Raw genomic sequence first — 112,150 nt, forward strand, 5'->3', positions numbered from 1 at the left:
CGTCGCCGATCGCCGGTGGCGTATCTCCTTTCCCGTGGAGGTGCGCATCGCCGCGGGCGACGACCTGTGGCTGTCCACGGCGTCGGGTCGCCCCACGGGGTACATCGCGGTGCACCGCTACTGGCGGGAGGATCCCGCGGAGTACTTCGAGGCTGCCGAGGAGATCATGCTGCGCCATGACGGGCGGCCCCACTGGGGCAAGATGCACGGGCTGGATGCCGCGCGCCTGCGCGAGCGCTACCCGCATTTCGACGACTTCATCGCGCTCCGCGACCGCCTCGATCCGGCACGCATGCTGAGCAACCCCTATCTCGACCGCGTGCTCGGTGGGTAACGGCTGGGAGTGCGCAGGCTGGTCCTGTCGGGCCTCAAGCGCTCCCTTAGGATGTAGACACACTCGGAGGGGAGTCAGGTACACATGTGGGAATGGCTTATCCCGGTATTGATCGTCGTGGCGCTGGTCGTCATCGTCGGTGTGTACCTGTGGTCGACGTACAACTCGCTGGTCTCGCTGAACGTGCGCGTCGACGAGGCCTGGAGCGACATCACGGTGCAGCTGAAGCGCCGCGCCGATCTGCTGCCCAACCTCATCGAGGCGGTGAAGGGCTACGCCGCGCATGAGAAGGCGGTGTTCGAGAACGTCACGAGGGCCCGCGCAGAGACGCTGTCGGCCACCGGACCCGCAGACGCGGGCGTGGCCGAGGGGCACATGCAGCAGGCGCTGAAGTCCCTGTTCGCCGTGGCCGAGGCCTACCCCCAGCTGCAGGCCAGCCAGAACTTCCTGCACCTGCAGCAGTCGATCGTCGACACCGAGGACAAGATCCAGGCCTCGCGCCGGTTCTACAACGGCGGCGTGCGCGAACTGAACACGAAGATCCGCGTGTTCCCCAACAACCTCTTCGCCCGCAACCTCGGGTTCCACGAGCGCGAGTTCTTCGAGGTCCTCGACGGCGCCGCGATCGCGGAGCCGCCGCGGGTTCAGTTTTGACCTCAGGGCGCGGATGCCGCAGCGCCCCGCCCTGTCCCGACGCGACCGCGCCCCGCTGAGCTGAGACGTCGTGTACTCCGCCATCGCCCGCAACAAGCGCAACACCTGGTTCATCCTGATCGGGTTCGTGCTGGCGATCGGGGCGGTGGGCGTGCTCGCCGGCTGGCTCGCCGGCAACAACTGGTGGATCACCGCGTTCGTGCTCGTGTTCGCGGTCGGGTACGCCACGGTGCAGTACTTCGCCGCCGACCGCGAGGCGCTCGCCCTGTCGGGTGCGGTGGAGGTCTCGGCGACCGACGCGCCGCGCTTTCACCGCCTCGTCGAGAACCTCTGCATCACCACGGGAACGCCCATGCCGAGGCTCTACGTCGTCGAGGACCCGGCGCCGAACGCCTTCGCGACGGGGCGCACGCCCGAGCAAGCCGCGATCACGGTGACCACCGGGCTGTTCGAGCTGCTCACGGACCGTGAGCTCGAGGGCGTGCTCGCGCATGAACTCGCCCACATCCGCAACTACGACATCCGCGTCTCACTCGTGGTGTTCGGCCTGGTCGTGGCGGTGGGGGCGCTGGCCGACCTGGTGCTGCGCATGGCCTTCTTCGGCGGCGGCCGGCGCGGCGGCAACAATCAGTCCCAGTTGATCTTCCTGCTCTTCGGCATCGTCGCCGCCCTCGTCGCCCCGCTCGTGGCCGCGGTCGTGCAGGCGTCGATCTCGCGGCAGCGGGAGTACCTCGCCGATGCCACCGGGGCGCTCACGACGCGCGATCCGGAAGGGCTGGCATCCGCGCTGGAGAAGATCGGCACCGCCGCACAGCCGCTGCAGCGCGCCAACACGTCGATGGCCCACCTGTGGCTGGCCGACCCGCTTCCCTCCGGGGGCGTCGCGCGCCTGTTCGCCACCCACCCGCCCCTGCCGGATCGCATCGAGCGCCTGGAGACCATCGGCGGACGGTTCTGAGATGCCCGGGCCGGTGCGGCTGTCGCGTCGCGACGCACGCCGGCTGGCGGTGCGCGCCCAGCTGCTGAGCGAGCCGCGCCCGGCGGGCATCGTCGAGGTGGCGTACGCCCTCACGGTGGTGCCGGTCGATCCGACGGCGGCGATCATGCCCAGCGCCGACCACATCCTGTACAGCCGCCTGGGCTGGCCCTACCTGCCGGCCGACCTGCGGCAGGCGGTGGAGGGCGACCGGGATCTGTTCGAGTGGGACGGCTCGTACCGCCTGATGTCCGACCTGCCGCTGTACCGGGCGATCATGGCGCCGCGGCCGGAGTACCCGCGCACACGGGAGTGGTTCACCGCCAACGACGGCTTCCGCCGCGAGGTGCTCGACCGCCTCCGCGCAGAGGGCCCGCTGCACGCCGCGGAGATCCCCGACAGCGCGCAGGAATTGTGGCAGTCGACGGGCTGGACCCACAGCCGCAACACCACGCAGATGCTCGAGATCCTCCTCGCCCGAGGCGACGTGGCCGTGTGGGGGCGCGACGCGAAGGGACGACTGTTCGACATCGCGGAGAGGGTGTACCCCGGTGACCTCCCCGACGTCGCCGAGGCCGATGCCGCACGGGAGCTGGCCGAGCGGCGCCTGGCCGCGCAGGGGATCGTGCGCGCGAAGGGGGCCGACGCCCAGGTCGGTGTCGCCGCCGTCGTCGAGGACACCGAGGGGACGTGGCGGGTGGATGCCGAGGCGCTCGAGGACCCCGCGGCGTTCGCCGGGCGCACGGTGCTGGTCTCGCCGCTGGATGCGCTCGTCGCCGACCGGAGCAGGCTGCAGACCCTGTTCGGGTACGAATACCTGCTGGAGATGTACAAACCGGCATCCGCGCGACGGTGGGGCTACTTCGCGCTGCCGATCCTGCACGGCGACCGGTTCGTCGGCAAGCTCGATGCGCGGGCCGACCGACGCGCCGGCGTGCTGCGGGTCAACGCGGTGCACGAGGACGACGGCTTCGACGACCGGGCGCGTGCGGCCGTGACGACCGAGATCGAGGCGCTGGCGTCCTGGCTGGGACTGGAGCTGCAGGGCTGGGGCTGACGCGGGATCAGAACAGCTGCAGCAGCATCTCATCGCCGTCGAAACGCACGGCTCCGCGCAGCGTCCAGTCGTCGTCGCGGTAGGTGAACGACGCGACGCCGCCGCCGGGCAGAGTGCCGGTCGCCGTGGCGACCACCTGGCCGCCGGTCGCGAGGAACGACAGCGCATCGGCGTCGAGGGACAGCTGGGGGGAGGACTGCACCTTCACCACGACCTCGGTCAGCGTCGCGAGGTCGGCCGCCCATGGCACGTGCAGACCGCAGTCCTCGGGGAGCGCAGCGCGGGAGCCCTCGCACGTCCGCGCGTAGGCGTCGAGTTGCGGCTGGGCGAGCGTGGCGGCATCGGGGGACAGGGTGGCGTCGATCGTCGCTGCCGGTGCATCGTCGGCGAGCACGCTCACCTGCGCCTGGCCGTCGAGGAAGCGCGCGGGCGCCGCGTGCAGGGTGTACCCGCCGGGGAGCAGCCGCACTTCGCCGTCCGGCGAGAGGGGAAGCACCACGTCGCCGACAGCGACGGCGGTGCCCAGGGACACTGCCACGTCCACGGTGATGAGCGCGCCGGAGTCGAGCCGCCATGCGCCGTCGTCGGCGCGCAGCGCGAAGCCGAGCGTCCCCGAGGTGTCGCCGAGCCGAACGTCCGCCGTGTAGGACGCGACGTCGTCGTGCGTCGTTCGGGAGATGATCTCGGCGCCCTCGACGCGGGCATCGGCGTCGGCGAACGCATCGAGCGCAGCGGCCGCGTCGGCATCATCGGGCAGCAGCGACTGCAGCGCGGCGACGTCCCCCGTCTGCAGGGCGTCGAGGTAGGCGAGGGCGGCGTCGTCGGCGTCACCCGGTCGCGTGAGCGTCCAGACCAGCGCGCCGACGGCGCCGGCCGCGGCGGCGGATGCCGCGACGACCCCGATGACCGTTCCCCGCTTCATCCCGTCACCGTGGCGGCGGCGTCGGTCGCCGCACCGTCCGGGCTGCCCGCCGATGCGGGCGTGGCGGCCGCAGGCTCCGTCTGCCGGTCGTGCCGCTCGGCGTCGCCGAGGGCGCCGGCGACCTCGTCGGCCGCGTCACCCCAGCGGCCGACGGAGATGCTCTCGAGTCCCTGCCACCGCGCAGCGGCACGCAATTCGTCGGCGAGTCGCTCCGCAGCCCGCGCGGGCCGCCCCGGCTCCCACCAGGCCGACTGCACGAGCAGGGTCGATCGGGCGCGGTCGGCCTTGAGATCCACCCGGCCGACGACGTCGTCGCCGATGAGGACCGGCAGCGAGTAGTAGCCGTGGCGGCGCTCGGCCGCGGGGGTGTAGATCTCGATGCGGTAGGTGAAGTCGAACAGGCGCTCGGCGCGGTCGCGAAACCACACCAGCGGGTCGAACGGCGTGAGCACCGCGGCCGCGTCGATGCGGCGGGGGAGCGCGGCATCCCGATGCAGCCAGGCCTTCGCCGGGCGCCCCGCCGCCTGCCAGCCCTCCACCGTCACCGGGCGCAGGATGCCGGCGTCGGCGAGCTCACCCACCGCCTGCATCACCGCTGCGCGGTCGCGGATGCGCCAGTAGTCCGCGAGGTCGGAAGCGGTGGCCACCCCGTACGCCGCGGCCGCGCGCCCGACGAGCTCGCGGATCGCCTCGTCGCGGGCGACGGGGGTGCGCGCGGCCTCGGGGATGACGTCGGCGGCGAGGCCGTAGCGCCGCTCGAAGCCACGCCGCCCGGCGATGGCGACCTCGCCGAAGAGGAACAGATACTCCAGTGCGCTCTTCACCACGTCCCAGTCCCACCACGGGCCTCGCCCGCCCACCCGTGACGCGTGGTCGATCTGCGCGGCGCGCAGCGGCCCGCGCGCGGCCAGTTGCGCGCGCACCTCATCGACGACGTCGCCGTGCGCGCGGAACCATTCCGCATCGCGGCGCAGGTACCGTTCGCGCATCGCCTCGTGGCGGAAGGCGAACAGCCCCCAATCGGACGTCGGGATGAAGGAGGCCATGTGCGCCCACGACTCGGTGTAGCGGCCGCCGCGGGAGAACAGCAGTCGATCGAGCAGCGCCGGGTCGTAGGGTCCGAGGCGGGAGAACAGCGGCAGATAGTGCGATCGGGCGAACACGTTCACCGAGTCGATCTGCAGCGTCGCCATGCGCGCGAGGGCGAGGTTCAGCTGACGGGTGCCCACCGTGCCCGGGCGGGGCCGTGCGAAGCCCTGCGCGGCGAGGGCGATGCGACGCGCTTCGGCGCGGCTGAGATCGCGCGGGCGCTGCAGGCCGGTGGCGGTGGTCACGGCCGCGAGCCTACCCAACCCCACCGACGCTGCTCTCGCGCGCGGTCATGCGGGCGGGAACGAGCGCCCCGCGACTCTAGAATGTCGTGATGAGTGCCTCCGACGACAAGCCGCGCAGCGCGTTCTTCGACGCCGTGCGTCGTCGCAGCGCCCCGAGCGAGGTCGCGGCCGTCGTGCCGCATCCGCTGCGGGTCGCGACCGCGTATGCGTGGCGGTTCCTCGTGCTGGCGGCCGCGATCGGCGTGGCCATCTGGCTCGTCATCCAGCTGAAGCTGCTCGTCATCCCGCTGCTGGTCGCGATCCTCGTCACCGCACTCGTGTGGCCCGGCTTCTCGCTCATGCTGCGCTACCGGTTCCCGCGGTGGCTGGCGATCGTCATCTCGGTGGTCGGCACGATCGCCGTGATCACCGGTCTGGTGTGGCTGGCTGTCTGGCAGATCACCCGCGATCTCGGCTCCGTGCAGGGGCGTACCTCTGCCGCTCTGAGCGAGTTCCGGCAGTACCTCATCGACGGTCCGCTGCACCTGACCGCGCAGCAGATCGACGGTCTGCTCGATCAGGGCTGGACGCTGATGGAGCAGCAGGCGGAGCTGCTGCTGTCGGGCGCCCTGGCCATCGGCAGCACGGTGGGCCATGTCGCGACCGGAACGCTGCTGGCGATCTTCATCCTGCTGTGCATCCTCGCCGATGGCGCCGGCATCTGGCGCTGGACGGTGCGGCTGTTCCCCGAGCGCGCCCGCGCCGCCATCGACGGCGCCGGCCGCACCGGCTGGCTCACCGTCATCAACTACGCGCGCACGCAGCTGCTGGTCGCCACGATCGACGCCATCGGCATCGGCCTGGGGGCATTCCTGCTGGGCGTGCCGCTGGCGATCCCCATCGCCGTGCTGGTGTTCCTCGGCGCGTTCGTGCCGTTCGTGGGCGCCGTGCTCACCGGCGCCGTCGCCGTCTTCCTGGCCCTCGTCTACAACGGCCCCTGGATCGCGTTCTGGATGCTGATCGTCGTGCTCGGCGTGCAGCAGCTGGAGGGCCATGTGCTGCAGCCGCTCCTCATGGGCTCCGCGGTGAAGGTGCACCCCCTTGCGGTCGTGCTGGTCGTCGCGGGCGGCGCCATGGTCGGCGGCATCCCCGGGGCGCTGTTCGCCGTGCCGCTGGCGGCATTCGTCAACGTCGTCTGGATCTACCTGGCCCGACGCGGCTGGGAGACGGGGAAGCCCCCGCGCCCCGACGATCTCATCTGGAGCACTGTGCCCCGCGACTGGAGGAACCCCGCGTGACCACCCCCACCCTGGCGGAGTTCGAGGATGCCGCCGAGGCGCTGCGCGGCGTGATCGTGCGCACCCCGATGGAGGACTCCGAGCATCTCAGCGATCTGCTCGGCGCCCCCGTGCATCTCAAACTGGAGAACCTGCAGCGCACCGGATCGTTCAAGATCCGCGGCGCCACGTACCGACTTTCCCGGCTGACCGCCGACGAGCGGGCACGCGGTGTCGTCGCGGCGTCGGCCGGCAACCACGCGCAGGGCGTCGCCTTGGCGGCGCAGAAGCTCGGCATCCCCGCCACGATCTTCATGCCGCTGGGCGTGCCCGTCCCGAAGCTCCTGGCCACCCGCGGGTACGGCGCGGAGGTGATCCTCGAGGGCGACACCGTCGAGACGCCGCTGCGCCTGGCAGCCGAGTTCGCCGAGCGCACCGGCGCGGTGCTGATCCATCCCTTCGACCACCGCGACGTCATCATCGGGCAGGGAACGCTGGGCCTGGAGCTGTGGGATGAGATCGACGACCTCGACACCGTCATCGTCAGCATCGGCGGGGGAGGGCTCATCGCCGGCGTCGCCGCCGCGGTGAAGGCCCGCGCCGCCGCGGAGGGCCGCACGGTGCGCGTCGTGGGAGTGCAGGCGGAGAACTCCGCGGCCTACCCCTCGTCGCTCGAGGCGGGCGAGCCGCTCGCGGTGACGACGCTGCCGACCATCGCCGACGGCATCGCGGTCGCACGACCCGGGGACGTGCCGTTCCGGATCATCAGCGAGCTGGTGGACGAGGTCGTCACCGTCAGCGACGATGACATCGCCCGCGCGCTCCTGGTGCTGCTCGAGCGCGCCAAGCAGGTCGTCGAGCCGGCGGGCGCCGCCGGCGTGGCGGCGATCCTCGCCGGCAAGGTGCAGGCGACAGGCCCCACGGCCGTCGTGCTCTCCGGCGGCAACATCGACCCGCTGCTGCTGCAGCGCGTGGTCGCGCACGGTCTCGCCGCCTCCGGGCGCTACATGACCCTGCAGATCCCGCTGCCCGACCGCCCCGGCCAGCTGGCGCGGGTGTCGGAGCTGCTCGCGATCGCCGGAGCGAACGTGATCGAGGTGCTGCACACGCGGCACGGCCAGGGGCTGCAGATCAGCGAGGTGATCCTGCAGCTGAGCGTGGAGACGCGGGGCGCGGAGCACCGCGCGCTGGTGATCCAGACGCTGACGGATGCCGGCTACGCGCCGGCCATCGTCAAGGACTGAGCCGGGTCACTGACCGTTGTAGGTCTCGACCTTGACGATCTCGACGGGGATCGCGCGTCCGTTGGGCGCGGTGTACGACGTCGAGTCGCCCTCCTTCAGCCCCAGGATCGCCGTGCCGAGCGGGGAGGCCTCGCTGTACACGTCGAGCTCGGAACCCGCCGCGATCTCGCGATTGCCCAGGAGGAAGACCTCTTCGCCGCCGGCGACGACGGCGGTGATGACGGTGCCGGGCTCGACGACCCCCGTGGACTCGGGAGCGGTGCCGACCTTGGCGTTCTTCAGCAGATGCTGCAGTGTGCGGATGCGCGCCTCCTGCTTGCCCTGCTCGTCCTTGGCGGCGTGGTAGCCGCCGTTCTCCTTGAGGTCGCCCTCTTCACGGGCGGCCTCGATGCGCTTGGCGATCTCTTCGCGCCCGGTGGTGGACAGGTGCTCGAGCTCCGTGACCAGGCGGTCGTAAGCGTCCTGCGTGAGGAAGGTCTCGGGGGCGTCGGTGGACACGACGGTCTCCTTCGTGGGTGAGTGCGAGGCAGTAAGCCAAACGCCCCGGCGAGAGCCGGGGCGCGATGCGTTCACGTCAGACTACGCGACCCAGCAGGAGTTCACCAAACCTGTCGTCGCCGGCGCGAGCGTCGGAATGGTCTCGGTGAAGGCCCGCATCTGCCCGCCTTCCAGGGGGAGCTCGACCACGCGCCAGCCGACGACGCCGTGCTCCTCGTCCTGCGCCTCCAGCGCGCACGCGACCGTGGAGTCCGTCGGAGCGACGATCTGGAACGTCACGGTCACGGTGCGGTCGTCGACGACGGCGTAGCCGGTGGCATCCACGTCGATCGCGGCGAGACTGGTCGCCACGGTCGACCATCCGAGGGCGACGGTGGCGACGACGGCCACCGCGCCGACGACGATCCACCACACGCGCGTGAGGCGGCGCGAGGTGCGTCGGCCGTAGCGCTCGTCGAGGAACTGCTGCGTCGTCATGGGTGTCTCCGGGAGATTAGGCTTGATTCCAGGTTAGGCGCTGCGGCGCGGAACGAGGTTCTCCATGCTCTCTGTGCTCGACGCGCTCGCGGTGTTCGGCTCGGTCGTGCCGACCCCGGTATCGACGGTCGACCCCGAGCTGGTCACGCCCGGTCCGTGGGGCTTCGGCGCGATCGCCCTCATCACGGGCGCGGTCATCCTGCTGGTGTGGGACATGCTGCGTCGCGTGCGTCGGGGTCGGTACCGCGCCGAGGTGCGCGAGGAGCTCGACGCGCAGGAGCGCGACGCCGACGACGTCCAGGACCCGCCCACGCGCTGATCAGCCGCCGTGGTAGGCCGGCTGCAGTGCGATCAGCAGGCAGGCGGTCCAATGGCAGAGGAACGCCAGCACCGTGCAGACGTGGAAGATCTCGTGGAAGCCGAAGTGTCCCGGCCACGGGTTGGGCTTCTTGAGGGCGTAGACGATGGCGCCGCCGGTGTACAGCAGGCCGCCCACGACCACGAGCACCATCATGGCGACGTTCGCGGACAGCAGGTCGCCGAGGTACATGACCGCGGCCCAGCCGAGCAGCAGATACAGCGCGACATAGAGCCAGCGCGGCGCGTCGATCCAGAACACCCGGAACAGGATGCCGAGCAGCGCGCCACCCCAGACGAGCGACAGCAGCAGGATCGTCTTCGGGGTGGGAAGGGCCAGCACCGCGAGGGGCGTGTACGTGCCGGCGATCAGCAGCAGGATGTTGGCGTGATCGATCCGCTTGAGCACCGCGAGCGTCCGCGGGCTCCAGTTGAAGCGGTGGTACAGCGCCGAGTTGCCGAACAGCAGCATCGAAGTGGCGGTGAACACCGCTGATGACCACTTCGCCGGCGCGCCCTGGGCGACGCTGATCAGGATGATGCCCGCCACGATCGCGACGGGGAAGGTCGCGGCATGGATCCAGCCTCGCCACGTGGGCTTCAGATCGGCGTGCGCGCTGACGCCGCCGGCATCGATGAGGGGGAGTTCGGGCATTTCCGCACCGTCGGATCTCATGCTTCCGGACACGCTTCCAGCCTACGCGCCCTCGGAGAGCGACCCTGCACAGACGCCGTGCAACGAGGGGCGCTAGCGTAGGAGCGTGACGACGCGCGCGACGAATGAGGGGCGCGGTCTGCTGTACCGTCTGTATGCCTCGCGCCTGCGCCGTCAGCTCGCCGGCGCCACGGTGCCCCACCACGTCGCGATGATGATCGACGGCAATCGGCGGTGGGCGCGCCAGCTCGGCTATGCCTCCGCCGCACAGGGCCACCGCGCGGGCGCGGCGAAGATGCACGAGTTCCTGCGATGGTGCGACGACCTCGGCATCCCCGTCGTGTCGCTGTATCTGCTGTCCACCGACAATCTGCGCAAGCGCGACTCCCGGGAGCTGTCGGATCTGATCGAGATCATCGCCGAGCTCGCCGAGACGCTCTCGCATGAACCCGGCTGGCGCGTGCGGCCGGTGGGGCGCACTGAACTGCTGCCGCCGGAACTGGCCAGGGTGCTGACGAGCGTCGAGGAGCGCACCCACGACAACACCGGACTGCACGTGAACCTCGCCGTCGGCTACGGCGGGCGCAGCGAGATCGTCGACGCGGTGCGCAGCATCATCGCGCAGCACGACGAGAAGGGCGGCTCGCTGGAGGAGCTGGCTGCCAGCCTCACTCCCGAGCAGATCGGGGAGCACCTCTACACCGGAGGCCAGCCCGATCCGGACCTCGTCATCCGCACGTCGGGGGAGCAGCGGCTGAGCGACTTCCTGCTCTGGCAGTCCGCGCACAGCGAGTTCTATTTCGTGGAGGCCCTCGGGCCGGATCTGCGCGAGGTGGACTTCCTGCGGGCGATCCGCGACTACGCCACGCGCGACCGTCGCTTCGGCGGCTGAGGCCCCGCGCCGCCGGCGGCTGAAGCCCGCGGCGCCTGCGACTGAGTCCTGCAGCGCTCGCGGCGAAGCCCGCGTCGCTCGCGACCGAAGCCCGCGGCGCCTGCGTGAGACAATGGACCTGTGACCGGGTTGCAGGATTATCTGGATTCCTTCGACGCGGAGCCGGGCTACCTCGATTGGGCGAAGTTCGGGCCGCTGTCGCCGTCGGTGCGTGCCGAGTCGCACGCCGACGCCGAGCTGCTGGCCTCCGGGCGCAACTCGGGCATCGACCTCGTCGCCGGGCGTGCGGGCGAGGCGCGGGAGCTGCTGGCGGACCTGCTGTCGACCACCGTCGAGCACGTGACTCTGCAGCCGTCGACCACGCACGGGCTGATGCAGGCCGTGTACGGGCTGGGCGGCGGCATCCTGGTCTCGGCGCGCGAGTTCCCCAGCCTGACCGTCGCCGCGCAGCGCGCCGGCGAGGTCGGGCGCGCGCGGCCCCACTGGCTGCATGCGGCCGAGGGCATGGTCACCCCGGAGGCGGTGCGTGAGGCGCTCGCCGACGCCGAGGATGTGGCGGCGGTCGCCGTCAGCGCCGTCGATTACCGCACCGGCTACCGCGCCGATCTGCCCGGGCTGCGCGAGGTGGTGGGCGACCGGCTGCTGATCGTCGACGCCATCCAGGCCTTCGGCGTCGTCGACGAGGATTGGGACGTCGCCGACGTCGTGTGCGGCAACGGCTACAAATGGCTGCGCGCAGGCCGGGGGACCGGCTTCGCGGCCTTCTCGGACAGAGCGCTGGAGCGGCTCACCCCTGTGCTCTCCGGGTTCGCCGGCGCTGAGAGCGCCCTCGACGTGTTCCCGGTTCCGCCCGCCGCCTCGGGAGCGGAGGCGTTCACCGTCTCGGTGCCCGATCACCTCGCCACCGCTCGGCTGGCCACCGCGCTGCGCGACGTCCGCGACGCCGGCGTGTCGGAGATCGCCCAACTGGTGCGCGCCCGCGTGCGTGAGATCGCGGCGCTGGCCGAGCGGTTCGGGCTGCCGGTGCTGACACCGCTGGAGCCGCACCGGCACGCCGGGGTCATCGCGCTGACCCCCGATCCCGCCGACATCGCGCCGCTGGCGGCCGCCCTCGCCAACCACGGCATCGCGGCGTCGCTGCGATCGGGCGCCGTGCGCATGGGCGCGCACGCCGGAACCGGCGAGGACTCGCTGCGGCTGCTCGAAGACGCGCTGACGGAGTTCGCCGGCACCCGCATGCGCTGACGCCTCACTGCCCGTCGACACCGGAACGTCATCTGTGCGTCACATCGCCCGGGCGTGTCGCGAGGGGCGACGGTCGGGTCGTGGTCCTACCGTGATGCCAACGGGTAAGGCGCCCGTTCGGGTCGGCCCTCGGATCGCGACTCGTGACCCCCTGGTCGACTCGTGACTGCCGGGCAGAGCCCGGGTCGGGAGTGGGTTGTGACCACACGAGCACCAGCCGCGCAGCAGGATTCGACCACACAGCACGACGGTGCCGATCAGGACCTGCGCACCTATGTGCTGGACACGTCGGTGCTGCTGAGCGATCCGCGCGCGTTCTTCCGCTTCGCGGAGCATTCCGTCGTGATCCCCGTCGTCGTCATCACCGAGTTGGAGGCCAAACGGCACGATCCGGAGATCGGCTACTTCGCACGCCAGGCGCTGCGTCACCTCGACGAGCTGCGCGTCGAGCACGGTCGCCTGGACTTCCCGGTGCCGGTGGGCACCGGCGGCACCCTGCAGGTCGAGCTGACCCACACCGACACGTCGGTGCTGCCGGCGGGGCTGCGGCTGGGCGACAACGACACCCGCATCCTCGCCGTCGCGATGCACATGGCGCAGAACGGGCAGGAGGTCACGGTGGTGTCCAAGGACCTGCCGATGCGGGTCAAGGCCGCCTCGCTCGGCATCCCCGCCGAGGAATACCTCGCCGAGCAGGCGATCGACTCCGGCTGGACCGGCATTGCGGAGGTCGCCGTCTCGGGCGACGACATGAGCGACCTGTACGAGAGCGAGGTGGGCTCGGCGGACACCGTACGGGGACTGCCGGTGAACACCGGGCTCATCATCCATTCCGAGCGGGGCTCGGCGCTGGGGCGGGTCACCGGCGAAGGTGGCTACCGGCTCGTCCGCGGCGACCGGGAGGTCTTCGGGCTGCACGGCCGCTCGGCCGAGCAGCGCATCGCCATCGACCTGCTGCTGGACCCGGACGTGGGGATCGTGTCGCTCGGCGGACGTGCCGGCACCGGCAAGTCCGCCCTGGCGCTGTGCGCAGGCCTCGAGGCGGTGCTCGAGCGCCAGCAGCAGAAGCGCATCGTGGTGTTCCGGCCGCTCTTCGCCGTGGGCGGTCAGGAGCTCGGCTACCTGCCCGGCGACGCGCAGGAGAAGATGAACCCGTGGGGTCAGGCGGTCTTCGACACGCTGGGATCCATCGTCTCGGGCAACGTCGTCGAGGAGGTCATCGCACGGGGCATGCTGGAGGTGCTGCCCCTCACCCACATCCGCGGGCGGTCGCTGCACGACGCGTTCGTCATCGTCGATGAGGCGCAGTCGCTCGAGCGCAACGTCCTGCTGACCGTGCTCAGCCGCATGGGTCAGAACTCGCGGGTCGTGCTCACCCACGACGTCGGGCAGCGAGACAACCTGCGCGTGGGCAGGCACGACGGCGTCGCCTCGGTGATCGAGACCCTCAAGGGCCACGGCCTGTTCGGTCACGTCACGCTGACGCGTTCGGAGCGTTCGGCGATCGCGGCGCTGGTCACCGACCTGCTCGAGGCGGCGGAACTGAGCTGAGTGCTGGGCCATGAGAACAATCTCATGGCCCAGCACTAACAATCCCCCGCCCCATGGGTGAACATAGGTGTACCGCCTAAGCGGCAGCGCGAAGACCCCCAGCTTCGCCCCACGAGAACCCCCGGAGCATTCAAGCCCGGGGGTTCTCGGCTTCCCTGAGAGGGCGCGCGGTCACTCCCAGCGGTAGCCGGAGCCGCGCACGGTGGTGATCAGGTGCGGACCGAACTTCGCCCGCAGGTAACGCACGTACACGTCGACCACGTTGGAGCCGGGATCGAAGTCGAGGCCCCAGACGCGGCTGAGCAGCGTCTCGCGGCTGAGGACCTCGCCGGCGTGGCGCAGGAACTGCTCCGCCAGGGCGAACTCGCGCGCCGACAGATCGACCTCGCGGTCCCCGATCGTCGCGCGCCGGGCGAGCACATCGAGCGTGACGTCGCCGTGCGTGATCACTCCGGTGGCGGCGGCGCTCTCCCGCAGCCGTGAGCGCACGCGGGCGAGCAGCTCGGCCACCACGAAGGGCTTGGAGACGTAGTCGTTCGCGCCGGCATCCAGCCCGTCGACGGTGTCGCGGGTTCCCGAGCGGGCGGTGAGGATGATCACCGGCACCGTGGAGCCGGTGGCGCGCAGACGGCGCAGCACCTCGATGCCGTCCATCCCGGGCAGGCCGACGTCCAGCAGCACCAGGTCGATGTCCTCGGCGACGGCGCGGGTGAGCGCATCCGGTCCGTTCTCGGCCACGTCGACCTCATGCCCCTCGGCCGTGAGTGCGCGCGTGACCAGCGCAGCGATGTGCGGTTCGTCGTCGACGACCAGGATGCGCGTCATGCGCTCGCCTCTCTCTGAAGCACCACGTCGCCGGCTCGCACCGGTGTGGGCGCGGGGGTCCCCGTTCCCAAAGGTACGGCCATCGTGAACGTCGCGCCGCCACCGGGCGTGTCGGCGACGGTGCAGTGGCCGCCGTGGGCGCGCGCGATGGTGTCCACGATGGCGAGTCCCAGCCCCGATCCGCCCACGGTGCGTTTGCCCGCAGCGCGGTCGAATCGCCGGAAGATGCGGTGCCGGAAGGCGGGCGGGATGCCGGGGCCGTGGTCGCGCACCCACAGCTGCGCACCGTCGGCGTGCAGCGCACTGCCGATCTCCACCGGGGTGCCTTCCGGGGTGTACTTCGCAGCGTTGTCGGCAAGCTGCAGCCATGCCTGCAGCAGTCGGTCGTGATCGGCGCGGATGCGTCCGGACGCGGTGTGCTCGACGCTCCACTGGTGGCCGGGGATCACCGAGACGAGCTCGCCGACCCGCTGGGTGAGGCTGGCCAGGTCGACGAAGGAGAACGAGTAGGAGTCTCCGTCGACCGCGGCGAGCAGGTCGATGTCGTTGACCAGTCGGGTCATGCGGTCGAGTTCCGCGATGCCGATGTCACGGACGCCCGCGACATCGGCTGCGTCATCGATGTCCATCATCTCGAGGTGCCCCCGGACGATGGTGATGGGCGTCTTCAGCTCGTGCCGCACGTCGTCCAGCAGTCGCCGCTGCGCCTCGAAGGACGCCTCCCAGCGCTCCGCCGGATCGCCTTCCGGCGGGGATGCCGGCACCGGCGTCGCGGCTGTGGGCTGCAGCGCCAGCCAGTAGGCCGCCGCGAGGGCGGACACGGCGAGCAGCGCCGCGAGCAGATACAGCCCGGCAGCGGGGAAAAGGATCGACAGTTCCACGCCGGCGGCGCCGAGCACCACCCCGGTCACGGCGCCGGCCATGACGAAGCCGGCCGCCGCGACGGCGAGGATGATGCCGACGATGCGTCGTTGGGTCGGCGCCTGCCGGGCGGTGCGATTCACCCTCTGATTATCAACCCGGGCGGGTCATCGACAGCAGGTCGAGTTTCTCATCGAGCTGCTCCTCGGTGATCTCGCCCCGCTCGACGTACCCGAGGCCGATGACGGCCTCGCGCACCGTGATGCCCTCGGCGACGGCGTGCTTGGCGATCTTGGCGGCGGCCTCGTAGCCGATGACCTTGTTCAGGGGCGTCACGATCGACGGCGACATACCGGCGAACGCGGCCGCTCGCTGCACGTTGGCCTCGAGTCCGTCGACCGTCTTGTCGGCCAGCACGCGCATGGCGTTGGACAGCAGTCGGATGGATTCCAGCAGCGCGGTGCCCATGACGGGGATCGCCACGTTCAGCTCGAAGGACCCCGATGCCCCGGCCCACGCCACGGTGGCGTCGTTTCCGATGACGCGAGCGCACACCATGAGCGTCGCCTCGGGGACGACGGGGTTGACCTTGCCTGGCATGATCGACGAGCCGGGCTGCAGGTCGGGGATGTGGAGTTCTCCGAGTCCCGTGTTGGGGCCGGAGCCCATCCAGCGCAGGTCGTTGTTGATCTTCGTCAGCGAGACCGCGATGGTGCGCAGGGCGCCGGAAGCCTCGACGAGCGCGTCGCGGTTGGCCTGCGCCTCGAAGTGGTCCAGTGCCTCGGTGATCGGCAGGCCCGTCTCGGCGGCGAGCAGGGCGATCACCTTCTGGGGGAAGCCCAGCGGGGTGTTGATGCCGGTGCCGACGGCGGTGCCGCCCAGCGGCACCTCTCCGACGCGGGGGAGCACGGCCTTCACGCGCTCGACACCCAGGCGGATCTGGCGGGCGTAGCCGCCGAACTCCTGGCCGAGGGTGACGGGCGTGGCATCCATCAGGTGGGTGCGGCCGGACTTGACGACGTCCTTCCACAGCTCGGCCTTGACCTCCAGCGCGGTGGCGAGGTGCTCGAGAGCGGGGATCAGGTCCTCGATGAGCGCCTGGGTGACGGCGATGTGCACGGAGGTGGGGAAGACGTCGTTGGAGGACTGCGACGCGTTGACGTGATCGTTCGGGTGCACCGGGGCCCCGAGCTTCTGCGTCGCGAGGGTCGCGAGCACCTCGTTCATGTTCATGTTGGAGCTGGTGCCCGACCCGGTCTGGTAGGTGTCGACCGGGAAGTGGGCGTCGAAGCGGCCGGTGACGACGTCGTCCGCGGCGGCGGCGATGGCATCGGCGATGCCGGCGTCGAGCGTGCCGAGCTCCTTGTTGGCGAGCGCCGCGGCCTTCTTGATGCGCGCCAGCGCGGCGATCTGGGTCGACTCGAGCCCGGTGCCGGAGATGGGGAAGTTCTCGACGGCGCGCTGGGTCTGCGCGGCGTACAGCGCATCCTTGGGCACGTGCACCTCGCCCATCGTGTCGCGCTCGATGCGGTACTCGGTCTCTGCCATGACGGTCACGTCCTCGTTTCCTTGCGGGTTTGCGGGGGTATGGGGGATGGGAAGGGGATCAGGCGTCGGTGACGTCGCCGACGATGACGTCGGCGACGGCGGTGCCCTCGGCGAGGCGATAGTTGGCACCGACGATCGCCACGCGACCCTCGGCCACGGCATCGCTGATGAGTTCGGAGGACTGCAGCAGTGCGGCGATGGTCTCGCGCAGGTGCTCACGGCCGACATGATCGGCATCCACCGTCTCGGGGGTGACGCCGGCAGCGGCCCCCTGGCGCAGCACGCGGCGCACCGCCGGCACGATCGGCGCGATCTGGCGCCACACGTGCACCGGCAGCGCCGGCGCATCGACGGAGGTGGATTCGATGGCCGCACGCACCGCGCCGCACGCGTCATGGCCGAGTACGACGACGAGCGGCACCTCCAGCACGGCGACGGCGTACTCGATGCTTCCGACGACCGATTCGGAGATCACCTGTCCGGCGTTGCGGATGACGAACAGGTCGCCCAGACCCTCGTCGAAGATGATCTCGGCAGCCAGGCGGGAATCGGAGCAGCCGAACAGCGCCGCGGTGGGGAACTGGGATCCGGCGGTCTCGTGCCGGCGCTCGACGTCCTGGCGCGGATGCCGCGGCTCGCCTGCGACGAAGCGGGCGTTGCCCCTGCGCATCTCGTCCCAGGCTTGCTGCGGCGTCGGGCGGAAGGCGGGAGCGGTCATGAGTCCTCCGCGCGCAGCGCGCGCACATCGTCGGAAAGGGCTTCGGCCACCGCGGTGGCGGTGGCTGCGTCGGTGGCGCCGTACACGAGGATCGTGTCGGTGCCGGCGGGGGTGCTGAGGGCATAGGAGATGTTGCCCGCGGTGGCGGGGTCGGAGACCTCGTACACGCTCCACTCGATGCCGTCGAGCGTCGTGGTGCCGGTGGAGCCGCTGCCGGAGAGTACCCGGGTCGGCCATGCCGCGTCGGCGTCGAAGCCCTGAGCGACGTTGACGAAGCCGCGCTCGGGGGCGTAGACGACGGTCCAGGCGCGCACGGACCCGTCGCCGTCGACCGATGCGCGGTTGACGGCCCAGTCGTCGGGGACCTCGGGGACGATCACGGTGCGCTCCAGGGCTGCGGAGGTGTCGGCGGCCACGGCGGCCACGTCGATCGGCTCGGGCGCGGGAAGCTCGCCGCGCGGCACGCCGAAGATGATGACCGCCACGACGGCGAGGGTCACCAGCAGCGCGGCGAGGAGGTTGCGGGTGTTGCGGCTCGCGCGGTGCACGCGGGAGGACTCCGCTTTGCGTGCGGCGGTCTCCTCGGGAGTCTCGGGACGACCGAGTTCGGCGACGATGCGGGCTGCCATCACGCGTCCCCGGAACCCTGGGCGTCCGCGCGCACGGCGTCGAGGCGGCGCTTGGCACCGAGGAGCCACTGCTCGCAGTGCGCCGCGAGGGCCTCACCGCGCATCCACAGCTCGAGCGACTGCTCGAGGGTGGGTGCGCCCTGCTCCAGCTCGGCCACGACGCGCACGAGTTCGTCGCGCGCCTGCTCGAACGAGAGTGCGGCGACGTCGGGGGCGTCGTCGCTGGCTTCGGTCATGTCGTCCATCCTAGTTCGCGCCTTCCGGGAGCCCTGCCGTGGGGGATTCGTCGACTTCCCCGGTGGACCTGGCGGTGAAGGACCCGCGACCCACCGTCACGGTCACCTCGGTGCCGTCGGGCGCCTGCGCCGCGTCGCGCACGATGACGCCGGCGTCGAGGTGGGCGATGGCGTAGCCGCGGGCGAGGGTCGCTGCGGGGGAGAGGGCGCGCAGCGACGCGCGCAGCTCGGCGGTGGTGCGCGCCGCGGCATCCGTTCGGCGAGCCATGATCTCGCGGCCCCGGGAGAGCTGGAACCACAGGTCCTGCGCGCGCGACTCGATCATCGTCTCCGGCGCGCGCAGCACGGGGCGGGAGCGCAGCTGCTGCAGCTGCGCGATGTCGTGGGAGATGCGCTGGGTCAGGCGCGTGCCGGCGCGGGAGCGCAACTGCCGCACCAGCGCGCGCTGCTCCGAGACGTCGGGGACGACGCGCTTGGCGGCGTCGGTGGGTGTGGAGGCGCGCAGGTCGGCGACGTCGTCGAGCAGCGGGTGGTCGTTCTCGTGGCCGATCGCGCTCACGACGGGGGTGGATGCCGCGGCCACGGCCCGCAGCAGCTTCTCGTCGCTGAACCCCAGCAGTGTCTGCGGGTCGCCGCCGCCGCGCGCGATGACGATGACGTCGACATCCGGGTCGGCGTCGAGCATGTTCAGCGCGGCGATCGTCTCGGGGACGCATCTGTCGCCCTGCACCGCGACGTGCACCGTGCGGAAGCTGACCGCCGGCCACCGCAGCTCGGCGTTGCGGTGCACGTCCTTCTCCGCATCGCTGCGTTCGCCGGTGATGAGCCCGATGCGATGCGGCAGGAACGGCAGCGGCTTCTTGCGGGACGCGTCGAAGAGGCCTTCGGCGCGCAGCTGGGCCCGCAGCCGCTCGAGCTTCTCGAGCTGCTCGCCGAGACCGACGTGCTTCATCGCCGAGACGATGAAGCTGAAGTCGCCGGTCTTGACGTAGAACTCGCTCTTGACGCACGCGACGACGTGATCGCCGGACTTGAGGTCGGCCGGCACCCTGTTGCGGGTCGACGACCACAGCCGGAACGAGATGGATGCGTCGGAGGAGAGATCCTTGAGGCGCCCGAAGACGTTGCCGCCGCGGACGTTCCACGACGTGATCTCGCCCTCGACCCACACCGCGCCCCACTTCTGCACGAAGTCGCGGATGGTCTCGTTCAACCGGGAGACCGAGGTCGGGGTCTCGGGAGAGGACGCGGAAGGATGCACGGCATCGGCCGGCGGCGTCTGCCCCGGCGCGGGTTGGAACGTCGTCATCTGCGTCTCCCTCGCGGCGACCGGCCTTCACACAGCCGCCGACTCATAGAATCGAGCTGTGAGCACTTCAGCCGTTCGACTGCCCGTGCCCCGCGTACCGGGGCGGCGCGGCCACCTCCAGGATATGCCGGTGGCTGGACACAAGCGGGTGCTCCTCGCTGCGCCCCGTGGATACTGCGCAGGGGTGGACCGGGCTGTCATCGCTGTGGAGAAGGCGCTGGAGCGGTTCGGCTCGCCGGTGTACGTGCGCAAGCAGATCGTCCACAACATCCACGTCGTCACCGAGCTCGAGGCGAAGGGCGCGATCTTCGTCGACGAGGTGGACGAGGTGCCGGAGGGCGCGCACGTGGTCTTCAGTGCGCACGGTGTGTCGCCCGCCGTGGTCTCGCAGGCAGCGGACCGCGGTCTGCAGGCCATCGACGCGACGTGCCCGCTGGTGACCAAGGTGCACCGCGAAGCGGTGCGGTTCGCCCGCGACGACTTCGAGATCCTGCTGATCGGGCACGATGGCCACGAAGAGGTCGAGGGGACCGCCGGTGAGGCGCCCGAACACGTGACGGTGGTCAACTCGCCCGCCGACGCGGACCTCGTCGAGGTGCGCGACCCGTCCAAGGTCGTGTGGCTGTCGCAGACGACGCTGTCGGTCGACGAGACGATGGAGACCGTGCGCCGTCTGCGTGAGCGCTTCCCGCAGCTGCAGGATCCGCCGTCGGACGACATCTGCTACGCGACCCAGAACCGTCAGGTGGCCATCAAGAAGGTCGCCGTGGGAGCGGACCTCGTGATCGTCGTCGGCTCGGCCAACTCGTCGAACAGCGTGCGGCTGGTGGAGGTGGCGCTGGAGTACGGCGCGAAGGCCGCCTACCGCGTGGACTACGCCCACGAGATCAAGCAGCAGTGGCTCGACGGCGTCGAGACGGTCGGCGTGACCAGCGGTGCATCGGTGCCCGAGGTGCTCGTCACCGAGGTGCTCGAGGATCTGGCCGGTGCCGGCTACCGCGACGTCGAGGAAGTGCGCACGGCGGAGGAGGACCTGCTGTTCTCCCTGCCGAAGGAGCTGCGTCACGACGCCTCCGGCAAGCGGGACGACCGTGCACTCGGCGGGCGGGGTCGCCCGTGAGCGACATCGATCCGCGCCCGCGGCCGCAGTATGGCGAGTACGCCACCCCGGAGGAGCAGCGGGCGCGCATCGCGCAACCGGATGCCACCGACGCGCTGTCGTCGGGCGTGGCGCCGCAGGCCGGGATGCACGACGCGTCGCAGCCGCGGGGAGGCTCTGCGCCGTTCCCCGCGGAGCCCGCGACGTCAGCGGTGGCACGGCCGACCCGCATGGCCGACCGGGTCATCACACTGGCGCTGCTGGCATACGGGCTCGTGACCGTGCTGGTGGCGGCGCCGCAGATGCTCGACGTGGGCGCCTTCGCGCAGACGATGTTCCAGACCCTCGGCGTCGACGCGCAGTTGGCCGACCCCGAATCCGGGCGCGGCTGGGGTGTGGCCGCGGCAACGGCTCTCGCCGGAGGCTGGGTGCTCACGGCCTGGCTGTCGTGGCGGAGCCTGGCGGCTCGGCGACTGACGTGGTGGATTCCGCTCGTCGGCGGCATCCTGTTCAACTTCGTCTCGGGCACGCTGATGGTGATCCCCATCATGAACGACCCGGCCGCTTGGGAAGCGCTGCAGCGCACCGTCTCAGGCTGATCCGACCGCTCGCCGCCCGTGTGGCGTGACAGCGCCGCGCACCGACATCAGAACGGCGGCGGATCGCAGGTCGGTGCGAACCGCACCGCCGTGACCGGCGTGTCCACGTAGCTCCGCCCGGTCGGACTCGTCCACTCGAGCACGCCACCGCCTCGCTGGCGCACCCGCCACGCGGAGGCGTGCTTGAGCGAGTGATGTCGCCTGCACAGGTGGGCGAGATTCTCTGCGCTGGTGGCGCCGCCGAGCGCCGCATCATGCGTGTGGTCGATATCGCACCGCCGTGCGGGCTGGCGACAGCCGGGGAAGCGGCAATGCTCGTCACGCACGCGCAGCACGCGGCGGAGGTTTTCGCTCGGCCGGTAGCGGTCGACGGCGAGGACGACACCGCTCACCGGGTGAGTCATCACGCGGTCCCAGCCGACGGCGTGGCCGGCGAGCCGTCGCGCCGTCTGCGCGTCGATCGGGCCGGAACCTGCCAGGCGCGCGCCTCCGTCGGTGCGGCCGGCGAGCGTGAGCACCGGCACACTCACCTGCACCTGTGCGCGGATGGCAGCCAGGCCGTCGCCGGAGGCGATCGGGCCGCCCCCGAGCGCCAGATCGCAGAGGACGTCGGCGCGGATCTGGTCGATCGTTCGGCGATCGTCATCCGTGGCGTCCGTGGCGTCCGTGGCGTCCGTGGCGTCCGTGGCACCCGCGGCGCGCTCGGCATCGTGGGTCGTGCGGCGGATGACGCCCGCCATCGTCGTCAGGCGATCGTGGATGCCGTGGGCGAGGACGGCGGGGAGCGTGGCGAGCAACTCAGCCATGCCGTCGCCGACGTCGCGCACGATCACCGCGCGGCGTGCACGTGCCGCACGATGGCGCGCTTCTCGATCACCGCGCTCCGCCTGCTCGGCGAGGGTGCCGAGGACCGCGCGCAGGCGGGCAGGGGTCTCAGCTTCTGCGAGCGCTACGGCCGAGGCCTCGAAGGCCGCCCGCTGGGCGTCGTCACCGATGCCCTGCCCGGCATCCACGATCGCGGACGCGTGAGCGGCCTCGATGCGTCCGTCGGCGAGGGCGGCATGGGTGGCAGGGAACCGCTGCGTGAGAGTCCAGGCCTCGGAGATGCGGCGCTGGACGGTGCGGTCGCCGGCGTGCAGGGCGGCACCGATCTCGGCGGCGACCGTGCGCAGCGCCATCTCGCGCTCGCGCTCGCGGAGGGGAAGTGAACCGGCGGCCTCGTCTGCGAGGTCGAAGGCCGCGGTGAGCAGCGACGCCTCGAGAGCGCGGAACCCGGCGATCGCCGATCGCACGCCGCCGAGTGCGGTCACGAGTGCGTGCAGCGCAGCGGTGTCGACCTCCGCCTGCGGGGCCTTGCGCGTCGTGTCCGTTGCCATGCGACCATTGTCGCGCGAACCTCGGACATTCGTTCGAATGTACGCGCTCCGTGCCGGCACGCAGAACGCCCCGACCACCAGGGCCGGGGCGTTCTCGCGTTGCGAAGGTGTCAGGCGCCGAGCGACTTGCCGTAGGAACCCAGCTGCTGGGTCGCCTCGACGACGCGGGTGGCCATCGCCGACTCGGCGACCTTGCCCCAGGCGCGGGGGTCGTAGGCCTTCTTGTTGCCGACCTCGCCGTCGATCTTGAGCACGCCGTCGTAGTTCTGGAACATGTACCCGGCGACGGCACGCGTGAAGGCGTACTGCGTGTCGGTGTCGATGTTCATCTTCACGACGCCGTTGGCGACGGCCAGGGCGATCTCCTCGGGCGTCGAGCCGCTGCCACCGTGGAACACCAGGTCGAGGGGCTTCTGGCCGGTGCCGAAGCGCGCGGCGATGCCTTCCTGGATCTCGCCGAGGAGTTCGGGCTTGAGCTTCACGTTGCCGGGCTTGTAGACGCCGTGCACGTTGCCGAAGGTGAGCGCGGCGATCCAGCGGCCCTGGTCGCCGAGACCGAGTGCCTCGACCACCTGGGCGACGTCGTTGGTCGTCGTGTACAGCGCGTCGTTGGTGCCCTCGTGCTTGACGCCGTCCTCCTCGCCGCCGACGACGCCGATCTCGACCTCGAGGATGGCGCTGATGGCCTTCATGCGGGGGAGCAGCGTCTGGGCGATCTCGATGTTCTCGGCGAGCGGCACCGCGGAGCCATCCCACATGTGGGACTGGAAGATCGGGTTGCGGCCGGCCCTGACCTCTTCTTCGGAGGCGGCGATCAGCGGCAGCAGGAAGTCGTCCAGCGCGGGCTTGGGGCAGTGGTCGGTGTGCAGGGCGACCGTGATCGGGTAGTTCTTCGCGACCTCGGTGACGAACTTGGCCATGGCGATGGCACCGGTGGCGCGGCCCTTGACGGTGTGGCCGGCGAAGTAGTCCGCGCCGCCCGTGGTGACCTGGATGATGCCGTCGGAGCCGGCTTCGGTGAGTCCCTGCAGCACGGCGTTGATGGACTGCGAGCTGGCGGCGTTGATCGCCGGGTATGCGAATCCGCCGGCCTTCGCACGGTCCAGCATTTCGGCATACTGCTCGGGGGTTGCGACGGGCATGTCAGCTCCTAAAGTCGGCGGTTGATCCTGCTTCACTCTAGCGAAGCGGGCCCACTCGGTCCCGGGGGTCGGCCGTGGCAAACGGCCGCGTGCACATAACGAGCCGGAAAGAACCGCGTTTCCTTCGCTCTCCGACAGCGCCATACCCGGGCGCGTCGGCACCGCGCGGCATAGGCTGTGCCCCATGGTGAGCCTGACCGCGGATATGAGTCCCCTGCACCCCGACCGCAACCTCGCTCTGGAGCTCGTGCGAGCGACCGAAGCGGCAGCGATCCGGTCGGTGCCGTTCATCGGCCGCGGGCAGAAGGAGCTCGCCGACGGGGCGGCCGTGGACGCGATGCGCGCGTTCCTGACCACCGTCAACTTCGACGGCACGATCGTGATCGGCGAGGGCGAGAAGGACAACGCGCCCATGCTGTTCAACGGCGAGCGTGTCGGGACCGGTCGCGGGCCGCAGTGCGATGTCGCGGTGGACCCCATCGACGGCACCTCGCTCACCGCCGCAGGTCGCAACAACGCGCTGTCGGTGCTGGCGGTCTCGGAGCACGGCACCATGCTCGACGCCTCCACCGTCTTCTACATGGACAAGCTGGTCACCGGGCCGGCCGGGGTGGGCGTCGTCGACATCCGCCTGCCGATCGGGGAGAACATCCGCCGGCTGGCGAAGGCGCTGGGCAAGCCCGTCGACGAGATCGTCGTGTCGGTGCTGCACCGCCCCCGTCACGACCGCCTCATCGAGGAGATCCGCGAGGCCGGCGCCGGCACCCGGCTGATGAGCGACGGCGACGTCGCCGGCGGGATCAACGCCGCACGCCACAACGCCCGCACCGACATGTGCGTGGGAATCGGCGGCAGCCCGGAGGGCATCGTCACCGCGTGCGCGATCAAGGCGCTGGGCGGTCACATCCAGGGGCGGCTGTGGCCGCGGGACGACGACGAGAAGCAGCTGGGTCTGGATGCCGGGCTCAAGGTCGACGGCGAGGTGTACGAGGCCGACGACCTGGTGACCGGGACGAACACGATCTTCGTCGCGACCGGCGTCACCAACGGCGAGCTGGTGGCTGGTGTGCGCAGGGAAGGCGACCACATCTACACCGAGTCGGTCGTGCTGCGCGGCGCGTCCGGGACGCTCCGCCGCATCACGTCGGAGCACCTCACATCGAAGTGGCTCTGACCCCGAGGGCAGACGTGATGGGTCTGTGACCCTTCTCCCAGCGTTGCCTCTGGCACAATGGGGATCGGTGTCGACGGCGATGCACATCATCGCTTCCGAGTTCCGAGGGGATCCACACATGAGCACTCAGGTGAACGGCCCGAAGACCGGGCAGATGCCCGTGATCATCTCGACCGACCCCGCTCGACGCCCCGACGTCCTGTTCCGCCGCCGGACCCCTGAGGGTCATCAGGTGAGCGCGTGGTGGATGATCGGTGCCTTCCTCGGTGTGTCGGCTGCCGTCATCGGTCTCATGACCTTCTTCCCCGGCGGGCTCTGAGCCCGACCGCTCAGTCCTCCGCCACGCGGTCGCGCACCTCACCGACATCGGCGATGAGCGCCGGCTCGGCCTGATCGAACTCCGGCGCGGTCAGCCGACGCGGCGTGCTCTCGATCACTGCGGGCGCGGCGACCACATCGAGCTTGGTCTCGTCGATGCCGGGGAACCGCCGCGCGGTCACCAGCACCCTGCTCTCGAGGGAGCCCACGAGCTTGTTGTACGACTCCACGGTGCGTTCGATCGCCCGGCGCATGTCGTCGGCGTGGCCCGTCAGCGAGCCCAGGCGTTCATACAGCTGCGTGCCGAGGGCCAGCAGTTCCCTGGCCTCCTCGGAGACGTCCTGCTGCGTCCAGGTGTACGCGACGGTCTTGAGCACCGCCCACAGATTCACCGGTGACGCCAGGGCGACGCGCTTGCCGAAGGCGTGATCGAGCAGTGCCGGGTCCTGCGCGAGCGCGGCCGAGAGCAGCGATTCGCTCGGAACGAAGCAGATGACGAACTCGGGACTGGCATCCAGGCCTGCCCAGTACGCCTTCTTCGACAGGGCGTCCACGTGCGCGCGCACCGCCTTCACGTGCCGGTCCAGCAGGGCCTGTCGGCGTGCGCCCTCCTCGCCCTGAGCCGTCTCGGGGATGGCCGTCGCTTCGAGGTAGGAGTCGAGCGGCACCTTCGCATCGAGGGCCAGCGCTTTGCCCCCGGGGAGGCGGATGATCATGTCGGGCCGGCCGGCACCGGCATCCGAGGAGACGGAGGACTGCAGGTCGAAGTCGACGTAGCGGGTCAGGCCCGCGGACTCCACGATGCGGCGCAGCTGGGTTTCGCCCCACACGCCACGGGTGGCGTTGGAGCGCAACGCGCCGGCGAGCGACTCGGTGGTCGAGCGCAGTGCCTCGTCGGATTCCTGGGCGCGGCGCAGCTGCTCTGCCAGTGAGCCGTACTGCTGCTGCCGCTCGCGCTCGAGCTGCTCCACCTTGTGCTGCATCGACGACAGCGACTCCTGCACCGGCGCGAGGGCCCGCAGCACCGCCTGCTCACGGCGCTCGCGCTCCTCTCGGGCGGCCTGCTCGGCACGGGCCTGCAGCCCGAGGTCGCGCTGCAGGGCGCGCTGCTCGTCGAGCTGGCGGGCCAGGGTGTCACGTGCGGTCTCGGCCGCGGCGGCGCGGGCGGCGAGCTCGCCGCGATCCCTGCCCGCGCGCTCGGAGGCGCGCGCGGCGCCGGCGAACCAGCCGGCGCCGACACCGACGGCGAGGACCACGAGGATCAGCAGGGCGAGGGGGAGGGCGTCCATGATCCGAGGATGCCATCGGCCACCGACATCGCCGTGACGGCGCTCGGGCCGCAGGCTGAGGCGAGGCTCAGACGGCGAGGGCCACGGCATCCGCCGACAGAACCGCCGGCGCCGGCGCCGGAACCGCGATCTGACCCACCCGCAGCCCGAGGGTGGCAGCGAGGTCGGACACATCGTCGACCCCGGCGCGCGCGGCGGCGTCGATCATGATGTGCGCACACGCGAGGGCGTCGGCGGCGGCGTCGTGGTGCGCGAACTCCAGGAAGCCCACCGCCGTGGCCACCGACGGCAGCCGGTACGACGGCAGCTCGTAGGTCTTGCGCGCCACCTGCAGGCTGCAGACGTAGCGGTACGGCGGGCACACGTCGCCGGTGACCTCGCAGGCGCGTCGGAGCACCGTCATGTCGAAGCCGGCGTTGTGGGCCACGAGCACGTCGGAGCCGACGAAGGCGGCGATGTCATGCAGCTGCGCCGACCAGCTCTTGGCGTGGACGACGTCCTCGGCGCGGATGCCGTGGATGCCGACGTTCAGGTCGAAGAACCGGTCGTGCCCGGCGGGCGGCTGGATGAGCCAGCCCGCGGTGGCGACGACGACGCCGGCGCGCACGCGGGTGAGTCCCACGGCGCAGGCCGAAGCGCTGGAGGAGTTCGCCGTCTCGAAGTCGATCGCGGTGAAGTCCAGGGGCACCCCTCCACTCTCGGTCCGACCCACGCCGAGGCGCGGAGGGCACGCCGCGGCGACCCGGATCCGCCCCAGGGTGCCGTTTGTACAGTGGAAGCATGGCTGATCACGACTTCCTGGCGACATCGTTCGGCGGGGCGACCGGAGAGTACGAGGCCGGCCGCCCCGACTACCCCCTCGACGCGGTGCGGTGGCTGCTGCCGACCATCGACGGCAGGGCCGTGCGGGTCGTGGACGTGGGGGCGGGCACCGGCAAGCTGAGTCGCGGACTGCGCGATGCCGGCGCAGACGTCGTGGCCGTCGATCCCGATCCGGGGATGCTCGATGCGCTGCGCGCCACCAGCAGCGGCATTCCGGCCTTCGTCGGCCGCGGCGAGGACCTTCCGCTGCCCGACGACAGCGTGGATGCCGTGGTGTTCGGCCAGTCGTGGCACTGGGTGCGCCCTCCGGCGGCGTCCGCCGAGGCGGCGCGCGTGCTGCGCCCGGGCGGGGTGCTGGGCCTCATCTGGAACATCCGTGACGAGGCGGTGGAATGGGTGGCGCGCATGGGGTCGATCATGGACGGCAGCGCCGCCGAGCGGATGCTGGCGGCCGGTCACCCACCCGTGTCTTCACCCTTCGGCCCGCTCGAGGAGGAGACGTGGAGCTGGTCGCGCCCGATGACGCGTTTCGACCTGCGGGCGATGGCCTTCTCGCGCAGCCACGTCATCACGGCATCCGATGATGAGCGCGCCCGCATCGACGCCGAACTGGCCGACCTGTTCGACGACATCGGCGCGGTCGGCGATGAGGTCGTCGACGTGCCCTATCTGACCTACGCGTTCAGGGCCCGCGTCGCGGTGTGAGGTCTGGCGTCAGCGGCGGGGCGCCAGACGGCCGCGGCCGAAGGGCAGCACGGGCGCCCGGTAGACGAGCGGCGTGAGGGCATCCGCGGCGACGGTCGCCTCGGCCTGCCCGAATCGCCACAGTCGGTTGAAGAGGTACACCGCGATCACCGCGTGCGCCCCCGGGGGAACCTGCCAGGTGCCCACGCCCCACTGCGTCGGCTGACCGCGGCCGTCGATGACGAGCGTGGGTCGCAGCCCGGCGTACAGCGCCAGCTTCGGCCGCTGAATCGTGATCTCGAGCCGCCGTGCGAGGGCACCGCTGTCATCCGGTGCGGAGGCGGGTGCGGCGTCGGATATCGGGCTGACCATGCTCGACGGTATCCCGAACAGCGGCCGGGGAGTGAACCGGGCGAGGGGGCGCACGGTGGGAGGATGGAAGGATGACCGCCACACTGGTCGCCCGCGGCCTCGCCGGCGGGTACGGCCACCGCACCCTGTTCGACGGACTCGACCTCACGGTCGCGCCGGGCGACGTCGTCGGCGTCGTCGGTGCGAACGGCGCGGGCAAGTCCACCCTGCTTCGCCTGCTCGCGGGCATCGATGAGCCGCAGGCCGGCTCCATCGCGCTGTCGCCGCCCGACGCGTTCGTAGGGTGGCTGCCGCAGGAGCACGAGCGGGTGCCCGGTGAGACGGTCGCCGACTACATCGCGCGGCGCACCGGGTGTGCACAGGCGACCGCCGACATGGATGCCGCGGCGGCCGCGCTCGCCGAACCCGCTCCGGTGGGAGGCGCCGGCGCCGACCCGGCCGACGTGTACTCGGCCGCGTTGGACCGGTGGCTCGCCAGCGGCGCCGCCGATCTCGACGAACGGGTGCCCGTGGTGCTGGCCGACCTCGGACTCGACGCCGACACGGCGGGAGACGCGCTCATGACGTCGCTGTCGGGCGGGCAGGCCGCGCGCGTGGGGCTTGCCGCGCTGCTGCTGTCCCGCTTCGACATCGTGCTGCTGGATGAGCCCACCAACGACCTCGACCTCGACGGGCTCGAGCGTCTCGAAGCCTTCGTGCGCGGACTGCGTGGTGGGGTCGTGCTGGTCAGCCACGACCGCGAGTTCCTCGCACGCTGCGTGACGAAGGTGCTCGAACTCGACATCGCCCAGGGCAGCAACCGCGTGTTCGGCGGCGGCTACGACGCCTACCTCGAAGAGCGGGCGACGCTGCGCCGTCACGCACGGGAGCAGTACGAGGAGTTCGCGGACAAGAAGGCCGACCTCGTCTCGCGCGCGCGGACGCAGCGGGAGTGGTCGAGCCAGGGAGTGCGCAACGCGATGCGCAAATCGCCCGACAACGACAAGATCCGCCGCAAGGCCGCGAGCGAGTCCAGTGAGAAGCAGGCCCAGAAGGTGCGCCAGATGGAGAGTCGCATCGCGCGCCTCGACGAGGTGGACGAACCCCGAAAGGAATGGCAGCTGCAGTTCACGATCGGCGCGGCTCCCCGCTCCAGCTCGGTCGTGGCGACCCTCAGCGGTGCGGTGGCGCGACAGGGGGCATTCACCCTCGGCCCGGTCTCGCTGCAGGTCAACGCGGGCGAGCGCATCGGCATCACCGGTCCCAACGGGGCGGGGAAGTCCACGCTGCTGCGGCTGCTGCTGGGGCGGCAGAGCCCCGACGAGGGCACCGCGAGCCTCGGCGCGAGCGTCGAGATCGGCGAGGTAGACCAGGCCCGGTCGCTGTTCGTGGGGTCCGCGTCGCTGGCCGACACCTTCGAGGCGCTCGTGCCGCAGCTGGCATCCGGCGAGGTGCGCACCCTGCTGGCGAAGTTCGGGCTCAAAGCCGACCACGTGAACCGTCCCGTCGACGAGCTGTCACCGGGGGAGCGCACGCGCGCCGGGCTTGCGCTGCTGCAGGCGCGCGGAGTCAACCTGCTCGTGCTCGACGAGCCGACCAACCATCTCGACCTCGCGGCGATCGAGCAGCTCGAGCAGGCGCTCGAGACCTACGAGGGCACCCTGCTGCTGGTGACGCACGACCGGCGGATGCTCGACACGGTGCAGACCGATCGCCGCTGGCGGGTCGAAGCGGGTCAGGTCACCGAGCTCTAGCCGAGCGGATGCCGCGCGTCAGCGGCCCTGGCGCTTCTTGTAGGGCTTCGGCTGACCCTTCACGACGGGGGCGCGTCCCTTGCCCTTGGAAGCCTTCGCCTTGCCGCCCGCGGGGACGACGGGCTTCGGCGCGGGGGCGGGGGCGGAGGCGATGCGCTCCTTGGCCTCGTCGAGGAACAGCTCGCCCACCTTCGTCAGACGCGTGCCGGAACCGTCGCGGGTGATCAGCGCCTGCCCGACCTCGGCCTCGAGCTTGTCGATCGAGGTGTAGAGCGATGCCAGTGGGATGCCGAGGGCTTCCGCAGCGCGCGGGAAGTGCAGTTCCTCGGCGACGGCGACGAACCGCTCCAGGTGCGTGATGTTCACAGGATGCCTTCCTCCGCCGGAGGGACCCGGCGGCATCCATTCTCTCAGCACGCGCCGGTCGGGCCCGGCGCCGCCCGCCACGTAGACTGGATGCCCGTGGCTCTTACCATCGGAATCGTCGGTCTCCCCAACGTCGGCAAGTCGACGCTCTTCAACGCCCTGACCAAGAATCAGGTGCTCGCGGCGAACTACCCGTTCGCGACGATCGAGCCGAACATCGGGGTGGTGAACCTGCCCGACCCGCGCCTGGACAAGCTCGCGGAGATCTTCCACTCCGAGCGGATCCTGCCCGCCGCGGTGTCGTTCGTCGACATCGCCGGCATCGTGCGCGGCGCCAGCGAGGGGGAGGGCCTGGGCAACCAGTTCCTCGCGAACATCCGCGAGGCCGACGCCATCGCGCAGGTCGTGCGCGGCTTCGCCGATGACGACGTCGTGCACGTCGAGGGTGCGGTGAACCCCAAGAACGACCTCGAGACGATCAACGCCGAACTGGCACTGGCCGACCTGCAGACCCTCGAGAAGGCGATCACGCGCTACGAGAAGGAAGTGCGCGGCAAGAAGGCCGAGCCCGTCGTGCTCGAAACGGCGCTCGCCGCGAAGGACGCGCTCGAGCGCGGGCAACTGCTGTCGTCGTCCGGCATCGACGTGACGCCGATCCGGGAACTGGGCCTGCTCACCGCCAAGCCCTTCATCTACGTGTTCAACGTCGATGAGTCGATCCTGACGGATGCCGCGCGCAAGGCCGAGCTGGAGGCGCTCGTCGCCCCGGCGAAGGCCGTGTTCCTCGACGCCAAGATCGAGTCAGAGCTCATCGACCTCGACCCCGAGGACGCCGCCGAGCTGCTGGCATCCACCGGACAGGACGAGTCGGGTCTGGATCAGCTCGCCCGCATCGGTTTCGACACGCTGGGCCTGCAGACCTACCTGACGGCAGGTCCCAAGGAGGCCCGCGCCTGGACGATCGGCAAGGGATGGAAGGCGCCGCAGGCTGCCGGCGTCATCCACACCGACTTCGAGAAGGGCTTCATCAAGGCCGAGGTCATCTCGTTCGACGACCTGGTCGAGACCGGCTCGGTCGCCGAGGCCCGCGCGAAGGGCAAGGCGCGGCTGGAGGGCAAGGACTACGTCATGCAGGACGGCGACGTGGTGGAGTTCCGCTTCAACAACTGACCCCCCCGGTCGTTGAGCGAGCGTGTTCCCCGGTCGTTGAGCGAGCGAAGCGAGACGAAACGCCCCGCTCGGAGAGGAGCGCACGGTGAGTGACGAAACCGCCCCGCGAGCCGACGGCAGGCACCGCCCCGCGTGGAAGGCGGCGCAGGACCACGCGGTCCCGGAGGACGTCGCCCGCCTGCTCGACAGGGTGCCGGAATGGTTCGGGCAACCGGAAGCGAACGCAGAGTACATCGAGGCGGCGCAGACCAAGGAGACCTGGACGGTACGTGACGCCGACGGCTCGGTGATCGGCGTCACTCTGGTGGACCGGCACTATCCGCACGTCGCGGAGATCCATCTCACCGTGGTCGATCGCGCGGCGCATGGCTCCGGCGTCGGAACGGCGATGCTCGCTGCGATCGAGGCCGACGCGGTCGGCCGAGGGGTTCGCCTCCTCGAGGTGAAGACGCTCGGTCCCTCGCACCCGGATGCCGGGTACGCGCTCACCCGGCGCTTCTACGAGAAGATGGGCTTCCTGCCCCTGGAGGAGACGGGCCTCTGGGGCGAGGGCACGCCGTGCCTGATCATGGTGAAGCCGCTCCGCTGACGTTCTCCTCGCGTCTGGGTCGTTGAGCGAGCGAAGCGAGACGAAACGCGCCGCGACTCAGGCGTTGAGCGTCGTGAGGGGGCGGGAGTGACCCAGTGAGGGCTGCGCCACCACGCCGTCGAGGCCTGCGTCAACTGCCGAATACGCGAGTGTACAAGTCCACCGCGAACGGAACACCCACCGAGAGGATGGCGACGAGCAGGACGCCGCCCCAGAGCATCCGTATGCGTCTCGCCGACTCGACTTCGCGACGCAGTTCGCTGAACCTCTGCGCATCGACAAGCGGCTGAGGCTGCGATGACCATGTCGCCTCGTCGCGGACAACCGCCGTCACCGCCGTCAGCTTCGCCGGGTTGAGAAGCGGCTTTTGCTTCTTCAGCCACCGCAGGAGCTGGGGCGCCGCCAACACCGCGACATCCTCCGGCTGCTCTCGAATCGTGATCTCCTTGGCGCCGACGATGACGATGGCTCCGCGCACGGGGACGTCGATGCCGGCCGCGGTCGACAGCAGCTTGCGCGTTCTCTCAATCTCGTACCGCGTGTTGCGAAGATGGTCGGTCTTCTGACCATTGACCAGTAGCCGCCGGCTGCCCACCCAGATCCGCGCGCCCTCGTGGAGCTTCGTATTGATGGTGAACACGCCGGCGGCGCCGACGACAACGTGGTCGATGTCGCTGCCTCGGGTTCCGATGGGCACGGAGTGGAGAACGGCCCAGCCCTCGTCGAGCGACTCAAGGCGGGTTGCCGCGTCGAGTTCGCCCAGCGTTCCCAGATACCAGGAGCGCGAGTCCTCCGACAGGGGCGATCTGCCGAAGCATCGGGCGAGGGCTGAGCGCGGATGCACCTGACTCTGAACGCTGAGGCACTCGGCCATCACGGATGCCGCGGCAACCGTCCCGAAGACCGGCGCAGCCGCAGGAGAGGAGTCCGGGGACAGCTGAGGGGCAGGTTCGGTCGTCATCGAGTCGAGTCTAGGGAGCGCGGGGCGTACCGTTCCGCGCCGACGAGCGATACGCGCCGCCCGCCCGGTCGTTGAGCGACGGAGTTCTCCGTCAATGTCCGACGATCAGGCAGCGGAACCCTTCATCATCGCGAGCTGGATGAGGTTGCCGCATGTGTCGTCGAAGACGGCGACGGCCACGTTTCCGTAGTCCGTCACGTCTTGCGTGAATCTCACGCCGAGCTCCTTCATGCGCGCGACTTCCCTGTCGATGTCGTCGACGGCGAACTGCGTGAACGGGATGCCGTCCTCGACCAGAGCGGCCTTGAACGCCTTTGCGGCGGGGTGCTGATCGGGTTCGAGCAGCACCTGGACGCCGTTCGGATCGGCGGGGCTGCTCACCGTCAGCCAGCGGTACTCGCCGGTCGGCACATCGACCTGTTTCATGAAGCCGAGCTTCTCGGTGTAGAAATCGAGCGCCTTCGACTGCTCGTCAACGTAGACGCTGGTCGTCGTGATGCGGATCATGATGCGGATTCCTTTCGCTGCCACCGCGCGGCGATCGCCGCGAGTGGTTCGGTGTGGAGGTCATGGAACTTGTATCGGCCCTCGCGGCGCGTGCGGATGAGGCCCGCGGATTCGAGGACCTCGAGGTGCTGTGACACGGCCTGGCGGGATGAGGTCACCCCGTGCTTCATGGTGAGTCGCCCGCAGATCTCGAAGAGCGTCTGGCCGTCGCGATCGACGAGCTCGTCCAGGATCAGTCGGCGCGTCGCATCCGAAAGCGCCCGATAGAGTTCTGCGTCCTGATCCACGCGCCCACGTTATGCAAGTATCCACTTGCCTGTCAACGGCCCGGTCGTTGAGCGAGCGCAGCGAGACGAAACGGCCGCAACACGGGTCGTTGAGCGAGCGCAGCGAGACGAAACGCTCGGGACTCATCCGAGCCGCGCCCAGCGCCCCTCCGAGATGACGTCGATCGTCCCATCCACGACGCGGACCGCGGTCTCGTCATCCATGACATACGCGGGGATGCCGATCTGTGCCGCCCAGCGCTCCGCGGCATCCATCGTGTTCGTGGGGAAGACGTCGAGGTGCGGGAAGATCGCGAAGTCGACGACCCCGAGGGTCGTGTCGTCCGGCGCCGACGGCCACTCGACGAAGTAGTCGCCGATGCGCGGGGTCAGCACCATGCTGCCCGCGCTCACCCCCACCCACACGGTGTCGGTGAGTGACGGGAGCGAGTCGGCCAGCCCGGACGCCCGCATCCAGTGCGCGAGGTAGGTCGCCTCGCCGCCGTCGACGAGGAGGACATCGGCGTCGCCCACCCACCCCTGCCAGCGCTCCGGCGCGATGGTGGGCAGCGCGGTGAGTTCCAGAAGGCCGATCGACTTCCAAGGGAGCGAGGTCATCCCGCCCGATGGCGGCAGACCGCTGACGAAGCGGCGCGCCGAGACGGGACCGCACAGCGGATGGCCCCATTGGGCGGTGGGGATGCAGAGGGCGGACGCCTCCTCGATGTCGGTGCCGAGCATCTCGAGGAGCGCAGCGCGGATGCTGTCGTTGGTGATGCCGCCAGACGTGAGGAGAAGCTTCATCGTGCCCCCGGAGGTGAGAGGTGGGTGCGCTGATGCTACGTCCCCCTCGCAGGGCGCGCCCAGACCCTGCCGCGTTCGCGCGCCGTGGGACGATGGCGGTATGGCTTTGCACTTGCTCACCGGCGCCGGCTCCGGCATCGGCGCCGCCCTCGCCGCGCGCCTGCAGGCACGTGGCGACGATCTCATCCTGCTCGCGCGCAGCGACGCCCGTGCGGCGGAGCTGCGGGAACGGTTTCCCGGTGCTCAGACGATCGTCGCCGACTTGGCGGCGCCGGGCGAGCTTGCCGCGGCGCTCACGCGGCACGACCTCCCCGGCCGCCTGGACTCGCTGCTCCACGTCGCGGGCGTGGTCGACCTGGGCCAGGTGGCCGAGCTCACCGTCGCGAAGTGGGCATCGCAGCTCGACGTGAACCTCGTCGCGCCGGCTGAGCTGACCCGGCTGCTGCTGCCGGCGCTGCGCGCGGCGAAGGGCCAGGTGGTGTTCGTCAACTCCGGCGCCGGACTGCGTGCGGCGCCCGACTGGGCGGCCTACGCGGCATCCAAGCACGGACTTAAGGCGCTCGCCGACAGCCTGCGCGCCGAGGAGTCGCCGCACGGCGTGCGGGTGTCGTCGGTGTATCCCGGGCGCACCGCCACGGCGATGCAGGAGCGCGTGCACGAGCAGGAAGGACGCGATTACGACCCGGCCGGCTTCATCGATGCGGACTCGGTCGTCACGAGCATCCTCACCGTGCTGGACCTGCCTCGCGACGCGCAGATCCCCGACCTGACGATCCGACCGGGCGTCTGACGGGAGTGGGCGGGTCCAGGCTCCGGGGGTCATGATGTATTCATGTCAGTGACCGCACTCACGGTGCCGCGGCCCCCGCACGTCGTCCGGCTCGGCAGCGGAACCCCAGTGGTGTTCGTGCACGGCAACGGCGTGGATCACCGGATGATGCTGGCGCTGGATGCCGCCTTCGACGAGTCCGGGCTGTGGGAACGCATCTACCTCGATCTGCCCGGGTTCGGTGCGACGCCGGCGCTGGATGCCCCAGGTGGATTGTCCCAGCTCGCCGACTGGCTCGATGAGGCAGTAGGCGGATTGCTCGGCTCCACGCCGTTCGCCGTGGTGGGCGCGTCGCTCGGCGGCCTGCTCGCCCGCGATCTGGTCGCGCGTCGGCCCGACCAGTGCCTCGGCATGGCGCTGCTGGCTCCTGTCGTGGACTCGGTGCGCGAGAACCGATTGGTCCCACCGCACGCCGTTCTGGTCGAGGACGCCGCGCTCGTCGCCGGGTTGAGCGCCGCCGATGCCGAGGCCTACACCGAGTTGGCCGTCGTGCAGTCCCGGGAGAACTGGGAACGCTTCCGACGGTCGGTGCTCCCCGGCCTGCAGAGCGCCGACGTGCGCGCCATGGCGCGCCTGGCGAAGGACTACGCCCTGCCCGCGCTACCCGACGATCACCTCGCCGGCTTCGATCGTCCGGTGCTGATGCTGACCGGTCGTCAGGACGCCGTGGTCGGCTATGAGGATCAGTGGGCGCTCGCGCAGCGCTTCCCCCGTGCGACGTATGCCGTGCTCGACGGGGCCGGCCACAACCTGGAGAACGATCAGCCCGACCTCGTGCAGGCGCACCTGGCCCGGTGGGCGCAGCAGATGACGGAGTACGCGACGGCCGACCGTGCACACCGGCGGTCGGGCGCTCGCCCCGAGCAGTCCTGAGCCATGCCCTTCACCCTCGCCGCGCCCGTTCACAGTGAGTTCGTCATCAAGAAGAGCCGCTTTCTGGGGTGCGTCGAGCCGGTCGCGGGACGTGAAGCTGCCGTCGCGCGGGTGCAGGAGCTGTGGGCCGAGCATCCGGACGCCCGTCACATCTGCTGGGCGCTGATGGCCGGCGGCCACTCCGCCGCCAACGACGACGGCGAGCCGAGCGGCACCGCGGGCCGCCCCATGCTCGAGGTGCTGCGGCACCAGGAGCTCGAGGGAGTGCTCGCCACCGTGGTGCGGTACTTCGGCGGCGTGAAGCTGGGTGCGGGAGGGCTCGTCCGCGCATACACGGATGCCGTGGCGCAGGCGCTCCTCGGTGCCGAGCGCGTGCCGCTCATCCGCACGCGGATGCTGCGCGTCTCGGTGCCCTACGCGCAGGAGGGCGCCGTGCGCCGCGAGCTCGAGGTCGCCGGCGCGGAGCTCGGAGAGGCCAGCCACGGGGTCGAGGTCGAGCTGAGCTTCGCCGTGCCCGAGGATCGCGCCGGTGACCTGGCCGCGCGCGTGGACGACATCTGCCAGGGTCGCGCGGTCTGGCACTGAACGCCGCTGTGGTCCGGGTCGCCCCTGTGGTGGCGTAGACTGATTCTCGATAGGCGGATTTCTCATCCGTCTCGCCCCGGCCGCGTGGTAACGGTCGGGGCTTTCTCTTTGCCCGGGGCCGGCCTGCCGGCATGGACACCGCGTTTCGTCTCGCTTCGCTCGCTCAACGACCGAGGGGGTGCTCGCTCAACGACCGAGGGCCTGCCCGCACGGACACCGCGTTTCGTCTCGCTTCGCTCGCTCAACGACCGAAGGGGTGCCCGCTCAACGACCGAGGGGCCGCAGGCGCCGGCATCCGATAGCGTCGAACGATGACTCCCGACGAACACCGCTTCAATGCGCTGATCCTGATGTTCGCCAACCTGCAGCGCCTCATGGTCTTCCACAACGCCCTCGCCATGCGGGACGGGCGTGAGCTGGATGCCGCCCTGGCAGAGGAACTCACCTCACGGCTCGACCTCGTCGGTGCGGTGATCGCACGCGCGAGCGAGGCCAAAGCCGTGAGTGAGGCGGATGCCGCGGAGGTGCTGCCGGTCGTGCCGTATCTGCAGCACGAGGTGCGCGCCCTGCTCGACACTCCGGTCGACGCCGACCTCGGGATCCAGGCCGCCCTCGGCGCGGCAGAGGTGTACGCGTCGATGTGGATCGACGAGGGCACCATCCAGATGGGGACGGTGTTCGACCGACCGCAGTGGGTCGATCGGTCGATGCAGAACAAGCCGATGTTCATCTCGCTTCGCAACCGGGCGAACGCCGCGGTCGTGGCCGCGTCGACCGGCGAGTACTCCGACGACGTGCGTGCCGACATCGCCGACCACGCGCAGGCCGCACGCAACAACCGCGCGCAGGCGCTCGCGCAGATCGATGGACTGCCGATCATGCTCGACGGACGGGATGCGCGCGAACCCTCCCGGGCCTGAACGCCGTCGCCCCAGGGCGAGCGATCCTCTTGAGCCCCGAAGGCCGGGGCACCGAAGGAGTATCGCCATGCCCGTAAACACCACCGACGACCGCGTGCAGCGCCTCGAACGCCTGTTGTTCGACGAGGACCCGATAGGTCTGGACTACGAGGGGACGAACCCCGACGAGTATCACCCCGAGGCGGTGGAGATCGCCCCGCGGATGGCAGCGGTCCGCTCGTACGACGACACCCTGACACTCGTGCACCGCGTGTTCATCGCGATGTTCGGGCGCGACATCGCCGGTCCGCGCCGGCGTTACCAGCGCATCGCCGAACGCGTCTGGGAGCTGTGGCGCGCGCAGTGACCGGCGGGACCGCCCGCACCTGATCGGGTGGATGCCGCGGCGGCCGGTCACGCCGTGGCGGCATCCCACCGGTCGAGCACGCGCGTGCCGGTGAGGGTGAGCCACTTCGACGGCTCGCCCTCGCCGGCATCCACGTCGAACCACGTGCGGCCCGGGAGGGGAGCGCCCTGCAGCCACGTGCCGTCGGGCCGGCGCGCGTCGCGCACCACGGCGACGGCGTCGGCCATGCGGGCGTCGGGCGCGCGGCCCTCGTGCAGCGCGACGTCGCGGAAGTGGTCCAGTGCGGTGAGGGCGCTGTACCGATGGCGGGTGGGGGCGACGAACCGCGACACGAACTCTCCCACCGGCTCGCCGGTGCTGAGGCGGTAGAGCAGGCGCCGCTCGAGCAGGTACTCCTCGCCGCCATGGCGGGCATCGCGCGCCGTGGTGTCTCCGGTGAGCTTCTCGTAGGCGAGCAGCCCACGCACGGCGTTGAGGGTCGAATGGAACGATGAGCGCACCGAGTGGCCCTCTTCGGCTTCGCAGTTCCACCCGCCGTCAGCCAGCCGGTGCTCTACGAACCACCGAGCGAGCGGTGCGACGGCGACCCCGAGCCACGCGCCGGATGCCAGCGTGTACGAGTTGATGCAGATGTCGACCTCCCCGCCCCAGTAGGGGAGGTCGTTGTACTCCCAGCGGCTGTTCGCGGCGAGGCGCTCGGCGGTGTCGCCGAGGGCGGCGGCATCCACGCCCCATTCGCGCAGGTCCTTGAGGCTCCAGGTCGTGGCGATCCACGGCTGGCCCGGCTGCTGCATCTCCTCGCTGTCGAAGAACCCGGCCGGGAAGAACGCACCGCCGGCCCATTGGCCGTCGGGGTCCTGGTGCGACAGGAGACGTGCCCCGAAGCCCTCGACGAGAACGCGTGCGCGCGTGCGCTGCCACACCTCGTCAGGTGCGCCCGCCAGGTCGCGCTCCACCTGCCATCGCAGGGCCGGGTCGGAGTCGAGCAGCCAGTCGAGCACCCGTGGGTCGGTCGTCATGAGGGCACGATAGACCGGTCGCGAGTCCGGTGTCAGCAGGTGCCGCGAGCAGCGGTGTGCGCGTGCCGGGGTTCAGCCGCGCGACCCTGCTGCCGCGAGCCCAGCGGCCCAGGCGTGCGCGCGCTCGATCTCGCCCTCGAGCAGCGGACCCTCGTACCCGTGCACGCGGAAGGTCGCTGGCTTGAGGGCGGTGTCGAAGCCCAGCCTGCGCAGCTCGCGGCGGGCGGATGCGGCGGCCGAGCCGGGCAGACGAGGCTTGTCGACCCGCGTGTCGAACGCTGCCGCGGGGATCGAGGCTAGGCCGGCGGTGAGCCCGGCGAGCCACTCGCGGATCCCGCGCTCGGGCGCATGCGGCGCACCGTGCGAGGTGACGGCTTCGGCGCGGGTGGCCGGCCGCGGCATCGAGAACGCGTGCGTCGGACCGCCGACGACGAGCAGGTCGTAGCCGTCCAGCGACGCCGGGGCGGAATCCGATTCGACCACATCCACCGTTCCGGTTCCGGCAAGCGTCTCTGCCACTGCTCGCGCGATCTTCTCCGTGTTACCCCACAGCGATTCATAGACGATCAGTGCACGCATGTCGCCACCTCCCGCACGACTGTCCTGTGCTGTCCGACGCTCAGTCACCATCACTCGCAGGCTAGTCCTCGAACAGGGCCAGCGGTGGGACCCTTTACGCGCCCCGAACCTGAGGATGCGTGGGTTCGGGGACGGATACGCGCCCCGAACCCCGAGGCGGGCGGGATCCGCGACGCGGCCGAGCGCGGCGGTCAGCGGCGGAGGGCCTCGCTGAGCCAGCGGGAGTAGAGGGTCCACGGGTCGCCGGCCGCGCGCACCGCGGCGATGTGCGCGGCGAGCGACTCGTCGAGGGTGAACCACTCGCCACCCTCGCGGATATCGCCGAACTCGCGGTGTCGCTGCTGCTCGAGGGCTCTGGCGCCGCGTTCGAACGCGAGCAGCTCCTCGTGCCGGATCGCGGCGAGGCGCTGCCGGGGCCGCCACGTCGTCCCGATCTTCACCCGTGCGTCGAAGCGCAGGTAGTACACGACGTCGATGCGGGGGAGCGGCAGATCGGGGTCGGGAGCGGCGCCGTAGCGCCACCCGCACGCGGCGCAGACCCACGAGCCCTCCGCGCGCACGCCGGCCAGTCCGCCGCACAGTGCGCACGGCCCCGGCAGCGCGTCGCGGTCCACGCCGGCCACGCTAGGGGCAGCCACCGACATCGCCGCCGCTCGACGCGGCATCCTCAGCCGCTCAGGCCGCCGAGCAGCAGCGAGACGACCATCGCCACGATCACCGAGTTGAACGTGAAGGCGAACAGGACGTTCGTGCGCACGAGCATCCACGCCTGCCGGGTGCGCACGGACGCCGAGACGGTCGCCGCCATCGTCGACAGCAGGATCGACAGCGTGAGGTAGTCGCCGAAGGTGGCGGGGCTGCCGACCTCCAGGCGGATGTGATCGGCGTCGATCGTGCCGACCTGCAGACGCAGGTACTGCAGGGCGAACGCGTAGACCATGAGCGCCCACGAGCAGGCGACGCACAGCAGCCCCAGGGCGACGTACAGCAGGCTGCCGCGGTACTCAGGCGTCTGCGCGATGACGACGGTGATGAACACCGCGGCCAGCGCCGCGCTCAGCGTCCAGCTCGACGCGCCGCCGAATCCGACGAGCGGCCACCACCAGCGGCGCTGCGCCTGCAGCTCCCGCTGCGTGCGCCAGCGGAGGGTCGCGACGTCGTGCCGGGAGTACGCGAGGTGCGTCCAGACCAGATAGACCGCGCCGAACGACGGCCACATGAACAGGTAGACGTCGATTCCGAGTCGCAGCGGATCGACCACGCCGAGGTCCCCGCGCATCGCGGCGGTCGCGACCGCGAAGGCGAACCCGAGCGCTGCGGCGATCGCCGAACTGAGGTTCGCGCGGGCGGCGTCGGTGACGTATCGGGTTGCCTGCACCGGCCAATTCTAGGGAGTCGTCCGACTGCTGCCCGACCGCGCGATGCGGTGCCCGCGCGACCCGCGCCGTGGTCGCCGGCGCTCAGGCGATCGGCGCGGGGTTCGCGGCCTTGACACGCCGCTTCTCGTCGCCGCGCTTGCGGCCGTACCGCGCCACGAAGAAGAGCACCGATCCGACGGCGATGTACGCCAGCGAACCCAGCCAGACCTGCCACGACTGCTGGGCCAGCAGCACGAGGCACGCCAGGATGCCGATGACGGGGATGAACCGCGGCACCGAGAAGTGACGGTGGTCGACCTTGTCCTTCTTGAGCACCAGCACGCTGACGTTCGCCGAGAGGAAGACGAGGAGCAGCAGCAGCACCGTCGTCTCGGCGAGGGTGGCGACGTCACCGACGAGGGTCAGCAGGATGGTGATGCCCGCCACGACGACGATCGAGACCCACGGGGTGCGCCGGTTGGGCAGCACCCGCGCGAAGGCGTGCGGCAGCAGGCCGGCTTCGGCGAGACCGTAGCTCACCCGGCTGGCCATGACCATGAACAGCAGGGCACCGTTGGCGATCGCGACCAGCGCGATGAGACCGAACAGCCACGAAGGGATGCCGAGGCCGCTCGCGGACACGACATCGAGCAGCGGGCCGGTCGAGGTCGCCAGTTCTGCGGGCGGTAGGACGATCACCGCACCGATCGCGATGAGCAGGTACACGACGGCGGCCGTGCTGATCGCGCCGAACAGAGCCCGGGGGTACGCCTTCGAGGGGTTCTTCACCTCTTCGGCCATGTTCGCGGCCGCCTCGAACCCGAGGAAGGAGAAGAACGCGATGATCGATGCCGCGAACACGCCCTCGACGGGAGGAACGTCGGGGGCGAACTCGAAGATGCGGGACGGGTCGCCGTCGCCGTTGCCGAAGACGATGGCGCACACGACGATGACGATCACAAGACCGCTGACCTCGATGACCGACGCGACGAGGTTCGCGCCCAGCGACTCCCGCACTCCGCGCAGGTTGATGAGGGTCAGCACGATGATGAACACGATCGCGGTGGGGATCGGGGGCACATCGATCAGCGCGGTGAGGTAGTCGCCGGCGAACGCGTTGGCGAGCGCGGCGGCGGTGGTGATGCCGGAAGCCATCATCAGGAACCCGACGAGGAATGACAGGTAGGGCTTGCCGAAGGCGCGGTCGATGTAGCGGGCAGCGCCGCCGGCATGGGGGTACTTGGTGATGAGCTCGGCATAGGTGCCGGCCGTGAGCAGCGCCACGACAAGAGCCACGAGCAGCGGCAGCCAGATGACCCCACCGACATCGGTGGCCATCGAGCCGACGAGGGTGTAGATGCCCGCACCCAGGGTGTCGCCCACGATGAAGGCGAACAGCAGGGGCGTGCCGACGGCGCGCTTCAGCCCGATCGGTGCGGTGGGAGCCACCGCGGCTATGTCTTTGCTCATCGCACCACTTCACTGCTCGCGGGTGATCGCCGCAATCCCTGTTGCGCGCGGCGATGGTGGCTTATCCTGCTCCCGCCCAGCGGGCGGGGGTCCCGTCGTTGCGACCCCCGCCCGGGCTGGCGTCAGCCGCCGGCGATGTTCTCCCTGCTGTGCTGCGCCTGATCCTTCACGTCCGTCGCGGCGGACTGCGCCTCGGTCTTCACCGTTTCGACGGAGTCGGCTGCGGCATCCTTGACGGCGCTCGCCGCCTGCTGGGCGGGCTCCTTGAGGTGCTCGCCGACGTCGCGGGCGACGTGCGAGGCCTCATCGACCAGGGGCTGGGCCTTGTCCTTGACGTCCGCCGCCATCCGCTTCTCCTGCGACGAGGCGGGGATCAGCGATGCAGCCAGCAGCCCTGCGCCGAATGCGATGAGCCCGACGGCGAGCGGGTTGCCCTCCGCCTTGGCGACGACCCGGTCCTTTGCGTCGCCGATGCTGCCCGCCGCGGAGGATCCCGCGCCGGACACCGCCGAGCCGGCGTCGTCGGCGGCGCCCATGATGCGTTCGCGCACCGATCGGACGGCCTCGCGTGCCCTGTCCTTCTGCCTGTCCACGATCTTCGACGGAGTGACCTTGTCGGCCAGTGCATCGACGTCGCCGCCGAGGTCCTGCCGGGTGCGCTCGATGTCGGCGCGGATCTGGTCGGGTGAATCGCTCATCGGTTCTCCTCATTCCTCTTCAGCGTCTCGGGTATCTCCTTGAGGGTCTCCACCGTCTGCGGGGCACCCTCGACTTCCTTCAACTTGTTGCGGCCAATCACGTAGAGCACCGCGGCGATGACCGCCCACAGCACGGCCACGATGACGCCGGACCAGCCGCCGCCCACCAGGGTTCCCAATGCCCACCAGAGCGCGTACGACAGGAAGAACACGGCCATCAGCGCGGCGTATCCGGCCCCGCCGAGCATGCCCGCACCCTTGGCCGTGCGACTGGCCGACTCCTTCAGTTCCGCCTTGGCGAGGGCGACCTCCTGCCGCATCAGCGTGGATATGTCGCTGGTGACTTCGGACAGCAGATCACCCAGCGACGTCGTCGCCGCCTTCTGCTCAGAGGGTGTCGCGTCGGACATCCGGCTTCCCTTCCGCGGACGGTCCCGACCTCTGCATGGTCGTGGACTGCTCGTACAGCGGCGTGTCGACGTGGCCCGGTGTCGATGTCGGCGGCACCGGCGCTGCCGTGCCGTCGGCCACGGAGCCGGTCTGCGCGACAACCGGTGACGGCGCGACGCGCGGAGCAGCGGCTGCGCTGTCCTTGTCGTCGGAGGCGTTCGCCGCGAGCGCGCGCGTCAGGCGCCCCGCGACGACACCGAGGATGGCGGCACCAGCGATGAACATGCCGGGCCGGCGACGGGCGTAGCTCTTCACCTCGGCGAGCACACCCGCGGGGTCCCGGTCACCCAGCCACGCCGCTGCCCCAGAGAGGCGGTCGGCGGCCTGGCGGACGAGGTCCGATGCGACGCCCTGGCTGTCGGCATGCGACGACATCGATGCCAGCTCGGAACTCATGTCGCGCAGCCCTGAGGCGACGCGCTGCTGCTGGCTGCTCGCCTGGTCGTTCAGCTCCCGCTGCGTCTGCGCGTAGAGCATGCGTGCCTGTGCGCCGGCCTCGCCGATCACGGTGGCGGCTTCGTCCTTCGCCGTCGAGGCCACGTCGGATGCCTTGGAGGCAGCCGTGTTCTTCAAGTCGGCGGCTTCCGCCTTGGCGGTGTCGACCTTGGCCGAGGTGCTGCCGCTGGCGGCACCCGACGAGGTCGGTGCCCCCGCTCCGTAACTCTCTGACATTGCTCTCTCCTTCCGCGCCGGGGGGATCCGACGCTGTTCGGTTCTACGTCGCGTTCACCGGAACTCGTACCCCCTTGCGTGCGAGGGCCGACCGTGCATCTGGTGCGCGCGTGAGCGAACCCTCAGCCCGCGGGGTGGAAGATGGAAGCATGCCATCGAACCCCTTCGCATCGCGTCCCTGGCTGGCGGCCTATGCCGACGGCGTGCCTGCCGACATCGTCCCCCCGACGCAGTCGCTGACTGAGACGATCGAGGCCAGCATCAAGGCGCACGCGCGCCGGCCGGCGCTGGAGTTCTTCGGTGCGGTGACGACGTACGGCGAGCTCGGCGACCAGATCCTGCGCGCCGCCGAGGGCCTGCGCCGCATGGGTGTGCGCAAGGGGGACCGCGTGGCCATCGTGCTGCCGAACTGCCCCCAGCACGTGGTGGCCTTCTATGCCGTGCTGCGGCTGGGTGCCATCGTCATCGAGCACAACCCGCTCTATACCGCCCGTGAGCTGCGGCACCAGTTCGAGGATCACGGCGCCTCGGTCGCGATCGTCTGGGACAAGACCGTCGACGTCGTCGCCGACTTCCCGAGCGACGTGCGTCCGAAGCGCATCGTGAGCGTGGACATGACCGAGGCGCTGCCGCTGGTCAAGCGGCTCGCGCTGCGTCTTCCGATCCCGCGGGCGCGCGAGTCGCGCGCCCAGTTGACCACCACCCCGGAGCTGCGTCGGCCGTACACGTGGAAGGCGCTGCTGGATCACCGGCGCCTCTCCGCCCGGCATCCCGCACCGACGGTCGACGACATCGCCGTGCTGCAGTACACCAGCGGAACGACGGGAACCCCGAAGGGGGCGATCCTCACCCACCGCAACCTCCGCGCCAACGCGATGCAGGGAAGCGCGTGGGTCCCGGGTCTCGTCGACGGCGAGGAGACGTTCTACGCGGTGCTGCCCCTCTTCCACGCGTACGGGATGACGCTGTGCCTGACCTTCGCGATGGGCATCGCCGCCAAGCTCGTGCTGTTCCCCAAGTTCGACGTCGGGCTGGTGGCGGATGCCGCGCGCAAGAGCCCGCCGACGTTCCTTCCCGCCGTCCCCCCGATCTACGATCAGCTGGCCCGCGCGGCCGCCCGCGGCACGATCGACCTGAGCAGCGTGCGCTTCGCGATCTCCGGTGCGATGAGCCTGCCGGTGGACACGGTCAAGCGGTGGGAGGAGGCCACCGGCGGCCTGCTCGTGGAGGGCTACGGAATGACCGAGAGCTCCCCGGTGGCCATCGGCAACCCGATGGGCACCACGCGCCGCCCCGGCACCGTCGGCGTGCCGTTCCCGAGCACGGAGATCCGCGTGGTCGACCCCGACGATCCGTCGGTCGACCGACCGCTCGGTGAAGCGGGCGAACTGCTCGTGCGCGGACCGCAGGTGTTCCAGGGCTACTGGGGGCGCCCCGCCGAGACGGCCGCGACCCTGCTCGAGGACGGCTGGCTGCGCACCGGCGACATCGCATCGGTCTCGGCCGACGGGTTCGTCACCATCGTGGACCGCCTGAAGGAACTCATCATCACGGGCGGCTTCAACGTGTCGCCGACCGAGGTCGAGGACACCCTGCACACCCACCCCGACGTGGACGCGGCCGCCGTGGTCGCGCTGCCGCGCCGCAGCCGGGGAGAGGACGTCGCCGCCGCGGTCGTGCTGCGCGAGGGCGCCGTGCTCGACGTGGAGGGGCTGCGCGACTACTGCCGCACGCGGCTGGCGGCCTACAAGGTGCCGCGGCGCATCGTGCAGATGGAGGACCTCCCGCGCTCGCTCATCGGCAAGGTGCTGCGCCGCGAGGTGCGCGAGCGGATGCTCGCAGACAAGGCCTGAAACGGAATCCGGCCCCGGTGGGACGTGTCCCACCGGGGCCGCCAGGTGCGAGGCCGGGAGGCGGCGACGACCCGAACGTCGCCGCCTCAACCGGGGCTCTCTCACATGCTGGAAACCACGCTACGCGCGCATTTTGCGCATCGCTGACCGTTGACCTGCGCTCCGGTTTCTGCTATCACCGGGGAATACCCTATGAGGGTATCCGCGTTGTACCCTGAGGTTACCCCACCGGGGTATATGGACCAAGAGAAGGAAGGCAGATGGCGATCAGCGAGTACCAGGTGACGGGCATGTCCTGCGGTCATTGCGAGGCAGCGGTGCGCGGCGAGGTCTCGCAGCTCGCCGGCGTGGAGGACGTGCAGGTCAGTGCGAAGACCGGACGGCTGACCGTGACGGCATCCGCTGCGATCTCCGATGAGGACGTGCTGGCCGCCGTCGACGAGGCCGGCTACACCGCGACACGGGCCTGAGGGAGCGCCCGGCAGATGACGAACACCCTCGGCGCCGACCAGGCTCGGTTCGAACTCGAGATCGGCGGCATGACGTGCGCGTCGTGCGCGGCGCGCATCGAGAAGAAGCTCAATCGCCTCGACGGGGTGACCGCGACGGTGAACTATGCCACCGAGAAGGCGCAGGTGACCGGACCGGCCGCGCTCGACGCGGCGACCGTCATCGCCGAGGTGCAGCGCACCGGGTACACCGCCGCTCTGCCTGTCACCCCTGAGGCGCAGCCGGATGCCGGCACCGAACCCCTCGACCCAGAGCTGCGGAGCCTGCGGCAGCGACTCATCGGCTCGACGGTGCTGGCCGTGCCGGTGATCCTCATGGCGATGATCCCTGCTCTGCAGTTCCCGAACTGGCAGTGGCTCTCGCTCACGCTGGCCGCTCCCGTCGTGGTGTGGGGCGCGTGGCCCTTTCATCGTGCGGCGGCGATCAACCTGCGCCACGGGGCCGCGACCATGGACACCCTCATCAGCATCGGCACGTCCGCCGCGCTGCTGTGGTCGGTGTACGCCCTCTTCTTCGGCACCGCCGGCATGACCGGGATGACGCATCCCTTCACCTTCACGATCGGCGCCGCCGACGCAGCGGGTGACATCTACCTCGAGGTCGCCGCCGGGGTGACGATGTTCGTGCTCGCCGGGCGCTATGTCGAGAAGCGCGCCAAGCGGCGCGCGGGTGCCGCCCTCCGTGCGCTGCTGCAGCTGGGCGCGAAGGACGTCACCGTCATCCGCGACGGCGTCGAGGGGCGCATCCCCGTCGAGCGACTGCGGGTGGGCGACGAGTTCGTCGTGCGCCCGGGGGAGAAGATCGCCACCGACGGTGTGGTCGTCGCGGGGTCGTCGGCCGTCGACCAGTCGCTGCTGACCGGCGAATCCCTTCCCGTGGAGGTCGGCGCCGGCGACCCCGTCACCGGCGCCACCGTCAACGCCGGCGGGCGCCTCATCGTGCGGGCCACCCGCGTGGGCGCCGACACCCAGCTGGCGCAGATGGCCCGCCTGGTGGAGCAGGCCCAGTCCGGCAAGGCGGAGGTGCAGCGTCTGGCCGATCGCATCTCCGGGGTGTTCGTCCCGGTGGTCATCGGCATCGCTCTGGCCGCGCTGGCCGGATGGCTCATCGCGGGGGCCGCCCCGGCGGCTGCGTTCACCGCCGCGGTGGCGGTGCTCATCATCGCCTGCCCGTGCGCCCTGGGGCTGGCGACGCCGACGGCGTTGCTGGTCGGCACCGGGCGGGGCGCGCAGCTCGGCATCCTCATCAAGGGTCCCGAGGTGCTCGAATCCACCCGCCGGGTCGACACCATCGTGCTGGACAAGACCGGCACCGTCACCACGGGACGCATGAGCGTCGTCGAGGTCGTGCCCGCCGCCGGTGAGGACGCGGCGGAGGTGCTGCGCCTGGCCGGTGCGGTCGAGCACGCCAGCGAGCACCCCATCGCGCGCGCCATCGCCGACGCGGCCGGGCGCGCGGGCGACCTTCCCGCCGTCACGGACTTCCGCAGCACCGCGGGATTCGGCGTCACCGGCGTTGTCGGCGGGCACGGGATCGTCGTCGGCCGGGCCGCGCTGCTCGAGCAGTGGTCGGTCCAGGTCGACGCGCAGCTCACCGCCGCCGTGAACGCGGCGCACGAACGCGGCCAGACCGCCGTCGTGGTGGCGTGGGACGGTTGCGCCCGTGGCGCTGTCGTGGTCGCCGACCGGCCGAAGCAGACCAGTGCCGCCGCGGTGGCCGATCTGCGCAGGCTCGGCCTGCGGCCCATCCTGCTCACCGGCGACAACGCCGCCGTCGCCGCGCGCATCGCGGCCGAGGTCGGCATCGACGAGGCCATCGGCGACGTGCGCCCCGAGGACAAGGTCGCCGTCGTGGCGAGCCTGCAGTCCGAGGGGCGGGTCGTGGCGATGGTCGGTGACGGGGTCAACGACGCCGCCGCCCTCGCGCAGGCCGATCTGGGCATGGCGATGGGCACCGGCACGGATGCCGCGATGGAGGCCGCGGACATCACGCTGGTGCGCGGCGACCTCGGAGCCGCGGCCGACGCCGTGCGGCTCTCCCGCCGCACGCTCCGCACGATCAAGACCAACCTCTTCTGGGCCTTTGCCTACAACGTCGCCGCGATCCCGCTGGCGGCCCTCGGCCTGCTGAACCCCATGCTCGCGGGCGCCGCCATGGCGCTGTCGAGCGTCTTCGTCGTCGGCAACAGCCTGCGGCTGCGCCGGTTCCGCCCGCTGTCCGCCGCCGCCGGCCGCTCCACCCGAAAGGATGCCGTGTCATGACCGACCTCGCCGACGAGACCGTGCCCGACGAGACCCTGCCCGCCGCGGAGAGTGCGCACGCGCACCCGGCCGACGAGGACGACGCCGAACACGTCCACGGCTACATCACCGACAAGGAGCGCTACCTCAACCGCCTCAAGCGGATCGAGGGCCAGGCGCGCGGTGTGCATCGCATGATCGCCGAGGAGAAGTACTGCATCGACATCCTCACGCAGATCAGCGCACTGACCAGTGCGCTCAACTCGGTTGCGGTCGGGCTGCTCGACGATCACCTGCGCCACTGCGTCGTGGACGCGGCGCGCGTGGGCGGCGACCATGCGGACGCGAAGGTCGCTGAGGCGACGGCGGCCATCGCCCGCCTCGTGCGCTCCTGAGCGCGGGCGGCGCCGTCAGCCGGCGGGCAGCACTCCGACGCCGTCACGACGATCGAAGACGAGGTGCGTCTCAGTGGAGCGCACCGCCGGGTGCACGGTGACGTGCTCGAGCACGAGGTCGCGCAGCGCGTGCGCATCGGCCGCGGCGACGTGCAGGACGAAATCGTCCTCGCCGGCGACGTGGAACACCTCGATGACCCCGGGGATCCGCGTCAGCGCGTGGAACAGGTCGGTGACGCCGGACTTGGTATGACTGCCGAGTCGCACATTGACGAGTGCGCGGAGGGGGAAGCCGAGCGCCGCGGTGTCCACTCGCGCACGGGTGTCGACGATGAGCCCCCGGCGACGCAGCATCCGCACCCGGTGCGCACAGGTGGATTCCGCCAGGTGCAGGCGCGCCGCGAGCGCCTTGTTCGTGATGTCGGCCCGGGAGCTCAGCGCGGCGAGGATCGCCAGGTCGACGTCGTCGATCTCGTCGTCGGTCGGTTGTGATCTCGCCAACGTTCCACGCCCTTCGATCGTCCAGGCCGCAGCAATCGCTGCAGGAAGCCTTGGTGCCAGCGTAGTGTGCGGACTTCGGCTCTCTCGCCTGCGTTTTCCTGCATGATCGTGGCATGCACCCCTCTTCCTGGCATCCCGACACTGCCGCCGTTCACGCTGGGCGCGAGGACCTGGCCGCAGCCGGCGTGCACGCGCCGCCGATCGACCTGTCCACCACCAACCCGCTGCCCGACGTCGAGCGCGGCGGCGATGCGTACGAGACCCTCGCCACCGGAGGGCGACCCGGTGACGACGACAGCTTCGTCTACGCACGACTGTGGAACCCCACCGTCGCGCGCTTCGAGGACGCCCTGGCCGCGCTCGAAGGAGCGGAGGCCGCTGTGGCGTTCTCGACCGGCATGGCCGCGGTGACCGCGGCGGTGCTCGCGCAGACGCAGGCCGTCGGCCGGCCGCACGTCGTGGCGGTGCGGCCGCTCTACGGCGGCACCGACCACCTGCTCGCCACCGGGCTGCTCGGGGCCGATGCGACCTTCTGTGCCGAGGACGAGGTCGCCGGCGCGCTGCGGCCCGACACAGGCCTCGTGATGGTGGAGACGCCGGCCAACCCCACCCTCGAGCTCGTGGATATCCCGGCGGTCGTCGCCGCAGCGGGCGACGTGCCGGTGCTGGTGGACAACACGTTCGCCACGCCCGTGCTGCAGCGTCCCCTGCACCTCGGCGCGGCGATGAGCCTGCACAGCGCGACGAAGTACCTCGGCGGCCACGGCGACACCATGGGCGGCGTGATCGCCTGCTCCGAGGAGCAGGCGCAGGCGCTGCGGCGGGTGCGTGCGATCACCGGAGGTCTGCTGCACCCGTTCGGCGCGTATCTGCTGCACCGCGGGCTGGCGACGCTGCCGGTGCGCATGCGCGCCCAGCAGGACAGTGCCGCGCGCATCGCGGCCTGGCTCACCGGCCACGACGGCGTCGCGCGGGTGTACTACCCCGGGCTCGACGGTGACCCGCGCGGACTCCTGGCGCGCCAGATGAGCGGCGGCGGCGCGATGATCGCGCTCGAGATGGCGGAGGGGTACGAGGCGGCGTCCGCGGCGGCGGCGGCCGTGCAGCTGTTCACCCACGCCGTCTCGCTGGGCGGGGTCGACTCGCTCATCCAGCATCCGGCCGCGCTGACGCACCGCCCCGTCGCCCCGCACGCGCGTCCGTCGGCCGCGGTGCTGCGGCTGTCGATCGGCCTGGAGCACGTCGACGACCTCATCCAGGACCTCGACCGCGCGCTGCGGTCGGCGTCGGGGCGGGATGCCGCGGCGCCGCCCGTTCACATCTCCGCGTGAGACGGCGACGCCCCGGCCGCAGTGGCCGGGGCGTCGCACGTGGTGAAGGTCAGTCCCGCGCGTACCGCATCACGATGCGGCCTTCGATCTTGCCGCCTTCCATGCGCTCGAAGATGTCGTTGATGTCATCGAGCTTCTCGACGGTCACGGTGGGGTGGATCTCGCCGCGGGCGAAGAAGTCCAGTGCCTCGACCATGTCCTGGCGCGTGCCGACGATGGAGCCGCGGATGGTGATGGCCCGCAGCACGGTGTCGAAGATGTCGGCCGGGAACTGCCCCGGGGGGAGGCCGACGAACACCACGGTGCCGCCGCGCCGGCTCATGCCGGTGCCCTGTGCGAACGCCTGCGGGTGCACGGCGGTGACGAGCACGCCGTGGGCGCCACCGGTGCGCTCCTGGATCTCGGCGATCGGATCGGTCTTGGCGGCGTTGACGGTGATCTCGGCGCCGTGGCGGCGGGCGAGGAGCAGCTTGTCGTCGTCGATGTCGACGGCGGCGACGCGCATGCCCATGGCGCGGGCGTACTGCACGGCGATGTGGCCGAGGCCGCCGATGCCGGAGATGACGACCCACTCGCCGGGCTTGACCTCGGTCATCTTCAGGCCCTTGTAGACCGTGACGCCGGCGCAGAGGATCGGCGCGACCTCGTCGGTGTTCACGCCGTCGGGGATGCGGGCGGCGAAGCGCTCGTCGACGAGCATGTACTCGCCGAAGCTGCCATCGACGGAGTAGCCGCCGTTCTGCTGCTCGGTGCAGAGCGTCTCCCAGCCGGTGCGGCAGAACTCGCACACGCCGCAGGCGCTCCACAGCCACGCGTTGCCGACCTTGTCGCCGACGGCGAGGGTGGTGACGCCCTCACCCAGCGCGACGACCTCCCCGTAGCCCTCGTGGCCCGGGATGAGATCGGACTTCGGCGGCACCGGCCAGTCGCCGCGGGCGGCGTGCAGGTCGGTGTGGCATACACCGCTGGTGATGACCCGCACGAGAGCCTGTCCGGGCCCGGGGGTCGGGATCGGCACCTCCGTGACCTGCAGCGGCTGGTCGGGGGCGGTGACGACGGCGGCGCGCATGGTGCCACCGGGGACGACGCCGCGATCGGCCGGGGCGGCCGCGTTCGTCATCGAAGTCATGATGATCACTCCTTGCGGACGGGCGTTCGCCGTCCTTCGCGATCATTCTAGACTGTGGTCAGACCACAGGTCCACGCGCTTGCCGGGAAAAAGCACCCGGGTAGGCCGAGGGGGCGACGTCCCTGCGGATCGTCGCCCCCTCGGCGCTGCGCGTCACACGGTCTGGCCGGCGTGCGCGCCCTCTTCGATCTCTTCGACCACCTTCGCGTTGAAGGCGGGGAGGTCGTCCGGCGTGCGGCTGGAGACCAGGCCGGCGTCGACCACGACCTCCTCGTCGACCCAGGTCGCGCCCGCGTTGCGCAGGTCGGTCTTCAGACTCGGATAGCTGGTCACCGTGCGGCCGTCGAGCACGTCCGCATCGGCCAGGATCCAGGCGCCGTGGCAGATGACGCCGACGGGCTTGTGCTGCGCGAAGAAGTCGCGGGCGAAGCTCACGGCCTTGTCGTCCATGCGCAGGTGGTCGGCGTTGACGACGCCACCGGGAAGGACCAGGGCGTCGAAGTCGCCGGCGGTGGCCTGTGCGACGGCGAGGTCGACCTGCTGCTCGTGGCCGTTCTTGCCCGTGACCGAGCCATCGGCGGGGGAGACGAGCACGGCGGTGGCGCCGGCGTCGGTCACGGCCTGCCAGGGCGAGGTGAGCTCACTGTCCTCGAAGCCGTCGGTGAGCAGGAACGCCACGCGCTTGCCGGAGATGTCGGTCATGCGTCTTCCTTTCGTCGTCGAGGCGCCGGGGACTCCCCGGCGCGCCTCCACGGTAGGAGCAGGCGCGAACCGACACCCCGGGGTTGCGCGTGCGGAGCCGGTCGCCTAAGGCGGGTCTAGCATGGAGCGCATGGCCACCATTGACCCGACCGTGACCCAGCCCCTTCAGCCCATCGCGGACGACAAGAACCTGCTCGCCACGCCGCAGCAGGGGTCGTCGTGCTGCGGAGGCAGCGCCTGCGGCGGTAACTGACCCGCGTTACGCGGGTCCGCCGAACTCCTCGGAGCCGGGAGCCTCGTTGGGCTCCGCGTCAAGCTCGTCCTCATGTCCCTTCGTGGGGCTGGGGTTGACCAGCTCCTCTTCGGGGATGGCCTTCAGCTCGTCGATCTCCTCGCGGAGCGCGTCGAGCTCGGCACGGTCGGCGTCACCGGGTGTCGTGTTCATGCCCGCCACCCTACCGATGCGCGGACGTAGGCTGAACGGATGACCATGGGCATGGCCGGCGGCGGTCCGCGCGGCGGATTCCGCGGGGTGGACGAGTCCGCCCAGCGCCGCCTCAACGCGCAGGCGCCGCGCATCCCGGGCCTCGGCCGCCGCGTGCTGGCGCTGTTCCGCCCGTACCGCGCGCGCATCGCCGTCACCGGCGCGCTCGTGATCCTCGGCTCGGGCCTGGCCGTGGTGCCGCCCCTGCTGGTGCAGCGGGTGTTCGACGAGGCGCTCTTCCCTCCCACCGGCGGACCCGACCTCTCCCTCCTGCTGCGGCTGGTGGCGCTGATGATCGGGCTGTTCCTGGCGTCGGCGGGCGTGGGTGTCGTGCAGACGTGGCTCACCGCGACGGTGGGAAACCGCGTCACCGGAGACCTGCGCGTGCGGCTGTTCGACCACCTGCAGGCGATGGAGCTCGCGTTCTTCACCCGCACCAAGACGGGCGTCATCCAGTCGCGCCTGCAGAACGACGTCGGCGGGGTGGCGGGGGTGCTCACCAACACCGTCACCAGCATCCTCGGCAACGCCGTGACGGTCGTCGCATCGCTCGTGGCGATGATCATCATCGACTGGCGCCTGACGATCATCGCCGTGGTGCTCATGCCCGCGCTGGTGCTCATCCAGCGCAAGGTCGGGCAGGTGCGTGCCCGCATCGCGGGGGAGACGCAGGAATCGCTGTCGGAGCTGACGGCGATCACGCAGGAGACGCTGAGCGTGTCCGGCATCCTGCTGTCGAAGGCCTTCAACCGGCAACGCACCGAGTCCGAGCGGTATCGCGCGGAGAACCGCAATCAGGTCGTGCTGCAGGTGCGCCGGGCGATGAGCGGGCAGGGGTTCTTCGCCGTCGTGCAGGTGCTCATGGCGAGCGTGCCCGCCGTGATCTACCTCGTCGCCGGGTATCTCGTCGCCGGGGGCAGCCCCGACATCACCGCCGGCACGATCGTGGCGTTCACCACGGTGCAGGCGCGCCTGCTGCAGCCGCTGACCGGCCTCATGCGCGTCGCCCTCGACCTGCAGACATCGGCGGCCCTCTTCGCCCGCATCTTCGAGTACCTCGATCTGACGCCTGCGATCTCGGACGCCCCCGATGCCATCGACGTGGCCGACGCCCCCGGGCCGCTCGGACGCGTGGAGTTCCAGGACGTGGTGTTCCGGTACCCGGATGCCGGAACGGACACCAGGCCGACGCTCGACGGCGTGTCGTTCGTCGCCGAGCCGGGCCAGCACGTCGCGTTCGTGGGGCCGTCGGGGGCGGGCAAGACCACCGTGCTGTATCTCGCCCCGAGGCTGTACGAGGCCTCGGGCGGGAGCGTGATGTTCGCCGGAGCGGACGTGCGACGGCTCCGCCACGAGTCCCTGATCGACCATGTCGGCATCGTGTCGCAGGAGACCTACCTCTTCCACGCCACGATCCGTGAGAACCTCCGCTACGCCAAGCCCGACGCCACCGACGAGGAACTGGCCGCCGCGTGCGCCGCGGCCAACATCCACCACATCATCACGGGCTTCCCGGCCGGCTACGACACGGTGGTGGGAGAGCGCGGCTACCGGCTCTCGGGCGGGGAGAAGCAGCGCATCGCCATCGCGCGCGTGCTGCTGAAGGATCCGCCCGTGCTGCTGCTGGACGAGGCGACGTCGGCGCTGGACACGGTCTCGGAGCGGGTCGTGCAGGATGCGCTGGATGCCGCAGCCCGAGGCCGCACGACGCTGTCGGTCGCCCATCGGCTCTCGACCGTGATCGGCGCCGACGTGATCCACGTCGTGGAGGCGGGACGCATCGTGGAGTCGGGGACGCATGCCGACCTGCTGGCCGCCGGCGGTCTGTACGCGAAGCTCGCGGCGGAGCAGGTCGCCGCCTCCCGGGTGCTCGAGACCGAACAGCAGATCGCGCGGCGCACCCCGTAGCGCCCCGGGGCGGACTCAGAACAACAGTGCAGCGGCCGCGAGCCTGGCCGTGTGGTCGTCGAGTCGTGCACCGGCGCCGCCGCGCTCCCAGACGTCGCGGACGAACGAGCCCAGCGCCCGCCGGTAGGCGTCGTCGGGGTGGATGCGCGCGATCTCCACGAGCGGGGGGAGATCCATCGAGAGGATGAGCTGCACGCGGGCGCGCACGGCGGCGCTGTGGCCGGCGGACTGCAGCACCTCCAGGCCGTCGGTCATCGCCGCCAGGTATGCCCGCAGCACCGCCAGGTCGGTGGTGCCCTGGGTGATCGAGGAGCCGTCGGCGCGCTGGCGCCAGTGCACGACCACATCGGGAACGGTGTCGAAGCGGCGCGCGCGGCTGTACATCTGCTGCGCCACGATCTGGTCTTCGTAGAGTCGGCCGTCGGGGAACCGCAGGCCCGCCCGCCGCCAGAAGTCGGTGCGGCTGACCTTGGACCACGCCACGATGTTGCCCGACGCCTCGGGGTGCGCGTCGATGGTGGTGCCGGTGCGGGCGGGGTGGGTGGCCGCGGCCACCCACGGCTGCACGCTTCCCGGCGCGTAGCCGCCGGTGGCATCCGGTCGCAGGCGCACGTACGCGCCCACCGCGAAGTCGCTGCCGGTCTCGTTCAGCACCCCGACCAGCCGCTCGAGGGCCGTCGGGGTGAGCACGTCGTCGGCGTCGAGGAAGCCCAGGTACGGCGTCTCCACGAGCGCCACGCCGGTGTTGCGCGCGGTACTGAGCCCGCGCCGCGCGTCGTGGCGGACGAGCCGGAACCGCGGGTCTGCGGCCGCGGCAGCGGCGAAGATCTCGCCCGTGGCATCGGTGGAGGCGTCGTCGACGAGGATCGCCACCCAGTCCGACAGCGTCTGCCCCTGCAGCGACTGCAGCGCCTCGGCGGCGTAGTCTGCGACGTCGAACCCGGGCACGATGACGGTGATCGCGGCACTCACGTGCCCGATCGTACCGCCGCAACCGATGAGGCGACGGCGGCGGCCAGTGCTGCGGGGGCGGGAGTGGGGCCGCGCCCGAACGTGAAGCGCACCGCTGTCTGCGCGAGGTCGGCCGCGATGCCGAGCGCGAGCAGCACGTGCGAGGGCTCGTCGCTGCCGGCAGCGCACGCCGAACCGCTCGAGGTCACGATGCCGCGGCGTTCGAGCTGCAGCAGCACGGCCTCGCCGCTCGCGCCGGCGAACGTGAAGCTCGCCGTGCCCGCCAGACGGTGAAGGGGGTGCCCGGTGAGGCGAGAGCCGGGGACGGTGGTGAGCACAGCGTCGGTGAAGGCGTCACGCACCGCGGTGGCGCGGGCGGCGGCATCCACCCGTTCGGCCTCGGCGAGCTCGAGGGCGACGGCGAGACCGACGGCGCCGGCGACGTTCTCGGTGCCGCTGCGGCGGCCGCGCTCCTGTCCGCCGCCGTGCACGAGGGGCTCCAGCGGCACCCGTCCGCGCACCGCGAGCACCCCGATGCCCTTCGGCGCGCCGATCTTGTGGCCGGCGATCGACAGTGCGTCGGCCCCGGTGCCCGCCAGCGGGAGCCATCCGGCGGCCTGCACCGCGTCGACGTGCAGCGGCACCCGGTGCCGCGCGCAGACGGCCGCGAGCGCGGCGACGTCCTGCACGGTGCCGATCTCGTTGTTCGCGTAGCCGATGGACACGACGGCGGTGCCTGCGCCGACCGCGGCGTCGAGTCGCTCCGGGTCGACGCGCCCGTCCTCATCGACGGACAGCAGCGTGATCTCGGCCTCATGCAGCCGGTGCAGGTAGTCGCACGAGGCGAGCACCGACGTGTGCTCGATCGCCGTGGTGATCACGTGCCGCCTGCGGGGGTCGGCGCTGCGGGCGCCCAGGGCGATGCCCTTCACCGCGAGGTTGTTCGCTTCGGTGCCGCCGGCGGTGAACACGATGTCGCCGGCGCGCATGCCGAGCACCCGTGCCACCCGCGCACGGGCGTCGGCGAGGGCGCGCGCGGCGGCTTCGCCGACGGTGTGGTGGCTCGACGGGTTGCCGAAGGCGCCGGTGAGGTGCGGTGTCATCGCCTCGAGCACGTCGGGGCGCACCGGCGTCGTGGCGGCGTGATCGAGGTAGAACAGCGTCATGTCAGCCGGCGACGTCGATGTCCAGGCCGAGGTCCAGGGCGCGAGCGGAGTGGGTGAGCGCGCCCACCGAGATGACGTCCACGCCCGTTTCGGCGATGGCGCGCACCGAGTCCAGCGTCACCCCGCCGGATGCCTCGACGATCGCGCGGCCCGCGATGATCTCCACCCCGGCGCGCAGCATGTCCAGCGTGAAGTTGTCGAGCATGACCGTGTCGACGTCCGCGGCCAGCACGGCTTCGATCTGGTCGATGCTGTCGACCTCGACCTCGACGTGGGTCGTGTGCGGCAGCTGTGCGATCGCACCCTGCAGCGCCGCGGTGACCGACACGCCCTTCTGCCGCAGCACCGCGAGGTGGTTGTCCTTGACCATGACGGCATCCGAGAGCGAGAAACGGTGATTGTGCCCGCCGCCGTTGCGCACGGCGTGACGCTCGAAGGCGCGCAGGCCCGGGGTGGTCTTGCGGGTGTCGGCGATGCGCGCGCCCGTGTGGGCGACTTCGGCGACGTACAGCGCGGTGAGGGTGGCGACGCCGCTCATGCGCTGGGCGAAGTTGAGCCCGACCCGCTCGGCGGTGAGCACGGCCCGGGCGGGACCGCTGACCACGGCCAGGGCGTCGCCGGTGCGGAACATCTCGCCGTCATCGACCAGCAGGGTGACGTCGCAGCGGGGATCGGTGAGCCGGAAGGCCGCGGCGAAGACCTCACCGCCCGAGAACAGGCCGTCCTCCCGGGCGACCAGCGTCGCGCGCGCGGGCGCGGTCGGAACGATCAGGTTCTCTGCGGTGAGGTCGCCCCACGGGGCGTCCTCGTCGAGGGCGGCCTGCACGGCGCGGTCGATGACGGTGCGCGTGAGCATCACGCGACTCCTTCCAGTACGGGGCGGGCGGCGGAGGTCGGGGCGGCGTCGCGGCGGTGGTGGGCGCCCACCGAGGCGGGGCGGGCGCGGGCGGCGGCGATCACGTGCGCGGCCACGAGCAGCAGGTTCGCATCTTCGTGGTCCGCGACGGAGCGGGGCACAGCGGCGTCGGCGCGCCAAGCGGCGATGACGGATGCCGCGTGGGCGAGACCCTGCTCGTCGCGCTCGACGCCCGCGGCATCCCACATCAGCCGTTGCAGCGCCGCGCGTGCGAGAGGGGGTGCAGAAGCGGGGGAGACACGTGCCGCCACGGGGGGCGTCGCCCGGGCGGACGCCGACGCGGCGGCCGCGGGGGCCGGTGCCGACGCGGGCCAGGGCAGGCCGGCGTCGGCGGCGATGGTGTCACCGGCGCGGGCGCCGAAGACCGCGCCCTCCAGCAGCGAGTTGGACGCCAGCCGGTTCGCGCCGTGCACCCCGGTGCGCGCGACCTCGCCCACCGCGTACAGGCCCGGCACGCTGGTGCGGCCGTGCAGGTCGGTGTCGATCCCGCCCATGAGGTAATGCGCGGCCGGGGTCACCGGAACGGGCTCGCGTGCCCAGTCCCAGCCGCGGGCGCGCACCGCGGCGTCGATCGTGGGGAAGCGGTGCGCGAGGAACGCCGCGGTCGCCTCGGCGGTGGGGCGCAGGCGGGTCGCGTCCAGCCGCACCGGGCGCCCACCCTGCGCCGCGACCTGCCGGGCGATGGCGCGCGCCACGACGTCTCGGGGAGCGAGCTCCCCGTCGGGGTGGGCATCGAAGGCGAACCGTCGCCCCGCGTCGTCGATCAGCACGGCACCTTCACCGCGGACCGCCTCGGACACGAGGAACGGCTCCCCGCCGGCGAGCACCGTGGGGTGGAACTGCACGAACTCGAGATCGCTGACGGCGACGCCCGCTCGCAGTGCCGCGGCGATGCCGTCGCCGGTGGCGACGGGCGGGTTCGTGGTGTGCGCGTACAGCTGCCCCGCGCCGCCGGTGGCGAGCACCACGGCGTCGGCGGGCAGGTGCAGCGGCGCGAGCGGGGGATGCCCGTTGGCCGCGTCCGCGCGCGGGGGATGCCCGTTGGCCGCGTCCGCGCGCGGGGGGACCTCGGAATGGCGGAGGAGGTCGACCCCGGTGACGCCCCGGGTGGTCACCACGAGGTCGACGAGGAACGTGTGCTCGAGCACCTGCACGCCGGCCGCGCGCGCCGCCCGCACGAGCGCGTCCTCGATCGCCCGCCCGGTGGCGTCACCGCCGGCGTGCACGATCCGAGGGTAGGAGTGCGCGGCCTCGCGGCCCTTGACGAAGTCGCCGTCGGCGTCGCGGTCGAAGGCGACCCCCAGCTGCACGAGCTCCCGGATGCGCGCCGCACCCTCGGCCGCGAGCACCCGCACCGCGGCGGGATCGGCCAGGCCCGCCCCCGCGACGAGGGTGTCGCGGACATGGGACTCGACGCTGTCATCGGCGAACAGCACGCCGGCGATGCCGCCCTGCGCGAACCGGGTGTTCGTGTGCCCGAGCGCATCCTTCGTCACGAGGGTCACCGCGCACCCGGCAGCCCGCGCGTGCAGCGCGGCTGCGAGCCCCGCGATGCCGGAGCCGACGACGACGACGGCGGTCACGGCCGGGCGCCGGCGGGCGGCTTGGCCGCGAGCATGCGCTCCAGCGCCACCCGGGCGGGATCGGCCACGTCCTGCGGCACCGAGATGCGGTTGATCACTGTGCCGGCGACGAGGGACTCGAGCACCCACGCGAGGTAGCCCGGGTGGATGCGGTACATCGTGGAGCAGGGGCACACCACCGGGTCCAGGCAGAAGATGTGGTGCTGTGGATGCTCGGCCGCCAACCGCCGCACCAGGTTGATCTCGGTGCCGACGGCGAAGGTGGTGGGCTCGGTGGCCGCCTGGATGGCCTTGCGGATGTAGTCGGTGGAGCCGGATTCATCCGCGGCATCCACCACGGGCATGGGGCACTCGGGGTGCACGATCACCCGCACACCGGGGTGCTCGGCGCGGGCCCTGTCGATCTGGTCGACGGTGAAGCGCCGGTGCACCGAGCAGAACCCGTGCCAGAGGATCACGCGGCTGTCCCGCAGGGTCTCGGCATCCGTGCCGCCCCACGGCTTCGTCGGGTTCCACATCGGCATCCGCTCCAGCGGCACCCCCATCGCCTTCGCCGTGTTGCGGCCCAGGTGCTGGTCGGGGAAGAAGAGCACCCGTCGTCCCCGCGCGAACGCCCACTCCAGCACGGTGCGCGCATTGGACGACGTGCAGACGATCCCGCCGTGCCGGCCGACGAAGCCCTTGATGGCCGCCGAGGAGTTCATGTAGGTCACCGGGACCACCGGGACGAGGCCGTCGGCGTCGGGCGCGGCCATATCGCCGAACAGGTCTTCGAGCTGCTCCCAGCACTCCTCGACCTGGTCGATGTCGGCCATGTCCGCCATCGAGCAGCCGGCGGCCAGGTTGGGGAGGATCACCGCCTGCTCGGGTCGGGAGAGCAGGTCGGCGGTCTCGGCCATGAAGTGCACGCCGCAGAAGACGATCGCCTCGGCCTCGGGGTGCGCCCTGGCGGCACCGGCGAGCTGGAACGAATCGCCCACGTAGTCGGCATGACGCACCACTTCGTCGCGCTGGTAGAAGTGCCCGAGCACCACGACGCGCTCGCCGAGGGTCTGCTTCGCGGCGCGGATGCGGCCGTCCAGCTCGTCGTCGGAGGCGTCGCGATATTCGGCGGGAAGCTCTCCCTGCCGCGGGGAGCCGGTGGGGATGACGTCGCCCATCGACGCGCCGGGGCCGTAGCCGGGCCTGCCGTCGAAGTCCCACGGGCCGGCGGCGAGGTCGGTGGTGCAGGTGGAGCCGGGGGAGGCGCCGGCGACGATCGCCTGGATCTCGTGGTCGACGCTCGGGGCGATCGCCCGGCTACCCGACGCGGGTGGGGTCTGCAGGCTCAGCGGGGTGGTGTTCATGGCGGTGTCCTCTTCAGCGGGGGAGGGGGCCGCGGTCGGCCAGTTCGACGTCGTGGTCGTAGCGGTAGAGCCGCGCCGGACGGTGACTGCCGGTGCGGAAGTCGTCGGTCGGGATGAGGGTGGCGGAGTGCTCGACCTGCCGGCGGAAGTTGGCGGGGTCGAGCCGGCGGTCGAGGATCGCCTCGTACACCTCCCGCAGCTCGGCGAGGGTGAACTGCGCCGGCAGCAGGCCGTGGGCGATGCGGCTGTAGCCGACCTTGTTGCGCAGCCGCCACAGGGCGTACTCCACGATCTGGGCGTGGTCGAACGCCAGCGGGGGGAGGGATGCCGCGTCGAACCACGCGACGTTGTGCTGGGCGTGCGCCGCCTCCGCCTCGTCGGGGCGCACCAGCGCCCAGTAGACGATGGAGACGACCCGCGTGGGGGAGCGGTCGACCGCGCCGAACGCGTAGAGCTGCTCGAGGTAGCTGGGGGCGATGCCGGTGGTCTCGGCCAGGGTGCGGGCCGCGGCGCTGTCGAGGTTCTCGGCGACGTCGAGCCAGCCGCCCGGCAGCGCCCACCGGCCCTCGTATGGATCACGCGTGCGCCGCACCAGCGGGAGCACCACCGTGGCGCGGTCGGCGCCGGGCGTGCGGCGCAGGCTGAAGATCACGGTCGACACGGCGACGCGCGTGACGTCGCCGTGTGCTTCTGAGGCGGTCGCCGCGGTTCGTGTCATGGTGACCCTAACTGTCGTCGCCGATCATAGAGTCACGCTGACCAGAAGGGCAAGGGCGGCCACCTGCGAAGCGGCCCCAGCCGGGTCCCCTACGCTGTGGCAGAGGGGAAGGCGGGGCCGATGATCATCGACGTCGTGGTGGTGGTGGTGCTCGTGGTGGCGCTGCTGCTGGGAGTGCGCAGCGGCTTGCTGGCCGGGCTGGGCGCGCTGGTCGGCGTGGTCGTCGGCGCGCTCGCCGCCTATTGGCTCATGCCCCTCGTCCTTCCCGCCGTCAGCGACGTGCTGCCCGCACCGGGATGGCGCACCGCCATCGTCATCGCGGGCACCCTGGTGCTCATCGCGCTCGCCGCAGGACTGGGGGCCGGCATCGGCGCGATGGCGCGGCGGGGGGTGGACCGCATCCGCCTCGGGTGGCTCGAACGGCTCCTCGGTGGCGGTCTGAGCGTGCTCGTCGCCGCCCTCGCGGTGTCGCTCGTCGCCCAGACGGTCGGGACCTCCGGCATCCCGCTGCTGTCGGCGGCGGTGTCGTCGTCCCAAGCCGTCCGCACGATCGACGCGCTGACCCCTGCGCCCGTGGACGCCGCGCTCGCCCAGGTGCGCGGCGCGTTCCTCGAGGAGGGGCTGCCGCGTCTGGGCGACCTCTTCGGCCCCGGCGTCGTGCTCGATCCCGGTCAGCAGGCGCCGCAGCTCGCGCTGGACGACCCTGACCTCGACGCCGCCGCGCAGTCGATCGCCCGCATCTCCGGAGTGGCGTATGCCTGCGGCACCAGTTCCACCGGCACCGGCTTCGTCGCCGCCGACGACCGCATCATCACCAACGCGCACGTCGTCGCCGGTGTCACCGACCCGGTGGTGGAGTTCCCCGGCGGTGCGGTGCGCGACGGGCGCATCGTGTACTTCGACGCGGTCGACGACCTCGCGGTGATCGCCGTCGACGACATCGACGTGGCGCCCCTGGCCATCGCCGCGCCCCTCGCCACGGGCGACGAAGGCGTCGTGCAGGGCTACCCCTACGGCGGACCCTTCACCTCCGGCGGTGCGCGGGTGCTGTCGGTCGGCGTCGTGGACGTGCCCGACATCTACGACAGCGCCGCCACGCCCCGCGACATCTACGCCCTCGCCGCCGACGTGCGTCCCGGCAACTCCGGGGGTCCGCTGCTGACGACGGGCGGAGAAGTGGCCGGCGTCGTCTTCGCCCGCGCCGAGTCGGGCGACCAGATCGGGTACGCGATGACCCCGGCGGAGTTCGCGCCCGTCGTGGCTGCGGCGCCGTCGCTGACGCAGCCGGTGTCGTCGGGGTCCTGCGCCGGCTGAGTCGCCGCTATGCTGGCCGGACAAGTCGATAACGGCCCGATGACCCACGCGGGAGAGCTCCGGACACTCGTGTACCGGACACCGAAGGAGCAAGCCTCCCCGCCAATCTCTCAGGTACGCGTACCGCGCAGGTCTGGGCCACTCTGAAAAGCGATCCGCGCCGCACCTGCGCGCGGGTCCGCCGACGGTGAAAGCACCGGCATCCCTTTCGGATGCGGGCGTGAAACTCTCAGGCCCATGACAGAGGGGGAGTTCTTCAGGCGTCGGCTCCGGCGCCTGCCCGCACGAGATCGGGAGAACTCATGACCGGCCCCCGCTATACGACTCTCCGAGACCGCCACGAGGCGCTCGGGGCGACCTTCACCGACTTCGGCGGCTGGATGATGCCGGTGCGCTATTCCTCCGACCTCGCCGAGCACCACGCCGTGCGCACGGCCGCCGGCCTGTTCGACATCTCGCACATGGCGGAGTTCACCGTCGAAGGCACCGGCGCCGGCGAGTTGCTGGACTACGCGCTGGCCGGGCGCCTGTCGACGATGGCGGTGGGCAAAGCCAAGTACTCGCTCGTGCTCGCCGAGTCGGGCGGCATCGTCGACGACGTCATCGTGTACCGCCTGGCCGAGACGCGCTTCCTCGTCATCGCCAATGCCGGCAACCGTGACGCCGTCGCCGAGGCCCTCGCCGAGCGCGCCGATACGGTGCGCGGCCGCCATGCGGGGATCGACCTCGCCGTCGCCGATGTCACCGACGACTTCGCCCTCGTTGCCGTGCAGGGACCCGCCGCCCGCGGCATCCTCGAGTCCGTCGACGGCATCTCCGACCTCGACCGGCCGCTGTCCGAACTGCCGTACTACGCCGCCGCGTCGGGTCGATTCCGGGAGCGGCCGCTGCTGGTCGCGCGCACCGGCTACACCGGCGAGGACGGTTTCGAGCTGCTGGTGCCCACCGATGCCGCCGCCGAGCTGTGGGATGCGCTCCTGGCTGCGGGGGAGCCCGCGGGGCTGATGCCCGCCGGCCTCGCCGCCCGCGACACGCTGCGCCTCGAGGCGGGCATGCCGCTGTACGGCCACGAGCTGTCGCCGGACATCGTTCCTGCCCAGGCGGGCCTGGGCAGGGTGGTCGCCGCCGACAAGCCGGACTTCGTCGGCAAAGCGGGCCTCGGCGCCGTGATCGCCGGCGCCGCACCGGTGCTCGTCGGACTCATCGGGGAGGGACGGCGCGCGGGGCGCGCCGGCTACGCGGTTCACCTCGCCGAGGACGACACCCCCGTGGGGGAGATCACCAGCGGCGCCCTCAGCCCCACCCTCGGCCACCCGATCGCGATGGCCTTCGTCGCGCCGTCCGCAGCGACCCCCGGTACCCCTCTGACCATCGACGTGCGCGGCACCCGCCTGCCCGTCACGGTGACCGCCCTGCCGTTCTACCGACGCACGAACTGACCCCCCACACTTCCAGGAGCACATCATGGCCGACCTCACCTCCCTGCACTACACCGCCGAGCACGAGTGGATCGCCCTCGACGGCGACGTCGCCACCATCGGCATCACCGACTACGCCGCCGACCAGCTCGGCGACGTCGTCTTCGTCGATCTGCCCGCCGTCGGATCGACTGTCACCGCCGGCCAGGTGTGCGGCGAGATCGAGTCCACCAAGTCGGTCGGCGAGCTGTACGCGCCCGTCGACGGCGAGGTCGTCGAGATCAACGACGACGTCGTCGCCGACCCGTCGAGGGTCAACAGCGACGCCTTCGGCGACGGCTGGCTCATCAAGCTGCGCGTGGCCGACGTCCCCGTCGACGGCATGCTCGACCGCGACGGCTACCTCGCGCTCACCGGCGGCGAGGCGTGAGCGGGGCCTTCGCCGGGCGCCACATCGGCACCGACGCCGCCGCACAGCAGAGCATGCTCGCCGCGCTCGGCTACGACAGCGTCGCCGCGCTGGTCGAGCGCGCCGTTCCCCGCTCGATCCACGCGCAGCCGCGGCCCACGAGCGACATCCCGGTCGCGGCGACCGAGGACGAGGCGCTGCGGGAGCTGCGGGAGCTCGCGGCGGCGAACCGTCCGGCGAAGGCGATGATCGGGCTGGGCTACTACGACACCCACACCCCGGCGGTCATCCAGCGGAACGTCTTCGAGAATCCCTCGTGGTACACCGCCTACACGCCGTACCAGCCGGAGATCTCGCAGGGTCGGCTCGAGGCCCTCATCAACTTCCAGACGATGGTGACCGACCTCACCGGGCTCGCGACGGCCAACGCGTCGATGCTCGACGAGGCCACCGCCGTCGTCGAGGGGATGCTCGTGGCACGGCGGGCCACCCGTGGCGCCGCCGACACCTTCCTCGTCGACGCCGATGCGCTGCCGCAGACGAAGGCGCTGCTGGCGCATCGGGCCGAGGCGCTCGGCGTCCACCTGGTGGAGGTCGACTTCGCCCAGGGGCTCCCCGACGACACCGACACCTTCGGCGCGTTCGTGCAGTATCCCGGCGCGACGGGACGCGTATGGGACCCGAGCGACGTCATCACCGCCGTGCACGCCCGCGGCGGCCAGGTCGTCGTGGCCGCCGACCTGCTCGCGCTCACCCTGCTGCGCTCGCCCGGGTCACTCGGCGCGGACATCGCCGTGGGGACGACCCAGCGCTTCGGCGTGCCGCTCGGATTCGGCGGTCCGCACGCCGGCTACATGGCGGTGCGCGCCGGCCTCGAGCGTCAGCTGCCCGGCCGGCTGGTGGGGGTCTCGCAGGATGCCGCCGGGCACCCGGCCTACCGCCTGGCGCTGCAGACGCGAGAGCAGCACATCCGCCGCGAGAAGGCGACGTCGAACATCTGCACCGCCCAGGTGCTGCTCGCCGTGATGGCATCCATGTACGCGGTGTACCACGGACCCGACGGCCTCCGCCGCATCGCGACCGACGTCGCCCGCAAGGCCGAGGCCCTCGCCGGCGAGCTGCGCGGGTACGGGCTCACCCTGGCATCCGACGCCTTCTTCGACACCCTGCGCGTGTTCGTCCCCGGCGACGCGGCCCGCGTGATCGAGCGTGCGCGCTCGCGCGGCTACCAGCTGTTCTGGGCGTCGGACGCGAGCGTCGGGGTGTCGATCGACGAGACCACGACCGCAGCCGACCTCGCCGCCGTGGCGTGGGCGTTCGGCGCGGCGGAGCAACCCGGTGCCGGGATCGGCTTCGCGGATGCCGAGCCGCTGGCGGGCGTCGACGCTTCGCTGCACCGGCGGGAGGAGTTCCTCACCCACCCCGTGTTCACGAGCCACCACTCCGAGACGGCGATGATGCGCTACCTCAAGCACCTCGCCGATCGCGACTACGCGCTGGACCGCGGCATGATCCCGCTCGGGTCCTGCACGATGAAGCTCAACGCGGCGACCGAGATGGCGGCGGTGTCGTGGCCGGAGTTCTCGCGCGTGCACCCGTTCGCCCCCGCCGACGACGTCGCCGGATACCTGGCGATGATCGAGCAGCTCGAATCCTGGCTGGCCGAGGTGACCGGCTACGACGCGGTGTCGCTGCAGCCCAACGCCGGCTCGCAGGGCGAGCTCGCGGGGCTGCTCGCGATCCGCGGCTACCACCGGGCCCACGGCGACACGCAGCGCACGGTGTGCCTCATCCCGTCGTCGGCGCACGGGACGAACGCGGCCTCCGCCGTGCTGGCGGGCATGTCGGTCGTCGTCGTGGCCTGCGACGAGGCGGGCAACGTCGACCTCGACGACCTGCGCGCGAAGATCGCCGCGCACGCCGACCGGCTCGCCGCGCTCATGATCACCTACCCCTCCACGCACGGGGTGTACGAGCACGACGTGCGGGAGATCACCCAGGCCGTGCACGATGCGGGCGGCCAGGTGTACGTCGACGGCGCGAACCTCAACGCCCTGCTCGGCTTCGCGCGTTTCGGCGACCTCGGCGGCGACGTCTCGCACCTGAACCTGCACAAGACCTTCGCCATCCCGCACGGGGGTGGCGGACCGGGCGTCGGGCCGGTGGCCGCGAAGGCGCACCTCGCGCCGCACCTGCCGTCGCACCCGATGTCGCAGCGCGCCGACCACGCCGGCGGCTTCGTCTTCGACGGCGGACCGGTCTCGGCGGCGCCGTACGGGTCGGCATCCATCCTGCCGATCTCGTGGGCGTACGTGCGGATGATGGGCGCGGAGGGCCTGCGGGAGGCGACCGGGGCCGCGGTGCTCGCGGCGAACTACATCGCGCTGCGGCTGCGCGAGCACTACCCGGTGCTGTACGCGGGGGAGGGCGGGCTCGTCGCGCACGAGTGCATCCTCGACCTGCGTCCGCTGCGGGAGGCCACCGGGATCACCGTCGACGACGTCGCCAAGCGACTCATCGACTACGGCTTCCACGCGCCCACGATGTCGTTCCCGGTCGCGGGGACGCTCATGGTCGAGCCGACCGAGTCGGAGGACCTGGCCGAGATCGAGCGGTTCATCGAGGCGATGATCGCGATCCACGCCGAGGCGCACGCCGTCGCGGCCGGGCGCTGGCCGGCATCCGACAACCCGCTGGTGAACGCACCCCACACCGCGCAGTCGGTCGTCGCGGGGTCGTGGGAGCACCCCTACTCGCGCGAGGAGGCGGTCTACCCCGTGCCCTCGCAGGTGCGCACGAAGTACTGGCCGCCGGTGCGCCGCATCGACAACGCCTACGGCGACCGCAACCTCGTGTGCGCCTGCCCGCCCCCCGACGCCTTCGCGTAGCCCGCCGGGGCGCTGAGACGAATCCGGACGGCCGAGACCCTGGGTATCACCCGCGGTCTCGGCCGTCGGTCTTCGTCTCATGGGTGGCGGCGGCCGGCGCAGTCAGCGCGCGGCGGAGTGAGAAGAGGGCGGCGGTGTCTTCGGGCGCCTCGGGGTGCAGGCCGGCGCCGATCAGGATGCCGCGCAACGGTGCGGCGGGCACGGCATCGTGCCATCCCCAGTGGACGACCGTGCGCACGTGCCGACGCAGTCGTGCATCGCGCGCACGTTGGCGGGCGATGACGTCCTGCGCCGGACCTAACCGGCCGTCGTACTTAATTCCGCCGTCGCATTCGCCGGCGACCGATGCTGGTTCCCACAGCATGTCGCTGCGATCGTGGCCCCCGTCGCTCGTTCGGAAAGAGACCTGGAGCGTGGCTTCCGGGAAGCCGAGCCACTCGATGACGGCACGGCTCACGCTCTCGAGCGCGGTCTCCGCCAGCCGGTTCGCCCGAGTCAGCGCCCATCGCGCGACGGCGCGCCCCCGCTTACTGATGCGCTGCTCGTTGCCCTCGCGCAAGGCGGCAGCCCGGAGCGAGGGGTCGGTGCGCAGGGCGGCATCGGCGACGGAGAGTCCGATCGCCCTGTGCCGCGACCGGGCCAGATCGACGGCGGTGTCGAGGATGCCCGTCACGAGCAGCCCGCCGACCTCGAGGATCTCGCGTTCGCCGCGGTGGGTGTGCACGCGGATGCCGGAGGCCAGGCGCGAGCGGCCGAGCGGATGCTGCAGCACGTGGACGACCATCGGGTCGCCGAACACCGGCAACCCCACGAGGGCGGCGGCCGACTCGTGGCTGAACACCGCATCGGGGTAGCCGAGTGTCACCGCGTGGACGCGCGCGAGGTACCTGTCCCAGGGAGCGAGGTCATGCCAGGCTTCCGCCGGCGCATAGACGCCCGGCCTGATGCGCGCGAGTTCGCCGCGCGCGATGGCGCGTTCGGGGTGGGGAACCTCCGCAGTGCGCAGGAGCGGGATCGGAGCGGGCCGGGGGCCGGTGAGCTGGAGCGGCATCCGGCAACACTGCCGGGGATGCGTCGCCGGCGGTGTCGCAATCACCCCCCGTTCGGGACAACTCGCGGCTCCCCACCGCTGTGCAGGAGCCCGCGCCGACCGCCCGGCCCCGTGAGACGAATGCGGGCGGACGAGACCGTGGGTGGCACCCGCTGTCTCGGCCGTGAGAATTCGTCTCAGCGACCATGGCAGCGACTATGGCCGCGGGGTCAGCGCACGGGGGCGAAGACGGCGGGCCAGAGGGCGGCGGCCAGGGGGTAGCCGACGAACGAGACCACATCGAGGATCGTGTGCGCGATCACGAACGGCATGACGCGCCCCCACCGGCGGTAGCACCACCCGAACACCACACCCATCGCGAAGTTGCCGATGATGCCGCCGAAGCCCTGGTACGCGTGGTACGCCCCGCGCAGCGCCGCGGCGGCGAGGATGATCGACCACCACCCCCACCCGAGCCGGCGCAGCCGGTCGTAGAGCCAGCCGAGCATGATGACCTCCTCCAGCAGCGCCGCGCGCACCGCGGCGAACAGGAGGATGGGCACCGTCCACCACGCGGCATCCAGGGGGGATGCCACGACCGCCACCGAGATCCCCAGCAGGCGGCCCACGGCATACAGCGCCAGACCGGGGATGCCGATGATCGCGGTGACCAGCACGCCGCGGCCGAGGTCGCCCCCGAACCGGCGGAAGTCCAGCCCCATCCGCCGCAGCGCGTTGGTGCCCGGCTCCCAGAGCAGGTAGACCACGAGGGCGACCAGCGCCAGGTCGAACACGATGTCGAGCACCTGGTACAGCGCGTCCCAGATCGCCGCCGCGTCGCGCGACGGGTTCAGCTGCGTCTGCTGGCGGCCGAGCGGGGTGGGGGACAGCAGGCTGCGCACGAGCGACAGCAGCGAGTACAGCGCCGACTGGCCGAGCGTGATCGCCAGCACGATCGCGATCTCCCACCACAGGCGTGCGCGCTGGGCGGGGGTTGCTCCGGAGGCGGTCGGACTGGGAGCGGTCACCTTGTCAGATTGCCACACGTCGGCCGCGGCGGGTAAAGAGCATGTAACGCTTTGCGTCGACCTTTTGGTCATCTGTGATCAGGTGCCTATCGTTGCAGAATCCATGCGACGGTCCGCCGACCATACCCGGCACCGCCTGCGACATCCCTGCACCAGGAGGAACAGTGAAGCGCAACAGCACTGCGTTCGCCGGACTGGCGCTGCTGACGGTGGGCACCCTTGCCCTCGCCGGCTGCGCTGGCGGCGGCGGCAACACCGCCGAGGAGGAGACCGGCGACGCCGGCGTCTCGACCGCCATCATCACCACCAACGGCACCGAGCCCGAGAACCCGCTGATCCCCACCGCGACGAACGAGGTCGGCGGCGGCAAGATCCTCGACGCCATCTTCGCCGGGCTGGTCTCGTACGAGGCCGACGGCACCGCGGTCAACGACATGGCCGAGGAGATCACGGTCGACGACCCGCAGAACCTGACCGTCAAGATCAAGGAAGGCCAGGTCTTCACCGACGGCGAAGAGGTCACCGCCGACAACTTCATCAAGGCGTGGAACTACGGCGCCCTGGCGTCCAACGAGCAGTACAACAGCTACTTCTTCGAGGACATCGAGGGCTTCAGCTACGACGAGGACTCCGAGCTCACCGGCCTGCAGGAGGTCGACGACTACACCTTCACGATCGCGCTGAACAAGCCCGCGTCGGACTTCGCGCTGCGCCTGGGCTACTCGGCCTACTACCCGCTGCCCGACGCCGCGTTCGAGGACATGGACGCGTTCGGTGAGAACCCGATCGGCAACGGCCCGTACATGCTCGACGGCGACGGCGCGTGGCAGCACGACGTCAAGATCGACCTCGTCAAGAACGAGGACTACGAGGGTGTCCGCCAGGCGCAGAACGGTGGCCTGTCCATCACGTTCTACTCGTCGCAGGATGCCGCGTACGCCGACCTGCTCGGTGGCGAGGTCGACGTGATCGACGCGATCCCGCCGTCGTCGCTGGCCAGCTTCGAGTCGGATCTGGGTGAGCGCGCTGTCAACAAGCCCGCCGCCGTCTTCCAGTCCTTCACGATCCCGGAGCGCCTCGCGCACTTCTCGGGCGAAGAGGGCCAGCTGCGCCGCCAGGCGCTGTCGCTCGCGATCAACCGCGACGAGATCACCGAGACGATCTTCCAGGGCACCCGCACCCCGGCGCGCGACTTCACGTCCCCGGTCATCGACGGCTGGTCGGACTCGCTCGAGGGCGCCGACGTTCTGGATTACAACCCCGAGCGCGCAGCCGAGCTGTGGGCCGAGGCCGACGCGATCTCGCCCTGGGAAGGCACCTTCCAGATCGGCTACAACGCCGACGGCGGACACGACCAGTGGGTCGACGCGGTCTCGAACTCGATCAAGAACACCCTCGGCATCGACGCGTCGGGCGCTCCCTACCCGACCTTCGCCGAGCTGCGCGAGCTCGTGAACAACGACTCCATCACGACGGCCTTCCGCACCGGCTGGCAGGCGGACTACCCGGGTCTGTACAACTTCCTGGGCCCGCTGTATGCCACCAACGCCGGCTCGAACGACGGTGACTACTCGAACCCCGAGTTCGACGAGCTGCTCGCCGCGGGCATCTCGGCCACCGACCCGGGCGAGGCGAACGAGCTGTTCTCGGAGGCGCAGTCGGTGCTGCTGACCGACCTGCCGGCCCTCCCGCTGTGGTACGCCAACGTCACCGGCGGCTACTCGGAGAACGTCGACAACGTCGACTTCGGCTGGAACTCCGTGCCGCTGTTCCACCTGATCACCAAGTCCGAATAACCTGGTGATCTCACTCGCGAGGCGGTGACGCTCCTGTCACCGCCTCGCGGGCTGTTCCGACGCCGACCACCTCGCCGCGGGGTGGCACCGGCCTGAGTGGGAGCCCGACGCGACCCGTCGGCCTCCCCGATCGCAAGGAGAGCCGACGTGCTCGGTTACATCGTCAGACGCGTGCTCCAGGTGATCCCCGTCTTCTTCGGGGCCACCCTGCTCATCTACTTCATGGTGTTCGCCATGCCGGGCGACCCGATCCTCGCCCTCTTCGGCGACCGCACGCCCAACCCGGCGCTCCTGGAGGCGATCCGCGAGGAGTACCACCTCAACGACCCCTTCATCGTGCAGTACTTCTACTACATCACCGGGGTGTTCCAGGGAGACTTCGGGGTCAGCTTCTCGGGCCAGCCCGTGAGCGAGGTCCTCGCCCGCACCTTCCCCGTGACGATCCGCCTCGCGGCGCTGGCCATCGCGATCGAGCTCGTGCTCGCGATCGTCATCGGCACGATCTCGGGGCTTCGCAAGGGCAAGCTGTTCGACAACGCCTCGCTCGTCATCGCCCTCGTGTTCGTCGCGGTCCCGGTGTTCGTCCTGGCGTTCCTCGCGCAGTACTTCCTGGCGATCCAGCTCGGCTGGTTCCGCCCCACCGTCGGGGCGCAGAACGGCTGGATGGACCTGTGGCTGCCGGCCATCGTGCTGGGACTCAGCCTCTATGCCACGAGCATGCGCCTGACCCGGGCTTCGGTCATCGACACGCTCAACCAGGACTGGGTGCGCACCGCCTACAGCAAGGGCCTGTCGCGTCGCCGCGTCATCCCGGTGCACGTGCTGCGCAACTCCCTCATCCCCGTCATCACCAACACCGCCACCAACTTCGGGGTGCTGCTGGTGGGCGCGACCGTCACGGAGGGCATCTTCAACGTGCCCGGCGTCGGCAACGTGCTGTTCCAGGCGGTCCGTCGTCAGGAGGGCCCCACGGTCGTCTCCTTCGTGACCGTGTTCGTCATCGTCTACGTCCTGGTCAACCTGATCATCGACCTGCTCTACGGTCTGCTCGACCCGAGGATCCGCTATGCCAAGTGACCGGTTTCCCACGGCGCACTACGTCGCGCCCATCAAGACCACCACGATCAACGTCGACGCCGTCCGCGTGGAGGCCAAGCCCAGCAACCTGTGGCGCGACGCGTGGCGGGACATCCGCCGGCGTCCGACCTTCTGGGTCACCGCGCTGCTCCTGCTCGTCGTGGTCCTCATGGCGGCCTGGCCCACGCTGTTCACGCCCGTCCCGCCCAACGCGCAGTGCTTCCTCGCCAACAGCAACGGCGGCCCCGCCTCGGGACACCCGCTCGGCTTCACGTTCCAGGGCTGCGACATCTGGGCGCGCATCGTGTGGGGCGCGCGCACCTCGCTCGTGGTGGGTCTGCTCGCCACGCTCATCAGCACGCTGCTCGGCGTCATCATGGGTGCGCTGGCCGGCTTCTACGGCGGCTGGCTGGACTCGGTGCTCTCGCGGGTCGGCGACATCTTCTTCGCCATCCCGTACATCCTCGCGGCCATCGTCGTCATGAGCGTCTTCTCGCAGAACCGCACCCCGCTCGTCCTCGCCTTCGCGATCGGCGGATTCGCCTGGGCGTCGACGGCGCGCGTGATCCGCTCCGAAGTGCTGCGGGTGCGGCAGGCGGACTTCGTGACCGCGTCCCGCGCCCTCGGCCTGTCGCGGTTCCGCACCCTCCTGGTGCATGTGCTGCCCAACGCCCTCGCGCCGGTCATCGTCGTGGCGACCATCACGCTGGGCGCCGCGATCTCCGCCGAGGCGACCCTGTCGTTCCTGGGCGTCGGACTCGGCAGCCAGACCATGTCGTGGGGTCTGGACATCAGCCAGGCGCAGTCCTCGCTGCGCGTCGCGCCCATGGCGCTGATCTACCCGTCCATCGCGCTGACCCTCACGGTCCTCGCGTTCATCATCCTGGGGGAGCTCCTGCGAGACGCCCTGGATCCGAAAGCGAGGGCACGTCGATGATGCCGGCGAACCGCACGCCTCTGCTGTCGATCCGCGACCTCACCGTCGCGTTCGACGCGGGCAAGACCTCCACCGAAGTCCTCCACGGGATCGACCTCGACATCCACCCGGGGGAGACCGTCGCGATCGTCGGCGAGTCCGGGTCGGGCAAGTCCACGACCGCCTCCGCGATCGTCAACCTGCTCCCCGGCACCGGGCACGTCACGGGCGGGTCCATCACGCTGGAGGGCCGTGACCTCACGACGCTCACGCAGTCGCAGATGGAGCGCATCCGCGGCCGCGAGATCGGCTACGTCCCGCAGGACCCGATGTCCAACCTGAACCCGGTGTGGAGCATCGGCTTCCAGGTCAAGGAGGCCATCCGCGCCAACGGCATCGCCAGCGGCCGCAAAGAGGTCGAGCGCCGCGCCGTCGAGGTGCTGCAGCAGGCGGGGCTGGCAGATGCCGAACGCCGGCTGCACCAGTTCCCGCACCAGTTCTCGGGCGGCATGCGCCAGCGCGCGCTCATCGGCATCGGCCTCGCCGCCGACCCGAAGCTGCTCATCGCCGACGAGCCGACCTCGGCGCTGGACGTCACCGTGCAGCGGGTCATCCTCGATCACATGGCCTCGCTCGCAGCGGAGAAGGGCACGTCGGTCCTGCTCATCACGCACGACCTGGGCCTGGCCGCCGAGCGCGCCGACACGATCGTCGTGATGAACCAGGGCGAGATCGTCGAGTCCGGGCCCAGCCGCGCGATCCTGGAGGACCCGCAGCACCCGTACACCCAGCGACTCGTGGCCGCGGCGCCGAGCCTGGCGTCACAGCGCATCCAGGCCCGCGCCGAGGACCGCGGCATCCAGCATGAAGCCGACCTCGCCACCGCCGAGCCTGCCGTCGTGGTGCGCGATCTCGTCAAGGAGTACAAGATCCGGCAGGGGTCGTTCCGCAGCGAGCGGTTCCGCGCCGTCGACGGCGTCTCGTTCGAGATCCCGCGCGGGCGCACGCTGGCGCTGGTGGGGGAGTCGGGCTCGGGCAAGTCCACGATCGCCAAGATGGTGCTGGACCTCGAGAAGCCGACGTCCGGCTCCATCCTCATCGAGGGCGAGAACATCGCGCGGCTGTCGGGACGCAAGTCCTTCGCCCTGCGCCGCCGGATGCAGCCCGTCTTCCAGGACCCCTACGGATCGCTCGACCCGCTCCGCAGCATCGGCGGCACGATCGCCGAGCCGCTCGAGGTGCACCACGTGGGTGACGCCCGCTCACGACGCGCGCGCGTCGCCGAGCTGCTCGACCAGGTCTCGCTGCCGCAGGAGCTGGCCTCCCGCTATCCGAACGAGCTGTCCGGCGGGCAGCGTCAGCGCGTGGCGATCGCCCGCGCCCTCGCGCTGAAGCCCGACATCGTCGTGCTCGACGAGGCCGTGTCGGCGCTGGACGTGCTGGTGCAGGACCAGATCCTGCAGCTGCTGGCGGACCTGCAGTCCGAGCTCGGGCTGACGTATCTGTTCATCACGCACGACCTCGCCGTCGTGCGCGTGGTGGCCGACTTCGTCTGCGTGATGGAGCGCGGCAGGATCGTCGAGCAGGGGACGGTGGACGAGATCTTCGCCAACCCCGCCGAGGAGTACACCCGACGTCTGCTGGAGGCGATCCCCGGCGCCTCGATGGTGCTCGGCGCCGGTTCCGGCGACCCGGAGACATGAGTCAGGACGCACGTCCGGACCGCCGGGTCTACCGATCGCGATCCGGAACGGTCGCACTCGTGATCGCCGGCGCCATCACGCTGTTCCTCCTGGGGGATGCCGCACTGCGCTCGGGGGTCGGCGGGATGCTGCTGCTGGCGCCGGGGATCCTCCTGGTGGACTGGATCATCTTCGCCGTCCTGTTCGTCCCGAAGGTGCAGACCGATGCTCACGGTGTCACCGTCATCAATCCCCTCCGGTGCGCCGAGGTGCCCTGGGGCCGCGTGCGCGACATCACGACCCGGTGGCAGCTGACGCTGCATCTCGACGACGGCTCCCAGATCGCCGCCTTCGGCGGCCCGGAGGTGCGGCGCCCGCGCCCGCGTCCGCGCGCGACCCCCTGGTCGGATGCCGAGCGGCCCGGTGCCACGTCTTCGGACCTCGATCTCATCCTCGGAGAGTGGGAAAACGCCGACTCCCGGCTGTCTTCGGCGGGCGAGGTGCGCCGGTGGTGGAACCTGCCGGTGCTGTTGTCGCTGGCCGGCCTGATCGTCTGGGGGCTGCTCGCCGTCATGGTGAGCGGCATGGCGGCCTGAGTTAAGGGTTTGTAACTATTGGGCGCCTGGCTTTGGATGGGCTCTGTGCCGAACATATAGTTTCGGTATTCGTAGCCCGAGCGATGAAGGTCCGTCGACGCAGGCCGCGATAACCCTTGCCCGCACCAATGTAGGAGACCAAATGCGTTCACGTCGAACCCTTATCGCCGGGGCCGCCATCGGCGTCACCGCCCTGGCGCTCACCGCCTGCGCGCCGCCCAGCGACGGCAACACCGGTGACAGCAACGAGCCGACCGGCACCGCGTCGATCTCGGTGTCCGTGGGCCCCAACGACTTCATCAGCTACAACGGCTTCACGCCCGAGACGTACAGCACGTACAACTCGGCGATCGTCGACCAGCTGAAGGTCGGCTTCACCTACTTCGCGCCGGACGGCACCGTCGAGGACAACACGGACCTGGGCTCCTACGAGCTCATCTCCGAGGACCCGCTCACCGTCGAGTACACGATCTCCGACGACGCCGCCTGGTCTGACGGCACCCCGATCACCGTCGCCGACGTCGTGCTGGCATGGGGCGTGCAGAACACGAACCTCGCCGGCGCAGATGGCCCGCTGTTCAACTCGGTCTCGGCCGACATGGGCGACGAGGTCCCCGAGGGCCCCCAGGGTGACCTCGACGGCAAGGAGTTCACGGTCGAGTACGCCGTGAAGAACCCGGACTGGAAGATCCAGACCTGGCTGGTCGACCCCGCACACATCGTCGCGGAGCAGGCCGGTATGGAGACCGAGGAGCTCGCCCAGGCGATCCTCGACGGCGACAGCGCCGCTCTTGAGCCCGCCGCCGAGTTCTGGAACACCGGCTGGTTCACCAACCCGGGCGAGCTGCCCGACGAGGCGCTCATCCCGTCCTCCGGTCCCTACAAGCTCGGCTCGTGGGATGCCGGTCAGTCCGTCACCCTCGTCGCGAACGAGGACTACTACGGCGAGAAGCTCGCGCCGCAGAACGCGGAGCTCGTGTTCCGCTTCGTCGGCCAGGACGCGATGGTCCAGGCGCTGGACAACGGTGACCTCGACGTCATCGCCCCGCAGCCGACCGTCGACACGCTCGCTCAGCTCGAGGAGCTCGGCGACGCCGTCAACATCCTCGCCGGTCCGTCGCTGACGTGGGAGCACCTCGACTTCAACTTCATCGAGGGCTCGCTGTTCGCCGACAACCTGGAGCTGCGTCAGGCCTTCGCCATGTGCGTGCCGCGCCAGCAGATCGTCGACAACCTCATCAAGCCGATCGACCCGGCTGCCGTCGTGCTGAACGCCCGTGAGGTGTTCCCCTTCCAGCCCACCTACGACGAGGTCCTCGAGGCTTCCTACAACGGTGAGTACGACGAGCCGAACATCGAAGAGGCAGCGCGCATCGTCGCGGAGCAGGGCGCCGAGGGTGCTGAGGTCCGCATCGGATACTCCGCTCCCAACCCGCGCCGTGCCGACGAGGTCGCTCTGATCAAGTCGTCGTGCGACCAGGCCGGCTTCAACATCGTCGACGCGGGCAACGAGGACTTCTTCGCCCCGGGCGGCACCCAGGAGCGCGGTGACTACGAGGTGGCGCTGTTCGCCTGGGCCGGCTCCGGCCAGATCGCCTCGGGCGAGAACATCTACGCCACGGGCAAGCCGCAGAACTACGGTGGCTACTCCAACCCCGAGGTCGACGCCGCATGGGCGACGCTGAAGAACAGCCTCGACCCCGAGGTGCACCTCGAGCAGACCAAGGTGATCGAGGAGCTGCTGTGGGCTGACCTGTTCGGCATCCCGGTCTTCGCCCACCCGGGCGTCGACGCTGCCAGCGCCAGCATCGACGGCGTCGAGCGGACCACCACGCAGAGTGGTATCTCGTGGAACGCGTACGCTTGGAGCAGCGCCGAGTAATTCGGCCGACGTTCAGATGTGCGGGTCGGCCTCCTGCCGGCCCGCACATCTGTGATCGCGACCGTTCCCGATAAACCCGAAGGGAAGCACTGTCGTGCTGAAGTTCATCCTGCGACGCCTGGTCCAGGCGTTCGGCATCATGCTGGGCGCCTCGGTACTGATGTACGTACTGGTCATCAACTCCGGGGATCCGCTCGCAGAGCTGCGCGAGAGCAACGCGCGCAACCGCGAGCTCCTGATCCAGCAGCGCATCGAGTACATGAATCTCGACCTGCCGTGGTGGCAGCGCTATCTCGATTGGCTGGGCGGCGTCAGCCGATGCGTCATCGGCCAGTGCGATTTCGGCACCAACCGCTCCGGCGTAGATGTCGGCACCCTCCTCGGCCAGGCTGCTTCCTCGACACTGCGCCTCGTCCTCCTTGCCACCGTGCTCGCCCTCATCATCGGCGTCGCGGTCGGCATCCTGACCGCCGTCCGTCAGTACTCGGGCCTCGACTACGCGGTGACGTTCGGCACCTTCCTCTTCTTCTCGCTTCCGGTGTTCTGGGCCGCCGTGCTCCTCAAGGAGTACATGGCCATCGGGTTCAACAACTGGCTGCAGGACCCGGGCTTCACTCCGGTACAGATCATCCTCATCTCCGTGGTCCTCGGATTCGTGATGCAGGTGGTTCTCGCGGGCTCCGTCAAGCGGCGGATAGCGACCTTCCTCGTCACCACGGCGTTCTTCGCCATCGTGATGCCGACCTTCACGGCACTCGACCTCTTCCGCAACCCCCAGCTCGGAATGATCGGCGTCGCCGTCCTGACCTTCGGTGTGGCGCTCAGCGTCACCGCCATGACCGTGGGGCTGCGCAACCGGGAGGTGCTCGTTCCGGCGCTCATCACGGCTGCCGGCGTCAGCATCATGCAGCTGGTGCTCTTCAACGTCTTCGTCTACTACATGAACTGGGGCGTGCTCATCCTCGGCATCGTCCTCGCGATCGCCCTGCCCTGGGTCCTCGCGCGGTTCATGAGCCACCGTTACCGCACTCAGGCGATCATCGCCGCCACGGTGACGGGCGTGATCGGTGCAGGACTCACGGCACTCGACCACCTCTTCCGGGTGTGGCCGACGTTCCTGAATCTCAAGCCTCGTCCGATCTCCACGATCGGCTCGCAGACGCCGAACTTCCGCGGTGGCTTCTGGGAGACCTTCCTCGACTACGGCACGCAGATGCTGCTGCCGACGCTGCTGCTGACGCTCATCTCACTGGCGAGCTACAGCCGGTACACCCGCACCTCGATGCTCGAGGTGAACCGTCAGGACTACATCCGCACCGCGCGCGCGAAGGGCGCGCCGGAGCGCACCGTCATCTTCCGGCACGCGCTGCGCAACGCCCTCATCCCGATCGCGACGATCGCCGCGTTCGACTTCGCGGGCCTCATCGGCGGCGCGGTCGTTACCGAACGCGTCTTCGGATGGAAGGGGATGGGTGACCTGTTCGCCGTCGGCCTCGACCAGGTCGACCCCGCGCCGGTCATGGCGTTCTTCGTGATCACCGGTGGTGTGGCGGTGCTGTTCAACCTTCTCGCCGACATCTCCTACGCCTACCTCGACCCCAGGATCCGAGTATGAGCAACAACTCCACACCCCAGAACGACGCGATCTACGACCTCGCAGAGGCCGAGGACGCGGCCCTCGCCGCCAAGGACACCAAGCCGCTCTCACAGGGACGGCTGGTGCTGCGACGGTTCCTCCGTCACCGTGCGGCGCTGATCTCGACCGTCCTCCTCTTCGCGATCATCATCGTCGCCTTCACGTCGATCGGCTTCGCCGGCATCCCCGGCTGGTGGGACAAGAGCTACCTCGCGGCGGGCAACGTCATCGACGGCGGCCGTCCGACGCTGAGCCTGATCCCGACGTGGCTCGGCGGGGACGGCATCCGCTGGGGCGAGCACCCCTTCGGGCAGGACAACGTCGGCAAGGACTACTTCTCGCTCGTGATGGTCGGCACCCAGCGGTCGCTGATCATCGCCTTCACCGTGGGTATCGTCGCGACGACGATCGGCGCCGTCATGGGCGCGGTCGCGGGCTACTTCCGCGGCTGGGTCGACAACGTGCTGATGCGCATCACCGACATCTTCATCGTCATCCCGCTGCTCGTCCTCGCCGCCGTGCTCGGCAAGATCTCCGGCGGAGGCATCTTCGCGCTCGCCCTGATGATCGGTCTCGCCTCGTGGACGGGCCTGGCGCGTCTGGTGCGCGGAGAGGTCCTCTCGCTCCGTGAGCGCGACTACGTCGCGGCCGCCCGTTCGACCGGTGCGAGCGCGTTCCGGATCATCTTCAAGCACCTGGTGCCCAACACGATCGGCATCATCGTCGTGAATGCCACGTTCGCGATCGGCGGCGCGATCCTGCTCGAGAGCTCGCTGAGCTTCCTCGGGTTCGGTGTGCGGGCGCCCGAGACGTCGCTCGGTCTGCTCATCAGCACGTACCAGGGTGCCTTCACCAACCGGCCGTGGCTGTTCTGGTGGCCGGGCATGATCATCCTGGTCATCGTGCTGGCGGTGAACTTCATCGGGGACGGTCTGCGCGACGCCTTCGATCCGCGGCAGACCCGCAAATGGAGTCCACGCAGACTGGAACGCCTGCGCGCTGAGAAGGGACTGTCGTGACGTACATGGACACGCATGCCGCAGACGCGGATGCCGTGCTGCGGCTCACCGATCTGCGGGTCGACTTCGCCGTCGAGTCCGGACTCGTCCGCGCTGTCAAGGGTGTGAGCCTCGATCTCCGCCCCGGCGAGGTCGTCGCGATCGTGGGTGAATCGGGTTCGGGCAAGTCGGTGAGCTCATCGGCCGCCATGGGGCTGCTCCCCGAGAACGCCCTGGTCACCGGCTCCGCCGAGGTCGGCGGCACCGAGGTCGTCGGTATCGCGCCGGAGAAGATGCGCGCGATGCGGGCCACCCAGGTGGCGATGATCTTCCAGGAGCCGATGTCGGCGCTGAACCCGGTGCTGACGGTGGAGCGGCAGATGACCGAGGTCTTCGAGCTGCACGACGTCGCCTACGGTGCGGACGCGCGGGAGCGCTCGGTCGAGCTGCTGCAGCGCGTGGGCATCCCCGACCCCGAGACGCGCATCTCGCAGTACCCGCACCAGTTCTCGGGAGGTCAGCGGCAGCGCATCGTCATCGCGATGGCGATCGCCCTGAACCCTCGCGTGATCATCGCCGACGAGCCCACGACGGCTCTCGACGTCACGGTGCAGGCCGAGATCCTCGACCTGATGCGGTCGCTCAAGGACGACCTCGACGCCGGCATCCTGCTGATCACGCACAACATGGGCGTCGTGGCGGACCTCGCCGACCGCGTGGTCGTCATGTACAAGGGCGAGCTCGTCGAGCAGGGCCTGGTGACGGACGTGCTCAAGAACCCGCAGCACCCCTACACCCGCAAGCTGCTCAACGCCGTGCCGCGCCTGTCGGGTTCGGCCCTGGGTGCGGGTACCGCGGTCACCGAGACGCGCGAGCGCGAGCGCGCCGCGGCGACGCCGGCCGAGCGCGACCTGGTGCTCGTGGCCGAGGATCTCGCACTGGACTACGTGATGCGCGGCAAGGCGTTCCGCGCCGTCGAAGGGGTCTCCTTCGACCTCGGCAGGCGCGAGGTGCTCGGCGTCGTGGGTGAGTCCGGATCGGGCAAGTCCACGATCGCGAAGGCGGTGCTGGGCCTGCTTCCCGTGGCCTCGGGTTCGCTCAAGGTGCGCGGTGAGGACTTCGCCAAGCTGCGCGGGCGCGCCGCGAAGAACGTGCGTCGTCACATCGGCGCGGTCTTCCAGGACCCTGCGTCGTCGCTGAACCCCCGCTTCCCGATCGGCGAGTGCATCATCGAGCCGATGGTCGTGCACCGTGTGGGCGACAAGCGGTCGCGTCAGGCCCGTGCCCGCGAGCTCCTCGACGCCGTGCGCCTTCCCACCGACGTCGTCAACCGCTACCCGCACGAGCTCTCCGGCGGTCAGCGTCAGCGTGTGTCGATCGCGCGCGCGCTCTCGCTGAAGCCCGAGCTGCTGATCGCGGACGAGCCGACGTCGGCCCTCGACGTCTCCGTGCAGGCCGCAGTGCTCGACATGCTGCGCGAGCTGCAGCGGGAGTTCGACTTCGCCTGCATGCTGGTCAGCCACGACCTGGCCGTCGTCGACATGCTCGCCGACCACGTGCTGGTGATGAAGAACGGCCACGCGGTCGAGCAGGGTGTGACGAGCACCGTGCTGCACGACCCGCAGGACGACTACACCAAGCGTCTGCTCGCCTCGTCGCCCGTCCCCGACCCGGTCGAGCAGCGCGAGCGCCGGCTGGCCCGCCGCGCGCTGCTGGACTCGCTCGGAGAAACCCCGGAGGCGGGGGAGTAGCCACGATCAGCCCCAGGTGAGAGCGTCTTCGCACGCTCGCCGGCGGAGGCGGATATACACGGAATGAGGCGGGGTCGACGAGACCCCGCCTCGCTTCCTGTATCCTGGAGTGTCGGCCTTTCGGTTTCACCGGGGGACGGCGAAGACTCTTTCCCCTCTCCCTGCAAGGAAAATCGATGGCGCACGCCCTCCGTCCGGACCTCCGTAATGTCGCGATCGTCGCGCACGTCGACCACGGCAAGACCACGCTCGTCGACGCGATGCTCCGCCAGACCGGGTCCTTCGGCTCTCACGAGCACATGGAGGAGCGCGCGATGGACTCGAACGACCTCGAGCGTGAGAAGGGCATCACGATCCTCGCCAAGAACACGGCGATCACCTACAACGGCCTGCACACCGACTCCCCGGTGACGATCAACGTCATCGACACCCCCGGCCACGCCGACTTCGGCGGCGAGGTCGAGCGCGGCCTGTCCATGGTCGACGGCGTGGTGCTGCTGGTGGATGCCAGCGAGGGCCCCCTCCCGCAGACCCGCTTCGTGCTGCGCAAGGCGCTGGAGGCCAAGCTTCCCGTCATCCTGCTGGTCAACAAGACCGACCGCCCCGACGCCCGCATCGCCGAGGTCGAGGAAGAAGCCCACGACCTGCTGCTGGGCCTCGCCTCCGATCTGCAGGACGATGTGCCCGACCTCGACGTCGACGCACTGCTCGACGTTCCGGTCGTCTACGCCTCGGGTCGCGCGGGCGCGGCATCCACCACTCGTCCCGAGAACGGCAGCCTGCCGGACAACGACGACCTGGAGCCGCTGTTCGAGGCCATCCTGCAGCACGTGCCTGCCCCGTCCTACGACGACGAGGCGCCGCTGCAGGCGTGGGTCACCAACCTCGACTCCTCGCCGTTCCTCGGCCGCCTCGCCCTGCTGCGCGTCTTCAACGGCACGCTGAAGAAGGGCCAGACGGTGGCCTGGGTGCGCGCCGACGGCACGACCAGCAACGCCCGCATCACCGAGCTGCTGAAGACCCGCGCCCTCGACCGCTACCCGGCCGAGTCCGCCGGCCCCGGCGACATCGTCGCCATCGCCGGTTTCCCCGACATCACGATCGGTGAGACGATCGCCGACCCCGAGGACGTGCGGCCCCTGCCGCAGATCCACGTCGACGAGCCGGCGATCTCGATGACGATCGGCACGAACACCTCGCCGCTGGTCGGCAAGGTCAAGGGTCACAAGCTGACCGCGCGCATGGTCAAGGACCGCCTCGACCGAGAGCTCATCGGAAACGTGTCGCTGAAGGTCGTCGACATCGGGCGCCCCGACGCGTGGGAGGTGCAGGGCCGCGGTGAGCTGGCCCTGGCCATCCTCGTCGAGAACATGCGCCGCGAAGGCTTCGAGCTGACCGTCGGCAAGCCCCAGGTGGTCACGAAGAAGATCGACGGCAAGACGTACGAGCCGTTCGAGCACCTCACGATCGACGCCCCCGAGGAGTACCTGGGTGCGATCACCCAGCTGCTGGCCGCCCGCAAGGGGCGCATGGAAAACATGACCAACCACGGCACCGGCTGGGTGCGCATGGAGTTCATCGTCCCCTCCCGCGGTCTCATCGGCTTCCGCACCGAGTTCCTCACCACCACCCGCGGCACCGGCATCGCCAACGCGATCTCGCACGGCTACGAGCCGTGGGCCGGGCACATCCAGACGCGTCAGAACGGCTCCGTCGTCGCTGACCGCTCGGGTGTCGTCACGCCTTTCGCGATGATCGCCCTGCAGGAGCGGATGTCGTTCTTCGTCCAGCCCACGCAGGAGGTGTACGAGGGCATGGTCATCGGCGAGAACTCGCGCGCAGACGACATGGACGTGAACATCACCAAGGAGAAGAAGCTCACGAACATGCGTGCCGCGAGCTCGGACACTTTCGAGTCGATGACGCCGCCGCGGGTGCTGACGCTCGAGGAGAGCCTCGAGTTCGCCCGCGACGACGAATGCGTCGAGGTCACCCCCGAGATCGTGCGCATCCGCAAGGTGAACCTGGACGGCAACGAGCGAGCCCGCGCCACCGCCCGCCTGAAGCGCCAGGACGCCAGCGCCTGAGCCGGTGCCCGGTAGCATCGACGGGTGAGTGAAGACCCGCCCTCCGCCGGGGCGGATGCCGACCGCCAGGTGCGACGCGCGACCCGCGAAGGGTTGGGCGTCGCCCTGGCGACCAGCGCCTACGGGGTGTCGTTCGGCGCGCTGGCGGTGTCCGCCGGCCTCGACGTATGGCACACGTGCGTGCTGAGCCTGATGATGTTCACCGGCGGCTCGCAGTTCGCGTTCGTCGGCGTGATCGGCGCCGGGGGAGTGGCTGCCGCGCCGGCGGCCATCGCTTCGGCGAGCCTCCTGGGCGTGCGCAACGTCGCCTATGCGATGCGCATGGCTCCGGTGATCGGCGGCCGGCGCTGGCACCGGGCCGCAGCGGCGCAGTTCACCATCGACGAGTCCACCGCCGTCGCGCTCGCCCAGACCGCGCCGCGTGCGCGCCGCGCGGGGTTCTGGGTCACCGGGGTCGGAATCTACGTCGGTTGGAACCTGTCCACCCTCGCCGGAGCGCTCCTCGGCGATCTGCTCGGCGACCCCCGTGCCTACGGACTCGATGCCGCGGCCGCTGCGGCGTTCCTCGCGCTGCTGTGGCCGCGCCTGCGGCAGCGGCAGGCGATCGTGGTGGGAGTCGCGGCCGCCGTCGTCGCCACCGTGCTCACGCCGGCCCTCATGCCCGGCCTGCCGGTGCTCCTCGCCGCAGTGGTGGCGATCGTGGTGGGCGCGTTCAACTGGTTCGCGCCCCGCGGAGCCGCGACGGGCTTCGCCGAACCCGACGACGTGCCCGAGCGGGAGGGGCTGCCGTGACCCTCTGGACCGCGGTGCTCCTGGCATCCGTCGTGTGCGTCGGGCTGAAGGCGGTCGGGTATCTCATCCCGCCGAAGGTGCTCGAGGCGCCGGCGCCCTCCCGCATCGCGGATCTGCTCACCGTGGCGCTCCTGGCCGCCCTCGTCGCCGTCCAGGCGCTGGGGATCGGGCAGGCCGTGGTGGTCGACGCCCGCGTGCCCGCCCTGGCGGTGGCCGCCGGGCTGCTGCTGCTGCGCGCCCCCTTCCTCGTGGTGGTGGTCGCCGCCGCCGCGACCGCCGCGCTGCTGCGCCTCGCCGGGTGGGCGGCCTGACCGCCGCCTAGACTGAACCCGTGACGACGACCGGTGCCCGCGTAGTGACGTGGATCCTCGCCCTCGCCGTGGGGCTCGTCTACGGTGTGGCCGGCACGGTCGCGCAGGCCTTCCTCCTCGGGCCGATCCCGCTGGGCCTGCTGCTGGCCGTCATCGGGGTGACCGCGCTGCTGATCGCGATGCGGCTGCTCACCGCCGACCGCTGGGCGGCTCTGGCCGCAGGTCTCGGCGTGATGGTGGCCGCGCTGGTGTTCTCCGGTGCCGGCCCGGGCGGGTCGGTCATCGTGCCCGCGCCACCCGCGGGGGAGTTCTCTCCCGGCCTGGTGTGGACCATCGCGGTTCCGCTGATCGTGGCGGTCGTCGTGGCCTGGCCGGATCTGTCCCGCCTTCCCTCTCCCGAGAGGTCGCCTAGACTGAAGCGGTGACGTATGTGATCGCTCTTCCGTGCGTCGATGTCAAGGACCGAGCCTGCATCGACGAGTGCCCTGTGGACTGCATCTACGAGGGTGAGAGGTCGCTGTACATCCACCCCGATGAGTGCGTGGACTGCGGCGCCTGCGAGCCGGTCTGCCCCGTCGAGGCGATCTACTACGAAGACGACCTCCCCGCCGAGTGGGCGGACTACTACACGGCCAACGTCGAGTTCTTCCAGGACATCGGCTCGCCTGGTGGTGCCGCCAAGACCGGGGTGATCAAGCACGATCACCCGATCATCGCCGCTCTCCCGCCGCAGGCCTGACGTGGGGGTCGCCGACCTCGCCGACTACCCCTGGGATGCCGTCGCGCCGTACGCGGCGACCGCGCGCGCCCACCGCGGGGGCATCGTGGACCTCTCGATCGGCTCTCCGGTCGATCCGACGCCGCCCGTCATCGCGGCCGCCCTCGCCGCCGCGACCGATGCGCACGCCTACCCTCAGACGGCGGGAACCCCCGGCCTGCGCGCGGCGATCGCCGCGTGGTTCGCCCGCCGGCGCGGCGTGCCGGGGCTGACCCCCGACCACGTCCTGCCGACGGTGGGTTCGAAGGAGCTCGTCGCGCTGCTGCCGCTGCTGCTCGGCCTCGGCCCCGGGGACGTCGTCGTGCACCCGCGCGCGGCCTACCCCACCTACGAGGTCGGCGCTCGGCTGGTCGGCGCGACGCCGCTGGCCGCCGACGATCCCGCAGACTGGCCGGAGGGCACCCGCCTGATCTGGCTGAACTCGCCGGGCAACCCCGACGGGCGCGTTCTCGACCACGACCACCTGCGTGCCGCGGTGACGCGTGCCCGGGAGCTCGGCGCGGTGATCGCCGGCGACGAGTGCTACGCCGAACTGGGCTGGGACGGCCGCTGGGCGCACGAGCCCGTCCCCAGCATCCTCGACCCGCGGGTGACCGGGGGAGAGCCCACCGGCGTGCTGTCGGTCTACTCGCTGAGCAAACAGTCGAACCTGGCCGGCTACCGCGCCGCGTTCCTCGCCGGAGACGGCGACATCGTCGCCCGGCTGCTGACGGCACGCAAGCACCTCGGCCTGATGCCGCCGGCGCCCGTGCAGGCTGCGGCTGCCGCCGCCCTCGCCGACGACGCGCACGTCGCGGCGCAGAAGGAGATCTACCGTCGCCGGCGCGCCGTGCTGCGCCCAGCCCTGGAAGGGGCGGGCTTCCGCATCGACCAGAGCGAGGCCGGCCTGTACCTGTGGGCCACCGAAGGCCGCGACGCCTGGGAGAGCATGGGCGCACTGGCCGAGCGCGGCATCCTCGCCGGTCCCGGCCACTTCTACGGCAGCCAGTTCCCGCAGCACGTGCGCTTCTCCCTCACCGCGACCGATGAGCGCATCTACGAAGCGGCCAGGCGACTGGCGCCCTCGTAGGTTTCCTCCACCCGATCGGCCGTTCCTCTGGCGCTGATCGGAGTACGCCGCCCAGCCCAGTAGGCTGTATCCACCGACGACCCCGACCGCAAGGAGGCTTCGTGAGCGACGCGAGCACCCAGCAGCCCACAGCCCCCCAGCCCGTAGCCACGGTGACGATCGGGGAGCGCACCGCAGAACTGCCGGTCATCACCGGCGCAGACGGCGCGCCCAGCGTCGACCTGTCGACCTTCACCAAGCAGACCGGTCACACCACCCTCGACTACGGCTTCGTCAACACGGCGGCCACGAAGTCCGCCATCACCTACATCGACGGCGATGAGGGCATCCTCCGCTACCGCGGATACCCCATCGAGCAGCTGGCGACCAACAGCACCTACCTCGAGGTCGCCTGGCTCCTGCTGTACGGCGAGCTGCCCACCGCCGACGAGCTCGGCGCATTCGACGAGCGCATCCGCCGTCACACGCTGCTGCACGAGGACATCAAGCGCTTCTTCTCGTCGCTGCCGCACACCGCGCACCCCATGTCGGTGCTGTCGTCGGCGACGGCGGCCCTGTCGACCTATTACGAGGGTCAGTCCGACCCCAGCAACCCCGAGCACGTGGAGCTCAACACCATCCGCCTGCTCGCGAAGCTGCCGGTCATCGCCGCCTACGCGCACAAGAGGAGCGTCGGCCAGGCGTTCCTGTACCCCGACAACTCGCTGAGCTTCGTCGACAACTTCCTGCGCCTGAACTTCGGCGTCATGAGCGAGCAGTACGAGATCAACCCCGTGATGTCCCGGGCGCTCGAGCGCCTGCTGATCCTGCACGAGGACCACGAGCAGAACGCCTCGACGTCGACCGTGCGCCTGGTGGGATCCACGGGGGCCAACCAGTTCTCCTCGATCTCCGCCGGCATCAACGCCCTCTACGGACCGCTGCACGGCGGTGCCAACGAGGCCGTGCTCGACATGCTCGCTCGCATCCGCGACTCCGGCGAGAGCGTGCAGCGCTTCGTCGAGCGGGTCAAGAACAAGGAAGACGGTGTGAAGCTCATGGGCTTCGGGCACCGCGTGTACAAGAACTACGACCCGCGCGCGAAGCTCGTCAAGGAGTCCGCCGACGAAGTGCTCACCGAGTTGGGCGTGCACGACCCGCTGCTGGATCTCGCGAAGGAGTTGGAGGAGATCGCGCTGAACGACGATTACTTCCAGCAGCGCCGCCTGTACCCGAACGTGGACTTCTACACCGGCGTCATCTACAAGGCGATGGGCTTCCCCACCCGCATGTTCACGGTGCTGTTCGCGATCGGCCGCCTCCCCGGCTGGCTCGCCCACTGGCGCGAGATGCAGAACGACCCGCAGACGAAGATCGGCCGCCCGCAGCAGCTGTACACCGGCTCGCCGCTGCGCGATTACCCCGGCGCCTGACGCGTCGCGGCCTCGCCGAGCCGGAGGGGTGACCTTCGGGGCCGTTGGGGCGTAGCCTGACCCGCGCACGACCATCCGTACGAGCGGAGGCGCCATGTGGGAACAGACGACGGACCCTTTCGGGAGCCTCTGGCTCTCTGCATTGACGGCGGCGATCCCGATCGTCGTGTTCCTGGTGTGTCTGGTGCTGCTCAAGCTCACCGGCATCCTCGCCGCCGTGATCGCGCTGGTCGCCCAGATCATCGTGTCGATGTGGGGGTTCGGGATGCCGGCGAGCGCCGTCGCCGGGTCCGGTCTGCTGGGCATCCTCACCGCGCTCTGGCCGATCGCCTACATCGTCGTGATGGCGCTGTGGCTGTACCGGCTGGCGGTCGCGAGCGGTCACTTCGACGTCATCCGCGCCTCGATCGGCGGCATCTCGCGTGACCAGCGCATCCAGGTGCTGCTGATCGCGTTCGCCTTCGGAGCGTTCCTGGAGGGTGCCGCCGGGTTCGGGGTCCCCATCGCCATCTGCGCTGCGCTGCTCGTGCAGCTGGGCTTCCGCCCGGTGCGGGCGGCCATGATCTGCCTCGTCGCCAACGCCGGCGCGGGCGCGTACGGCGCCATCGGCATCCCCGTGCTCGTCGGTGCCCAGGTCACCGGGATCGACGTCGCCCTGCTGTCGAAGGCGATGGTCGTCGTGCTGCAGCCGCTCACGGTGCTGATCCCCTTCCTGCTCGTCGTGATCCTCGACGGCTGGCGAGGCCTGCGGGAGACATGGCCGGCGACACTGGTGGTCACCGTGGTCTTCAGTGGCATCCAGGGCGGGGTGCTCTGGTTCCTCGGACCCGAGCTGGCCGACCTCGGCGCCGGTCTCGGGACGATGGTCGCGCTGTTCCTCCTGGGACGGATCTGGCAGCCCAAGAACCAGTTCCGCGCCGACGGCGATGCCGTCCCCGAGGCGCAGTCCCACTCGCTGGGTGAGATCGCACGGGCCTGGAGCCCGTTCTACATCCTGACGGCGTTCATCCTGCTGTGGAGCCTGCCGTTCTTCAAGAACCTGTTCGCCGCGGAGGGGCCGCTGGCCGGCGCCGCCTTCGCGGTGCCGATCGCCGGTTTGACCGACGAGGTGGTCACCGCGTCCGGCACCGTCGTCACCGCCACGTGGGCGTTCACGCCGATCAATGCGACCGGCACCGCCATCCTGCTGGCGGTCATCGTGTCGTACCTCACGACGCCACGCGCGTCGCGGCCGAGTCTGCTGGGGGAGTTGGGCGGGACGCTGCGCACGCTATGGCAGGCGCTCGTGCTGATCGCCCTGATCCTGGCGCTGGCGAACATCGCCAACTACTCCGGCGGTTCGACCTCGATGGGGCAGGCCCTCGCGGCGATGGGCGTGCTGGTGCCGCTCGTGGCCCCCGTCATCGGCTGGGTCGGGGTGTTCCTCACCGGCTCGGTGGTCAACAACAACACCCTCTTCGGGCCGTTGCAGGTGGCCAGTGCGCAGGGCATCGGCGCCGACCCGTCGCTGCTGGTGGCGGGCAACACCGCCGGCGGCAACACGGCGAAGGTCATCTCTCCGCAGTCGATCGCGATCGCCGCCGGGGCGGTGGGATTGTCGGGCCGCGAGAGCGAGATCCTGCGGGCGTCGATCCTCTACAGCCTGGGGATGCTGGTGTTCATCTGCCTGTGGTGCTTCACGCTGTTCCTGGTGTTCTGACGCTCAGGCGTGCAGAGCCTCGTTCAGTGTGACGCCGACGCCCTCGCGCCGCACGGCCTCGACGGCGCCGGTGAGCGAGTTGCGGCGGAACAGCACGCCGGAGGCGCCGGAGAGCTCTGCGGCCTTCACGACCTGGGGCGCGCCGTCGTGACGTGCCGGCCCGTCGGCGAGCACGACCTTCGTGCCGGCGGTGACATACAGCCCGGCCTCCACCACGCAGTCGTCGCCGAGCGAGATGCCGATGCCGGCGTTGGCGCCCAGCAGCGTCCGCGCGCCGATTGACACCCGGTGGCTGCCCCCGCCGGAGAGCGTGCCCATGATCGAGGCCCCGCCGCCGATGTCGCTGCCGTCGCCGACGACGACGCCCTGTGAGATGCGCCCCTCCACCATCGAGGCGCCCAGCGTGCCGGCGTTGAAGTTGACGAATCCCTCGTGCATCACCGTGGTGCCGGGGGAGAGGTAGGCGCCCAGGCGCACGCGGGAGGTGTCGGCGATGCGCACGCCAGCGGGAACGACGTAGTCGGTGAGGCGCGGGAACTTGTCGAGGCCCTGCACCTGGATGCCGTGGCGCTGCAGCGACGGGCGCAGCGCGGCGGCGTCGTCGGGGAGCATCGGGCCGGCGTTGGTCCACGCGACGATCGGAAGGTGACCGAAGATGCCGTCGAGGTTGAGGTCGTTCGGTGCGACGAGGCGGTGGGACAGCGCGTGCAGCCGCAGGTACGCGTCGGCGGTCGAGCCGGGCGCGGCATCCAGGTCGATCTCCAGCGACACCGCCGACACGGTCACCCGGCGTCGCTCATCGGGTCCGGTGAGGCCATCGAGATCCGCCTCGGCGTCGACGTCGACAGGGCGACGACCCGCCTCGGGGCGGGGGAACCAGGCGTCGAGCACGGTGCCGTCCGCCGCAGTGGTCGTCAGTCCCGTGGCCCAGATCCATCGTGCATCGCTCATCCCTCCAGATTATCGGGCTGCGCCGGCTGGCTAGACTCGGGGGATGCCACGGCTAGACCTCACCGCGTCCTCCGTCGACATCACCCGCGCGATCTGCGACATCCCCAGCGTCTCGGATGACGAGACCGCGCTGGCCGACGCGATCCACGAGGTGCTGATCGAGCTGCCGCACCTCGAGGTGCACCGCGACGGCGACACGATCGTGGCGCGCACCGACCTCGGCCGCGCCCAGCGCGTCGCGATCGCCGGCCACCTCGACACGGTGCCGATCAACGCCAACCTCCCCACCCGCCACATCGAGGTCGACGGCGAGCCCTATCTGTGGGGTCGCGGCACCGTCGACATGAAGGCGGGGGTGGCGGTGCAGCTCAAGCTGGCCGCGGAGCTCGTGGACCCCCGGGTCGACATCACCTGGCTCTGGTACGACCACGAGGAGGTCGAAGCCTCGCGCAGCGGGCTGACGCGCCTGGCCCGCAGCCGCCCCGACCTGTTCGCCGCCGACTTCGCCATCCTGGGAGAACCTTCCGGCGGCGAGGTGGAGGGCGGCTGCAACGGGACGCTCCGCGCCGTGGTGCGCACCCGGGGCGTGCGGGCGCACAGCGCCCGGGCCTGGATGGGCGACAACGCCATCCACGCCGCCGCCCCTGTGCTGGCCCGGCTCGCCGACTACCGCCCGCAGGAGATCGAGGTCGAGGGCCTCGTGTACCGGGAGGGTCTCAACGCCGTCCGCATCGCGGGTGGCGTCGCCGGCAACGTCATCCCCGACCTCTGCGAAGTGGAGGTGAACTATCGCTTCGCCCCGAGCCGCGACGCCGCCGAGGCGGAGCGCCATGTGCGGGAAGTCTTCGCGGGGTACGAGGTGGAGATCACCGACGCCGCGGAGGGCGCGCGGCCGGGGCTGGATGCCGCGCTGGCGCAGGAGTTCGTCGCCGCCGTGGGTGCCACGCCCAAGCCCAAGTACGGCTGGACCGACGTGGCGCGGTTCTCGGCGATGGGCGTTCCTGCCGTCAATTACGGGCCGGGCGACGCGATGCTCGCCCACCACGACGAGGAGCGCGTGCCGCTGGCGCAGATCGACGCCGTCGAGCGGGGTCTTCGCGCATGGCTGAGCGCTCCCTGACGCGTCCCACCCTCCGCCTGCCGGCGGGGATGCCGCTGTCGCTGCAGGTGGCGGCACTGTACGTGGGCGCACGGATCATCACGACGGGACTGCTGCTGGCCGCGGCGGCTCTCTCGGGGCCCGGCTCACGGTTCGGCGCCGACGCCACTGTGGGCGACCTGCTCTCCGGTTGGGACGCGCAGTGGTACTGGCTCGTGGCTGTGGCGGGTTACCCTGCTGCGCTTCCCATCACCGAGGCGGGCCTCGTCGCCGAGAACGCGTGGGCCTTCCTGCCGGTGTATCCGGCCGTGGCAGCGGTCGTGGGGCTGCCGCTGGGGTCGTGGGTGGCGGGCGCCGGCGTGGTCTCGCTGCTGGCCGGCTACGGCGCGACCTACGTGCTGTGCCGTCTGCTGACGCAGCGCATCGGCAGGGCGGCGGCGCTCTGGTCCGCTGCGATGTTCGCGTGCGCTCCGCTGGCGGCGATGTTCCACGTCGGCTATGCGGAGTCGCTGTTCCTGCTGGTGCTGATGCTCGGGCTGTGGGCCGTGGCGCGCCGGCGCTACGGGTGGCTGTACGCCCTCGTTCCGCTCATGGGGTTCACCCGGCCGGGCGTGCTCGCCTTCTCGCTCTTCCTGGCGCTCCACGGCATCCATCGCTGGCTCACCCGTCGCACCGAGCCGCTCCCGGCTCGTGATGTCGTGAACATCGTCGTGACCGGCCTGCTCGCCGCCGTCGTGGGGTTCTCCTGGATCGTCATCGCCGGCGCGGTCACCGGACATCCCGACGCGTACCTGTCGACCGAACTGGCGTGGCGTCGCTCGTGGCTGCCCGATGCCGGTGCGGGATTCGTGCCCTTCGAGGGGTTCGTGCAGGGAAGCGCCTTCTGGGCGGGAGTCCTGGGGCTGCCCGCCGCCGTCGGGGTGATCGTGCTCGTGCTGCTGGTCGGGCTGACGGCCGTGGCCCTGTGGCGAAGCCGTTACGCGCGCGCACTCGGGGTGGATCTGCGGCTCTGGAGCGCGAGCTACCTGCTGTATCTGCTGGCCGTCTTCTTCCCGCAGTCCAGCACCTGGCGCCTGCTGCTGCCGCTCTCGCCGCTGTGGGGCGCGGTCGCCGTGCCCCGCTCCACCGCCTGGCGGGTGGGGGTGCTGGCACTGTGCCTGGCCGGTCAGGCGTGGTGGATCTACGAGATGTACGCCCTCGGGAACACCTTCTGGAGGGTCCCCTGACCAGAGCGATGGGCGAGCCGGAATTATCCCATAGCCGTTTCACACGATAAACTCAGCGAGGACCTACGACGAAAGGGAGCCCGTATGGCAGCCATGAAGCCGCGAACCGGTGATGGACCGATGGAGGCCGTGAAGGAGGGACGCCTGATCATCGTGCGCGTTCCCCTCGAGGGCGGCGGCCGCCTGGTCGTCTCCGTCAACGACGACGAGGCGAAAGAGCTCTATGACGTCCTCGGTGGCGTCGTCAACGCAGCCTGACACATCCGTGACACGAGAGCGGCCGGTCCTTCGGGGCCGGCCGCTCTCGTGTGCGGTCAGCGTGAGGCGACGGTCGTCAGCTGCAGCAGGCCCTCGCCCGCGATCGACAGCGCACCGATGACGGCGGGCGATGCCTGGGTCTCCTGGATGAGGGAGCGATACGCGCTGGTGATCGGGTCGCGTCGCACCGGATCGGCCACGGCGCCTCCGCCGAGCACGCGAGGCACCAGCACGGTGCCCCCGGCGCGCACGAGGCGCAGGCCGTGCTCGACGTACTCGATGACGCCCTCGGGGTCGGCGTCGATCAGCACGATGTCGTAGGAGGCTTCGTTCATGCGCGGCAGCACGTCGGCTCCGCGGCCGGCGATGAAGCGCGCACGCGCGGGCGCGATGCCCGCGGCCGAGAACGCCTGGCGGGCGGCGCCGAGATGCTCCGGCTCGATGTCGATGGTGGTGAGGGTCGCCTGGGGCGATCCGTGCAGCAGCCAGAGTCCGGAGACCCCGGCGCCGGTGCCGACCTCGACGATGTTCAGGGCTTTGGAGGCCGCCGCGATCACGGCGCACTGTGCGCCGACCGGGGCGCTGATGGGCTCGGCGCCCAGCTCGAGCGCATGCGCCCGTGCCCTTCCGATCGCGTCGGGTTCGACCGTCACCTCCGCTGCGAACCTGCGGTTCGCGTCGTGCTCGCCCATGGCACCTCCAGGAGTCAGCGTACGCGGGTGATCCGCGGCAACCCCGCAGGCGCACGGGTAACCTGGAGGCATGGTGTTCGGGCTCACGTGGGAGAAGCTGCTGCTGATCGCCGTGATCGCCGGCATGCTCATCGGCCCCGAGCGACTGCCGCGCTACGCAGAGGGTCTCGCCCGCCTCACGGTCAAGGCGCGGGACTGGGTCTCCGGCGCGAAGACGCGTGTGCAGGAGGAGATGGGCGAAGGCCTCGACGACGTCGACTGGCGGAAACTGGACCCTCGTCAGTACGACCCGCGCCGCATCATCCGTGAGGCGCTGCTGGACGACGCTCCCACGACCACGGTGCGCGCCGCGGCGACCGGCGCGGCGATGACGACCGCTGCTGCGCCTGCGACGCCGCCGCTGCAGAGGCCCGACGGGCCGCCTCCCTTCGACAGCGAAGCGACCTGAGCCCTAGCGGGGAGCGAACGGCAGGGATCTGCCGGCCAGGCCACGCCCGCGGGCGAGCAGGTCGGCCGCCAGCGCGGTGATCGCGGCCGCCGCCGGGTCGTCGGGTGCCCCGACGACGACGGGCACGCCCGCATCCCCGGCCGCCCGCAGCGACGGGCTGAGCGGCACGGTGGCCAAGAGCGGCACCTCGGCGCCGTCGGCCGACAGCGCGCGGGCGACCGCGGCGCCGCCGCCGCTGCCGAACAGGTCGAGCACCGTGCCGTCGGGCAGTGTCATCGCGGCCATGTTCTCGACCACGCCGATGACGTGCTGCCCGGTCTGGCGGGCGACCAGGCCGCTGCGGACGGCGACATCGGATGCCGCGGACTGCGGGGTCGTCACGACGAGCACCTCCGCGTGGGGGAGGAACTGACCGACCGAGATGGCGACATCGCCGGTGCCCGGCGGCATGTCCAGCAGGAGCACGTCGAGGTCGCCGAAGTACACGTCGGTGAGGAACTGCTGGATGGTGCGGTGGAGCATCGGCCCGCGCCAGGCCACGGCGCCGGGGGCCGCAGTGTCACGGGGGAGGAACATCCCGATCGAGATCGCCTTCACGCCGTGCGCGACCGGCGGCAGCATCAGGTCGTCGATGCGGGTCGGCTGGGGCGGCATCCCGTCGCCATCGACCAGTCCCAGCAGGCCCGGGATCGAGAAGCCGTGCACGTCGGCGTCGATGACGCCCACGGCGGCGCCCCGGGCCGCGAGCGCGACGGCGAGGTTGGCGGTGAGCGACGACTTGCCCACGCCGCCCTTGCCGCTCGTGACGGCGATGACGCGGGTGAGGGAATCCGGGCCGAACGGCATCTGCCGCGCGGCGCGACCGCCCCGCAGCCGCTCCGTGAGCGCGGCGCGCTGCGCGGGGGTCATCACACCGATCTCGAGGTCGACCCCGTCGATTCCGGGGACGCCCATCGCCGCAGCGCGCACGTCGGCCTCGATCCGGTCCGCGGCAGGGCATCCGACGATCGTGAGGTCGATTCCCACGCGGGCGCGGGCGCCGTCGACACCGGCGTCGACGCTGATGCTGCGCACCATGTCGAGCTCGGCGAGGGGACGGCGCAGCTCCGGATCGGTGACGGCGCCGACCGCCGCGCGAACGGCGTCGTCGAGTGCGGTCATCGGTTCGCGTGCCCGTCGTCGGCGGTCTGTGGTCGGTCGGCGACGTCGTCGCCTTCTTCGGACTCTGGGCGGCGCTCGAGAGCGCGGGCGAGCTCCTGACGGAGCACGTCGCGGGTGACGACCTCGCTGGTGACCTCGGTCAGCGCCATGCGCAGGGCCACGATCTCCCGGGCCAGGTACTCGGTGTCCGCCAGGTTGCGCTCGGCGCGCTGGCGGTCCTGCTCGATCTGCACGCGGTCGCGGTCGTCCTGACGGTTCTGGGCCAGCAGGATCAGCGGGGCGGCGTACGAGGCCTGCAGCGACAGCATGAGGGTGAGGGCGGTGAACCCGTTCGCGGCCGAGTCGAAGCGAAGGTGCACCGGCATGAGGGTGTTCCAGGAGAGCCACGCGATGCAGAACAGGCTCAGCAGCAGCAGGAACATCGGCGTGCCCATGGCACGCGCGATCCACTCGGTGAACCGGCCGAACCGGTCGTTGGAGGGCTGCGGGGGGCCGCTGCGGGCGAGCATCCCCGGGCGTCCCCGGGGCGCCTCGAGGGTCGCCTTGCGTGCGCGCGCCATCAGCGGCCGACCGTTCGGCGGGAGACGCTGTCATGACGGGGCGCATCGTGAGAGCGCCAGTCGTCGGGCAGCAGGTAGTCCAGCACGTCGTCGACGCTGACCGCGCCGACGAGGCGGTGGCCCTGATCGACCACGGGGAGCGACACGAGGTTGTAGGTCGCCAGCAGTCGCGCCACCTCGGATGCGGGCGCCGTGGCCGGCACGGGCTCGAGGGAGTCGTCGATGATGGCGCCCAGACGCTCGTGCGGCGGGTATCGCAGCATCCGCTGGAAGTGGACGACGCCCAGCAAGCGGCCGGTGGGCGTCTCGAAGGGGGGCAGCGTGATGTACACGGCGGCCGCGAGGGCCGGGTGCAGCTCGTGCCGCCGGATGAGCGCCAGCGCCTCGGCGACCGTGTTCTCGGCCGAGAGCACGATGGGCTCGTTCGTCATGAGGCCGCCGGCGGTGTCGGGGCCGTACTCCAGCAGCGCCCGCACGTCCTCGGCCTCGTCGGGTTCCATCAGCTCGAGCAGCTGCGCGATGCGGCCCTCGGGGAACTGGCCGAGCAGGTCGGCGGCGTCGTCGGGCTCCATGTGGTCGAGGACGTCGGCGGCGCGCTCGTCGCCGAGGTTCTCGAGGATGTGCATCTGCTCGTCTTCCGGCATCTCCTCGAGGGCGTCGGCGAGGCGGTCGTCGGGCAGCTCGCCGGCGACTTCGAGCAGCCGCTCGGCAGGCAGGTCCAGCAGGGTGTTCGCGAGGTCGGCGGGGCGCAGCTCCGAGTAGGTGGCCACGAGCTGCTCGGCGGACTGCGCCTCACCGGGCACCTGGTGCTCGCGCACCTCGTCCCAGGCCGCGAACGTCGTCGGCCCCTTGGCGAAGGGCGCCGCGCTGGTCTTGGGTCGGCGCAGGAACAGCTGGGACACGTCCCAGTCGCCGAGGCGGCTGCGATCGATGGCGACGTCTTCGATGACGGCGGTGCCGCTGCCGTCGCGCAGGTACACCTTGCGCCCGAGCAGCTCCGCCATGACGCGCACCTCGCCGCCGCGCTGCTGGAAGCGGCGCACGTTGATCAGGCCGGTCGTGATGACCTGGCCCGTGGCGATCGAGGTCACGCGGCCGATCGACAGGAACACGTGGCGGCGGCCGGGGATCTCCACGACCAGCCCGATGACGCGCGGCGGGTCGTCCTTGCGGAAGATGACGACGACGTCGCGCACCTTGCCCAGACGGTCGCCGGCAGGATCGAAGACCGTGCAGCCGACCAGCCGCGCGACGAAGACCCTCTGCGTGCTCACGCCCCCAGCGTAGTGCGCGGGGTGCACCCGCGCGGCCCCGGCCCGCCGCGCGGACGCGTGCGAAGATGGGGGGATGAGCATGATGGGCGCGTTCGGATCGGGGCGCAACGCGGTGGGGGAGACCGTCGCGGTGTTCACCTCGTACGAGGCCGCACAGAAGGCCGTCTCGACGATGATCGCCGCGGATGTGCCCGCGCGGGACATCACGATCGTCGGTCAGGGACTGCGGTCGATCGAGAAGGTGACCGGCCGTCTCGGCTACGCCACCGCCGCTCGTCAGGGGGCCACCAACGGCCTGCTGCTGGGCCTGCTGTTCGCGGCGATCTTCGTGCTCGGCGCACCGGAGGTTCCCATCCAGCTGTTCGCCGGTGTGCTGCTCGTCGGCATCGCCGTCGGCATGCTGATGAGCATCATCGCGTACTCGTTCATCCGTCGCCGCCGCGACTACGCCTCGATCACGCAGGTCGCGGCGGAGCGCTATGAGGTCACCGTGCAGGCGGCCAGCGTGCACAAGGCCCGGCAGGTGCTCGGTCGCGCGGGAGCTCCCGCTGCGGCGCCTGCTGGGACGCCGGCCGGCGCCGCAGCGGCACCCGGCTCGGCGCCGCTGCCTCCGCGCCCTGCCGCTCCGGTGCCCCCACCCCCGATGGACCCCAGCGAACCGCCGCGCTACGGCGAGCGGATCACCCCGCCCCGGCAGAACGGGGACGCCGACGCGGCATCCCCGACGGACGCCGGTGCTGACGGCGGGAGCGCCGGCGGATCCGACGGCGGCGCCGCGGGCTTCTGATGCCGTCGCCGGTCGTCTCGCTGCCTTCGGGCGATACGGTCGTCTCGGCGGATGCCGAGTCGCCGCCTTCCCCGTGGGCGGCGATGGCGGTGGCACACGGCGCAGGCGCCGGCTACCGGCATCCCTTCCTGGTGGGCTTCACCCGGGGGATGGTCGCTGCGGGCGTCGCGACGCTGCGCTTCAACTTCCCCTACGTGGAGGCCGGCCGGCGCATGCCGGGACCGCCCGCTGCGGCCGTGGTGACATGGCAGGCGGCCGAGGCCACGCTGCGGGAGCTGCACCCGGACCTGCCGCTCTGGGCGGTGGGCAAGTCCTATGGCGGGCGCATGGCGTCGCTCGCCGCGGCCGACGGGATGATCGCCCCCACGGGACTGGTCTACCTCGGCTACCCGCTGCACCCCCCGGGGCGCCCCGATAAGCCGCGCGTCGATCATCTGCCGCGGGTGACGCCGCCGCAGCTGTTCGTCGAGGGCACGAACGATCCGTTCGTCGATCCGCACGAGCAGCTGCAGCAGGCGGTGGCGACGTGCCGCGACGCGTCGGTGCACTGGATCGAGGGCGGCAACCACTCCTTCGAGGTGAAGGGACGCCGGCGGCCCGCCGACGAGATCGGCGAGCAGCTGGCCGCCGACGTCGCCGGGTGGATGCGCACGCACGCCTGAGGCCGCGCACCATCCGCGCTGAGGGGCGTTTCGGCGCCGCCGCGGCGTTCAGCGCCCGGCGGCGTACCCCTGCATGCCGCGGGGGTTGGCGGCTGCCCACAGCACGCCACGGCTGCGGTCGATGCCGACACCGCTCAGTCGTCCGAGGGCCCAGGGACCCGACCGCGTCACGTCGTGGCCGCGCTCCGCCAGTCCGGCCAGCACGTCGTCCTCGAGCCGGTCCTCGGCGATGACGCCCGCCGGTGTCCACGTGCGCGGCCAGAACGAGTCGATCAGCGCGGTCGTGTGCAGCGTGGGCGCGTCGATGGCCTGCTGCGCGGAGTACCCGCCGGCGAGCATCCGTACGAGCATGGGCAGCTGCCACTGCTCCTGCTGGTCTCCGCCCGGCGTGCCGCACGCCATCACGGCAGCACCGTCGCGCAGCACCAGGGTCGGGGTCAGCGTGGTGCGGGGACGACGGCCGGGGCGGAGGGCCGACGGCGACTGCTCGTCGAGCCAGGTCATCTGCAGTCGCGTGCCGAGGCAGAAGCCGAGCTCGGGCACAGTGGGCGAGGACTGCAGCCAGCCGCCCGACGGGGTCACCGCCACGATGTTGCCCCACCGGTCGACGACGTCGATGTGGCAGGTGTCGCCGCGCGTCTGCCCCGACCTCGCGACGGTCGGCTCACCGGCGCCGGCCACGGCGGCCGTCTCGCCGGTATCGGTGCGCAGGGGCGGGCGGAACGGATGCCGGCCCGGCAGCGTCCCCGGTCGCCACTCGTGCGACGCGCAGTCGCCGATCTGGCGGCGCCGGGAGGCGATGTAGTCCTCCGACAGCAGCGCCGCGACGAGCCCGTCGTCGCCGTCGTCCCCGAAGTAGGCGTCGCGATCGGCGAGGGCGAGCTTGAGCGCCTCGACGATGGTGTGCGCGCCGTGCGCGGTCGCCGGGTCCAGCGCGTCGTCGTCGAAGCCGTCGAGGATGCGCAGCGCCTCCAGCAGCGCGGGGCCCTGGGTCCACGGGCCCGCCTTGGCGACCGTGTGACCGCGGAACCGCGCCGACACCGCCGGCTCGTACCCGGCGTCGAAGCCGGCGAAGTCGGCCGGGGTGACCACTCCCGCGTGATCGGTCCCGGACGAGTGCCGGTGGGGGGTGGCGAGGAAGGCGGATGCCGCCTGCGCGACGAGCCCGGTCTTCCATTCGCGCCGTGCGGCGTCGATGCGGGCCCGCCGGTCGGGTGCGGCGGAGCCCGCGGCGACGAGACCCTCGAGCACCCTCGCATAGGCGGGGTTGCGCACCAGGTCGCCGGCGGCGGGCACGACACCCTCCGGCATCCACAGCTCTGCGGAGCTCGGCCAGGCGTCGCGGAACAGCCCCGACACCCGCTCGATGGTCGCCGAGACCGCCGCGAGCAGCGGATGCCCGTCACGCGCGTAGCCGATCGCGTAGGCGAGCACGTCGCCGACCTCCCACGTGCCGTGGTCGCGCAGCAGCAGCAGCCACGCATCCACCGCGCCGGGCACGGCCGCGGCGAGGCCACCGGCACCGGGGACGAGGTCGAGCCCCTCACCGCGCAGGTGCGGGATCGACGCCCCCGCGGGAGCCGGCCCCTGGCCCATCAGCACCGTGGGTGCGCCGGCGTCGGCATCCCCGCGCTGGAAGATCCCGACCAGGTCGCCGCCGGGGCCGTTGAGGTGAGGCTCGACCACGTGCAGCACGAAGCCGCCCGCGACGACCGCGTCGAACGCATTGCCGCCGCGCTCGAGCACGGACTGCGCCACCGCCGTCGCGGTGGCGTGCGTCGAGGCGGCCATGCCGAAGGTGCCCTCGAGGGTCGGCCGCGTGGTGAACGCCGGCGGCGGCGTGAAGCTCACGCGCGGCGATCCCGGTCGCGCGGGCGCGGCGCGTCGTGCTCGCGGTGCGCGCCCGCGCGACCCGCGGTCATCACGCCGGCTTCTCGCCGGCGATCCAGGCCTCGACCTCGTCGGCCGTGCGCGGGATGCCCGCGGAGAGGTTGACCGGGCCGTCCTCGGTCATGAGGATGTCGTCCTCGATGCGCACGCCGATGCCGCGGTACTCCTCGGGCACGGTGGTGTCATCGATCTGGAAGTACAGTCCGGGCTCGATGGTGAACACCATGCCCGGCTGCAGGATGCCGTCGTAGTACATCTCGCGCCGCGCCTGCGCGCAGTCGTGCACGTCGATGCCCAGGTGGTGGCTCGTGCCGTGCACCATGTAGCGGCGGTGGTGGCCGCCGGTGTCGGCGTCGAGGGCCTCCTCGGCCGTCACCGGCAGCAGACCCCACTCCGCCGTGCGGCGCGCGAGCACGGCCAGCGCCGTCTCGTGGAGGGTGCGGAAGGTGACGCCGGGCCGGGCCGCCGCGAACGCGGCATCCGCCGCCTCGCGCACGGTCTCGTAGATGCGCCGCTGGATGTCGGTGAAGGTCCCCGACACCGGCAGCGTGCGCGTGATGTCGGCGGTGTAGAGGCTGTCGACCTCGGCGCCGGCGTCGATGAGGATGAGGTCGCCCGGCAGCACCGCCCCGTCGTTGCGGGTCCAGTGCAGGTAGCAGGCGTGGGGTCCGGATGCCGCGATCGTGTCGTAACCCACCGCGTTGCCGTCGCTGCGCGCCCGCTGGTGGAACACGCCCTCGACCACCCGTTCGCCGCGGGGATGCTCGATGATGCGCGGGAGGTTGGCGACGATGTCGTCGAACCCGTCGGCGGTGACCTCGACCGCGAGGCGCATCTGCGCGATCTCGTAGTCGTCCTTGATCAGCCGCATCTCGGAGACGACGCGGGTGAGGTCGGCATCCTCGCCGACGACGAGGTCGTCGTCGCCTGCGGCGAAGTCGTCGAGGTGTGCGGTGGCGATGCCGAGCTCCCCGGCGACGCCGTCGAGGTCGGGGCGCGGGCCGATCCAGAACTCGCCGATCGAGGCGTCGGAGTAGAACTCCGCCGTCGTGCGGTCGGCGCGCTCCCGGAAGTACAGGGTCACGTCGTGGCCGTCGTCGGTGGGCTCGAACACCAGCACCGCGTCGGGCTGGCTGTCGGCGCCCCACCCGGTGAGGTGGGAGAACGCCGAGTGCGCCCGGAAGGGGTAGTCGGTGTCGTTGCTGCGCTGCTTGAGCGAGCCGGCGGGCACCACGAGCCGCTGACCGGGGAACGCCTCGGACAGCGCCGCCCGCCGCCGTGCGGCATAGGGCGCCTGCGCGCGCTCCTCGGGGAGGATGGCGGGACGCTCGGCCCAGCCGGTCGAGATCGTGTCCAGGAAGCCCTGGCCGTAGTTCTGACGCCGGTTGGTGCTGGTGTCGGTCTGCTGCGGTTCGGTCGCGGTCGTGCCGCTGTCGCCTGACGAGTTCATGCTTCCAGTGTCCCACCTGCAGACGTGAGAGCAGTGAGAATCAGCCCGCCGGCTCCAGCTGCACCACCAGGGGGCGGTGATCGCTGCCGACGCCGTCCATGGACGTCAGCACGACGGAGCCGCTCACGGTCCAGGCATCCGTCGTCATGACGTGGTCGATGGGGGAGCCGATGAGGGAGGGCACGTCGGTCGGCCAGGTGCCGGCGGCCCCGGTGCCGCTGTCGGCGGCGGCGTCGCGGCAGCGGCCGAGGTGCCCGCCGTCGACGCCCATGCGCAGCATGTGGTCGATGGTGGCGTTGAAGTCCCCGGCCATGATGACGTCATCGGCGGCGCACTGGTCGGCGAGCCACTGCAGATCGTCGCGCCACGCCTGCATGGCGTTCTGGCGGGGCGCGACGGCGTGGGCGGCGACGATGATCGGCCCGCTGCCGTCCACCGGCATCGCGACGGCGCTCGGCACGACCGAGGTGTTGCTGGAGCCGTCGCGGGACGACTCGATCACGGCGTAGTCGCCGAGGTCCGGTGAGATGAGCAGGGTGGTCGACGAGGCATCCCACAGCCCGTGCTTGGTGTGGTGCGCCCACATCGGGTGCCCCATCTCGCGCATCGCCTCGGCCACCGCCGAGCCGGTCTCGATGGTCGTCTCCGGCAGGGCGACGACGTCCGCCTCCATCGTGACGGCCGTCTGGGCGATCTTCTCGGGAGCGGTGGCCTCACCCCCGGCGGTGTTCCAGGTCATCACGCGCAGGCTCGTCTCGCCCTTGGCCGGGAGGGCTTCTGCGCCCACTCCGCGTTCCGCGACCATCACGGCGCCGGCGCCGGCGGCGAGGAGGCACACCGTGGCGATCGACAGCGCGAAGGCGCGCATCGGTCGGGCCAGCGCCAGCAGGAGCGCCAGCAGGAGCATCGTCGCGAACGCCAGCACGATGAGCGGACGGAAGGCGACGATCTGGGCGATCGGGAACATCCGCTCCACACGGAAGAAGGACGGCCATGTCACGATCGCGGCGCCGATCGCGAACAGGACCGTCAGGAGGATCCCGGTCAGACGCAGCACGTCGCGACTCTATGACAGCACCCTGGGAGATCGACCGACGACGCACCCGCCGTGCGCGTGTCGCGCCGGTACGCTCGGAGGGTGAGTGCAGGACGGCGACGCGTCGAGGGGCCCAGCGACCTTCATCTGCACTCCGTGCACTCCGACGGCACCGAGCCGCCGGCCCAGGTGATGCAGGCCGTGCATCGGCGAGGGCTGCGGACCGTGTCGCTCACCGACCACGACACCACCGCCGGCTGGGCCGAGGCCGCGGAGGCCGCGACCTCGCTCGGGATCACGTTCCTGCCGGGGATGGAGCTCAGCAGCACCCACGAGTGGCGCAGCGTGCACGTGCTCGGCTACCTCTTCGATCCGGACGACCCAGCGCTGCGGGCCGAGACCGACCGCATCCGGACCGCTCGCATCGGTCGCGCGGAGCGGATCGTCGCCGGCATCGCTCGCGACTACGACCTGACGTGGGACGACGTGGTGGAGCAGACCGGGGAAGGTGCGACCGTGGGCCGCCCCCACATCGCCGACGCGCTGGTCGCGCGGGGTCTCGCCGCCGACCGCAGCGACGCGTTCGCGGGCATCCTCGCCCCCGGCGGCGACTATTACGTGCCGCACTACGCGCCCGACGTCGCCACCGCCGTCTCGCTCATCGCCGGTGCCGGGGGCGTGCCGGTCATCGCCCACCCCGCCGGGCGCGGGCGCATGATGCCGCTGTCGCTCTATGAAGAACTGGTGGGTCTCGGCCTCGGCGGGGTCGAGCTCGGCCACCGGGAGAACTCCCCGGAGGGCGCGGCGGTGCTCGCCGACTTCGCGCGGCGCCATGACCTCATCGTCACCGGCTCGAGCGACTACCACGGTCTGGGCAAGCCGAATCTGCCGGGCGAGCACACGACGTCCGATGAGATGGTCGCCCGCATCATCGATCGCGCCACGGGCAGCACCCCGGTGTACCCGTGACGCGCGCGGCGCATTCCCCGGGCCGCACCGCGGCCGCAGGGTCAGCAGAGAGGACGCCCCATGCCCACCGGCCCTGACGTCACCGTGATCGGCGAGGCACTCGTCGACATCGTCCATGCGCCCGACGGCATCCGCACGAGTCCCGGTGGCAGTCCCGCCAACGTCGCCCTGGCGCTCGCGCGGCGCGGGCTGGCCGCAGAGCTGGTCACCCAGCTCGCCGACGACGACCACGGCCGGGCCGTGCGCGCGTGGCTCAGCGGGTCCGGGGTGGCGGTGCGCGTTCCCGGCGTCCCCGCGCGCACGTCCACCGCTGTGGCACGCCTGGATGCCGAGGGTGCGGCGTCCTACGCGTTCGACATCGTCTGGGCGCCGCAGCCGTGGTCCACGTCGACGGCCCCTGTCGTGCACGCGGGTTCGATCGCCGCCGTGCTGCGCCCCGGCGCCGACGTCGTCGCGGCGGCGCTCGACGCGGCCCGGGAGCACGCGGTGGTCACTTACGACCCCAACATCCGGCCGTCGCTGATCACGGATCCCGACGACGTGCGCACGCGCGTCGCCCGCCTGGTCGCCCTGTCGGACGTCGTGAAGGTCAGCGGCGAGGACCTCGACTGGCTGCATCCGGGTGAGGATCACCGACAGGTGGCGGCGGACTGGGCGGCGGCCGGACCGGCACTGGTGGTCGTCACCGAAGGCGCTGACGGGCTGTACGCGGTGCACGGTTCGGGAGCGGTCGAGGTGCTGGCCGCACGAGTGCAGGTCGTGGACACCGTCGGCGCGGGTGACACGGTGATGGCCGCGCTCATCGCGGAGCTGCACGCCCCGACGGCGGCGGACGCCCGCGCCCGCATCGCCGGGTGGAGCAGCGGAGAGCTCGAGGCGCTGCTGCGACGCTGCGCCGCCGCCGCAGCGATCACCGTGTCGCGTCCTGGCGCCGACCCGCCCTGGGCGGCGGAGCTGCGCGCCGCACCCCCGATGGCCTGAGCGACGGCGCCCCGGGATCGTCAGCCCGCGAGGGCGCGGGCCTTCAGCGACTCGTACTCGGCCGGGGTGATGGTGCCCTCGTCGAGCAGGCGCTTGGCCTTGGCGATCTCCTCGCTGGGGCTGGGGCTGGTTCCCGCGACCGACTGGATGTAGGCCGCCTGAGCATCGCGCGCCGACTCGGCCGCCCGCGCGCTGCGGTCGGCCATGCCGCCGCCGCGCGCGATGAGGTACACCAGCGCCGTGATGATCGGGAAGAAGATGAGGAAGAAGATCCACACCGCCTTCCACCCGCCGCTCAGCTGGTGGTCGCGGAACAGATCGCTGATGATCGCGAACAGGGCGAAGAGGTAGGCGATGAAGATGAGCGCCGACAGGAACCACCAGATGAGATCCCAGAACGAGCCCCAGAAACCCTGATACTCCACCACGTCGATGAAACGCACGGGGATCACCGCCCTTCGTCGCCGACGACGCGCAGTGCGCCGTCGGCGCTCACTCTAGACCCGCCGCTGCGCGCGGGGAACGGGGCGGTTCGAGGCGGTCCGCTGGCTCAGGGCGCGGTGGGTGCGCCCGTGCCGGAACCCCGGCGCCGGCGGCGGCGGCGGGGCGCGGCCTTGCCGTCGTGGTGCTCCTTGCCAGCGCCGTCGTGCGTGCCGCCGCCCTCCGTGTCGCGCGTGGGCTCGGCGCCCGATGCGGTGCGCTCCTCGCCCTCGCCCTCGCCCTCGCCGCGGCGACGGCGACGCCGACGGGCGGGATCGGTGCTGCCCGTGCCGCCGGTGCGGGCGGTGGCATCCTGCGTCTTGACGGCCTGGGTGCGCGGCGCCGTGACGATGCGTCCCTTGGTGCCCGCGGGGATGTCCAGATCGGTGAACAGGTGCGGGCTGGACGAGTACGTCTCGACCGGCTCCGGCTGACCGAACTCCAGCGCCCGGTTGATGAGGGCCCACTTGTGCAGGTCGTCCCAGTCGACGAAGGTCACGGCGATGCCGGTCTTGCCCGCGCGGCCGGTGCGGCCGGCGCGGTGCAGGTAGGTCTTCTCATCGTCGGGGATGGTGTGGTTGATGACGTGGGTGACATCGTCGACGTCGATGCCGCGGGCGGCGACGTCGGTGGCGATGAGCACGTCCTTCTTGCCGGCCTTGAACGCGGCCATCGAGCGCTCGCGCGCCTCCTGGCTCATGTCGCCGTGCACCGAGGCGGTGTTGAAGCCGCGGTCGCTGAGCTCGTCGGACAGCTTCTGGGCGGCGCGCTTCGTGCGGGTGAAGATCACCGTCTTGCCACGGCCCTCGGACTGCAGGATGCGGGCGATGATCTCGTCCTTGTCCAGCGAGTGGGCCCGGTAGACGAGGTGCTTGATGTTCGCCTGCGTCAGACCCTCGTCCGGGTCGGTGGCGCGGATGTGGATGGGGTTCGACATGAACCGGCGCGCCATCGCCACGATCGGGCCGGGCATGGTCGCCGAGAACAGCTGCGTGTGACGCACCGGCGGGACCTTCGAGAAGATCTTCTCGATGTCGGGGAGGAAGCCGAGGTCGAGCATCTTGTCGGCCTCGTCCAGCACCACCTCGGTGGCGTGCGAGAGATCGAGCAGGCGCTGGTTGGCCAGGTCGATGAGGCGCCCGGGGGTGCCCACGACGATCTGCGCGCCGGCCTTCAGCTGGTCGATCTGGCCCTCGTAGGCCTTGCCGCCGTAGATCGCCACGACGCTCGTGGAGCGGCCGGAGGTGAGCATGTCCATGTCCTCGTAGACCTGGACGCACAGCTCGCGGGTGGGGACGACGATCAGGGCCTTCACGCCGGGGGCGGGGTCCGGTCCGAGGCGCTGCACCACCGGGATGCCGAAGCCGAAGGTCTTGCCCGTGCCGGTCTTGGCCTGGCCGATGATGTCCTGGCCGGGGAGGCCGAGGGGGATCGTCTGCTCCTGGATCGGGAACGCGTCCACGATGCCGCGGGCGGCGAGGGTGTCGACGATGTCCTGATCGACGCCGAGTTCGGCGAAAGTCGTCACGATATTGAGCCTGTCTGGCGGTGAGAGTCCGCCGGGATGAGTGGGTCCACGCCTTTCACTCAGCCGGAGGCGCGGGGCCCCGATCCATTGCCGGGGCACTTCCAGCCTACCGGAGATGCTCGAACGCCCCTGCGGGTGCGTATCGTGGGACCGTGGCCCGGTGGTTCTTCCAGCGCACGCGTCCTGCGGCGCGCACGCTCTCCCTGCGCTCGCGCGGCGATGCCGGCGGCGCCCGTCGTGTCGACTTCGAAGCGCTCGCGCCCGACGTCGACACGTTCCTCGGGCAGGCCGCCTATCTGCAGCTGGGGTACTTCGAGACGCTGAGCGCGCTCATCGCCCCGACCCCCGAGCTGGCGCAGAAGGAGTCGCTGTCGCTCGCGGCCGGCGCCGCGCTGCTCAAGCACCGGGGACTCGTGCGCCTCATCCGCGACCGCGGCGACGACGCGCTGGAGATCATGCTCCCGTTCCGGGAGCAGCTCGACGCGTTCCGGCGTGCGACGCACGGCGCCCGGCCGCTGGAGACGATGCTCTCGGTGCACATCACCGCCGGGATGCTCGACGACTTCTACCTCGCGCTGGCATCGAGCTACGGCGAGACCGGTCGCGAGGCCGCCGGCATCCTCGGCGCGGCGGACGACCGGCAGGCCATCCAGGACATGATCGTGGCCGCCATCGCCTCCGACGAGGAGTGGCGTTCGCTGCTGGCGCTGTGGGGGCGACGCCTCGTGGGCGACACGCTTCTGGTGGCACGCGCGGCACTGCGTCCGTCGATCCTCGACGAGGCCGACGAGAAGAAGGTGGAGCCGGTCTTCACCGACCTGCTGGCCGCCCACTCGCGCCGCATGGGTGCGATGGGCCTCGACGCCTGAGGCGTCTCGCGGAGACGGATCCGACGCCGCGGACGCTCAGCCGATCCGCAGCCGCGCGCGCTCCGCCTCATCGTCGCGCAGACGGCGCCGGGTGAGCACGGGGAGCAGGGGGAAGAGCACGACCGCCGGCGCGGCGAACGAGGCCAGCCAGATCCACGGGGTGTCGATGCCCGCTCCGGCCCAGGTCATCGCCGTCCAGACCACGCCGGCGATCGCTGCGCCGAAGACAGGGGCGAGGCCCGCGCCACGGGTGTCGCGGCCGCCGACGGCGAAGTGCGCGCCGAAGCCGACGACCACCCCGGCGATGAGGGCGAGAAGGATCTGCACGGGTCAGCCGACGAAGCCGATGCGGCGCGACTCCTCGGTGCCGATCTCGATGTAGGCGAGGGTCGCGGTGGGCACGATGTAGGAGTTGCCCTTCACGTCGGCGAAGCTGACGTGGGTGGCGCCGGACTCCAGAGCCTGCGCGACCGAGCTCTTGACGGCGTCGGCCGACTCGTTGGTCTCGAAGCCGAGCTCACGGCCGGTGTTGACGATGCCGATGCGGATCTCCACGGGTGACTGCCTTTCCGGCCCCGGCCATCGCCGCGGGCGCATTCCGACTCTACGACACGGCGGCACCCGCGAGGCGGCGCCGACGCGGCCGCTCGCTGTCGGCGAACGGGGCCGTGCGTCGGGCGATGTCGCCGGGGCGGGTTAGCGTGGCATGCGATGCGACAGACTCAGCAGCCGGCACCCGAAGCCGGCACCGACGCCGCCTTCGTCCCGGACTCCGCTCAGCGCCGCGTGCTGGCCCTCGAGCCCGGTGCCTCGGCGGTGGTCGTCGGCGCGCCCGGAACCGGCAAGACGGCGACCCTCGTGGCGCGCGTGCACGCGCTCGTGCAGGCGGGGGTCGATCCCGACGCTATCGTCGTGCTCACGGCCAGTCGCACCGCGGCCACGCTGCTGCGCGATCGCCTCGCCCTGGCGATCGGGCGGGCGACCGCCGGCCCGCTCGCACGCTCGGTGGCGTCGCTGGCGTTCCAACTGGTGCGCGGAGCCGAAGTGCATGCGGGTGCCGAGCCTCCGCAGCTGCTCACCGGCGCCGACGAAGACCAGCTGGTGCAGGAGCTGCTCGCCGGTGACGCCGACGACGAAGCCACCGGCTCGTCGCGGTGGCCGGAATGGCTGCCCGCCCCCATCCGGTCGACGGCCGGGTTCCGGGCCGAGGTGCGCACCTTCCTCGCCGAGTGCACGACGCTCGGCGTCGCCCCGTCGCGCCTGCACGCGCTGGGGGAGCGGCTGCAGCTGCCGGCCTGGCGGTCGCTGGCCTCTTTCGCGATCGAGTACGAGCGTGTCCGCGCCGACATGCGGGGAGCGCATCGCGACGCTGCGGGACTCGTGCGCGAAGCCGTCGGCATCCTGCGCACGAGCGCTCCCGGTGCACCGGCGCTCGGCGCCTTCGCCGGGGTGCGGGTGGTGCTCGTCGACGACGCGCAGGAGCTCACCCTCGGCGGCGTGGAGCTGCTGGAGGCGTGCCGCGCCCTGGGGATCGCCGTGACGGCGTTCGGCGATCCCGACGTCGGTTCGGGCAGCTTCCGGGGGGCCTCGCCGCGCAACTTCGCGCGCCTGGCCGCAGCGGCGGACCCGATCGTGCTCACCGGCGCCCATCGCGGCTCTCCCGCGCAACGGGCGCTGCTGGCGGCGGTCACCGAGCGCATCGGCGCTGTCGGCATCGTCAGCCATCGCCTGCGCCCGGCAGACCCGGACGACACCGTCGTACCGGATGCCACGGTGCGTGCGTTCGCGCTGCGCTCTCCGTCCGAGGAGTTCGACGCCATCGCGCGCCTGCTGCGCGAGCGTCACCTGCGGGACGGGGTGGCGTGGGATCGGTGCGCCGTCATCGCCCACGACACCCGTCAGGTCGCCGCGCTGGAAGCGGAGTTGAGCGCGCGGGAGGTGCCCGCCCGTGCCAGCGGTCCCGGTCGGGCCCTGGGGGTGCTGCGCCCCGTGCGCGACCTGCTGCGACTGCTCGAGCTGTCCGCCCGTCCGTCTTCGGAGTGGGCCTACGACGACGTCGCCGACGTGCTGCTGGGCATCGCCGGCGGAATGGACCCCGTCGAGCTGCGGCGGCTGCGCACAGCCCTGCGCCAGGCGGAGCTGGTCGCCGGCGGGGAGCGCGGCGGGCAGGAGCTGGTGGTGTCCGGCATGGCGCGTCCGCTCGAACTCGACCTCGTCGACACCAGGGAGGCACGCCGCGCCGCGCGGGCGGCGCGCACCCTCGAGAGTCTCGCTTCGCAGCACGCGGCGGGAGCCACGGTGCACGAGATGCTGTGGACGGCGTGGGAGCGGTCGGGACTGCAGGCCCCGTGGGCCGAGGCCGCCGCCGGGCACGGACCGCTCGCCGAGCAGGCCAACCGCGACCTCGACGCCGTGGTGGCGCTGTTCCAAGCCGCCAAGCGCGCGGTCGAGCGTGAGGACGGTGCGCCGCCGCTGGCGTTCGTCCGCAGCATCCTCGACAGCGACGTGGCCGAGGACCGCCTCACCGCACCGCCCCCCGAGGCATCCGTGCGGGTGCTCACCCCCGCGGGTTCGCTCGGCCTGGAGTTCGACACCGTGGTGGTGGCGGGTGTGCAGGAGGGCGTCTGGCCCAACACCCGCCTGCGCGGGAGCCTGCTGGAGACGTGGCGGCTCGCGGGTGCGGTCGCGGGCGACGATGCCACCGATGTGCTCGATCGCCGGCGCCAGGCGATGCACGACGAGCTGAGGCTGTTCGCCCGTGCGGTCTCCCGTGCGACCTCGCGACTGATCGTGACGGCTGTGGACGACGACGACACCGGGCCGAGCGTGCTGTTCGAGCTGCTGCCCGATCCGGAGCCGGCTCCGCGTGAAGCGGAGCA

Annotated in this window: 115 protein-coding genes and 1 riboswitch (2 of these 116 running past the window's edge); of the genes, 61 read left to right on the forward strand and 54 right to left on the reverse strand. The window is 71.1% G+C overall.

The annotated features are described in order from the left end of the window. The 4 genes from QNO26_RS05805 to QNO26_RS05820 all read left to right on the forward strand — a co-directional run. On the forward strand, positions 1-334 hold the 3' portion of the coding sequence (locus QNO26_RS05805) for a D-arabinono-1,4-lactone oxidase (protein ID WP_257531499.1). It extends 980 nt beyond the left edge of the window; the window shows 334 of its 1,314 coding nt (coding positions 981-1,314); its start codon lies off the left edge, out of view; it ends in the stop codon at positions 332-334. Between the two features lie 84 nt (positions 335-418). Beyond that, positions 419-988, forward strand: coding sequence for a LemA family protein (locus QNO26_RS05810; protein WP_257638289.1), 570 nt, complete (start codon positions 419-421; stop codon positions 986-988). A 70-nt stretch (positions 989-1,058) separates the two neighbouring features. After that, positions 1,059-1,946 carry a M48 family metalloprotease gene (locus QNO26_RS05815; RefSeq protein ID WP_257531494.1) on the forward strand — a complete coding sequence of 296 codons (888 nt, stop codon included), beginning with the start codon at positions 1,059-1,061 and terminating at the stop codon, positions 1,944-1,946. A 1-nt stretch (position 1,947) separates the two neighbouring features. After that, positions 1,948-3,021, forward strand: a complete 1,074-nt coding sequence (locus QNO26_RS05820) for a DNA glycosylase AlkZ-like family protein (protein WP_257638290.1) — start codon at positions 1,948-1,950, stop codon at positions 3,019-3,021. Positions 3,022-3,028: 7 nt separating this feature from the next. Here QNO26_RS05820 and QNO26_RS05825 read toward each other — a convergent pair whose 3' ends face one another. Then, the gene (locus tag QNO26_RS05825) at positions 3,029-3,943 is read right to left on the reverse strand and encodes a hypothetical protein (RefSeq protein ID WP_257638291.1); all 915 of its coding nucleotides are present in this window, start codon (positions 3,941-3,943) and stop codon (positions 3,029-3,031) included. Beyond that, positions 3,940-5,277, reverse strand: a complete 1,338-nt coding sequence (locus tag QNO26_RS05830; RefSeq protein WP_257531488.1) for a winged helix-turn-helix domain-containing protein — start codon at positions 5,275-5,277, stop codon at positions 3,940-3,942. The genes QNO26_RS05825 and QNO26_RS05830 overlap by 4 nt, the downstream gene beginning before the upstream one ends. A gap of 89 nt (positions 5,278-5,366) precedes the next feature. Here QNO26_RS05830 and QNO26_RS05835 point away from each other — a divergent pair, with 89 nt between their 5' ends. Further along, positions 5,367-6,554, forward strand: a complete 1,188-nt coding sequence (locus QNO26_RS05835; RefSeq protein WP_257531487.1) for an AI-2E family transporter — start codon at positions 5,367-5,369, stop codon at positions 6,552-6,554. Then, positions 6,551-7,777, forward strand: a complete 1,227-nt coding sequence (gene ilvA / locus QNO26_RS05840) for a threonine ammonia-lyase (RefSeq protein ID WP_257531485.1) — start codon at positions 6,551-6,553, stop codon at positions 7,775-7,777. The genes QNO26_RS05835 and ilvA overlap by 4 nt, the downstream gene beginning before the upstream one ends. 6 nt (positions 7,778-7,783) lie before the next feature. Here the strand turns inward: ilvA and greA are convergent, their stop codons facing one another. Then, positions 7,784-8,275 carry a transcription elongation factor GreA gene (gene greA, locus QNO26_RS05845; RefSeq protein ID WP_257531482.1) on the reverse strand — a complete coding sequence of 164 codons (492 nt, stop codon included), beginning with the start codon at positions 8,273-8,275 and terminating at the stop codon, positions 7,784-7,786. Between the two features lie 81 nt (positions 8,276-8,356). After that, positions 8,357-8,752: a DUF4307 domain-containing protein gene (locus tag QNO26_RS05850; protein ID WP_257531480.1), complete on the reverse strand. Its 396-nt coding sequence runs from the start codon at positions 8,750-8,752 to the stop codon at positions 8,357-8,359. Positions 8,753-8,816: 64 nt separating this feature from the next. On the opposite strand from QNO26_RS05850, the gene QNO26_RS05855 reads away from it, so the two are divergent. Continuing rightward, the gene (locus QNO26_RS05855; RefSeq protein ID WP_257531478.1) at positions 8,817-9,071 is read left to right on the forward strand and encodes a hypothetical protein; all 255 of its coding nucleotides are present in this window, start codon (positions 8,817-8,819) and stop codon (positions 9,069-9,071) included. Here QNO26_RS05855 and trhA read toward each other — a convergent pair whose 3' ends face one another. Next, positions 9,072-9,764: a PAQR family membrane homeostasis protein TrhA gene (gene trhA / locus QNO26_RS05860; RefSeq protein ID WP_257638292.1), complete on the reverse strand. Its 693-nt coding sequence runs from the start codon at positions 9,762-9,764 to the stop codon at positions 9,072-9,074. It lies immediately after the preceding gene. Between the two features lie 106 nt (positions 9,765-9,870). Here trhA and QNO26_RS05865 point away from each other — a divergent pair, with 106 nt between their 5' ends. The 3 genes from QNO26_RS05865 to phoH2 all read left to right on the forward strand — a co-directional run bounded on the left by QNO26_RS05865 (position 9,871) and on the right by phoH2 (position 13,452). Further along, a complete protein-coding gene (locus tag QNO26_RS05865) occupies positions 9,871-10,656 on the forward strand; it encodes an isoprenyl transferase (protein WP_257531473.1) in 786 nt (261 codons plus the stop codon). A gap of 120 nt (positions 10,657-10,776) precedes the next feature. Next, positions 10,777-11,901, forward strand: coding sequence for an aminotransferase class V-fold PLP-dependent enzyme (locus QNO26_RS05870; protein WP_257531471.1), 1,125 nt, complete (start codon positions 10,777-10,779; stop codon positions 11,899-11,901). A gap of 198 nt (positions 11,902-12,099) precedes the next feature. Further along, on the forward strand, positions 12,100-13,452 hold the full coding sequence (gene phoH2, locus QNO26_RS05875; RefSeq protein WP_374679360.1) for an RNA 5'-3' helicase PhoH2: 1,353 nt from the start codon (positions 12,100-12,102) through the stop codon (positions 13,450-13,452). Between the two features lie 171 nt (positions 13,453-13,623). On the opposite strand, the gene QNO26_RS05880 is transcribed toward phoH2, so the two are convergent. Genes QNO26_RS05880 through xseA form a run of 7 tightly spaced genes read right to left on the reverse strand, consistent with a single transcriptional unit; the run spans position 13,624 to position 19,578 of the window. After that, a complete protein-coding gene (locus QNO26_RS05880; RefSeq protein WP_257531469.1) occupies positions 13,624-14,277 on the reverse strand; it encodes a response regulator transcription factor in 654 nt (217 codons plus the stop codon). Continuing rightward, entirely contained in the window at positions 14,274-15,281 is a 1,008-nt protein-coding gene (locus QNO26_RS05885) for a sensor histidine kinase (RefSeq protein ID WP_257638293.1), read from the reverse strand. Before QNO26_RS05885 ends, QNO26_RS05880 begins: the two co-directional genes overlap by 4 nt. A gap of 10 nt (positions 15,282-15,291) precedes the next feature. After that, the gene (locus QNO26_RS05890; RefSeq protein ID WP_257638370.1) at positions 15,292-16,686 is read right to left on the reverse strand and encodes a class II fumarate hydratase; all 1,395 of its coding nucleotides are present in this window, start codon (positions 16,684-16,686) and stop codon (positions 15,292-15,294) included. Positions 16,687-16,744: 58 nt separating this feature from the next. Next, positions 16,745-17,404, reverse strand: coding sequence for a carbonic anhydrase (locus tag QNO26_RS05895; protein WP_257531465.1), 660 nt, complete (start codon positions 17,402-17,404; stop codon positions 16,745-16,747). After that, positions 17,401-18,033, reverse strand: a complete 633-nt coding sequence (locus QNO26_RS05900) for a DUF4245 domain-containing protein (RefSeq protein WP_257638294.1) — start codon at positions 18,031-18,033, stop codon at positions 17,401-17,403. The genes QNO26_RS05895 and QNO26_RS05900 overlap by 4 nt, the downstream gene beginning before the upstream one ends. Continuing rightward, positions 18,033-18,269, reverse strand: a complete 237-nt coding sequence (locus tag QNO26_RS05905) for an exodeoxyribonuclease VII small subunit (protein WP_374679361.1) — start codon at positions 18,267-18,269, stop codon at positions 18,033-18,035. The genes QNO26_RS05900 and QNO26_RS05905 overlap by 1 nt, the downstream gene beginning before the upstream one ends. A gap of 10 nt (positions 18,270-18,279) precedes the next feature. Next, positions 18,280-19,578 (reverse strand): exodeoxyribonuclease VII large subunit, encoded by a 1,299-nt coding sequence (gene xseA / locus QNO26_RS05910; RefSeq protein ID WP_257531459.1) that lies wholly within the window; start codon positions 19,576-19,578, stop codon positions 18,280-18,282. A 124-nt stretch (positions 19,579-19,702) separates the two neighbouring features. Between xseA and QNO26_RS05915 the strand changes: the two genes are divergently transcribed. Both QNO26_RS05915 and QNO26_RS05920 read left to right on the forward strand, forming a co-directional pair. Then, positions 19,703-20,698, forward strand: a complete 996-nt coding sequence (locus tag QNO26_RS05915; protein ID WP_257531758.1) for a 4-hydroxy-3-methylbut-2-enyl diphosphate reductase — start codon at positions 19,703-19,705, stop codon at positions 20,696-20,698. Further along, complete coding sequence (locus QNO26_RS05920) at positions 20,695-21,276, forward strand: DUF6264 family protein (protein WP_257531457.1); 582 nt, start codon at positions 20,695-20,697, stop codon at positions 21,274-21,276. The genes QNO26_RS05915 and QNO26_RS05920 overlap by 4 nt, the downstream gene beginning before the upstream one ends. Before the next feature lie 47 nt (positions 21,277-21,323). On the opposite strand, the gene QNO26_RS05925 is transcribed toward QNO26_RS05920, so the two are convergent. Together QNO26_RS05925 and fbaA are read right to left on the reverse strand one after the other, a co-directional pair. Further along, positions 21,324-22,652 (reverse strand): HNH endonuclease signature motif containing protein, encoded by a 1,329-nt coding sequence (locus QNO26_RS05925; RefSeq protein WP_257531455.1) that lies wholly within the window; start codon positions 22,650-22,652, stop codon positions 21,324-21,326. Between the two features lie 110 nt (positions 22,653-22,762). Continuing rightward, complete coding sequence (gene fbaA / locus QNO26_RS05930) at positions 22,763-23,794, reverse strand: class II fructose-bisphosphate aldolase (protein WP_257531453.1); 1,032 nt, start codon at positions 23,792-23,794, stop codon at positions 22,763-22,765. A 184-nt stretch (positions 23,795-23,978) separates the two neighbouring features. Between fbaA and glpX the strand changes: the two genes are divergently transcribed. Further along, on the forward strand, positions 23,979-24,968 hold the full coding sequence (gene glpX / locus QNO26_RS05935; RefSeq protein ID WP_257531451.1) for a class II fructose-bisphosphatase: 990 nt from the start codon (positions 23,979-23,981) through the stop codon (positions 24,966-24,968). Between the two features lie 118 nt (positions 24,969-25,086). Further along, entirely contained in the window at positions 25,087-25,287 is a 201-nt protein-coding gene (locus QNO26_RS05940) for a UDP-N-acetylmuramyl pentapeptide phosphotransferase (RefSeq protein WP_257531450.1), read from the forward strand. A 10-nt stretch (positions 25,288-25,297) separates the two neighbouring features. Here the strand turns inward: QNO26_RS05940 and QNO26_RS05945 are convergent, their stop codons facing one another. Together QNO26_RS05945 and QNO26_RS05950 are read right to left on the reverse strand one after the other, a co-directional pair. Then, positions 25,298-26,575, reverse strand: a complete 1,278-nt coding sequence (locus tag QNO26_RS05945; RefSeq protein ID WP_257531448.1) for a DNA recombination protein RmuC — start codon at positions 26,573-26,575, stop codon at positions 25,298-25,300. Between the two features lie 67 nt (positions 26,576-26,642). Further along, complete coding sequence (locus QNO26_RS05950; protein WP_257531446.1) at positions 26,643-27,263, reverse strand: exonuclease domain-containing protein; 621 nt, start codon at positions 27,261-27,263, stop codon at positions 26,643-26,645. Between the two features lie 92 nt (positions 27,264-27,355). On the opposite strand from QNO26_RS05950, the gene QNO26_RS05955 reads away from it, so the two are divergent. Continuing rightward, the gene (locus tag QNO26_RS05955; RefSeq protein ID WP_257531443.1) at positions 27,356-28,102 is read left to right on the forward strand and encodes a class I SAM-dependent methyltransferase; all 747 of its coding nucleotides are present in this window, start codon (positions 27,356-27,358) and stop codon (positions 28,100-28,102) included. 9 nt (positions 28,103-28,111) lie between these two features. On the opposite strand, the gene QNO26_RS05960 is transcribed toward QNO26_RS05955, so the two are convergent. After that, on the reverse strand, positions 28,112-28,507 hold the full coding sequence (locus tag QNO26_RS05960; protein WP_257638296.1) for a hypothetical protein: 396 nt from the start codon (positions 28,505-28,507) through the stop codon (positions 28,112-28,114). A 17-nt stretch (positions 28,508-28,524) separates the two neighbouring features. On the opposite strand from QNO26_RS05960, the gene QNO26_RS05965 reads away from it, so the two are divergent. Continuing rightward, a complete protein-coding gene (locus QNO26_RS05965) occupies positions 28,525-30,186 on the forward strand; it encodes an ABC-F family ATP-binding cassette domain-containing protein (RefSeq protein WP_257531439.1) in 1,662 nt (553 codons plus the stop codon). Between the two features lie 18 nt (positions 30,187-30,204). On the opposite strand, the gene QNO26_RS05970 is transcribed toward QNO26_RS05965, so the two are convergent. Then, positions 30,205-30,552 carry a LysR family transcriptional regulator gene (locus tag QNO26_RS05970; RefSeq protein ID WP_257531437.1) on the reverse strand — a complete coding sequence of 116 codons (348 nt, stop codon included), beginning with the start codon at positions 30,550-30,552 and terminating at the stop codon, positions 30,205-30,207. A gap of 96 nt (positions 30,553-30,648) precedes the next feature. Between QNO26_RS05970 and ychF the strand changes: the two genes are divergently transcribed. Both ychF and QNO26_RS05980 read left to right on the forward strand, forming a co-directional pair. Then, positions 30,649-31,722 (forward strand): redox-regulated ATPase YchF, encoded by a 1,074-nt coding sequence (gene ychF, locus QNO26_RS05975; protein ID WP_257531435.1) that lies wholly within the window; start codon positions 30,649-30,651, stop codon positions 31,720-31,722. An 85-nt stretch (positions 31,723-31,807) separates the two neighbouring features. Beyond that, complete coding sequence (locus tag QNO26_RS05980) at positions 31,808-32,311, forward strand: GNAT family N-acetyltransferase (RefSeq protein ID WP_257531432.1); 504 nt, start codon at positions 31,808-31,810, stop codon at positions 32,309-32,311. A 130-nt stretch (positions 32,312-32,441) separates the two neighbouring features. Here the strand turns inward: QNO26_RS05980 and QNO26_RS05985 are convergent, their stop codons facing one another. From QNO26_RS05985 to QNO26_RS06000, 4 genes are all read right to left on the reverse strand, one after another. Further along, positions 32,442-33,272, reverse strand: a complete 831-nt coding sequence (locus QNO26_RS05985; protein ID WP_257531430.1) for a nuclease-related domain-containing protein — start codon at positions 33,270-33,272, stop codon at positions 32,442-32,444. Between the two features lie 105 nt (positions 33,273-33,377). After that, positions 33,378-33,779 (reverse strand): VOC family protein, encoded by a 402-nt coding sequence (locus tag QNO26_RS05990; RefSeq protein ID WP_285181758.1) that lies wholly within the window; start codon positions 33,777-33,779, stop codon positions 33,378-33,380. Continuing rightward, a complete protein-coding gene (locus QNO26_RS05995; RefSeq protein WP_257531428.1) occupies positions 33,776-34,066 on the reverse strand; it encodes an ArsR/SmtB family transcription factor in 291 nt (96 codons plus the stop codon). The genes QNO26_RS05990 and QNO26_RS05995 overlap by 4 nt, the downstream gene beginning before the upstream one ends. A gap of 123 nt (positions 34,067-34,189) precedes the next feature. Continuing rightward, a complete protein-coding gene (locus QNO26_RS06000; RefSeq protein ID WP_257638297.1) occupies positions 34,190-34,849 on the reverse strand; it encodes a Type 1 glutamine amidotransferase-like domain-containing protein in 660 nt (219 codons plus the stop codon). Between the two features lie 100 nt (positions 34,850-34,949). Here QNO26_RS06000 and QNO26_RS06005 point away from each other — a divergent pair, with 100 nt between their 5' ends. The 5 genes from QNO26_RS06005 (at position 34,950) to QNO26_RS06025 (ending at position 38,402) form a co-directional block, all read left to right on the forward strand. Beyond that, positions 34,950-35,639 (forward strand): SDR family oxidoreductase, encoded by a 690-nt coding sequence (locus tag QNO26_RS06005; protein WP_257638298.1) that lies wholly within the window; start codon positions 34,950-34,952, stop codon positions 35,637-35,639. A gap of 42 nt (positions 35,640-35,681) precedes the next feature. Then, a complete protein-coding gene (locus QNO26_RS06010) occupies positions 35,682-36,551 on the forward strand; it encodes an alpha/beta fold hydrolase (RefSeq protein WP_257638299.1) in 870 nt (289 codons plus the stop codon). A 3-nt stretch (positions 36,552-36,554) separates the two neighbouring features. Further along, a complete protein-coding gene (locus QNO26_RS06015; RefSeq protein ID WP_257531420.1) occupies positions 36,555-37,136 on the forward strand; it encodes an IMPACT family protein in 582 nt (193 codons plus the stop codon). Between the two features lie 311 nt (positions 37,137-37,447). Then, the gene (locus QNO26_RS06020) at positions 37,448-38,056 is read left to right on the forward strand and encodes a hypothetical protein (RefSeq protein WP_257531419.1); all 609 of its coding nucleotides are present in this window, start codon (positions 37,448-37,450) and stop codon (positions 38,054-38,056) included. 67 nt (positions 38,057-38,123) lie between these two features. Continuing rightward, entirely contained in the window at positions 38,124-38,402 is a 279-nt protein-coding gene (locus tag QNO26_RS06025) for a hypothetical protein (protein WP_257531416.1), read from the forward strand. A 47-nt stretch (positions 38,403-38,449) separates the two neighbouring features. Here the strand turns inward: QNO26_RS06025 and QNO26_RS06030 are convergent, their stop codons facing one another. The 8 genes from QNO26_RS06030 to QNO26_RS06065 all read right to left on the reverse strand — a co-directional run bounded on the left by QNO26_RS06030 (position 38,450) and on the right by QNO26_RS06065 (position 44,648). Beyond that, positions 38,450-39,421, reverse strand: a complete 972-nt coding sequence (locus QNO26_RS06030; RefSeq protein WP_257638300.1) for a squalene cyclase — start codon at positions 39,419-39,421, stop codon at positions 38,450-38,452. Between the two features lie 72 nt (positions 39,422-39,493). Further along, positions 39,494-40,000, reverse strand: coding sequence for a flavodoxin family protein (locus QNO26_RS06035; protein ID WP_257531413.1), 507 nt, complete (start codon positions 39,998-40,000; stop codon positions 39,494-39,496). A gap of 191 nt (positions 40,001-40,191) precedes the next feature. Beyond that, a complete protein-coding gene (locus QNO26_RS06040; RefSeq protein WP_257638301.1) occupies positions 40,192-40,614 on the reverse strand; it encodes a GIY-YIG nuclease family protein in 423 nt (140 codons plus the stop codon). Between the two features lie 53 nt (positions 40,615-40,667). Next, positions 40,668-41,378 carry a DUF1345 domain-containing protein gene (locus QNO26_RS06045; protein ID WP_257531409.1) on the reverse strand — a complete coding sequence of 237 codons (711 nt, stop codon included), beginning with the start codon at positions 41,376-41,378 and terminating at the stop codon, positions 40,668-40,670. Between the two features lie 82 nt (positions 41,379-41,460). After that, positions 41,461-42,828 carry an APC family permease gene (locus QNO26_RS06050; protein WP_257531407.1) on the reverse strand — a complete coding sequence of 456 codons (1,368 nt, stop codon included), beginning with the start codon at positions 42,826-42,828 and terminating at the stop codon, positions 41,461-41,463. Positions 42,829-42,950: 122 nt separating this feature from the next. Next, positions 42,951-43,526, reverse strand: a complete 576-nt coding sequence (locus QNO26_RS06055; RefSeq protein ID WP_257531405.1) for a DUF3618 domain-containing protein — start codon at positions 43,524-43,526, stop codon at positions 42,951-42,953. After that, the gene (locus QNO26_RS06060) at positions 43,523-43,936 is read right to left on the reverse strand and encodes a phage holin family protein (protein WP_257531403.1); all 414 of its coding nucleotides are present in this window, start codon (positions 43,934-43,936) and stop codon (positions 43,523-43,525) included. The genes QNO26_RS06055 and QNO26_RS06060 overlap by 4 nt, the downstream gene beginning before the upstream one ends. Continuing rightward, entirely contained in the window at positions 43,914-44,648 is a 735-nt protein-coding gene (locus QNO26_RS06065) for a hypothetical protein (RefSeq protein ID WP_257638302.1), read from the reverse strand. The genes QNO26_RS06060 and QNO26_RS06065 overlap by 23 nt, the downstream gene beginning before the upstream one ends. A gap of 149 nt (positions 44,649-44,797) precedes the next feature. On the opposite strand from QNO26_RS06065, the gene QNO26_RS06070 reads away from it, so the two are divergent. The 4 genes from QNO26_RS06070 to QNO26_RS06085 all read left to right on the forward strand — a co-directional run bounded on the left by QNO26_RS06070 (position 44,798) and on the right by QNO26_RS06085 (position 49,646). Then, entirely contained in the window at positions 44,798-46,501 is a 1,704-nt protein-coding gene (locus QNO26_RS06070; protein ID WP_257638303.1) for a long-chain-fatty-acid--CoA ligase, read from the forward strand. Between the two features lie 260 nt (positions 46,502-46,761). Next, a complete protein-coding gene (locus QNO26_RS06075; RefSeq protein WP_257638304.1) occupies positions 46,762-46,971 on the forward strand; it encodes a heavy-metal-associated domain-containing protein in 210 nt (69 codons plus the stop codon). A gap of 15 nt (positions 46,972-46,986) precedes the next feature. Further along, positions 46,987-49,272, forward strand: coding sequence for a heavy metal translocating P-type ATPase (locus tag QNO26_RS06080; RefSeq protein WP_257638305.1), 2,286 nt, complete (start codon positions 46,987-46,989; stop codon positions 49,270-49,272). Beyond that, entirely contained in the window at positions 49,269-49,646 is a 378-nt protein-coding gene (locus tag QNO26_RS06085; RefSeq protein WP_257531393.1) for a metal-sensitive transcriptional regulator, read from the forward strand. Before QNO26_RS06080 ends, QNO26_RS06085 begins: the two co-directional genes overlap by 4 nt. 15 nt (positions 49,647-49,661) lie before the next feature. On the opposite strand, the gene QNO26_RS06090 is transcribed toward QNO26_RS06085, so the two are convergent. After that, on the reverse strand, positions 49,662-50,147 hold the full coding sequence (locus tag QNO26_RS06090; RefSeq protein ID WP_257531391.1) for an Lrp/AsnC family transcriptional regulator: 486 nt from the start codon (positions 50,145-50,147) through the stop codon (positions 49,662-49,664). Positions 50,148-50,260: 113 nt separating this feature from the next. Between QNO26_RS06090 and QNO26_RS06095 the strand changes: the two genes are divergently transcribed. Further along, a complete protein-coding gene (locus QNO26_RS06095) occupies positions 50,261-51,478 on the forward strand; it encodes a trans-sulfuration enzyme family protein (RefSeq protein ID WP_257638306.1) in 1,218 nt (405 codons plus the stop codon). Between the two features lie 49 nt (positions 51,479-51,527). Here QNO26_RS06095 and adhP read toward each other — a convergent pair whose 3' ends face one another. Together adhP and QNO26_RS06105 are read right to left on the reverse strand one after the other, a co-directional pair. Next, the gene (gene adhP / locus QNO26_RS06100; protein ID WP_374679368.1) at positions 51,528-52,547 is read right to left on the reverse strand and encodes an alcohol dehydrogenase AdhP; all 1,020 of its coding nucleotides are present in this window, start codon (positions 52,545-52,547) and stop codon (positions 51,528-51,530) included. A gap of 213 nt (positions 52,548-52,760) precedes the next feature. Next, positions 52,761-53,309 carry a type 1 glutamine amidotransferase domain-containing protein gene (locus QNO26_RS06105; RefSeq protein ID WP_257638307.1) on the reverse strand — a complete coding sequence of 183 codons (549 nt, stop codon included), beginning with the start codon at positions 53,307-53,309 and terminating at the stop codon, positions 52,761-52,763. A gap of 130 nt (positions 53,310-53,439) precedes the next feature. On the opposite strand from QNO26_RS06105, the gene QNO26_RS06110 reads away from it, so the two are divergent. After that, positions 53,440-53,562 carry a hypothetical protein gene (locus tag QNO26_RS06110; RefSeq protein ID WP_257531383.1) on the forward strand — a complete coding sequence of 41 codons (123 nt, stop codon included), beginning with the start codon at positions 53,440-53,442 and terminating at the stop codon, positions 53,560-53,562. Positions 53,563-53,568: 6 nt separating this feature from the next. On the opposite strand, the gene QNO26_RS06115 is transcribed toward QNO26_RS06110, so the two are convergent. Continuing rightward, complete coding sequence (locus QNO26_RS06115; protein ID WP_257531381.1) at positions 53,569-53,754, reverse strand: hypothetical protein; 186 nt, start codon at positions 53,752-53,754, stop codon at positions 53,569-53,571. A gap of 39 nt (positions 53,755-53,793) precedes the next feature. On the opposite strand from QNO26_RS06115, the gene QNO26_RS06120 reads away from it, so the two are divergent. After that, positions 53,794-55,701, forward strand: a complete 1,908-nt coding sequence (locus tag QNO26_RS06120) for an ABC transporter ATP-binding protein (RefSeq protein WP_257531379.1) — start codon at positions 53,794-53,796, stop codon at positions 55,699-55,701. A 15-nt stretch (positions 55,702-55,716) separates the two neighbouring features. Here QNO26_RS06120 and QNO26_RS06125 read toward each other — a convergent pair whose 3' ends face one another. From QNO26_RS06125 to QNO26_RS06150, 6 genes are read right to left on the reverse strand one after another with little or no spacing between them, the layout of a single operon-like run. Next, positions 55,717-56,673, reverse strand: coding sequence for a glycosyltransferase family 2 protein (locus tag QNO26_RS06125; RefSeq protein ID WP_257531377.1), 957 nt, complete (start codon positions 56,671-56,673; stop codon positions 55,717-55,719). Continuing rightward, positions 56,670-57,812, reverse strand: coding sequence for a cysteine desulfurase family protein (locus QNO26_RS06130; RefSeq protein ID WP_257531755.1), 1,143 nt, complete (start codon positions 57,810-57,812; stop codon positions 56,670-56,672). Before QNO26_RS06130 ends, QNO26_RS06125 begins: the two co-directional genes overlap by 4 nt. A 7-nt stretch (positions 57,813-57,819) precedes the next feature. Next, a complete protein-coding gene (nadC, locus tag QNO26_RS06135) occupies positions 57,820-58,674 on the reverse strand; it encodes a carboxylating nicotinate-nucleotide diphosphorylase (RefSeq protein WP_257531375.1) in 855 nt (284 codons plus the stop codon). Continuing rightward, a complete protein-coding gene (locus tag QNO26_RS06140; protein WP_257638309.1) occupies positions 58,674-60,317 on the reverse strand; it encodes an L-aspartate oxidase in 1,644 nt (547 codons plus the stop codon). The genes nadC and QNO26_RS06140 overlap by 1 nt, the downstream gene beginning before the upstream one ends. Further along, positions 60,314-61,663, reverse strand: coding sequence for a quinolinate synthase NadA (nadA, locus tag QNO26_RS06145; RefSeq protein WP_257531372.1), 1,350 nt, complete (start codon positions 61,661-61,663; stop codon positions 60,314-60,316). Before nadA ends, QNO26_RS06140 begins: the two co-directional genes overlap by 4 nt. Positions 61,664-61,676: 13 nt before the next feature. Next, entirely contained in the window at positions 61,677-62,381 is a 705-nt protein-coding gene (locus QNO26_RS06150; protein WP_257531370.1) for an NUDIX hydrolase, read from the reverse strand. Between the two features lie 120 nt (positions 62,382-62,501). Between QNO26_RS06150 and QNO26_RS06155 the strand changes: the two genes are divergently transcribed. From QNO26_RS06155 to gcvP, 4 genes are all read left to right on the forward strand, one after another. After that, positions 62,502-63,695 (forward strand): MarP family serine protease, encoded by a 1,194-nt coding sequence (locus QNO26_RS06155; RefSeq protein WP_257638310.1) that lies wholly within the window; start codon positions 62,502-62,504, stop codon positions 63,693-63,695. A gap of 39 nt (positions 63,696-63,734) precedes the next feature. Further along, a riboswitch (glycine riboswitch) is annotated at positions 63,735-63,831 on the forward strand. Positions 63,832-63,997: 166 nt separating this feature from the next. Beyond that, positions 63,998-65,134 (forward strand): glycine cleavage system aminomethyltransferase GcvT, encoded by a 1,137-nt coding sequence (gene gcvT, locus QNO26_RS06160; RefSeq protein ID WP_257638311.1) that lies wholly within the window; start codon positions 63,998-64,000, stop codon positions 65,132-65,134. Between the two features lie 25 nt (positions 65,135-65,159). Next, complete coding sequence (gene gcvH, locus QNO26_RS06165) at positions 65,160-65,543, forward strand: glycine cleavage system protein GcvH (protein ID WP_257638312.1); 384 nt, start codon at positions 65,160-65,162, stop codon at positions 65,541-65,543. Positions 65,544-65,596: 53 nt separating this feature from the next. After that, complete coding sequence (gene gcvP / locus QNO26_RS06170; RefSeq protein WP_374679369.1) at positions 65,597-68,410, forward strand: aminomethyl-transferring glycine dehydrogenase; 2,814 nt, start codon at positions 65,597-65,599, stop codon at positions 68,408-68,410. A gap of 46 nt (positions 68,411-68,456) precedes the next feature. Here the strand turns inward: gcvP and QNO26_RS06175 are convergent, their stop codons facing one another. After that, complete coding sequence (locus QNO26_RS06175; RefSeq protein WP_257638314.1) at positions 68,457-69,461, reverse strand: type IV toxin-antitoxin system AbiEi family antitoxin domain-containing protein; 1,005 nt, start codon at positions 69,459-69,461, stop codon at positions 68,457-68,459. Positions 69,462-69,670: 209 nt separating this feature from the next. Further along, entirely contained in the window at positions 69,671-70,486 is an 816-nt protein-coding gene (locus QNO26_RS06180; RefSeq protein ID WP_374679362.1) for a CPBP family intramembrane glutamic endopeptidase, read from the reverse strand. Between the two features lie 146 nt (positions 70,487-70,632). On the opposite strand from QNO26_RS06180, the gene QNO26_RS06185 reads away from it, so the two are divergent. From QNO26_RS06185 to QNO26_RS06265, 17 genes are all read left to right on the forward strand, one after another. Continuing rightward, on the forward strand, positions 70,633-72,264 hold the full coding sequence (locus QNO26_RS06185; protein ID WP_257638315.1) for a peptide ABC transporter substrate-binding protein: 1,632 nt from the start codon (positions 70,633-70,635) through the stop codon (positions 72,262-72,264). Positions 72,265-72,411: 147 nt separating this feature from the next. Then, positions 72,412-73,341, forward strand: coding sequence for an ABC transporter permease (locus QNO26_RS06190; RefSeq protein ID WP_257531351.1), 930 nt, complete (start codon positions 72,412-72,414; stop codon positions 73,339-73,341). Further along, positions 73,331-74,278 (forward strand): ABC transporter permease, encoded by a 948-nt coding sequence (locus QNO26_RS06195; RefSeq protein WP_257531349.1) that lies wholly within the window; start codon positions 73,331-73,333, stop codon positions 74,276-74,278. Before QNO26_RS06190 ends, QNO26_RS06195 begins: the two co-directional genes overlap by 11 nt. Then, positions 74,275-75,960: an ABC transporter ATP-binding protein gene (locus QNO26_RS06200; RefSeq protein WP_257531347.1), complete on the forward strand. Its 1,686-nt coding sequence runs from the start codon at positions 74,275-74,277 to the stop codon at positions 75,958-75,960. Before QNO26_RS06195 ends, QNO26_RS06200 begins: the two co-directional genes overlap by 4 nt. A 59-nt stretch (positions 75,961-76,019) precedes the next feature. Beyond that, positions 76,020-76,535 carry a PH domain-containing protein gene (locus QNO26_RS06205; RefSeq protein WP_257531346.1) on the forward strand — a complete coding sequence of 172 codons (516 nt, stop codon included), beginning with the start codon at positions 76,020-76,022 and terminating at the stop codon, positions 76,533-76,535. A gap of 142 nt (positions 76,536-76,677) precedes the next feature. After that, positions 76,678-78,417 (forward strand): ABC transporter substrate-binding protein, encoded by a 1,740-nt coding sequence (locus tag QNO26_RS06210; RefSeq protein ID WP_257531343.1) that lies wholly within the window; start codon positions 76,678-76,680, stop codon positions 78,415-78,417. A 94-nt stretch (positions 78,418-78,511) separates the two neighbouring features. Next, entirely contained in the window at positions 78,512-80,032 is a 1,521-nt protein-coding gene (locus QNO26_RS06215; protein ID WP_257531341.1) for an ABC transporter permease, read from the forward strand. After that, a complete protein-coding gene (locus QNO26_RS06220; RefSeq protein WP_257519191.1) occupies positions 80,029-81,072 on the forward strand; it encodes an ABC transporter permease in 1,044 nt (347 codons plus the stop codon). The genes QNO26_RS06215 and QNO26_RS06220 overlap by 4 nt, the downstream gene beginning before the upstream one ends. Positions 81,073-81,077: 5 nt before the next feature. Further along, positions 81,078-82,802 (forward strand): dipeptide ABC transporter ATP-binding protein, encoded by a 1,725-nt coding sequence (locus QNO26_RS06225; protein ID WP_257531753.1) that lies wholly within the window; start codon positions 81,078-81,080, stop codon positions 82,800-82,802. A 176-nt stretch (positions 82,803-82,978) separates the two neighbouring features. Next, on the forward strand, positions 82,979-84,889 hold the full coding sequence (gene typA, locus QNO26_RS06230) for a translational GTPase TypA (protein WP_257531339.1): 1,911 nt from the start codon (positions 82,979-82,981) through the stop codon (positions 84,887-84,889). A 24-nt stretch (positions 84,890-84,913) separates the two neighbouring features. Continuing rightward, a complete protein-coding gene (locus QNO26_RS06235; protein WP_257531337.1) occupies positions 84,914-85,681 on the forward strand; it encodes an AzlC family ABC transporter permease in 768 nt (255 codons plus the stop codon). After that, positions 85,678-85,992 (forward strand): AzlD domain-containing protein, encoded by a 315-nt coding sequence (locus QNO26_RS06240; RefSeq protein WP_257531335.1) that lies wholly within the window; start codon positions 85,678-85,680, stop codon positions 85,990-85,992. The genes QNO26_RS06235 and QNO26_RS06240 overlap by 4 nt, the downstream gene beginning before the upstream one ends. A gap of 20 nt (positions 85,993-86,012) precedes the next feature. Beyond that, entirely contained in the window at positions 86,013-86,417 is a 405-nt protein-coding gene (locus QNO26_RS06245) for a histidinol dehydrogenase (protein ID WP_257531333.1), read from the forward strand. Further along, positions 86,414-86,731 (forward strand): ferredoxin, encoded by a 318-nt coding sequence (fdxA, locus tag QNO26_RS06250; protein ID WP_257516462.1) that lies wholly within the window; start codon positions 86,414-86,416, stop codon positions 86,729-86,731. The genes QNO26_RS06245 and fdxA overlap by 4 nt, the downstream gene beginning before the upstream one ends. Position 86,732: 1 nt before the next feature. Then, positions 86,733-87,839 (forward strand): succinyldiaminopimelate transaminase, encoded by a 1,107-nt coding sequence (gene dapC / locus QNO26_RS06255; RefSeq protein WP_257638316.1) that lies wholly within the window; start codon positions 86,733-86,735, stop codon positions 87,837-87,839. Between the two features lie 101 nt (positions 87,840-87,940). Next, a complete protein-coding gene (locus tag QNO26_RS06260) occupies positions 87,941-89,251 on the forward strand; it encodes a citrate synthase (protein WP_257531329.1) in 1,311 nt (436 codons plus the stop codon). Between the two features lie 94 nt (positions 89,252-89,345). Next, entirely contained in the window at positions 89,346-90,950 is a 1,605-nt protein-coding gene (locus QNO26_RS06265; protein ID WP_257638317.1) for an L-lactate permease, read from the forward strand. A gap of 3 nt (positions 90,951-90,953) precedes the next feature. Here the strand turns inward: QNO26_RS06265 and dapD are convergent, their stop codons facing one another. Beyond that, positions 90,954-91,901, reverse strand: a complete 948-nt coding sequence (dapD, locus tag QNO26_RS06270) for a 2,3,4,5-tetrahydropyridine-2,6-dicarboxylate N-succinyltransferase (protein WP_257531325.1) — start codon at positions 91,899-91,901, stop codon at positions 90,954-90,956. 43 nt (positions 91,902-91,944) lie between these two features. Here dapD and dapE point away from each other — a divergent pair, with 43 nt between their 5' ends. From dapE to QNO26_RS06285, 3 genes are all read left to right on the forward strand, one after another. Next, a complete protein-coding gene (gene dapE, locus QNO26_RS06275) occupies positions 91,945-93,021 on the forward strand; it encodes a succinyl-diaminopimelate desuccinylase (protein ID WP_257531323.1) in 1,077 nt (358 codons plus the stop codon). Further along, complete coding sequence (locus QNO26_RS06280; protein ID WP_257531321.1) at positions 93,003-94,226, forward strand: putative hexosyltransferase; 1,224 nt, start codon at positions 93,003-93,005, stop codon at positions 94,224-94,226. Before dapE ends, QNO26_RS06280 begins: the two co-directional genes overlap by 19 nt. An 84-nt stretch (positions 94,227-94,310) precedes the next feature. Then, complete coding sequence (locus tag QNO26_RS06285) at positions 94,311-94,484, forward strand: DUF3117 domain-containing protein (protein WP_257531319.1); 174 nt, start codon at positions 94,311-94,313, stop codon at positions 94,482-94,484. A 56-nt stretch (positions 94,485-94,540) separates the two neighbouring features. Here QNO26_RS06285 and QNO26_RS06290 read toward each other — a convergent pair whose 3' ends face one another. Continuing rightward, positions 94,541-95,176, reverse strand: a complete 636-nt coding sequence (locus QNO26_RS06290; RefSeq protein ID WP_257531317.1) for an O-methyltransferase — start codon at positions 95,174-95,176, stop codon at positions 94,541-94,543. Positions 95,177-95,246: 70 nt separating this feature from the next. Between QNO26_RS06290 and QNO26_RS06295 the strand changes: the two genes are divergently transcribed. Further along, positions 95,247-95,624, forward strand: a complete 378-nt coding sequence (locus QNO26_RS06295; protein ID WP_257531315.1) for a twin-arginine translocase TatA/TatE family subunit — start codon at positions 95,247-95,249, stop codon at positions 95,622-95,624. Between the two features lie 3 nt (positions 95,625-95,627). Here QNO26_RS06295 and QNO26_RS06300 read toward each other — a convergent pair whose 3' ends face one another. The 3 genes from QNO26_RS06300 to QNO26_RS06310 are packed head-to-tail and all read right to left on the reverse strand — an operon-like array spanning position 95,628 to position 98,619. Then, complete coding sequence (locus QNO26_RS06300; protein WP_257531313.1) at positions 95,628-96,785, reverse strand: P-loop NTPase; 1,158 nt, start codon at positions 96,783-96,785, stop codon at positions 95,628-95,630. Further along, positions 96,782-97,345, reverse strand: coding sequence for a DUF1003 domain-containing protein (locus tag QNO26_RS06305; protein WP_257531311.1), 564 nt, complete (start codon positions 97,343-97,345; stop codon positions 96,782-96,784). Before QNO26_RS06305 ends, QNO26_RS06300 begins: the two co-directional genes overlap by 4 nt. Then, a complete protein-coding gene (locus QNO26_RS06310) occupies positions 97,345-98,619 on the reverse strand; it encodes a magnesium transporter MgtE N-terminal domain-containing protein (protein WP_257531309.1) in 1,275 nt (424 codons plus the stop codon). Before QNO26_RS06310 ends, QNO26_RS06305 begins: the two co-directional genes overlap by 1 nt. A gap of 73 nt (positions 98,620-98,692) precedes the next feature. On the opposite strand from QNO26_RS06310, the gene QNO26_RS06315 reads away from it, so the two are divergent. After that, on the forward strand, positions 98,693-99,406 hold the full coding sequence (locus QNO26_RS06315) for a YflT domain-containing protein (protein WP_257531307.1): 714 nt from the start codon (positions 98,693-98,695) through the stop codon (positions 99,404-99,406). Then, positions 99,406-100,068 carry an alpha/beta hydrolase family protein gene (locus QNO26_RS06320; protein ID WP_257638318.1) on the forward strand — a complete coding sequence of 221 codons (663 nt, stop codon included), beginning with the start codon at positions 99,406-99,408 and terminating at the stop codon, positions 100,066-100,068. The genes QNO26_RS06315 and QNO26_RS06320 overlap by 1 nt, the downstream gene beginning before the upstream one ends. 48 nt (positions 100,069-100,116) lie before the next feature. Here QNO26_RS06320 and QNO26_RS06325 read toward each other — a convergent pair whose 3' ends face one another. The 3 genes from QNO26_RS06325 to QNO26_RS06335 all read right to left on the reverse strand — a co-directional run bounded on the left by QNO26_RS06325 (position 100,117) and on the right by QNO26_RS06335 (position 104,465). Continuing rightward, on the reverse strand, positions 100,117-101,919 hold the full coding sequence (locus QNO26_RS06325) for a gamma-glutamyltransferase family protein (protein WP_257638319.1): 1,803 nt from the start codon (positions 101,917-101,919) through the stop codon (positions 100,117-100,119). A gap of 70 nt (positions 101,920-101,989) precedes the next feature. Continuing rightward, positions 101,990-103,408: an aminopeptidase P family protein gene (locus QNO26_RS06330; protein WP_257638320.1), complete on the reverse strand. Its 1,419-nt coding sequence runs from the start codon at positions 103,406-103,408 to the stop codon at positions 101,990-101,992. A gap of 40 nt (positions 103,409-103,448) precedes the next feature. Continuing rightward, on the reverse strand, positions 103,449-104,465 hold the full coding sequence (locus QNO26_RS06335) for an endonuclease/exonuclease/phosphatase family protein (protein ID WP_257531299.1): 1,017 nt from the start codon (positions 104,463-104,465) through the stop codon (positions 103,449-103,451). 81 nt (positions 104,466-104,546) lie between these two features. Between QNO26_RS06335 and QNO26_RS06340 the strand changes: the two genes are divergently transcribed. Further along, on the forward strand, positions 104,547-105,413 hold the full coding sequence (locus QNO26_RS06340) for a PHP domain-containing protein (RefSeq protein WP_257531298.1): 867 nt from the start codon (positions 104,547-104,549) through the stop codon (positions 105,411-105,413). A gap of 60 nt (positions 105,414-105,473) precedes the next feature. Continuing rightward, a complete protein-coding gene (locus QNO26_RS06345) occupies positions 105,474-106,394 on the forward strand; it encodes a PfkB family carbohydrate kinase (RefSeq protein WP_257638321.1) in 921 nt (306 codons plus the stop codon). Positions 106,395-106,414: 20 nt separating this feature from the next. Here the strand turns inward: QNO26_RS06345 and QNO26_RS06350 are convergent, their stop codons facing one another. Both QNO26_RS06350 and QNO26_RS06355 read right to left on the reverse strand, forming a co-directional pair. Beyond that, entirely contained in the window at positions 106,415-106,837 is a 423-nt protein-coding gene (locus QNO26_RS06350) for a PLDc N-terminal domain-containing protein (RefSeq protein ID WP_257531751.1), read from the reverse strand. Between the two features lie 107 nt (positions 106,838-106,944). Next, positions 106,945-108,402: a DEAD/DEAH box helicase gene (locus QNO26_RS06355; RefSeq protein WP_257638322.1), complete on the reverse strand. Its 1,458-nt coding sequence runs from the start codon at positions 108,400-108,402 to the stop codon at positions 106,945-106,947. 152 nt (positions 108,403-108,554) lie between these two features. Here QNO26_RS06355 and QNO26_RS06360 point away from each other — a divergent pair, with 152 nt between their 5' ends. After that, positions 108,555-109,271, forward strand: coding sequence for a ferritin-like domain-containing protein (locus tag QNO26_RS06360; protein WP_257638323.1), 717 nt, complete (start codon positions 108,555-108,557; stop codon positions 109,269-109,271). A gap of 36 nt (positions 109,272-109,307) precedes the next feature. Here QNO26_RS06360 and QNO26_RS06365 read toward each other — a convergent pair whose 3' ends face one another. Continuing rightward, entirely contained in the window at positions 109,308-109,598 is a 291-nt protein-coding gene (locus QNO26_RS06365; RefSeq protein WP_257531290.1) for a hypothetical protein, read from the reverse strand. Positions 109,599-109,601: 3 nt separating this feature from the next. Continuing rightward, complete coding sequence (locus tag QNO26_RS06370) at positions 109,602-109,826, reverse strand: DUF3107 domain-containing protein (protein ID WP_257531288.1); 225 nt, start codon at positions 109,824-109,826, stop codon at positions 109,602-109,604. A gap of 156 nt (positions 109,827-109,982) precedes the next feature. On the opposite strand from QNO26_RS06370, the gene QNO26_RS06375 reads away from it, so the two are divergent. Next, positions 109,983-112,150 carry the 5' portion of an ATP-dependent helicase gene (locus QNO26_RS06375; RefSeq protein WP_257638324.1) on the forward strand. Its footprint extends 979 nt past the window's final position, so only the first 2,168 of its 3,147 coding nucleotides appear in the window; the start codon lies at positions 109,983-109,985; its stop codon lies beyond the right edge, outside the window.

It is taken from the genome of Microbacterium sp. zg-Y1090, assembly GCF_030246945.1.
GTDB classification, from domain to species: Bacteria; Actinomycetota; Actinomycetes; order Actinomycetales; family Microbacteriaceae; genus Microbacterium; species Microbacterium wangruii.

Bases quoted from the DNA above. Each gene is read 5' to 3' on its own strand.
- QNO26_RS05810 (WP_257638289.1), top strand. From the start codon at position 419: ATGTGGGAATGGCTTATCCCGGTATTGATCGTCGTGGCGCTGGTCGTC.
- QNO26_RS05820 (WP_257638290.1), top strand. From the start codon at position 1,948: ATGCCCGGGCCGGTGCGGCTGTCGCGTCGCGACGCACGCCGGCTGGCG.
- QNO26_RS05825 (WP_257638291.1), bottom strand. From the start codon at position 3,943: ATGAAGCGGGGAACGGTCATCGGGGTCGTCGCGGCATCCGCCGCCGCG.
- QNO26_RS05835 (WP_257531487.1), top strand. From the start codon at position 5,367: ATGAGTGCCTCCGACGACAAGCCGCGCAGCGCGTTCTTCGACGCCGTG.
- QNO26_RS05850 (WP_257531480.1), bottom strand. From the start codon at position 8,752: ATGACGACGCAGCAGTTCCTCGACGAGCGCTACGGCCGACGCACCTCG.
- QNO26_RS05855 (WP_257531478.1), top strand. From the start codon at position 8,817: ATGCTCTCTGTGCTCGACGCGCTCGCGGTGTTCGGCTCGGTCGTGCCG.
- trhA (WP_257638292.1), bottom strand. From the start codon at position 9,764: ATGCCCGAACTCCCCCTCATCGATGCCGGCGGCGTCAGCGCGCACGCC.
- QNO26_RS05880 (WP_257531469.1), bottom strand. From the start codon at position 14,277: ATGACGCGCATCCTGGTCGTCGACGACGAACCGCACATCGCTGCGCTG.
- QNO26_RS05890 (WP_257638370.1), bottom strand. From the start codon at position 16,686: ATGGCAGAGACCGAGTACCGCATCGAGCGCGACACGATGGGCGAGGTG.
- QNO26_RS05895 (WP_257531465.1), bottom strand. From the start codon at position 17,404: ATGACCGCTCCCGCCTTCCGCCCGACGCCGCAGCAAGCCTGGGACGAG.
- QNO26_RS05900 (WP_257638294.1), bottom strand. From the start codon at position 18,033: ATGGCAGCCCGCATCGTCGCCGAACTCGGTCGTCCCGAGACTCCCGAG.
- QNO26_RS05905 (WP_374679361.1), bottom strand. From the start codon at position 18,269: ATGACCGAAGCCAGCGACGACGCCCCCGACGTCGCCGCACTCTCGTTC.
- xseA (WP_257531459.1), bottom strand. From the start codon at position 19,578: ATGACGACGTTCCAACCCGCGCCGGGGCAGACGCCGCCGGCCGATGCC.
- QNO26_RS05915 (WP_257531758.1), top strand. From the start codon at position 19,703: ATGCCGGTGGCTGGACACAAGCGGGTGCTCCTCGCTGCGCCCCGTGGA.
- QNO26_RS05925 (WP_257531455.1), bottom strand. From the start codon at position 22,652: ATGGCAACGGACACGACGCGCAAGGCCCCGCAGGCGGAGGTCGACACC.
- fbaA (WP_257531453.1), bottom strand. From the start codon at position 23,794: ATGCCCGTCGCAACCCCCGAGCAGTATGCCGAAATGCTGGACCGTGCG.
- glpX (WP_257531451.1), top strand. From the start codon at position 23,979: ATGGTGAGCCTGACCGCGGATATGAGTCCCCTGCACCCCGACCGCAAC.
- QNO26_RS05940 (WP_257531450.1), top strand. From the start codon at position 25,087: ATGAGCACTCAGGTGAACGGCCCGAAGACCGGGCAGATGCCCGTGATC.
- QNO26_RS05945 (WP_257531448.1), bottom strand. From the start codon at position 26,575: ATGGACGCCCTCCCCCTCGCCCTGCTGATCCTCGTGGTCCTCGCCGTC.
- QNO26_RS05955 (WP_257531443.1), top strand. From the start codon at position 27,356: ATGGCTGATCACGACTTCCTGGCGACATCGTTCGGCGGGGCGACCGGA.
- QNO26_RS05965 (WP_257531439.1), top strand. From the start codon at position 28,525: ATGACCGCCACACTGGTCGCCCGCGGCCTCGCCGGCGGGTACGGCCAC.
- QNO26_RS05985 (WP_257531430.1), bottom strand. From the start codon at position 33,272: ATGACGACCGAACCTGCCCCTCAGCTGTCCCCGGACTCCTCTCCTGCG.
- QNO26_RS05990 (WP_285181758.1), bottom strand. From the start codon at position 33,779: ATGATCCGCATCACGACGACCAGCGTCTACGTTGACGAGCAGTCGAAG.
- QNO26_RS06000 (WP_257638297.1), bottom strand. From the start codon at position 34,849: ATGAAGCTTCTCCTCACGTCTGGCGGCATCACCAACGACAGCATCCGC.
- QNO26_RS06005 (WP_257638298.1), top strand. From the start codon at position 34,950: ATGGCTTTGCACTTGCTCACCGGCGCCGGCTCCGGCATCGGCGCCGCC.
- QNO26_RS06010 (WP_257638299.1), top strand. From the start codon at position 35,682: ATGTCAGTGACCGCACTCACGGTGCCGCGGCCCCCGCACGTCGTCCGG.
- QNO26_RS06015 (WP_257531420.1), top strand. From the start codon at position 36,555: ATGCCCTTCACCCTCGCCGCGCCCGTTCACAGTGAGTTCGTCATCAAG.
- QNO26_RS06020 (WP_257531419.1), top strand. From the start codon at position 37,448: ATGACTCCCGACGAACACCGCTTCAATGCGCTGATCCTGATGTTCGCC.
- QNO26_RS06025 (WP_257531416.1), top strand. From the start codon at position 38,124: ATGCCCGTAAACACCACCGACGACCGCGTGCAGCGCCTCGAACGCCTG.
- QNO26_RS06030 (WP_257638300.1), bottom strand. From the start codon at position 39,421: ATGACGACCGACCCACGGGTGCTCGACTGGCTGCTCGACTCCGACCCG.
- QNO26_RS06035 (WP_257531413.1), bottom strand. From the start codon at position 40,000: ATGCGTGCACTGATCGTCTATGAATCGCTGTGGGGTAACACGGAGAAG.
- QNO26_RS06050 (WP_257531407.1), bottom strand. From the start codon at position 42,828: ATGAGCAAAGACATAGCCGCGGTGGCTCCCACCGCACCGATCGGGCTG.
- QNO26_RS06055 (WP_257531405.1), bottom strand. From the start codon at position 43,526: ATGAGCGATTCACCCGACCAGATCCGCGCCGACATCGAGCGCACCCGG.
- QNO26_RS06060 (WP_257531403.1), bottom strand. From the start codon at position 43,936: ATGTCCGACGCGACACCCTCTGAGCAGAAGGCGGCGACGACGTCGCTG.
- QNO26_RS06065 (WP_257638302.1), bottom strand. From the start codon at position 44,648: ATGTCAGAGAGTTACGGAGCGGGGGCACCGACCTCGTCGGGTGCCGCC.
- QNO26_RS06070 (WP_257638303.1), top strand. From the start codon at position 44,798: ATGCCATCGAACCCCTTCGCATCGCGTCCCTGGCTGGCGGCCTATGCC.
- QNO26_RS06075 (WP_257638304.1), top strand. From the start codon at position 46,762: ATGGCGATCAGCGAGTACCAGGTGACGGGCATGTCCTGCGGTCATTGC.
- QNO26_RS06080 (WP_257638305.1), top strand. From the start codon at position 46,987: ATGACGAACACCCTCGGCGCCGACCAGGCTCGGTTCGAACTCGAGATC.
- QNO26_RS06085 (WP_257531393.1), top strand. From the start codon at position 49,269: ATGACCGACCTCGCCGACGAGACCGTGCCCGACGAGACCCTGCCCGCC.
- QNO26_RS06095 (WP_257638306.1), top strand. From the start codon at position 50,261: ATGCACCCCTCTTCCTGGCATCCCGACACTGCCGCCGTTCACGCTGGG.
- adhP (WP_374679368.1), bottom strand. From the start codon at position 52,547: ATGCGCGCCGCCGTCGTCACCGCCCCCGACCAGCCGCTGCAGGTCACG.
- QNO26_RS06105 (WP_257638307.1), bottom strand. From the start codon at position 53,309: ATGACCGACATCTCCGGCAAGCGCGTGGCGTTCCTGCTCACCGACGGC.
- QNO26_RS06110 (WP_257531383.1), top strand. From the start codon at position 53,440: ATGGCCACCATTGACCCGACCGTGACCCAGCCCCTTCAGCCCATCGCG.
- QNO26_RS06115 (WP_257531381.1), bottom strand. From the start codon at position 53,754: ATGAACACGACACCCGGTGACGCCGACCGTGCCGAGCTCGACGCGCTC.
- QNO26_RS06120 (WP_257531379.1), top strand. From the start codon at position 53,794: ATGACCATGGGCATGGCCGGCGGCGGTCCGCGCGGCGGATTCCGCGGG.
- nadC (WP_257531375.1), bottom strand. From the start codon at position 58,674: ATGCTCACGCGCACCGTCATCGACCGCGCCGTGCAGGCCGCCCTCGAC.
- nadA (WP_257531372.1), bottom strand. From the start codon at position 61,663: ATGAACACCACCCCGCTGAGCCTGCAGACCCCACCCGCGTCGGGTAGC.
- QNO26_RS06150 (WP_257531370.1), bottom strand. From the start codon at position 62,381: ATGACACGAACCGCGGCGACCGCCTCAGAAGCACACGGCGACGTCACG.
- QNO26_RS06155 (WP_257638310.1), top strand. From the start codon at position 62,502: ATGATCATCGACGTCGTGGTGGTGGTGGTGCTCGTGGTGGCGCTGCTG.
- gcvT (WP_257638311.1), top strand. From the start codon at position 63,998: ATGACCGGCCCCCGCTATACGACTCTCCGAGACCGCCACGAGGCGCTC.
- gcvH (WP_257638312.1), top strand. From the start codon at position 65,160: ATGGCCGACCTCACCTCCCTGCACTACACCGCCGAGCACGAGTGGATC.
- gcvP (WP_374679369.1), top strand. From the start codon at position 65,597: ATGCTCGCCGCGCTCGGCTACGACAGCGTCGCCGCGCTGGTCGAGCGC.
- QNO26_RS06175 (WP_257638314.1), bottom strand. From the start codon at position 69,461: ATGCCGCTCCAGCTCACCGGCCCCCGGCCCGCTCCGATCCCGCTCCTG.
- QNO26_RS06195 (WP_257531349.1), top strand. From the start codon at position 73,331: ATGCCAAGTGACCGGTTTCCCACGGCGCACTACGTCGCGCCCATCAAG.
- QNO26_RS06200 (WP_257531347.1), top strand. From the start codon at position 74,275: ATGATGCCGGCGAACCGCACGCCTCTGCTGTCGATCCGCGACCTCACC.
- QNO26_RS06210 (WP_257531343.1), top strand. From the start codon at position 76,678: ATGCGTTCACGTCGAACCCTTATCGCCGGGGCCGCCATCGGCGTCACC.
- QNO26_RS06220 (WP_257519191.1), top strand. From the start codon at position 80,029: ATGAGCAACAACTCCACACCCCAGAACGACGCGATCTACGACCTCGCA.
- QNO26_RS06225 (WP_257531753.1), top strand. From the start codon at position 81,078: ATGGACACGCATGCCGCAGACGCGGATGCCGTGCTGCGGCTCACCGAT.
- typA (WP_257531339.1), top strand. From the start codon at position 82,979: ATGGCGCACGCCCTCCGTCCGGACCTCCGTAATGTCGCGATCGTCGCG.
- QNO26_RS06265 (WP_257638317.1), top strand. From the start codon at position 89,346: ATGTGGGAACAGACGACGGACCCTTTCGGGAGCCTCTGGCTCTCTGCA.
- dapD (WP_257531325.1), bottom strand. From the start codon at position 91,901: ATGAGCGATGCACGATGGATCTGGGCCACGGGACTGACGACCACTGCG.
- dapE (WP_257531323.1), top strand. From the start codon at position 91,945: ATGCCACGGCTAGACCTCACCGCGTCCTCCGTCGACATCACCCGCGCG.
- QNO26_RS06280 (WP_257531321.1), top strand. From the start codon at position 93,003: ATGGCTGAGCGCTCCCTGACGCGTCCCACCCTCCGCCTGCCGGCGGGG.
- QNO26_RS06285 (WP_257531319.1), top strand. From the start codon at position 94,311: ATGGCAGCCATGAAGCCGCGAACCGGTGATGGACCGATGGAGGCCGTG.
- QNO26_RS06290 (WP_257531317.1), bottom strand. From the start codon at position 95,176: ATGGGCGAGCACGACGCGAACCGCAGGTTCGCAGCGGAGGTGACGGTC.
- QNO26_RS06295 (WP_257531315.1), top strand. From the start codon at position 95,247: ATGGTGTTCGGGCTCACGTGGGAGAAGCTGCTGCTGATCGCCGTGATC.
- QNO26_RS06300 (WP_257531313.1), bottom strand. From the start codon at position 96,785: ATGACCGCACTCGACGACGCCGTTCGCGCGGCGGTCGGCGCCGTCACC.
- QNO26_RS06305 (WP_257531311.1), bottom strand. From the start codon at position 97,345: ATGGCGCGCGCACGCAAGGCGACCCTCGAGGCGCCCCGGGGACGCCCG.
- QNO26_RS06315 (WP_257531307.1), top strand. From the start codon at position 98,693: ATGAGCATGATGGGCGCGTTCGGATCGGGGCGCAACGCGGTGGGGGAG.
- QNO26_RS06320 (WP_257638318.1), top strand. From the start codon at position 99,406: ATGCCGTCGCCGGTCGTCTCGCTGCCTTCGGGCGATACGGTCGTCTCG.
- QNO26_RS06330 (WP_257638320.1), bottom strand. From the start codon at position 103,408: ATGAACTCGTCAGGCGACAGCGGCACGACCGCGACCGAACCGCAGCAG.
- QNO26_RS06345 (WP_257638321.1), top strand. From the start codon at position 105,474: ATGCCCACCGGCCCTGACGTCACCGTGATCGGCGAGGCACTCGTCGAC.